At 46.7% G+C, this 115,343-nt stretch carries 92 protein-coding genes and 1 riboswitch (1 of these 93 only partly in view); of the genes, 76 read left to right on the top strand and 16 right to left on the bottom strand.

All coding sequences use genetic code 11. The features are described from left to right. Positions 1–233: 233 nt before the first annotated feature. The 5 genes from AC0YNZ_RS03705 to AC0YNZ_RS03685 all read left to right on the top strand — a co-directional run bounded on the left by AC0YNZ_RS03705 (position 234) and on the right by AC0YNZ_RS03685 (position 7,528). Positions 234–3,545, top strand: coding sequence for a family 43 glycosylhydrolase (locus AC0YNZ_RS03705; RefSeq protein ID WP_475825313.1), 3,312 nt, complete (start codon positions 234–236; stop codon positions 3,543–3,545). A 207-nt stretch (positions 3,546–3,752) separates the two neighbouring features. Beyond that, positions 3,753–4,862, top strand: coding sequence for an ABC transporter ATP-binding protein (locus tag AC0YNZ_RS03700; RefSeq protein WP_475825312.1), 1,110 nt, complete (start codon positions 3,753–3,755; stop codon positions 4,860–4,862). After that, positions 4,852–5,655, top strand: coding sequence for an ABC transporter permease (locus tag AC0YNZ_RS03695; RefSeq protein ID WP_475825311.1), 804 nt, complete (start codon positions 4,852–4,854; stop codon positions 5,653–5,655). Before AC0YNZ_RS03700 ends, AC0YNZ_RS03695 begins: the two co-directional genes overlap by 11 nt. After that, complete coding sequence (locus AC0YNZ_RS03690; RefSeq protein ID WP_475825310.1) at positions 5,652–6,458, top strand: ABC transporter permease; 807 nt, start codon at positions 5,652–5,654, stop codon at positions 6,456–6,458. The genes AC0YNZ_RS03695 and AC0YNZ_RS03690 overlap by 4 nt, the downstream gene beginning before the upstream one ends. After that, positions 6,455–7,528: an ABC transporter substrate-binding protein gene (locus tag AC0YNZ_RS03685; RefSeq protein WP_475825309.1), complete on the top strand. Its 1,074-nt coding sequence runs from the start codon at positions 6,455–6,457 to the stop codon at positions 7,526–7,528. Before AC0YNZ_RS03690 ends, AC0YNZ_RS03685 begins: the two co-directional genes overlap by 4 nt. Positions 7,529–7,676: 148 nt before the next feature. Here the strand turns inward: AC0YNZ_RS03685 and AC0YNZ_RS03680 are convergent, their stop codons facing one another. After that, on the bottom strand, positions 7,677–9,266 hold the full coding sequence (locus AC0YNZ_RS03680; RefSeq protein WP_475825308.1) for a response regulator transcription factor: 1,590 nt from the start codon (positions 9,264–9,266) through the stop codon (positions 7,677–7,679). Positions 9,267–9,277: 11 nt separating this feature from the next. Further along, on the bottom strand, positions 9,278–11,005 hold the full coding sequence (locus AC0YNZ_RS03675) for a sensor histidine kinase (protein ID WP_475825307.1): 1,728 nt from the start codon (positions 11,003–11,005) through the stop codon (positions 9,278–9,280). Between the two features lie 363 nt (positions 11,006–11,368). Here AC0YNZ_RS03675 and AC0YNZ_RS03670 point away from each other — a divergent pair, with 363 nt between their 5' ends. From AC0YNZ_RS03670 to AC0YNZ_RS03660, 3 genes are all read left to right on the top strand, one after another. Then, positions 11,369–12,271, top strand: a complete 903-nt coding sequence (locus AC0YNZ_RS03670; protein ID WP_475825506.1) for an ABC transporter permease — start codon at positions 11,369–11,371, stop codon at positions 12,269–12,271. A gap of 17 nt (positions 12,272–12,288) precedes the next feature. Further along, positions 12,289–13,203 carry a carbohydrate ABC transporter permease gene (locus AC0YNZ_RS03665; protein WP_475825306.1) on the top strand — a complete coding sequence of 305 codons (915 nt, stop codon included), beginning with the start codon at positions 12,289–12,291 and terminating at the stop codon, positions 13,201–13,203. Between the two features lie 89 nt (positions 13,204–13,292). Then, the gene (locus tag AC0YNZ_RS03660) at positions 13,293–14,858 is read left to right on the top strand and encodes an extracellular solute-binding protein (protein WP_475825505.1); all 1,566 of its coding nucleotides are present in this window, start codon (positions 13,293–13,295) and stop codon (positions 14,856–14,858) included. Between the two features lie 71 nt (positions 14,859–14,929). On the opposite strand, the gene AC0YNZ_RS03655 is transcribed toward AC0YNZ_RS03660, so the two are convergent. Continuing rightward, positions 14,930–15,883, bottom strand: coding sequence for a helix-turn-helix domain-containing protein (locus AC0YNZ_RS03655; protein ID WP_475825305.1), 954 nt, complete (start codon positions 15,881–15,883; stop codon positions 14,930–14,932). Positions 15,884–16,079: 196 nt separating this feature from the next. Here AC0YNZ_RS03655 and AC0YNZ_RS03650 point away from each other — a divergent pair, with 196 nt between their 5' ends. The 11 genes from AC0YNZ_RS03650 to AC0YNZ_RS03600 all read left to right on the top strand — a co-directional run bounded on the left by AC0YNZ_RS03650 (position 16,080) and on the right by AC0YNZ_RS03600 (position 29,758). Next, positions 16,080–16,802, top strand: coding sequence for a ThuA domain-containing protein (locus AC0YNZ_RS03650; RefSeq protein ID WP_475825304.1), 723 nt, complete (start codon positions 16,080–16,082; stop codon positions 16,800–16,802). A gap of 30 nt (positions 16,803–16,832) precedes the next feature. Further along, positions 16,833–17,858, top strand: coding sequence for a Gfo/Idh/MocA family protein (locus AC0YNZ_RS03645; protein ID WP_475825303.1), 1,026 nt, complete (start codon positions 16,833–16,835; stop codon positions 17,856–17,858). 823 nt (positions 17,859–18,681) lie between these two features. Continuing rightward, a complete protein-coding gene (locus AC0YNZ_RS03640; RefSeq protein ID WP_475825302.1) occupies positions 18,682–19,326 on the top strand; it encodes an EamA family transporter in 645 nt (214 codons plus the stop codon). 26 nt (positions 19,327–19,352) lie between these two features. Then, positions 19,353–20,177, top strand: a complete 825-nt coding sequence (locus AC0YNZ_RS03635) for an alkaline phosphatase family protein (RefSeq protein ID WP_475825301.1) — start codon at positions 19,353–19,355, stop codon at positions 20,175–20,177. Between the two features lie 174 nt (positions 20,178–20,351). Next, positions 20,352–21,956: a response regulator transcription factor gene (locus tag AC0YNZ_RS03630; RefSeq protein ID WP_475825300.1), complete on the top strand. Its 1,605-nt coding sequence runs from the start codon at positions 20,352–20,354 to the stop codon at positions 21,954–21,956. A gap of 18 nt (positions 21,957–21,974) precedes the next feature. Next, on the top strand, positions 21,975–23,831 hold the full coding sequence (locus AC0YNZ_RS03625) for a sensor histidine kinase (RefSeq protein WP_475825299.1): 1,857 nt from the start codon (positions 21,975–21,977) through the stop codon (positions 23,829–23,831). 24 nt (positions 23,832–23,855) lie between these two features. Beyond that, entirely contained in the window at positions 23,856–25,238 is a 1,383-nt protein-coding gene (locus AC0YNZ_RS03620) for an ABC transporter substrate-binding protein (RefSeq protein ID WP_475825298.1), read from the top strand. Between the two features lie 284 nt (positions 25,239–25,522). Next, positions 25,523–27,142 carry an ABC transporter substrate-binding protein gene (locus tag AC0YNZ_RS03615; RefSeq protein WP_475825297.1) on the top strand — a complete coding sequence of 540 codons (1,620 nt, stop codon included), beginning with the start codon at positions 25,523–25,525 and terminating at the stop codon, positions 27,140–27,142. 79 nt (positions 27,143–27,221) lie between these two features. Further along, the gene (locus AC0YNZ_RS03610) at positions 27,222–28,133 is read left to right on the top strand and encodes an ABC transporter permease (RefSeq protein WP_475825296.1); all 912 of its coding nucleotides are present in this window, start codon (positions 27,222–27,224) and stop codon (positions 28,131–28,133) included. Between the two features lie 24 nt (positions 28,134–28,157). Further along, complete coding sequence (locus AC0YNZ_RS03605; RefSeq protein WP_475825295.1) at positions 28,158–29,051, top strand: carbohydrate ABC transporter permease; 894 nt, start codon at positions 28,158–28,160, stop codon at positions 29,049–29,051. A gap of 179 nt (positions 29,052–29,230) precedes the next feature. Next, a complete protein-coding gene (locus AC0YNZ_RS03600) occupies positions 29,231–29,758 on the top strand; it encodes an acyltransferase (RefSeq protein WP_475825294.1) in 528 nt (175 codons plus the stop codon). Positions 29,759–29,839: 81 nt separating this feature from the next. On the opposite strand, the gene AC0YNZ_RS03595 is transcribed toward AC0YNZ_RS03600, so the two are convergent. Continuing rightward, on the bottom strand, positions 29,840–30,994 hold the full coding sequence (locus tag AC0YNZ_RS03595; RefSeq protein WP_475825293.1) for a Gfo/Idh/MocA family protein: 1,155 nt from the start codon (positions 30,992–30,994) through the stop codon (positions 29,840–29,842). A gap of 176 nt (positions 30,995–31,170) precedes the next feature. On the opposite strand from AC0YNZ_RS03595, the gene AC0YNZ_RS03590 reads away from it, so the two are divergent. The 12 genes from AC0YNZ_RS03590 (at position 31,171) to AC0YNZ_RS03535 (ending at position 47,514) form a co-directional block, all read left to right on the top strand. Further along, positions 31,171–32,043, top strand: coding sequence for a helix-turn-helix domain-containing protein (locus AC0YNZ_RS03590; protein WP_475825504.1), 873 nt, complete (start codon positions 31,171–31,173; stop codon positions 32,041–32,043). A gap of 188 nt (positions 32,044–32,231) precedes the next feature. Then, positions 32,232–33,971: a DUF5605 domain-containing protein gene (locus tag AC0YNZ_RS03585; protein WP_475825292.1), complete on the top strand. Its 1,740-nt coding sequence runs from the start codon at positions 32,232–32,234 to the stop codon at positions 33,969–33,971. A 265-nt stretch (positions 33,972–34,236) separates the two neighbouring features. Then, positions 34,237–38,103, top strand: coding sequence for a galactose-binding domain-containing protein (locus AC0YNZ_RS03580; protein WP_475825291.1), 3,867 nt, complete (start codon positions 34,237–34,239; stop codon positions 38,101–38,103). Between the two features lie 17 nt (positions 38,104–38,120). After that, positions 38,121–39,410: an ABC transporter substrate-binding protein gene (locus tag AC0YNZ_RS03575; protein ID WP_475825290.1), complete on the top strand. Its 1,290-nt coding sequence runs from the start codon at positions 38,121–38,123 to the stop codon at positions 39,408–39,410. Between the two features lie 13 nt (positions 39,411–39,423). Beyond that, a complete protein-coding gene (locus tag AC0YNZ_RS03570; protein ID WP_475825289.1) occupies positions 39,424–41,232 on the top strand; it encodes a sensor histidine kinase in 1,809 nt (602 codons plus the stop codon). Next, the gene (locus tag AC0YNZ_RS03565; protein ID WP_475825288.1) at positions 41,229–41,675 is read left to right on the top strand and encodes a response regulator; all 447 of its coding nucleotides are present in this window, start codon (positions 41,229–41,231) and stop codon (positions 41,673–41,675) included. Before AC0YNZ_RS03570 ends, AC0YNZ_RS03565 begins: the two co-directional genes overlap by 4 nt. A gap of 5 nt (positions 41,676–41,680) precedes the next feature. Next, positions 41,681–42,571: a GGDEF domain-containing protein gene (locus tag AC0YNZ_RS03560; RefSeq protein WP_475825287.1), complete on the top strand. Its 891-nt coding sequence runs from the start codon at positions 41,681–41,683 to the stop codon at positions 42,569–42,571. A 100-nt stretch (positions 42,572–42,671) separates the two neighbouring features. After that, on the top strand, positions 42,672–43,208 hold the full coding sequence (locus AC0YNZ_RS03555) for a YhcN/YlaJ family sporulation lipoprotein (protein ID WP_475825286.1): 537 nt from the start codon (positions 42,672–42,674) through the stop codon (positions 43,206–43,208). Positions 43,209–43,484: 276 nt separating this feature from the next. Continuing rightward, a complete protein-coding gene (gene gap, locus AC0YNZ_RS03550; protein ID WP_475825285.1) occupies positions 43,485–44,516 on the top strand; it encodes a type I glyceraldehyde-3-phosphate dehydrogenase in 1,032 nt (343 codons plus the stop codon). Next, positions 44,498–44,695 carry a GapA-binding peptide SR1P gene (locus AC0YNZ_RS03545; protein ID WP_475825284.1) on the top strand — a complete coding sequence of 66 codons (198 nt, stop codon included), beginning with the start codon at positions 44,498–44,500 and terminating at the stop codon, positions 44,693–44,695. The genes gap and AC0YNZ_RS03545 overlap by 19 nt, the downstream gene beginning before the upstream one ends. Next, positions 44,692–46,257, top strand: a complete 1,566-nt coding sequence (gene pckA, locus AC0YNZ_RS03540) for a phosphoenolpyruvate carboxykinase (ATP) (protein ID WP_475825283.1) — start codon at positions 44,692–44,694, stop codon at positions 46,255–46,257. Before AC0YNZ_RS03545 ends, pckA begins: the two co-directional genes overlap by 4 nt. A gap of 288 nt (positions 46,258–46,545) precedes the next feature. After that, positions 46,546–47,514, top strand: coding sequence for a GntR family transcriptional regulator (locus AC0YNZ_RS03535; protein WP_475825282.1), 969 nt, complete (start codon positions 46,546–46,548; stop codon positions 47,512–47,514). A gap of 608 nt (positions 47,515–48,122) precedes the next feature. Here the strand turns inward: AC0YNZ_RS03535 and AC0YNZ_RS03530 are convergent. Continuing rightward, on the bottom strand, positions 48,123–48,650 hold the full coding sequence (locus AC0YNZ_RS03530) for an HPP family protein (RefSeq protein ID WP_475825281.1): 528 nt from the start codon (positions 48,648–48,650) through the stop codon (positions 48,123–48,125). Between the two features lie 300 nt (positions 48,651–48,950). Between AC0YNZ_RS03530 and AC0YNZ_RS03525 the strand changes: the two genes are divergently transcribed. The 3 genes from AC0YNZ_RS03525 to cydS are packed head-to-tail and all read left to right on the top strand — an operon-like array spanning position 48,951 to position 51,416. After that, positions 48,951–50,291, top strand: a complete 1,341-nt coding sequence (locus AC0YNZ_RS03525; protein ID WP_475825280.1) for a cytochrome ubiquinol oxidase subunit I — start codon at positions 48,951–48,953, stop codon at positions 50,289–50,291. Continuing rightward, positions 50,288–51,298, top strand: coding sequence for a cytochrome d ubiquinol oxidase subunit II (locus AC0YNZ_RS03520; RefSeq protein ID WP_475825279.1), 1,011 nt, complete (start codon positions 50,288–50,290; stop codon positions 51,296–51,298). Before AC0YNZ_RS03525 ends, AC0YNZ_RS03520 begins: the two co-directional genes overlap by 4 nt. A gap of 19 nt (positions 51,299–51,317) precedes the next feature. Further along, positions 51,318–51,416 (top strand): cytochrome bd oxidase small subunit CydS family protein, encoded by a 99-nt coding sequence (cydS, locus tag AC0YNZ_RS03515; RefSeq protein ID WP_475825278.1) that lies wholly within the window; start codon positions 51,318–51,320, stop codon positions 51,414–51,416. 88 nt (positions 51,417–51,504) lie between these two features. Here the strand turns inward: cydS and AC0YNZ_RS03510 are convergent, their stop codons facing one another. Continuing rightward, entirely contained in the window at positions 51,505–52,563 is a 1,059-nt protein-coding gene (locus AC0YNZ_RS03510) for a LacI family DNA-binding transcriptional regulator (RefSeq protein ID WP_475825277.1), read from the bottom strand. Positions 52,564–52,840: 277 nt separating this feature from the next. On the opposite strand from AC0YNZ_RS03510, the gene AC0YNZ_RS03505 reads away from it, so the two are divergent. The 12 genes from AC0YNZ_RS03505 to AC0YNZ_RS03450 all read left to right on the top strand — a co-directional run bounded on the left by AC0YNZ_RS03505 (position 52,841) and on the right by AC0YNZ_RS03450 (position 67,374). After that, the gene (locus AC0YNZ_RS03505; protein ID WP_475825276.1) at positions 52,841–54,274 is read left to right on the top strand and encodes an L-fucose/L-arabinose isomerase family protein; all 1,434 of its coding nucleotides are present in this window, start codon (positions 52,841–52,843) and stop codon (positions 54,272–54,274) included. 18 nt (positions 54,275–54,292) lie between these two features. Beyond that, complete coding sequence (locus AC0YNZ_RS03500) at positions 54,293–55,138, top strand: transketolase (RefSeq protein WP_475825275.1); 846 nt, start codon at positions 54,293–54,295, stop codon at positions 55,136–55,138. Positions 55,139–55,141: 3 nt separating this feature from the next. Continuing rightward, entirely contained in the window at positions 55,142–56,080 is a 939-nt protein-coding gene (locus AC0YNZ_RS03495) for a transketolase family protein (protein ID WP_475825274.1), read from the top strand. A gap of 12 nt (positions 56,081–56,092) precedes the next feature. Next, positions 56,093–57,586 (top strand): glycerol kinase GlpK, encoded by a 1,494-nt coding sequence (glpK, locus tag AC0YNZ_RS03490; protein ID WP_475825273.1) that lies wholly within the window; start codon positions 56,093–56,095, stop codon positions 57,584–57,586. Positions 57,587–57,674: 88 nt separating this feature from the next. After that, complete coding sequence (locus AC0YNZ_RS03485; RefSeq protein ID WP_475825272.1) at positions 57,675–59,456, top strand: sensor histidine kinase; 1,782 nt, start codon at positions 57,675–57,677, stop codon at positions 59,454–59,456. Positions 59,457–59,459: 3 nt separating this feature from the next. Then, complete coding sequence (locus tag AC0YNZ_RS03480) at positions 59,460–60,629, top strand: response regulator (RefSeq protein WP_475825271.1); 1,170 nt, start codon at positions 59,460–59,462, stop codon at positions 60,627–60,629. A 261-nt stretch (positions 60,630–60,890) separates the two neighbouring features. After that, entirely contained in the window at positions 60,891–62,375 is a 1,485-nt protein-coding gene (locus AC0YNZ_RS03475) for a DUF5605 domain-containing protein (protein WP_475825270.1), read from the top strand. An 18-nt stretch (positions 62,376–62,393) separates the two neighbouring features. Next, positions 62,394–63,698 (top strand): ABC transporter substrate-binding protein, encoded by a 1,305-nt coding sequence (locus AC0YNZ_RS03470; protein ID WP_475825269.1) that lies wholly within the window; start codon positions 62,394–62,396, stop codon positions 63,696–63,698. A gap of 77 nt (positions 63,699–63,775) precedes the next feature. Beyond that, positions 63,776–64,651, top strand: a complete 876-nt coding sequence (locus AC0YNZ_RS03465; RefSeq protein WP_475825268.1) for a carbohydrate ABC transporter permease — start codon at positions 63,776–63,778, stop codon at positions 64,649–64,651. 27 nt (positions 64,652–64,678) lie between these two features. After that, positions 64,679–65,515 carry a carbohydrate ABC transporter permease gene (locus AC0YNZ_RS03460; RefSeq protein WP_475825267.1) on the top strand — a complete coding sequence of 279 codons (837 nt, stop codon included), beginning with the start codon at positions 64,679–64,681 and terminating at the stop codon, positions 65,513–65,515. A gap of 99 nt (positions 65,516–65,614) precedes the next feature. After that, on the top strand, positions 65,615–66,880 hold the full coding sequence (locus AC0YNZ_RS03455) for an acyltransferase (RefSeq protein ID WP_475825266.1): 1,266 nt from the start codon (positions 65,615–65,617) through the stop codon (positions 66,878–66,880). 155 nt (positions 66,881–67,035) lie between these two features. Then, positions 67,036–67,374: a DUF4190 domain-containing protein gene (locus AC0YNZ_RS03450; RefSeq protein WP_475825265.1), complete on the top strand. Its 339-nt coding sequence runs from the start codon at positions 67,036–67,038 to the stop codon at positions 67,372–67,374. A gap of 72 nt (positions 67,375–67,446) precedes the next feature. On the opposite strand, the gene AC0YNZ_RS03445 is transcribed toward AC0YNZ_RS03450, so the two are convergent. Further along, positions 67,447–68,349 carry an arylamine N-acetyltransferase family protein gene (locus AC0YNZ_RS03445; protein ID WP_475825264.1) on the bottom strand — a complete coding sequence of 301 codons (903 nt, stop codon included), beginning with the start codon at positions 68,347–68,349 and terminating at the stop codon, positions 67,447–67,449. 319 nt (positions 68,350–68,668) lie between these two features. On the opposite strand from AC0YNZ_RS03445, the gene AC0YNZ_RS03440 reads away from it, so the two are divergent. The 6 genes from AC0YNZ_RS03440 to AC0YNZ_RS03415 all read left to right on the top strand — a co-directional run bounded on the left by AC0YNZ_RS03440 (position 68,669) and on the right by AC0YNZ_RS03415 (position 75,642). Further along, the gene (locus tag AC0YNZ_RS03440; RefSeq protein ID WP_475825263.1) at positions 68,669–69,586 is read left to right on the top strand and encodes an ArsR/SmtB family transcription factor; all 918 of its coding nucleotides are present in this window, start codon (positions 68,669–68,671) and stop codon (positions 69,584–69,586) included. A 327-nt stretch (positions 69,587–69,913) separates the two neighbouring features. After that, positions 69,914–71,236 (top strand): ABC transporter substrate-binding protein, encoded by a 1,323-nt coding sequence (locus AC0YNZ_RS03435; protein ID WP_475825262.1) that lies wholly within the window; start codon positions 69,914–69,916, stop codon positions 71,234–71,236. A 60-nt stretch (positions 71,237–71,296) separates the two neighbouring features. Beyond that, positions 71,297–72,238 (top strand): carbohydrate ABC transporter permease, encoded by a 942-nt coding sequence (locus AC0YNZ_RS03430; RefSeq protein ID WP_475825261.1) that lies wholly within the window; start codon positions 71,297–71,299, stop codon positions 72,236–72,238. Between the two features lie 12 nt (positions 72,239–72,250). Beyond that, positions 72,251–73,093 carry a carbohydrate ABC transporter permease gene (locus tag AC0YNZ_RS03425; protein WP_475825260.1) on the top strand — a complete coding sequence of 281 codons (843 nt, stop codon included), beginning with the start codon at positions 72,251–72,253 and terminating at the stop codon, positions 73,091–73,093. Positions 73,094–73,127: 34 nt separating this feature from the next. Further along, positions 73,128–75,128: a glutaminase family protein gene (locus AC0YNZ_RS03420; protein WP_475825259.1), complete on the top strand. Its 2,001-nt coding sequence runs from the start codon at positions 73,128–73,130 to the stop codon at positions 75,126–75,128. Between the two features lie 145 nt (positions 75,129–75,273). Continuing rightward, entirely contained in the window at positions 75,274–75,642 is a 369-nt protein-coding gene (locus tag AC0YNZ_RS03415; RefSeq protein WP_475825258.1) for an MmcQ/YjbR family DNA-binding protein, read from the top strand. A 122-nt stretch (positions 75,643–75,764) separates the two neighbouring features. Here AC0YNZ_RS03415 and AC0YNZ_RS03410 read toward each other — a convergent pair whose 3' ends face one another. Together AC0YNZ_RS03410 and AC0YNZ_RS03405 are read right to left on the bottom strand one after the other, a co-directional pair. After that, complete coding sequence (locus AC0YNZ_RS03410) at positions 75,765–76,382, bottom strand: HAD-IA family hydrolase (protein ID WP_475825503.1); 618 nt, start codon at positions 76,380–76,382, stop codon at positions 75,765–75,767. Positions 76,383–76,506: 124 nt separating this feature from the next. Next, a complete protein-coding gene (locus tag AC0YNZ_RS03405; RefSeq protein ID WP_475825257.1) occupies positions 76,507–77,166 on the bottom strand; it encodes a TetR/AcrR family transcriptional regulator in 660 nt (219 codons plus the stop codon). Between the two features lie 282 nt (positions 77,167–77,448). Between AC0YNZ_RS03405 and AC0YNZ_RS03400 the strand changes: the two genes are divergently transcribed. The 3 genes from AC0YNZ_RS03400 to AC0YNZ_RS03390 all read left to right on the top strand — a co-directional run bounded on the left by AC0YNZ_RS03400 (position 77,449) and on the right by AC0YNZ_RS03390 (position 79,669). Beyond that, the gene (locus tag AC0YNZ_RS03400) at positions 77,449–78,291 is read left to right on the top strand and encodes an SDR family NAD(P)-dependent oxidoreductase (RefSeq protein ID WP_475825256.1); all 843 of its coding nucleotides are present in this window, start codon (positions 77,449–77,451) and stop codon (positions 78,289–78,291) included. A 180-nt stretch (positions 78,292–78,471) separates the two neighbouring features. After that, the gene (locus AC0YNZ_RS03395) at positions 78,472–78,834 is read left to right on the top strand and encodes a YmaF family protein (RefSeq protein ID WP_475825255.1); all 363 of its coding nucleotides are present in this window, start codon (positions 78,472–78,474) and stop codon (positions 78,832–78,834) included. A 97-nt stretch (positions 78,835–78,931) separates the two neighbouring features. Beyond that, the gene (locus AC0YNZ_RS03390) at positions 78,932–79,669 is read left to right on the top strand and encodes a class I SAM-dependent methyltransferase (RefSeq protein ID WP_475825254.1); all 738 of its coding nucleotides are present in this window, start codon (positions 78,932–78,934) and stop codon (positions 79,667–79,669) included. 646 nt (positions 79,670–80,315) lie between these two features. Here AC0YNZ_RS03390 and AC0YNZ_RS03385 read toward each other — a convergent pair. The 3 genes from AC0YNZ_RS03385 to AC0YNZ_RS03375 all read right to left on the bottom strand — a co-directional run bounded on the left by AC0YNZ_RS03385 (position 80,316) and on the right by AC0YNZ_RS03375 (position 83,930). After that, positions 80,316–81,227, bottom strand: coding sequence for a YVTN family beta-propeller repeat protein (locus AC0YNZ_RS03385; protein WP_475825253.1), 912 nt, complete (start codon positions 81,225–81,227; stop codon positions 80,316–80,318). A gap of 229 nt (positions 81,228–81,456) precedes the next feature. Further along, positions 81,457–82,206 (bottom strand): response regulator transcription factor, encoded by a 750-nt coding sequence (locus AC0YNZ_RS03380; protein WP_475825252.1) that lies wholly within the window; start codon positions 82,204–82,206, stop codon positions 81,457–81,459. Further along, positions 82,203–83,930: a cache domain-containing sensor histidine kinase gene (locus AC0YNZ_RS03375; RefSeq protein ID WP_475825251.1), complete on the bottom strand. Its 1,728-nt coding sequence runs from the start codon at positions 83,928–83,930 to the stop codon at positions 82,203–82,205. The genes AC0YNZ_RS03380 and AC0YNZ_RS03375 overlap by 4 nt, the downstream gene beginning before the upstream one ends. A 232-nt stretch (positions 83,931–84,162) precedes the next feature. On the opposite strand from AC0YNZ_RS03375, the gene AC0YNZ_RS03370 reads away from it, so the two are divergent. From AC0YNZ_RS03370 to AC0YNZ_RS03335, 8 genes are all read left to right on the top strand, one after another. Continuing rightward, entirely contained in the window at positions 84,163–85,254 is a 1,092-nt protein-coding gene (locus tag AC0YNZ_RS03370; protein ID WP_475825250.1) for a BMP family lipoprotein, read from the top strand. 112 nt (positions 85,255–85,366) lie between these two features. Continuing rightward, a complete protein-coding gene (locus AC0YNZ_RS03365) occupies positions 85,367–86,419 on the top strand; it encodes a BMP family lipoprotein (protein WP_475825249.1) in 1,053 nt (350 codons plus the stop codon). Between the two features lie 11 nt (positions 86,420–86,430). Beyond that, entirely contained in the window at positions 86,431–87,984 is a 1,554-nt protein-coding gene (locus AC0YNZ_RS03360) for an ABC transporter ATP-binding protein (protein WP_475825248.1), read from the top strand. Beyond that, the gene (locus tag AC0YNZ_RS03355; protein WP_475825247.1) at positions 87,981–89,033 is read left to right on the top strand and encodes an ABC transporter permease; all 1,053 of its coding nucleotides are present in this window, start codon (positions 87,981–87,983) and stop codon (positions 89,031–89,033) included. Before AC0YNZ_RS03360 ends, AC0YNZ_RS03355 begins: the two co-directional genes overlap by 4 nt. A gap of 1 nt (position 89,034) precedes the next feature. Continuing rightward, the gene (locus tag AC0YNZ_RS03350; protein WP_475825246.1) at positions 89,035–89,973 is read left to right on the top strand and encodes an ABC transporter permease; all 939 of its coding nucleotides are present in this window, start codon (positions 89,035–89,037) and stop codon (positions 89,971–89,973) included. A gap of 56 nt (positions 89,974–90,029) precedes the next feature. Further along, positions 90,030–90,995, top strand: a complete 966-nt coding sequence (locus AC0YNZ_RS03345; RefSeq protein ID WP_475825245.1) for a nucleoside hydrolase — start codon at positions 90,030–90,032, stop codon at positions 90,993–90,995. Positions 90,996–91,004: 9 nt separating this feature from the next. Beyond that, positions 91,005–91,946 carry an EamA family transporter gene (locus AC0YNZ_RS03340; RefSeq protein ID WP_475825244.1) on the top strand — a complete coding sequence of 314 codons (942 nt, stop codon included), beginning with the start codon at positions 91,005–91,007 and terminating at the stop codon, positions 91,944–91,946. A 28-nt stretch (positions 91,947–91,974) separates the two neighbouring features. Further along, positions 91,975–92,904, top strand: a complete 930-nt coding sequence (locus AC0YNZ_RS03335) for a nucleoside hydrolase (protein ID WP_475825243.1) — start codon at positions 91,975–91,977, stop codon at positions 92,902–92,904. A 70-nt stretch (positions 92,905–92,974) separates the two neighbouring features. Here AC0YNZ_RS03335 and AC0YNZ_RS03330 read toward each other — a convergent pair whose 3' ends face one another. Next, positions 92,975–94,048 (bottom strand): GIY-YIG nuclease family protein, encoded by a 1,074-nt coding sequence (locus tag AC0YNZ_RS03330; RefSeq protein ID WP_475825242.1) that lies wholly within the window; start codon positions 94,046–94,048, stop codon positions 92,975–92,977. A 270-nt stretch (positions 94,049–94,318) separates the two neighbouring features. Here AC0YNZ_RS03330 and ilvD point away from each other — a divergent pair, with 270 nt between their 5' ends. Beyond that, positions 94,319–96,010, top strand: coding sequence for a dihydroxy-acid dehydratase (gene ilvD, locus AC0YNZ_RS03325; protein ID WP_475825241.1), 1,692 nt, complete (start codon positions 94,319–94,321; stop codon positions 96,008–96,010). Positions 96,011–96,196: 186 nt separating this feature from the next. Next, positions 96,197–96,356, top strand: a riboswitch (cyclic di-AMP (ydaO/yuaA leader). Positions 96,357–96,571: 215 nt separating this feature from the next. Continuing rightward, positions 96,572–98,389 (top strand): APC family permease, encoded by a 1,818-nt coding sequence (locus AC0YNZ_RS03320; RefSeq protein WP_475825240.1) that lies wholly within the window; start codon positions 96,572–96,574, stop codon positions 98,387–98,389. An 86-nt stretch (positions 98,390–98,475) separates the two neighbouring features. Here the strand turns inward: AC0YNZ_RS03320 and AC0YNZ_RS03315 are convergent, their stop codons facing one another. Then, a complete protein-coding gene (locus AC0YNZ_RS03315) occupies positions 98,476–98,691 on the bottom strand; it encodes an alpha/beta-type small acid-soluble spore protein (RefSeq protein ID WP_110769387.1) in 216 nt (71 codons plus the stop codon). Positions 98,692–99,109: 418 nt separating this feature from the next. Here AC0YNZ_RS03315 and AC0YNZ_RS03310 point away from each other — a divergent pair, with 418 nt between their 5' ends. The 3 genes from AC0YNZ_RS03310 (at position 99,110) to AC0YNZ_RS03300 (ending at position 100,889) form a co-directional block, all read left to right on the top strand. After that, on the top strand, positions 99,110–99,376 hold the full coding sequence (locus AC0YNZ_RS03310) for a hypothetical protein (protein WP_475825239.1): 267 nt from the start codon (positions 99,110–99,112) through the stop codon (positions 99,374–99,376). 139 nt (positions 99,377–99,515) lie between these two features. Continuing rightward, on the top strand, positions 99,516–100,133 hold the full coding sequence (locus AC0YNZ_RS03305) for a cyclase family protein (protein ID WP_475825238.1): 618 nt from the start codon (positions 99,516–99,518) through the stop codon (positions 100,131–100,133). Positions 100,134–100,199: 66 nt separating this feature from the next. Then, a complete protein-coding gene (locus AC0YNZ_RS03300; RefSeq protein ID WP_475825237.1) occupies positions 100,200–100,889 on the top strand; it encodes a metal-dependent hydrolase in 690 nt (229 codons plus the stop codon). A 250-nt stretch (positions 100,890–101,139) separates the two neighbouring features. Here the strand turns inward: AC0YNZ_RS03300 and AC0YNZ_RS03295 are convergent, their stop codons facing one another. Then, positions 101,140–101,895: a YheC/YheD family protein gene (locus AC0YNZ_RS03295; RefSeq protein WP_475825502.1), complete on the bottom strand. Its 756-nt coding sequence runs from the start codon at positions 101,893–101,895 to the stop codon at positions 101,140–101,142. A gap of 227 nt (positions 101,896–102,122) precedes the next feature. Between AC0YNZ_RS03295 and AC0YNZ_RS03290 the strand changes: the two genes are divergently transcribed. From AC0YNZ_RS03290 to AC0YNZ_RS03255, 8 genes are all read left to right on the top strand, one after another. Further along, positions 102,123–103,901, top strand: coding sequence for a sensor histidine kinase (locus AC0YNZ_RS03290; protein ID WP_475825236.1), 1,779 nt, complete (start codon positions 102,123–102,125; stop codon positions 103,899–103,901). Continuing rightward, entirely contained in the window at positions 103,894–104,982 is a 1,089-nt protein-coding gene (locus AC0YNZ_RS03285; RefSeq protein WP_475825235.1) for a response regulator transcription factor, read from the top strand. Before AC0YNZ_RS03290 ends, AC0YNZ_RS03285 begins: the two co-directional genes overlap by 8 nt. A 99-nt stretch (positions 104,983–105,081) precedes the next feature. Further along, positions 105,082–106,407, top strand: a complete 1,326-nt coding sequence (locus tag AC0YNZ_RS03280) for an ABC transporter substrate-binding protein (protein ID WP_475825234.1) — start codon at positions 105,082–105,084, stop codon at positions 106,405–106,407. A gap of 32 nt (positions 106,408–106,439) precedes the next feature. Continuing rightward, a complete protein-coding gene (locus tag AC0YNZ_RS03275; RefSeq protein WP_475825233.1) occupies positions 106,440–107,327 on the top strand; it encodes a carbohydrate ABC transporter permease in 888 nt (295 codons plus the stop codon). Continuing rightward, entirely contained in the window at positions 107,327–108,181 is an 855-nt protein-coding gene (locus AC0YNZ_RS03270; protein ID WP_475825232.1) for a carbohydrate ABC transporter permease, read from the top strand. Before AC0YNZ_RS03275 ends, AC0YNZ_RS03270 begins: the two co-directional genes overlap by 1 nt. A 25-nt stretch (positions 108,182–108,206) precedes the next feature. After that, positions 108,207–109,829: a glycoside hydrolase family 5 protein gene (locus AC0YNZ_RS03265; RefSeq protein ID WP_475825231.1), complete on the top strand. Its 1,623-nt coding sequence runs from the start codon at positions 108,207–108,209 to the stop codon at positions 109,827–109,829. 298 nt (positions 109,830–110,127) lie between these two features. Further along, a complete protein-coding gene (locus AC0YNZ_RS03260; RefSeq protein WP_475825230.1) occupies positions 110,128–113,448 on the top strand; it encodes a discoidin domain-containing protein in 3,321 nt (1,106 codons plus the stop codon). Between the two features lie 413 nt (positions 113,449–113,861). Further along, the gene (locus tag AC0YNZ_RS03255) at positions 113,862–114,122 is read left to right on the top strand and encodes a hypothetical protein (protein ID WP_475825229.1); all 261 of its coding nucleotides are present in this window, start codon (positions 113,862–113,864) and stop codon (positions 114,120–114,122) included. A gap of 179 nt (positions 114,123–114,301) precedes the next feature. On the opposite strand, the gene arfA is transcribed toward AC0YNZ_RS03255, so the two are convergent. Beyond that, positions 114,302–115,343, bottom strand: partial view of an arabinosylfuranosidase ArfA gene (gene arfA, locus AC0YNZ_RS03250; protein ID WP_475825228.1) — the 3' portion only. The gene runs 470 nt beyond the window's last position; the window shows 1,042 of its 1,512 coding nt (coding positions 471–1,512); its start codon lies beyond the right edge, outside the window — the gene reads right to left on this strand; it ends in the stop codon at positions 114,302–114,304.

Genomic DNA, 115,343 nt, shown 5'->3' with positions numbered 1-115,343 from the left:
TTTTTATGCACTGGATGTATGAACAAATTGAACTTATATGAACATTTCAACTCCAAATCAGCCGTTATACTGCGGAAAGACGGCAGTTCATTCCAGTCCATATTGTTCAGTTGATGATACGATGTAACTCCGTTATCATTCGGAGTGACCTTCTAGTCAGCCAGGGTTGGAAACGCATACATTCGAACGGTCAAAGATGTATATTAATTAAACTTTCTTGAGGAGGAGTACTATTGTTATTTCCACTTTCGAAGAAATGGGTATCTGCAGCACTTGGTTGTATGCTGGCATTGTCAGCACCGTTATCCATCCCTTTAGCCCATGCTTCTGAGGCAGCGGTGAATGCGATTAACCCCAATCTGCCGTTCACGAATGAAGAGCTCAAAAATAATGACTACATTCTTTACTTCGTGAATGCAGGCGACCCGACACCGGCAACGGTAGAAGGCACTGATAAGTTTGGTCTGCTGTCGTCTGTAACAGAACAGGCGTACGGTGCTGATCCAGTGTCCGGCAAGTATTGGGGCTTAAATAATCCGGCCACAAGCAAGACTTCTGTAAGCGATTCGAGCAGTAAGTCCGGTTCTCTACGGTATTACAGCGGTACTCAAGTAAGAGATAAAGCTTTGAAGTATAGCTTCGAGCTGCCTGAAGGCGACTATGATGTAACTTTCGGTTACAAGAATCCTTGGAGCGGCAGAAACGTAAACATGATTGCTGAAGGTACTAATCTCTCCGGTGATTATGCGATCGGAGCGTACAATGCAGAGACTGAAGTTACTTACAATAAAATCCATGTCTCCGATAGACAGTTAAACGTGGCCATTCAAGGGCCGGCAACTGCATCCTTGTCAAGCTACAATGATCCTTTGATTAACTACTTGATTATCCGCCAGAACGTGACGATTCCATTGTCCGATCTGGAAGACAAGATCGCAGAGGCGCTTGTTTATTCGGCAAATACAACCTACACGAAGTACAGCGTTGATTCTTTAAATACTGTTATTGATGCTGTCAAGAAAGTCGCACAGACGCTTTCTGCAAGCGGAACAGACATTTCCACCGAGAGTAATCAAAAGCAAATTCGCAGCAGTATTACGAGTTTAAATGAGGCAATAGCGTCTCTTATTGTGTACAAAGTAAATTCGTCTTTCAACCCGGGCGATGTATGGACGGATACGAATGGTGCGCCTATCCAAGCTCATGGCGGGGGTATCATGTACGACGAAAAAACTTCGAAGTACTACTGGTACGGAGAGGATAAAACAGACGGCTACCTTCCTGCCCGCGGGGTGCATGTCTATTCTTCCACAGATCTTTATAACTGGACGGATGAGGGGTTAGCTCTTAGGGCAATTGCTTCACTGGAGTCCTTCGAGACAGACCCGCAGTTCTCTCAGCTTTATGCCGGACGAGACGACAAGGCAGACATTCTGAATGATATCGGTACGAATCGTATTATTGAGCGTCCGAAAGTGATCTACAACGATGCAACCGGCAAGTACGTGATGTGGATGCACACAGACGGACCTACTGCAACATCGACGGCTAATTACGCAAAAGCTGAGGCTGGTTATGCGCTTAGCGACTCTCCGACGGGACCGTTTGTTTATGGAGAGAGCTTCCGTATGGACCGTGCTCCTAAAGATGCAACCTATAACGGGCAGCCGAATCAGCCGGGGATGGCACGGGACATGACGTTATTCAAGGATGATGACGGTACAGCTTACCTCATTTATTCAAGCGAAGAAAACCTGACCATGTACATTTCCAAGTTAAACGACACTTACACAGACGTTGTTGGTTGGCACAAAGATGGTAATGTTGAGCGCGACACGGAGTATAAAGCCGTGTATGGAGAGGATTACGTTCGCGTTTTCCCTGGTGCTCAACGTGAAGCGCCTCAAGTATTTAAGTACGAAGGCAAGTATTACATGGTATCATCGGGAGCAACAGGCTGGGACCCGAATGCTGCAAAGTATACGGTAGCTGACGATATTTTTGGAGAATGGAAAGCATTGCGTTACTTTGCGCCTAGCAGTTCTACGACATTCAGTTCTCAAGGAACAGCGATCATCCCTGTCGATGCAGAGGAAGGAAAATTCATCTACATGGGTGACAGATGGAAGTCAGCTGATTTGGCGGATTCCCGCTACATTTGGCTGCCGATTGAATTTGGAAACGATGATGAAATTGTACTGAACTGGTACGATGAGTGGGAATTATCCGAATTAGACCGCATGGGTAAAATTACTGTAAATACAGAATTGCCTAATCAGACTATTTTGGGTGAGCAGCCTCAATTTCCTTCCACTGTTAACGTTACAAAGTCAAATGGAGAGGTAATTAATTCCCCTGTAAATTGGAATATAACAGCTGCTACTTTTGCTAATCCGGGAGTAGTTCAAGTAACAGGCACACTTTCTGGCTTGGCGGATAAAGTCATCAACACGACGGTCTACGTTGTGCCGGATACCTACTCTTACTTTGTACATGCCGGCGGAGCAGCAACAAGTGATTATCAGGCGATGACATCCTATATGCAGGATGTGTTGTTGAATCCGGATACTATCGATCAAGCATACGATCCGGCAAAGGGACAAACATGGGGGTACGTAGGTACGGGTACAAATTCTTCCGGATCGGCAGGCGATGATCTGTATTCTGCACTCCGTTATCTGAAAAGCAACAGCGGCGATGATTTAACTTACCAGTTCGATCTGGAAAATGGTGTTTACAATGTTTATACCGGACTTTATGATCCTTGGTATCAGTACACGAATGGAAGCCGTAAAGCGAATATTGTGATCAACGGCGAAACGAAAACCAGCAATTATGTATTTACGACTGCAAAAGACACGCTTGGTTATACGAACGTTAAAGTTACAGACGGCAAATTGACGGTTACTGTGCATCGAGTAACAGGAGCGCCAGAACCGCAAATCAGCTGGATTATGGTTTCAAATGCTGAGAAAACGGCGGGTCAGGCAGCAAACACGGTAACAAATGTTGACGCACCTGCCCAAGATGCAACAGCTTTGACTTTGCCGGCTGTTGAAGATGGTTTTGAAATCGCCATAAAGAGCTCTGACAGCGAGGTTATTGCTGCTGATGGAACAATTGCTCCGCCTAAAGCCGATACAACGGTAACATTGGTATTTACTGTGACGAGAACATCCGATGGTTCCGTGGCGGATACCCGCGAGATTCAAGTGGTTGTGCCTGCAAGAACGGTAACAGCAGCAGATGTAGCTGAGACAATCACAAGCATTGCAAAACCTGAGAGAAAAGCTGTGCAGTTGACCTTACCAGCTGTTCCTGAAGGCTTCACAATTGCGATTAAAAGTTCCGACAGCGCAGTTGTTACCACGGATGGGGTAATTGATCCTCCTAAGCTCGATACCGTTGTTCATTTCGTTTTAGAGGTTACCCGTTTGTCGGATGGAACAACATCCACTGTGTCTATTGCGGTTACGATCCCGTCTAAAAATAACGGCAACCACAACGGGATTGTTAAGGGTAACAGCAATGAGAATAGTATCTAAGTTGTAAGTTTCAGGAAACGAACGAAGCAGAAACCTGATTATAAGATACTCGACAAAGCCCCGATTTCGGGGCTTTGTTTGTTTTTAATAGACCCATATTTTTCTTTTCTTACATGCCGTAAAAATCTCTTTTAGAGGAAGCTCGCTATCGTATATGATAGATTTATTGACATATGCCGAAATGTAAAAGGAGGGGGACATCGCCAAATGCCAAATGAAACGGTCATCCGCTTCACGAACGTCACCAAGCGATACGATACCGATACGCCCGTGCTGGACAATGTCAGCTTTGACATTGAGAGGGGGAAGTTTTACACGCTGCTCGGGCCTTCGGGCTGCGGGAAAACGACGATTCTCCGCCTAATCGCAGGATTTATTGAGCCATCCGAAGGAAGCATTCATTTTAACGGCCGGGTTATAAACGACGTGCCGGCAAACAAGCGTCAGGTGAATACGGTGTTTCAGGATTACGCCTTATTCCCGCACCTGAACGTGTTCGAAAATGTCGCCTTCGGCCTTCGCGTCAAAAAGCTGCCGAAAGCCGAAATTCATTCGAAAGTGAATGAAGCGCTGCGATTTGTCAATCTCGCCGGCTACGAAACGCGTGAGGTTGCCGAGATGTCGGGCGGTCAGCGCCAGCGAGTGGCAATTGCCCGGGCAATTGTCAATGAGCCGGAGATCGTCCTTCTCGATGAGCCGCTCTCTGCCCTCGATCTGAAGCTCCGAACGGAAATGCAGTATGAGCTGCGCGAGCTGCAGCGGCGGCTCGGCATTACTTTTATTTTTGTTACACATGATCAGGAGGAGGCGCTTGCGATGTCGGACGAAATTTTCGTCCTCCACGAGGGCCGCATCCAGCAAACCGGGACACCGACGGATATTTACGACGAACCGATAAACCGCTTCGTCGCCGATTTTATCGGCGAGTCGAATATTGTCCCGGGCCGAATGCTCCGCGATTTCACTGTAGCGTTTGCCGGCCATACTTTTGAATGTGTCGATAAAGGGCTGCAGCCGAACGAACCGGTCGATATTGTCATTCGTCCGGAAGACCTCGAAATTACGGGGCCCGCGCATGGCAAACTCCAAATCCGAGTCGACTCGCAGCTGTTCCGCGGCGTGCATTATGAAATTCACGGCAGCGACAACGCTGGGAACAAGTGGCTCGTACACTCGACGAAAAAGGCGGTTGTCGGCGAAGAGGTTGGACTTCGTTTCGATCCCGAGGCGATACACGTTATGCGCTTTGACGAAACGGAAGAGGAATACGACATGCGGTTGGAGTCGTATAACGGCGGTGATGCTCATGGCAGCTAAGACCCGCAATCTGTATCTGATTCCGTATGCAGCCTGGATTGCGCTGTTCGTTATCGCGCCGATCGTGCTGATCGTCTACTATTCATTCTTCGATGTGGACAGGACGTTTACGCTGAGCAATTATGCGACCTTTTTCACGCCGGTATATATGCGCATGACGATTAGCTCGTTCTGGTACGCGTTCCTCATCACACTGTTTTCGCTGCTTATCGCTTACCCGACGGCGCTGCTTCTGACACGGACGAAGCATAAGCAGCTGTGGCTGCTGCTTATCATCCTACCGAGCTGGATCAACCTGCTGCTGAAAACTTACGCCTTCCTCGGCCTGTTCGGTACATATGGCTTCGTGAACGCGTTGTTGGAGACAGCTGGTATCGGCACGCAGCAAATTTTGTTTACCGATTTTAGCTTTATATTCGTATCGGTTTATATTTTCATTCCATTCATGATCCTGCCGATTTACAATGCGCTTGAGAAATTGAATCCGACGCTTGTATTTGCGGCGCGCGACCTGGGCGCATCGCCCTGGACAACGTTTCGCCGCGTCGTCTTCCCGCTTACGCTGGACGGTGTAAAAGCGGGATGCCAAGCCGTATTTATTCCCGCGCTGTCGCTGTTTATGATTACAAGGCTTATTGCCGGCAACCAGGTCATCACGCTCGGCACGGCCATTGAGCAGCATTTTCTCGTCACGCAGGACTGGGGCATGGGGGCGACGATCGCCGTCTTCCTGATCATTGCGATGGCGATCATCATGATAGCGACCGGAAATAGGAGGCGAGAACGGTTATGAACAAACGGTACCGATGGTCCAACCTTTATCTGGTCGCGGTATTCGTCATTTTGTACGCGCCAATCATATACCTGATGGGTTACTCCTTCAACAGCGGCGGCACGATGCATGGGTTTGAGGGCTTCACGCTCGAGTGGTACCAGGAAGTGTTCCAGGACACGCGGCTGCTTATTATCGTGCTGAACACTTTTGTCATCGCGCTGTTGTCGTCTGCACTCTCGACGATGCTTGGCGTCGCAGGGGCGCTTGCCATCCACCGCGTCCGCCGGAGACAGCCGCGCAGTACTCTGCTGACGCTGAACAACGTTCTGATCGTCAGCCCGGATGTGATCATTGGCGCGTCATACCTCATTTTGTTCACGATGATCGGCATTCAGCTCGGCTTTGCGTCGGTGCTGCTGTCGCACATCGCATTCAGCGTTCCAATCGTCGTCCTTATGGTGCTGCCGAAGCTGCAGGAGATGAGCCCGTCGCTAATTGACGCCGCGCGGGATCTTGGGGCAGGCGAATGGGTGGTGCTGACGAAGGTGGTGCTGCCGTACATCAAACCCGGTATTTTCGCCGGCTTCTTCATGGCGCTGACCTACTCGCTTGACGATTTCGCCGTCACCTTCTTCGTGACGGGGAACGGCTTCTCGACGCTGTCCGTGGAAATTTATTCGCGGGCCAGGCAGGGTGTCTCGCTGTCGATAAACGCGCTGTCGACGCTGCTTTTCCTGTTCACGGCACTGCTCATCATCGGCTACTACTTCGTAAACCGTCTGGACAGCCGGCCAGCCAAAGGCAGGAGGGTGGCACGATGAAGCAGCTTATCCGGCTGTTCGCCGCCGTGTTTGCCGCTGCCCTGGCGCTGATGGTTTTGACGAATTATTTGAATGCGTCTCAAGGGTATACGGGCGGCAATACACTGACGATCTACAATTGGGGCGACTATATCGATCCCGAGCTGGTCACGGCATTCGAGGAGGAGACGGGGATCAAGGTCATTTACCAGACATTCGATTCCAACGAAGCGATGATGACGAAGATCGAGCAGGGAGGCACGACATTTGACATCAGCGTCCCTTCGGAATATGCGATTAGTAAAATGAAAGAAGAAGGGCTGCTGCTCCCGATCGACCACAGCAAGCTGCCGAATTTGAAGCATATCGATCCGAGATTTATGAATCTCTCGTTCGATCCAGGCAACGCATATTCTATTCCGTATTTCTGGGGAACGGTCGGCATCGTCTATAATTCCGAGCTGCTCGGCGGCAGGACGATCACGAGCTGGAATGATCTTTGGGACCCTTCGCTGCGCAATCAAATATTGCTGCTGGACGGAGCCCGGGAAGTGGTCGGAATGGGGCTGAACAGTTTGGGATACTCGCTTAATGATACGAATGAGGAGCATCTCCAGGAGGCGAAACGGAAGCTCGAAGAGCTGTCGCCGAACGTAAAGGCGATCGTGGGCGACGAGATCAAAATGCTGCTCGCGAACGAGGAAGCGGCGGTAGGACTCGTTTGGTCAGGCGATGCGTCAGAAATTATGGGCGAGAACGGAAAGCTCGATTACGTCGTGCCGAAGGAAGGTTCGAACTTGTGGTTCGACAATATGGTCATACCGAAGTCAGCGCGGAACATCGAAGGCGCTTATAAGTTCATGAACTTCATGCTCGATCCTGAGCATGCGGCTCAGAACGCCGAATACGTCGGCTACTCGACTCCGAATAAGGAGGCGCTCGCACTGCTGTCTGAAGACGTATCCGGCGACGAACGCTTCTACCCGAATCCGGAGTTAACGGAGAAGCTGGAGGTGTATGACAACCTCGGCAAGCGGATGCTGGTACATTACAACGAGCTGTTCCTCGAGTTCAAAATGCATAGGAAGTAACAATCGGCAACATGGCAGCAGGATGCCCGCTTGGACGCGAATGAGACGCGCCCGGCGGGCATTTTGATATTGATCGTCGTCGAATATGACCGAATAGAACTGGAAGTTTATCGTTGTGTTCGGGCGAGCCATGCCCTCATTAGGCAAACTACCGGTTTTTCCTATACTCATTAGGTGTACAATCCATTTCCTGTTTAAAGAGCTTAGTAAAGTAGGAGTAATTGGAATAGCCAACCTTGCCCGCAATGGTATTCACAGATAGTTGTGTTGTTTCTAGCAAATGCTTTGCAACCTTGATGCGGGCTTGAATGATATAGCTCCCTAATGAAATGCCCGTTTCTTTTTTAAACAGGCGCGCCAAGTAATCAGGATTGAGATAGACGATTTCCGCCAGACTGGTTCTTGTCAGTTCATCGCCGCAATGCGTGCGGATATGATGCTTTATTTCTTCTACAACAGACTTTGGCTGTTCTGTGAATTTACGATATTCTGTTGCGGTGTTCACTAAATAGCTGAGATATTTCTCCATATCCTCGATAGAGTTCAGAGATTGCATAAATAATTGGTCGTTTGTTCTTCCCGTATACATTTTATGAGCTTGTATCTCCTTGCCTTTGAGATAGGAGTAAACAAGCTGAACCATATCCAAGCGAAACAGGCTTAGGACAGACGCATTCAATATCTGATTAAAAACAATGTTTTGCAAATATTTGTTCGTTTCTTCAAGAAAAGCGGAGGGGTTGTTCTGGTCCAGCAACTGCTCCAAAAGGGCCAAATTTGGCGGAGAGTAGGATGTTTCCGTCTGTTGATAATGTTCCAATAAAAAGGTCTGGTTACGGTACTTGATCATTTTCTCGTTCATGCTCAGCAGATCTTTAATGATCGGATGAATGTCTTCCAGTTTTCCGGAGACGGCAATATTGCTGCAGGTGTCGCATTTGAGATATCTATTCGCCTTTTGGATAAAGGAAGAGCTGATGTCTTCGATGATACAGGAATCAGGTGCGTCAATCCATTTGAGTACAGCTATCCAATTGAAGTCCTTGTATTCCAAAATGGCTTCCATGGAAAAGCGGGTATCCTGAAAACATTCAAAAAGCACATTTATAAGGGCAAAATCAAAAAGGTCTTTATCTTTTTTTCCCAAGCTTTCATCATAAGGAAAAATGTTGATAAGAACGGGCAAAAACTGATCTGTCATCACATAGGGAAGATTTTGCTCCGCAATCGAATGGGCGATGCTGACGGGATTGGAGTAGGAGGTTTTCCCGGTTATCAGTTCACGCCAGAAATGCTCTTGCACTTTTTTTTGATTTTTTTTCCAATAGTATCCTTCCTGTATGGCGGCTGCTTGATGCTGTTGTTCTTTTGCTTTATCAACCGCTTTTTGGATAATAAGCGTCAGCTTATCGAACGCGATCGGTTTCAAAAAATAATCAAAGCTTTGCAATTCTATCGCTTTTTGCGCGTAGTTGAAATCGGCGTAATTCGTCAGGAATATGGCTTGAACGTTGTATTGCTCCTCTCGGATCCATGCCAGAAGCTCGAGTCCGCTTCCCTGCGGCATTTCGATATCGCAAATGAGAATGTGGACATCGTGCTTTTTTAGTATTTCCTGTGCTTGAGCGATATTAAAAGCGGTATAAATATGTTCGATGGAGAGCGCTTTCCAATTCATTTTTTTCTCCAGTGCTGTCACAACAAAATAGTCGTCATCAACAAGCAGTACATTCATCATCTATTGCTCCTTTACACCGATGCCTGAGGAGGATGCGGAAGGTATATGGTGATACAAGCGCCGCCGTTTTCGGAATTGGAAAAATGAACTTTGGCTTTATGTTGGTATAGCAATTCCAGCCGCTCCAGCGTATTCATAATGCCGATATGGTTGCCCTTTGATTGATCCAGCGGTTGTCCACTTACTAGTTTTTCCAATATTTCCTGATCAAACCCGGGACCGGTATCGGTAATGCGGATTACGGCCTGCTCTTCATCTGCTTCCAGCAAACGCTCGACAACAAGATGAATGTGCACTTCGCTTTCTCTTGAAACCGCATATTTAACCGAATTTTCGATAAAAGTTTGGAGAACCAGCGGCGGAATCATCATATTGTCCATGCCGTCAGCCTGTTCAAAGCGATACGAAAAGGCATCCCGGTAGCGGTGCTTTTGAATTTCCAGGTAAATGCGGACATGATCGATTTCATCATTCAGCCTAACAAAGTCCTGCCCGTTCTGAAAAATATAGCGGAAATAATTTGAGGTCGATATCGCCATGCTTTGAATTTCCTCGAACATTTGCATCTGGGCCATACTATAAATGTTCGTAAGGCAATTTAGGAAAAAGTGCGGCTTAATTTGTAATTTCATATAGTCAAGCTGGATTCTCTGTTTTTCCAATTCGCGTTCATAAATGTCAATTTTAAAAATTTTAATTTGTTCCAGCAGGTTTTTAAACAGTTTATTCGCATGCTCCAATTCAACTATTTTGTTCATTTTGCTATCGAATGGCTTGCTGTCCGCATTAAATTGCTTCAAGTTAAACGAAAAGTTTTTAATAGGCCTTAATATGAGAATATTGAAATAGAGCATGACGCCGCATAATGAACAAGCGACGATGACGGCTAAGAGCATAATCAGCAATTGGGCAATCATAATTTTTTCAAACGTCCCGAATTTGATGAGCAGTTTAACGCCGAATGTCGCATTTGAAAATTTTCCGCTGACGATCGTACTTTTCTTTGCGAGCTTTAGAAGAGATGAGTTTGCTGTGTTCTTATGGACGGTCGTTTCTTCGTCTGATTTCGGATAAAGAAGTTCATGCCCGTTCTGATTGACCAAGGATACAAGTCCATTCTCTCCGAGATTAAGCTGCTGCAGGGGACGGATTAAGTCATCGGCGGATATGAGGCAAATCAGGTAACTATCATAATAAGGTACGATATTAATGGTGTAATACTTATCTTTGATAACAATTAGCGTCCAATTCGAATAAAATTTTTTAAACAGATTTTTATCCTGCGCATAGGAAAAAATCTGTTTTTTTAATTCCACATAATTTGAATAATTTAAGGTAGCAGGTGCGGCATTCATAAAATATTGCTGATTTTTTAAATAGACGAAAAAGTTATATTCTTGTCCGTAATTTCTTTGGAGCTCGGAGAAGCGTTTGTACAGATCATGATTTGCTTTTAAAAACTCGCTGTCGACGGGACGGAAACGGTTCATCGTCTTTATGCTCGCATCGTTTGCGAGCGTCCATCCCATATAGTGTTTAATGTAGGCAAAATCATGATCGATTTGGTTCATATACATATTAGCCGTATCCTGCAAATAGCGGGTAGATTGCTGCTTGACGATAGATATTGCGGCAAAGCTGATCATGCAGTCCAGGATGAGTACGGAAACGAGTATCGCAAACATGATTTTAACGTAGTGCCGGATGGAATACGATTTGCCTATTATGCGATTTGCCATATGGTTCATTCAAAATCCTTTCTTGTCATTTCTGTTAATGGAACAGATTTGTAATGGATAGTAAAGCCTATTATAAGACTAACGCCTAACATTAAAATATACCGTTGTGCCGCTTTCCGCTCTAAAGTCCGAAAACAACTATAGAAAGTCCGGATAGTGTTATTGCTGCTCAGTTGTTCTCATATTATTTCTCGCTGTATGCAAAATCATGAAACAGATAGGTCTGAATAACGGTTTGTAACGTCCGCATTTGCAAAAAAGGACGAACTATAATGAAGAGGCAAGAGAGAGTGGACACAATAGTATAACAAAAGCAAGAAGGATGGGGGAATCGCTTTGAAAACGAGCCAAGTAAGCATCGAAATGCAGCGTACAATCGGCCGGATAGGAAAGAACTGGGGTCTGTATTTACTGCTGCTGCCTGCAGTGACGCTGCTCCTTTGTTTTTCGTACAAGCCCATGTACGGTGTATTGATAGCCTTTAAAGATTACAGTCCGGCTCTAGGCATTATGGAAAGCCCATGGGCGGGATTCAAGTACTTTGAAAAGTTTTTTAAATCTTATCAATTTTCGATAACGATTAAAAACACGCTGATCTTAAGCCTTTACAGCATAGCCACTTTTCCAATCCCGATTATGCTTGCGCTGATGATCAATCAAATGCGTGTTAACCGGTTTAGACGTTTCTTCCAAACGGTGACCTACATGCCGCACTTTATTTCAACCGTCGTCATGGTTGGCTTAATCCTGATTCTATTTTCTCCCGGCAACGGTCTGGTCGGAAATATTTATCGTCTGTTTGGGGCTGAGGCGCCTAACTTGATGGGTTCAGCCGACTTGTTCAGCAGTATGTTTGTATGGTCCGATGTGTGGCAGCACGCCGGGTGGGACAGTATTATCTACCTTGCGGCGCTCGCGGCGGTTGATCCGAGCCTCTACGAGGCGGCAAAGGTGGATGGGGCGAACCGCTGGCAGAGAATACGGTTTATCGATATGCCGTTGCTGCTGCCGACGGTAATCACTTTGCTGATCCTGCGGATCGGCGGGCTCCTCGGTGTCGGATTCGAGAAGGTTTATCTTATGCAAAATAATTTGAATATCTCGGCAAGCGAGGTGCTTGCTACCTATGTGTATAAAATCGGGCTGCTCAGCAGCCAGTACAGCTTTTCCGCGGCTATCAGCCTGTTTAACACCATCATTAATTTCATTTTGCTGATCCTCGTAAACCGGGCGGCGAAAAAGTTTAGCGGCAGCAGCCTGTGGTAACAGAAAGGAAGGATATTATGGACGTTACGGAAGCAATGATAAAACCAGCAGCACGGCACAAAAGAAAGCGTTCCTTAGACGTAATGGAAATCGGGATATATGTATTTGCGGTTATGATGCTGATTGTCTTAATTTACCCGATTTACTTTATTATCATCGCGTCTTTCAGTGAGCCGTCTGCAGTTGCAAACGGGCAGATGTGGTTTTACCCCGTAGGCTTTACGCTCGCAGGCTATAAGGAGCTGCTGAGTCATTCTAATATATGGATGGGCTACAAAAATACGATTTTGTATACGGCTATCGGTACAATCATCGGTTTAACGGTCAATATTTCAGCAGCTTACGCGCTTTCCAGAAAAGACCTAACCGGGCGCAAATTTTTCATTTTATTTTTTATCTTTACGATGTTTTTTAATGGCGGTCTAATCCCTACCTTCCTGACGATCCGGGATTTTCATTTGTACGACACGGTTCTCGTCATGGTGCTGCCCTTCTCCGTCTCCGTTTTCAATATCATCGTTGCCCGGACTTTTTTCCAGTCCAGTATCCCCGGCGATTTATGGGAAGCGGCGCAGATCGACGGCTGCGGCAACCTGCGGTATTATGTTCAAATCGTGCTGCCGCTGTCTAAAGCGGTTATATCGGTTCTGGCGCTGTGGACGGCCGTCGGTTATTGGAATTCCTATTTCGATGCCTTGATTTATTTGAAAAACCAGGATCTGTATCCGCTGCAGCTCATCTTGCGGAACATCCTGATTACGAACCAGATGCAGTCTGGCATGGGTACGGGCGAGGCGGCAGCCGTCGCAATGCGTCTGGCCAATCTGATGCGCTATTCCGTTATTATTGTCGCCACATTGCCTATTATGTGCATTTATCCGTTCGTACAAAAGTATTTCAACCAGGGGGTGATGATTGGCGCCGTGAAGTAATCCAGCATTCTGCAGTTAAAATGATATTCAGGGGGAACTTTCGTATGGGAAACAAATCAACATGGATCAGAAAAAGACTAGTGGTTGTAATGGTTCTGAGCTTTACCCTGTTATTCAATCTTATTGGGTGCGCTAGTAAATCTGAAGATGCCCCGGCCGATAAAAGCGCCGTTTTTAACAAAGAAGGCCTGCCCATTGCAGCGGAACCGATTACGCTGAACGTGTTGACCGTACGTTGGGGCAATATGGGGGATACGTTTAAAAACAATAAATGGCTGCAGGACCTTGAAAAAGAAACGAATGTAAAAATCAATTGGCAGGTGATGTCCTCCAATGACTGGGGCGAGCAAAAATCGATTATGCTGGCCAGCGGAACGCTACCGGATATCATTTTTGGCGACAATGCTTTCTCCGATTCCGATATTGTCAATAACTTATCGTATTTCCGTCCGCTCGATGATTATATTGATGAGTACATGCCAAATCTCAAGGCCGCTATGGATGAATCGCCGGAAATGAAAAAAATCAGCACGTTTCCGGACGGTAAAATGTATTCGTTGCCAACAAGGCTGCCGTCGCGTCCTGTATCGGCGATACAGCCAGTGATCAACAAGGTTTGGCTTGACCGCCTGGGCCTGGAAATTCCTAATAACATCGATGATTTGTACAATGTGTTCAAAGCCTTTAAAGAAAAAGATCCAAACGGGAATGGAAAACAGGATGAAATTCCTTTTAGCGGCTCGGCAGATATTGGCTCGGATTTCTTTAGTCCATTCGGCATCACGGACCTGTACGGCAACAGCATGATGCTTAAGGACGGTGAGCCGGTATTCTATCCAGCTGTAAATGAATACAAAGAGGCGGTGAAGTGGGCGCATAAATTGTATGCGGAGGGCTTGATCGATCAAGAGCTTTTTACACAGGATAATACGATGGTTACGGCAAAACAGCAAAATCCCGATGCTCCGATTATAGGCTTCTCCAATCAGTGGATACCGGACGCCGTATTCGGCAAATGGAAAGATGAATATGTGGCTATTCCGCCGATTGCGGGACTGGACGGTAATAGGTACCAAAGCGGCGATCCGGTCGGTTTAAGCCTAAGACGCAACGAATTGCTGATTACAACCACATGTAAGTATCCGGAAATTGCTGCGCGTTGGGCGGACCAGTTCTACACCAATGAAGCCAGTATCCAAAATTTCTGGGGCGCAGTCGGAACGGTCATTCAGAAGAACGATGACGGCACTTACGCATTGATGTCTCCTCCGGAAGGCAGCAGCGCGGATGCCTGGTACTGGGAGCAGTCGCTTCGGGATTTCGGTCCAAAATACGTAAGTCCGAGCTTTGAGAAAAATATCACTCTTGATGAGACTACCGGTGACGGTCTGAAGCTTGTCATTGATAAGATCGGCAGTGAATATGTGTCAACGCCGTTCCCGAATGTTATGTATAGCGCGGAAGAATTCCAGGAGCTGCCAACGCTTACTACCGATATTGACAGCTATGTCAGAACGACACGTGCTCAGTGGATCACAAAAGGTAACATCGATAAAGAGTGGGATGCTTATTTGAAGCAGCTTAATGATATGGGGCTTAAACGGCTCGTTGAGATCCGTACCGACGCTTATAAGCGCTACACGAGCGTGAAGTAAAAACGGGGTTGACCGGCAATATGCCCCTTCGTTTCAAGGAACAAAGGGGCATATGTCTGATGAATATGAAATTAAGTCGGGGCATTCGTATTTTGCTGCACGGCTTCCATGGAAACTTTGGACTCGCTTCGCATGCGCAGTTTGAATTCTCTGGGAGAGCACTGGTTATGGCGTTTGAACAGCTTATAGAACTGGGCCATGTTGGAGATGCCGACTTCAAAGCTCACATCCATAATGCTAAGCTCGCTCGTCAGCAGTAAAAGCTCGGACCGCTTGATCCTTTTATAATTGATGTAGTCCACGAAGGAGACGCCCATTGTTTTCTTAAAATATTTGATAAAGTAATGGTAGCTCAAATTAAGCAATTGACAAGCATCCTCTACGCACAGCTTATCGTTAAGATTGGCGTTTATATAGTCAAGCACCGGTCTTAACCGATTTAATTCGGCTTCCTCTGTATAGTTCAGTACGTTGCGGCTATCTCTTCTTAACAGCAGCAGCAGCAGTCTTTTGATGGTGGAGCTGATAGCAATTTCGTAGCCTCTCGTCCGTGTTTGAGATTCTTTAAAGATATCCATAATGAAAGCATACGTTTCCCGGTTTGCCGACTCGTTCATGTCAAAAATATAGTTTAGTTCATCCAGCGGCTGAGTCAGTTCCGAGAAGCAGTATAAATACGGCATGGTGCTTTGGTCAAAATGCTTGACCAGATCGATCTGAAACACCACATAGTGCAGCGCCTCCGTAAGAGGCTTATGGGTACGGTGCGGCTGGGAAGCTCCGAAAATCATCACGTCGCCGGGACCGAGCACAACGTATTCGCGCTTGTTTTGTACGCCTAAGTGGCCTTCAATGATAGCAAGAAATTCTACTTCTTTATGATAATGCCACCGATGTTTCTCCAACATGCTGGTTTGTTGATCCTTGATCTCCCATATTTTTAGAAACAGCAGCGGATTCTGATAGATGACTTCTTCGTTGATGGCATCGGAATGCGTATCAATTGTCGTTTCTGTTACGGGCATGTGTATCATCTCCTTTTGGGAGTATACCACTTTTGGAAATACGGGTTCAACACACACATCTATACGCCGTGTCTTTTGGAGGAGTCCGGAAACGGAGGACACTTTTGAATATAAAAGGGGCATGATTTAGCATTCCCTTAATGGCACCGCTTTCTTATACTGAGAATAGTTAAATCACGAAGGAGTGTTCATAAAAATGGCTAAGGTAACGGTATGGAACGAAAATCGTCATGAGAAAAAAAATCCGGTAGTAAGTGAAATATATCCAAATGGCATACATGGTGCGATTGCAGCATTTTTAACGGAAGCGGGCTTTGAAGCAGGTACGGCTACTTTGGATGAGCCAGAACACGGTTTGACTGATGAAGTATTAAACAATACGGATGTATTAATTTGGTGGGGACATCTTGCGCATGGAGAAGTTAAGGATGAAGTTGTCCAAAAAGTGCAGCAGCGCGTGCTTGACGGCATGGGTCTGATTGTTCTTCACTCGGGTCATTTCTCCAAAATCTTTAAAGCATTAATGGGTACAAGCTGCGATTTGAAATGGCGCGAAGCAGATGAGAAAGAGCGTCTGTGGGTTGTAGCGCCAAGTCATCCAATCGTGGAAGGAATTGGGGAATATATCGAGCTGGAGAAAGAAGAGATGTACGGCGAGCATTTTGATATCCCGGCACCGGATGAGCTTATTTTTACAAGCTGGTTTGAAGGCGGAGAAGTGTTCCGCAGCGGATGCACCTTTATGCGCGGAAACGGCAAAGTGTTTTATTTCAGACCGGGGCATGAAACGTATCCGACTTATCATAACAAGAACATTCAACGCGTCATTGTGAATGCCGTGAAATGGGCACAGCCGGTAGACCGCAATCGTCCTGTTTACGGAAATGCACAACCGCTGGAAAAAATAGCTGTAAAGTAAACTAATAAACGACTCAAAGGGGAATAATCGATGGGCACTTTAAAAGTTGGCGTCATTGGCTGCGGCAGTATTGCACAGTATCGTCATTTACCGGAATATGCGTTAAATCCAAATGTGGAGCTTGTTGCTGTATGCGACATTGCCAAGGAACGCGCAGAAGAAGTAGCTGAAAAGTATGGCGTTAAGGCGTATACGAGCTATGAAGAGCTATTACAAAGCGGTGCGGTGGAAGCGGTAAGCGTTTGTACGCCAAACTACCTGCATGCCCCGATCACGATTGCGGCTTTAAATGCCGGCATACATGTTTTATGTGAAAAGCCAATGGCAACTTCAGAGCAAGAAGCGAAGGAAATGATTGCAGCAGCGGAGCTAAGCGGCAAAAAATTAATGATTGCTCACAATCAACGCTTTGTACCGTCTCACCAGAAAGCGCGCCAGCTCATTGAAAGCGGAGAAATCGGAAAGATCTTCAGCTTCCGCACAGCATTCGGACACGGTGGTCCGGAAGCATGGAGTGTAGAAGGGAAGGAAGGCTGGTTTTTCCAGAAAGAAAAAGCGTTCGTTGGCGCGATGGGCGATTTAGGCGTGCATAAAACAGACCTGCTCCGTTTTCTGCTTGGGGAAGAAATTACAGAGGTTGGAGCTTTTGTTGAAACAAGCGCCAAAGAATTCGCCGATGTGGATGATAATGCCGTTTGCGTCTTGAAAACGGAAAGCGGCATTATCGGTACGCTTGCGGCAAGCTGGGCGTATGTGGCCAAGGAAGATAATTCAACGATCATTTACGGCAGCAAAGCAATTATTCGTTTGGAGGACAATCCGGCGTATTCCCTAGTCGTGCAGTATGCAACCGGAGAAGTTGTGAATTATGAGCTTGGCAAAATTCAGTCCAATGGAGAAGGCGGGCAAGCAAACTCGCATATCGTTGAGAAATTTGTTGATTCTGTTGTTAACGATACCGAGCCGCCAGTTAGCGGCGAGGAAGGCATGAAATCATTGGCGGTTATTTTGGCAGCGCTCAAGTCGAAAGAAACCAAACAAATTGCACGCGTGTAATTTAAAAGGCGGGAATGCACGTCTTGATGGAACAAGAGGCTGTCTGATAGAGGTAAGCTCTTTGGAGAGACGGCTCGTTTTGATCAACAATGACGCGTAAGATGAGGAAATGGCGGTACAGGAGGGTAGTCCTGTACCGCTTTTTTGATTTCGATTGCTTGCTGCTTTTTTCAGCTAATGATGGTACAAGCGTAGGCGATTTATTAGTTCAATTTCACAAAACTAAATCGCGTCCGGGGTGCGAGAACGGCGGATTAGCTCTATTTTGCAAACGTAATCGACCATTTTTAGAAAGCTGCTCTCTTCATCCACTGTTTAATTAGGCAAAACCAAACTAAATCGCCGTTATCGGATAAAGACCTTCCATTAGTTTCAGAAAATCGAATTAAACTGCCGGGCGGTGAACGATGCTTAGTGAAAAGAGTCCGAGCCGCCATTTGACTTCTGAGACAGCACCTTCTTGATGATCTGCAGGAAGTGTTAAGCGACGATGTCAATAAGGATTGATTGTGTGTTTTATTGTTTTTAGTTGTTTTTATGTTGACTTTGTAAAGGGCGGTAAGTATGATAAATAAGGTAAATAACGAATCCGTCGAAGGAGGGATAGGCGATTTCCTTTGCTATCATACTTGTTTTATGCTCGGGATTGACGCATGCCATTTGGAATTTGTTTACCAAAACAAGCAACAATAAAAGTGTTTTTCTGTGGTCTATTCATATTACGTCATTTGTGCTGCTTCTTCCCTATTTCATTGCTGATATCTCAAGCAGATCTATTTCATTAAGCGGTTACTTGTTCATGCTACTGTCGATGGGTTTCCAGATGGGATACTTTTTTCTGCTGCCGATCGTTTACCGCCAAGGCGAAATGTCGCAAATGTATCCGGTCATGCGCGGCATGGGAGCGCTATTCGTTCCGCTGTTCAGCGTATGGATTTACGACGAAGCGTTAACGCCTGCCGGATGGGCCGGTGTGAGCTGTATCGTTCTTGGTCTGTTTGCCATTAGCGGTTTAATGAAAAAGCAGCAGAGGTCATCGATCCTTTTCCGAAATATATTTCCTGCACTGATGGTCGGTTTATGTATTACTGGATACGTCATGACAGATAAGATGGTGCTCCAATCGTTGTCGCCCATATCGATTATCGAACTAAGCAATATCGCCTATGTCATCGTGCTAAGCCCTGCTGCTATCCGCTCCAGACGGCAAATCAAGGAGGAATGGCGGGCAAATAAAGCGGCGATTTTATGGGGGACGATCCTTTCCCCCGGCTCATACCTGTTGTTCCTCTTTGCTATGGAGCTTGCGCCGTTGTCGCATCTGGCTCCCATTCGCGAAATAGGCACCGTGTTCGGTACAATGCTTGGCATTTTCATGTTGAAGGAGTCGAATGGCATGAACCGGATTCTGTTATCAGCGGTCATTACAGCGGGAGTGATCATGATAGGGATCTGGGGAAGCCCATAATTCATACATAAGAGGAGCTGCGAATCATGGAAAAAATAGCAAGGGTGTTCATTATTGGTTGGGATGGAGCGGGCAACTTTGTACAAACCGCCCATACACCGAATTTGGACCGGTTAATCCGCAGGGGTGCTTTCTGTTTTGATGCCCAAACCGTTTCACCGACGATTAGCGCGCAATGCTGGGGGGCGCTTCTGCATGGAGTAGGACCGGATAAGCATGGTTTGACGAATGAAATAGTCAGCGAGAATAAGTACCCGGACCATTCACCTTATCCTTCCATTTTCCAAGTCGTCCGAAACAGTATTCCTGACGCCAAAATGGCAGCGTTTAGCGTCTGGAACCCGATCAATCACGGCATTATCGAGTCGTCCATCGGTGTGCATAAAGTATCCATGAACGACCGGGACCTTCCGCTTGCCGCAGCTGCATACATCCGGGAAAACCCCGATTTGAAGCTGATGTTTATCGGATTAGATTTGCCCGATGCAGCAGGGCATCAATTCGGGTACAATACAACCGAGCAGCTGCATGCTATTGAAGAGACGGATGAAAGCACGGGAACGATTATAAAAGCTATCGAAGAAAGCGGCCTTCTGGAAGACAGCTTGATCATTGTCGTGTCCGATCATGGAGGAGGAGGAGAGCATTCTCATGATCATGGCAGCGATCACCCGTTTGACAAAACAATCTTCTGGGGATGCGCCGGTCCGGGAATCAAGCCGGGCACATTGCTTCAAGGAGACTTAATCATCACGGACACGGCGGAAGTCGTTATCCGCTCGCTCGGTCTTACTGCGCCTAGTACATGGGAAGCGAAGCTGCCGGAAGGTCTGTTCAATACGAAGCAGTAACATAAGGTCAGGACCTCATCGCTCGAAGTGATGAGGTCCTGTTTTTTCATCAATTATCCAATAGGATTCCCCTTATCCAACTATTTTCTCCTGCGCTTTCATTCCCAACAGAATGAGTAAACGCTACAATAAGAAGAGATGATTGTTTCGCAATACATCTAAGGGGATGTTTATATGATTTCAAATAAAATGGAGATCCTGGTGGTCGACGATGAGCCCAAGCAGCGGCGCGGCTTGGCCGCAATGGTTCGCTCGCTGCGGCCGGAATATAAGGTTCATGAGGCGAAGAATGGGAAAGAAGCGCTAGAGTTTGCGCAGAAACGCGTGCTGGATATTGTTTTTACGGATATCCAGATGCCAATCGTTAACGGAATTGATTTCCTGAAAGCACTGAACAACGCGGGTCCAAAGATTCCAAAAGTTGTTTTTGTAAGCGTATTCCATGAATTTGATTATGCACAGCAAGCACTTCGGCTCGGAGCGAAGGATTATCTGGTTAAGCCGGTTATGACCGAGCAGCTGGAACCGATTATTTCCGATTTGGAGATGCAGCTTAAGCGGGAGAGCACTCTTCAATTGGAAACGAAGAGCCTGAGCGATCAGCTTTCACATACGAAACCTGTTTATATGGAACACCTGCTGTACAAATGGATGACGGAAGTGCTGCAGCCGGGTGAATGGAGCGAGGTGAGGCGTCATTTTTCGTTCAATGGGCACGGAACGGTGCTTATTCTCGAAACGAAGTCCGGTGACCGGAAGGAACATGAGCTTGAGTGGAAGAGCATCTTGAAGCGGGCTATTTCGCAAACGAATTCGAATGGCGCAGAGGCAGCGGTTGTTGCTCCCGAGCATGAGAAAGACCTGCTTTATGTCATTATGGTATGGAGGCAGGAGGAGGCTTGTTCGGAATTTGTGGACAAACTTCGGAAGACGCTGTTCCAGTTGGAGAGCGTATACAGCCGTTCCATTAGTGCAGTGATAGGGAAGGAATCCGCCAACATCGAAACCGATATTCGCGAGTGCTGCGAGAGCGCAAAGAATGCGCTGCAATTCTTGTACTATTTTCCCGAGGGCAAGTGGCTTTCCGCAATTGAGCTGCAAAACCTGTTGAAGAACGACGCGAACACTCCGGTCACTACGAAAGATACCGATGCCTTGGAGAAGGCAGTTACAGAGAACCAGCTAGAGATTGCTGTCCCGATGCTTGCTTCCATATTGGATCAGATGGCGGGAGCCTATCCAACGCCTTTTCGGTTGAAGTGCAGTGCCATTCAGCTGCTGTTAAATTGCCTGAAGCGCGTCGAATTAGTCATTGACGATGACGTATACCGCGTTCTCACTAACCGGATCGAACAGGAGCTGTTTGCGTCCAAATCCTTTCGGGGCACCCAAGACACCGCGGCGCTGCTGCTTACTGATATCGTAAAGCAGATGAAGAAAGATAAGTCTTCGCGCAGTGAGATGATTATGCAGAAATGCCGGGAGTTTGTCGAGGATAATCTGCATGAGGATTTAGGTCTGGAATTGATTGCGCAGCGATTTTTTTATAATCCGTCTTACTTTAGCATTTTGTTCAAAAATAATTTTGGCATTTCATTTACCGATTTTCTTGTGAAAACGCGGATGCAGAAGGCTCGCAGTCTGTTGCTGCAATCGGATTTAAAAGTTGTCGATATCGCAAGGCAAGTCGGCTATAAGGACATCAAGTATTTCAACAAGGTTTTCAAAAAAATGTTTTTATATTCACCGGAAGAATTTCGTAGAATGTTCTCATCCTGATTAAACGAGGCCAAACCGATGCGCATCCTGAGAAAAATGGCTGATATGGCCGCCAATGCAAAATTCCGGATCAAACTGCTCGCCACCTATTTTTTGCTGGTAAGCTTTATCATTTTAATACTTGGTTTTGCATACTACCAGATCAGTGCACGAAATATGCTTTCAAATGTCAGGGAAAGCCTGGGGAATGTACTCATCAACAATAACCAGCTATTGGACGAGAAGCTCCAGGCGATCCGCGATAAAAGCGAAATGCTCCCTATCAACAATGAATTGTACCAGACGATTACCGAAGTGGATCCGTCCGATAATGAATCCCTGTTGAAAGCAGATCGGCGAATTACGCAGATCTTGTTCCAATATTTCGGCGGCGATACAGACATTTATGCTTCATTTATCTTGACGCCCGAATACAACTTTGGGAACACGGCGAGAATGTTCGTTATGCCTGACGGTTTTTTTAAATCCTCCTTATATAACAAGTCGCTATCAGGTCAAGGGGATCTGGTGTGGATTCCGACTTACCGGTTTGCTGAAACCTTGGGCGAAAAAGATATGTCCAACCTGAGCTTTGAGTTTAGCAAGCTGGTGTCGGCAGTAAAGCTGCTGAATTTAACCTATGTCGACGAGAAAGGTATTTTCCACACGCTTCCAAATACGATGACGAAGCCTATATTGATGGTCAATTTGACTACCGATTATGTGGGAAGACTGTTTGCCGACTATGCTCGGAAAAGCGAGTTTCATCATTTGTCATACGGGATTGTCGATGAGGACGGAACTGTCGTCATTGATTCCGATCCGAACCGGGTCGCTAGGCGCGAACCGCCTCCATGGCTTAACGAAGCGATGACGATGAAGTATGGCAGCATCCAGAAAGTGATTGACGGACGCAGTATGGTGATCAGCTTTCACCGGATGCAAAGCACCGGCTGGATGTCTTATATTGAAATCCCTGTGGAAGATGCCTTGCAGGATCTGAATGCGCTGCGCTTATATTCTAATCTTTTTCTGGTTGTCATGCTGATGGTATCTATCCTCCTCGCATACGTCATGTCGGTATTTATTACGAAGCCGATCAGCCGGATTAAGAAGGCTATGAAGCTGATGGAGCGCGGCAATTTTCACATTCATATTCCAGAGCGTGGCCGTGATGAATTCGGCCACTTAATCCGAATGTTCAATCATATGAACGGTCGTATCCAGACGCTGATTGAAGAAAACTATGCTTCGCGCCTAAGAGAAAAGGAAGCTGAGCTGATGGCGCTGAATCTTCAGCTCAATCCCCATTTTCTCTACAATACGCTAACGACGCTGTACTGGATTGCGCTTGAGAATAACCAGCGGGAGATGAGCCTGATTATCCGCAATCTGGCGGATATGCTGCAGACATCGACGAGAAACAAGAAAGAAACATGGCCGCTCCGCACAGATTTGGATTGGCTGAACAAGTACATTTATATTATGTCGAGCCGATTCGAGAATTTGTTCCATGTCCAGATCGATGTTGATGAAGAGCTTCAGGATATGGAAGTGCCTAAGCTGTTCTTGCAGCCGTTTGTTGAAAATGCGATCATTCACGGGCTTGCCGAGAAGGAGCATGGCGGAACAATTACGATCAAAGGGTGGAAGGATGGCGACATGGTCCTGTTCTCCGTCGCGGATAACGGGATAGGTATCGGCAAAGAGCAGATCGATAATATGAAGACGGGTAGGGTTCACTCAACAGGCATGCCTAACGTGGAGAAACGGATCAAGCTGCTTTATGGCCCTCAATATGGATTTGATATTAATTGTTCCGAAGGCAGCGGCACGACGATTCTGATTCGCATGGGCATGCGCCCCGGCCATCAGGACAAAACTGAAATCGAATGATCGATGAGAGGAGGGAGACTGCGGGTGAAGAGAGACAAGCGCGGAATGACGGTGATGCTCATCATTTGCGCGTTGCTGCTGCTGGCCGGATGCCGGGAAGCAGGCAGCACACCTTCTAGTGACGCGGCAGAACATGTAACTTCTGATGGTAAGAGAGATAAAGTCGTCTTGACCTATGCTTCTTGGGGTTCTCCGAACGAGAAGGAGGCCAAGGAACGGATGATTGCGAAATTCATGGAGAAGTATCCTTGGATTACCGTCCAGTATGTGTATGAGCCCGGCGACTATATAACGAAGCTCACGACGATGTATGCCAGCAACAAAGCGCCTGATGTGTTTATGCTGTACAAGCATACTGCGCTTCAATGGGCGGAACAGGGTAAACTTTATAATTTAAAACATTTTTTGGCCACCGATACGGAGATTAATGAGGATTCTCTGATCCCTAATGCGGTGATGTATTGGGAGCAGGGGAAAGTAGCAGGAGTCAAGGTAGCCGAAGAATCGTTCGCTCTCTATTATAATGCCGATCTGCTTCATGAAGCCGGTGTCGAGCTGCCGCCGGTGAAAGCCAAGGATGCCTGGTCATGGGATCAATTCCTGTTGGCGGCGAAGAAGCTGACGATTGACCGTAACGGACATAACGCTTTGAGCCGGGATTTCGATCCCCAGCATATTACGCAATTCGGTGTTCGCTTCAATACGTGGATGTGGCACTTAATGGTGCCTTCCAATGATACGAGCGTCATCGCGCCTGACGGCAGCAGGATGAATCTGGATGATCCTGCCGTAATCGATGCCGTCCAAAAGCTGGCCGACCTGATTTACGTCCATCATGTTGCGCCATCCCCGATTCAAGAGAAGAACCTGCCGCAGCCTGCGCTTGCCCTGCAAAGCAGGAAAGTCGCCATGGATCTCGACGGCCAATGGGTTCAGCTTGATCTTGGCGCAGCGGGCGTAAACTACGGCGTCGGCATACTGCCGAAGTTAAAGACAAGCAGGACAATTCAGTTCGGAGAACCATTGGTCATGTCTAAGGCAACCAAACATCCGAACGAAGCATGGCTGTTTTACAAGTGGCAGCTCGATTCCGAGAATGCAATCGATTTGCATGCCAGCGGCTTGTGGATGCCGCTGCTTAAGGACTATTACACGAAGCCTGCGCTGATCGCGCGCTGGGCGGATGTGAAGCCGGGGCATCCGGACGGCTACCAGGATGCAGTGATGCGTCAGACGATTGAGAACGGGGTTAATTCGTACGATTACTATATCAAAAATAATGAAAACATAACTGCGATTCTTCAGCCGGCACTCGATCAAATATGGCTAGGCAAGAAAAACGTCAAAGAAGCGTTCCAAAGCGTTTCAACGAAGCTCGATGCTGCTTTTAGAGGAACGTATCCGTAAAGAGCTGACTAAAGAGGCCCTCGGCATAGCCGGGGCCTCTTCTTTTTGCTGCGCATTCCAGGGAATAGATAATCGTTTTCCCTACAAGGCTGAGTACCTAATGAAAATCACCGGAATCCAATGATTTTCCGTATTGTCCCTTATGTAACCGCTTGCTAAGATAGAGCCAGTCAAGCGCTGCAGCCGAGACAACCGAGACTCAACCATAACGGGGGCAAAAAAAATAAGGTCCTGTTAATTGAAATGAAAGCGATATCAATATAAAAAAGGGAGGCGAATGTAATATGAAAAAAGCGTTGAAGCTTGTTCTTACAGCATGTTTGTGCACGGCACTAATGGCGGGGTGCAGTAATAACGGCGGCAATGAGCAATCCACTGGTGCAGGAAACGCAGGCGGCAATACTGGCGGTGCTAAGGTTAAATTAACAGCCATCATTTCAAAACATCCATTGACGAAACCGCTGGCTGAAATGGAATGGCTGCAAAAGGCGGAGGATGCTGCCGGGGTGGATATCGAGTGGCAAGAGATCACAGCGGATTGGGGCCAGAAAAAAGGGACCATGCTGGCAAGCGGTGATACGCCGGATTTATTCGTCGGACCCAATGTCATTACGGACGCTGATTTTGCGCAATTCCAAGGCCTGTTCCAGGATTTGACCGGGCTGCTCGACCAAGCGCCAAATGTGCAAGAGATGTTCGCCTCAAAGCCGGAAACGAAAATAATTGCGACGCAGCCCGATGGCAAAATCTACGGCTTGCCTAAATATCAAAGATTTTGGCCGGCGTCCGCAACGAGACAATATATTAACCAAACATGGCTGGACAACCTGGGACTCGCTATGCCGACGACCTGGGACGAATTATATGACGTGTTAGTCGCGTTCAAAGAGAAGGATGCGAACGGGAACGGTGATCCGAATGATGAAATCCCGATGGACTGGCCGGGCGGCATTGGCGGATTTTTTAATCCTGCTGTTCTTCTAGGCGGGCTTGGCATTACGTTATCAGACGGAAGCGGGCAAGGTTATTTTGTGGAAGACGGCAAAGTGAAAAACTTCTTAACCGACGAACGCTATGAAAAAATGGTCATTTTTCTCAACAAGCTTTATAAAGCCGGTTTGATTAATCCGGAGGTCTTTACCCATGACTATTCGAAATTTCAGTCTGTTGCCCGCGGTGAAGGAGATAAGGCGAAGGTCGGCTTTACTTGGGGCTGGGTCGCGTCTGACAGATTTGGCGAGCAGCTCGCGCCGCAATATACTTCGATGTCTCCGCTCAGAGAGTCGGCCGGTTTTTCAGGGAAATTATCGTGGAGCTATGATTTCTCCACTTTGAACTACGGCGTAAATCAAATCGTAATGTCGGCGAAAACAAAAAATAAAGTAGCGGCGATGAGATTCATTAATGAATTGTACAAACAAGAAGTCAGTATGCAGGTTTTATTCGGCTCGCTGGGCACGAATATCAAGGACAATGGTGACGGTTCATACATCGTGCTGCCGCCGGCTGATTCAAAAATGGATCCGGGTACATGGAAATGGACATCCACCTGGGCAGATAATGGACCGATGTATATTGCCGATTCATTAAATTTGACGCTAGGTAAAGATATGCAAGAGGTTCTCGTGCAGTCCGAGCCGTTAAAAGATGCTTTAAGTGTCGATACGGAGAAAGATGTGTTCCCGGGCATGTTTATCAAGTATACGACGGCAGACAATAACGCGATGAGCCTCAGCAACACGAACGTGATGAATTTGGCTAATACCAATTTTGCCAAATGGGTGACCAAAGGCGGAGTGGAAGCGCAGTGGGACGAATACGTAAAACAAAGCAAAAAAGCAGGTTTGGACCAAAATCTTGAGATCATGCAAAAATACTATGATGACTACATGAGCAAGAAGTAAAACAAATCACTTGATGGAAGGAGCTATGCCGCTCTTAGGCAGGTTATAGCTTCTTTCTCAAAAAAAGGGAGAATTTCTTATGGGCTCTCGGACGATACTAGGCACCTTCAAACGAGATATTCAATTATGGATCATGATATTTCCGGCAATTGCCGTGATCTTCGTATTTAACTACATTCCGATGTACGGCATCCAATTAGCTTTCAGAGATTTCGATTTCAGCAAGGGGCTTACTGGAGGGGAATGGAGAGGCTTATTTTATTTCAAACAATTTATCGAGAGCTTTTTATTTACTGATTTATTGACAAATACGTTTCTAATTAGTTTCACAACGATTATAGTCGGTTTTCCAGCACCGATTATATTGGCATTAGTCCTCAATCAAATTCAAAGAAAAAAAATGAAGCAGCTGATGCAAACGACGGTTTATTTGCCTCACTTTATATCGATAATCGTACTGGTGGGAATGCTGAATGTCCTGTTATCGCCGGAAACAGGCATAGTCGGATATTTGATGAAATCCATCGGTTTTGGGGATATCAACTTACTCGCTTCTACCTCTACCTTTATACCAGTTAATATCATATCTGACATTTGGCAGCATTGCGGCTGGAACAGCATTATCTATCTGGCTGCGCTCTCGACTGTCGACCCTCAGCTGTATGATTCGGCAAAAATGGATGGGGCGAGCAGATGGCAAACGATTCGCTATATCGACTTTCCTGCACTTGTCCCGACTATCGTAATTCTGTTTATTCTTAGTATGGGGAACATACTCAGCACGGGCTTCGAGAAAATTTTCTTAATGCAGAATTCATTAAACCTGCCTGTTTCAGAGGTTATCGCCACATACGTGTACAAGATCGGTATTGTATCCAATCAGTTCAGTTATGCTTCGGCCATTGGCTTGTTCAATACTGTCATTAATTTTATCTTCTTGTTTGCCATGAATGCGATTTCAAAGAAAGCTTCCAATACGAGCTTATTCTAGTTAGCTGTCGAAGGAGGATTGGTTATGGGCGGTACCCGTTTAAACGGAAGTGAAATATTATTTAAGCTCATTTTATTTGTCATGTGCGCACTGATCTTCTTATCAATTGTTTATCCGCTGTATTTTATTGTGATTGCCTCCATTAGTGACTCTACGCTTGTATCGACCGGAAAAGTGTTCTTTATGCCGAAAAATATTAGCATGTTCGGATATAATCAAATTTTTCAGGATGACCGGATTTGGACCGGCTATCGCAATACTGTTTTTTATACGTTTGCCGGAACGCTAGTCAATTTATTAATCACATTGCCTGCAGCCTATGTGCTTTCAAGACGCGAATTTCGGGCAAGACGCTTCATCATGTTCGCCTTTGTCATCACCATGTTCTTTAACGGCGGCTTGATTCCGACTTATTTGCTGATGAAGGATCTGCACTTTACAAATTCGATGTGGATGTTTATCCTGCCGTTTTGCGTGAATGTGTTTTATCTGATTATCGCACGAACGTTTTTTGAATCGTCTTTGCCGTCTGAATTGTATGAAGCGGCCGCAATCGACGGCTGCTCTCATTTCGGTTTTTTTATTAAAGTTGCGCTGCCCTTGTCAAAAGCGTTGATCTCAGTTGTCGGACTTTATTACTTGGTCGGTCATTGGAATGATTTCTTTACGGGATTGATTTATATACGCGATAATCAATTGCAGCCGCTGCAAATCGTCCTAAGAGATATTTTATTGTCAAACCAGGTATTTCAGAATGGGGCGGGCACTGGCGGAGATGCGGGAGGCTATGCGCAAAAATATGCGGACCAAATCAAATACGGCGTTATTATCGTGTCTACTCTGCCGATTTTAGTTCTCTATCCGTTCTTGCAAAAATATTTTGAGAAAGGGGTTATGATCGGCTCTGTAAAAGGCTGACTATACCTTTTGTACAATTGGGCTCGGTGATACGTTTACGGCGGGGTTATTGCTGGCAGCGCCCATTATGTAAGGGAAAGCAAAATGTTATTCATTATGAATAATCTTTAATAGAAAAATACTCATATTTCTAATATACTATTCTATAAGCGTACTATTGGATATGGGGGGGTTGTTACATGGCGTTTAAAAAAGTACTTTACAAGCTTAAAGGTATCTACAAATTCGGGAAAGTAGCAAAGCTGCGGGGGAAAGTGTTTGTTAACAAATTTGGGGAAATCCATGTTGGAAAAAATCTTTCCATCGTCGGACATCCATGGGCCGTTCAAATAACGAGCACTAAGGGCGCCAACTTGACATTTGGGGATAATGTATACGTTAATGCTGGCGTGGGGATTGCGGCTAATAAAGAAATCATTATTGGAGATAACGTCAAGATCGGTCCGAGAACGAGTATTTTTGATAGCAACTACCACCGAATAGATTCTGCCGACAAAGGTGAACTCAGTAGAAAAATAACAATCGGCAATAACGTTTGGATTGGAGCGGATTGCACGATTCTTCCGGGCGTCACCATTGGAGATAATTCCGTAATTGCGGCTAAGAGTACCGTGAATAAGAATGTTCCGAACAATGTATTGGTCGGGGGAAGCCCTGCAAAGGTCATTCGTGAACTGGAAATCGAAGACGGTTGGGTCAGGGAGTAAAGAAAGACGGATGATTAGAATAGGGAAGCGGCTGTTAACGCCGCTTCCCTATTTTTTATGAAGTTACATGACAAGCATAAGCTAAGCGTTGTAATTGCTTCCGGTTGTTATTACATTAGTCGAAAAGTTCTCAACCGTATTTTTCTTCTCGAAGAAATGTACAGCCTGAGCTTGAATGCCTGCTCTCGTGTAAAAAGGGTCCTGCGGGCTAATCGGAAGCTGCACTTTCACCCCGAGGCTGGCGGACTTGTAAATGCCAACGATCAGCTCCAACGTATCACGTCCGCTCACGCCGTCGACAAGCACAGGCGAACCGGTTTCAATCGCGCTCAGAACATTATCGATTTGGCCGGCATGACCTTCATGCTTAACCGCCGGCAAATGATCATAGATGTTTTGAATTTCTTCCTCCAGCGATTCATTGGGTGCAGGGAAGCCGTTAGCCGTAGAAAGAGATGCCTTTACACGCCATGGCGCAGAAATTCTCGCTTTCGAGCCTTGGAAGATGAGCTGCTGCTCCTCGCCGTGATGAACGACGGAGCTCGTAATTTGTGCCAGCGCGCCATCGGGATAACGCAGTATTGCAACGGATAAATCTTCCACCTCAGCGTTATCATGCGACACATTGGTCATAAAGGACTGCAATTCCTTCGGCTTGCCCATCATCCACAGCAGCGCATCGATATGATGAACCGCATGGTTTAAGGTACACCCTCCGCCTTCCTTCTCCCACGTGCCGCGCCACCACAAATCGTAATAGCAGTGGCCGCGCCACCAGAAGGAGTCCACCTGCGCATGAACGATTTTGCCGATAAGATCACGGTCCAGCATCATTTTAAGATTCATCATTGGCGTTTTAAATCGGTTTTGAGCGACAACGGATAGGATGCTGCCGCTGCGCTTTGCAGCTTCATTCATTTGATCGCATTCTTCAAGCGAAGAGGCCATCGGCTTCTCGACGATGACATGCTTGCCGGCTTCAAGAAATTCCACGGCAATTGGGGCGTGTGTGTAAGGCGGCGTGCAGACCGATACCAGATCGATATCCTCTTGAAGCAGCTCGTGATATTCTTTCACCGTTTTCGCACTCAGCTTGAAGCGCTCGATAAGCTGCTGTGCTTTCTCCAGGTAAATGTCTGAAACCGCAACGATTTCACAGCGGTCCCCGAATTTCAAATAAGCTTCAATATGCGCGCCCGAAATAGCGCCCGCGCCGATAATCGCAACTTTCAACATAAATTAAATCCTCCAATACCGAGTTTTTGTAATCAGCCGTAGAGGCGGTCATTTCATTGCATTGTTGTTCTAACTATACCTATAATTGGAGTGGTAATGTCGCTTTCTATTGTGGGAAAAATAACGCTGCATTGCGGTAATGGCAGTGTGATGAACGGAGTGGTAACGTGGTTCGAATGGCCAGCCAGAATCAAACGGACAGCAGTGATGTTCCTCTATATTTCGCATACAAGAGGACCAGCGAGCATAACGGATACATGGAAACCTTTCACTATCACCAAGGGATTGAAATATTGCTCATTCACCAGGGAAGCGGAACAATGGTTGTCAATCACAAGAGATACGAAATTACTCCAGGCATGCTTTGCGTGTTCCAACCGTATCAGCTTCATCATCTTCAGCTCAATTACTCGGATAACGAGCCGTATGAGCGTTCTATTGCGATTTTTGAACCGACGATGTTTGAAGCGTATTTTGAACAATGGCCGGGCTTGCATGCTTTCTACAAACATATCTACTTAAGCAGGCTGGCATTCCCATGCATCTATGGGCTGGAAGACGCTGCGGATCTATCTAACGTATTCCACAGCATGGAAGAGCGGCTCGGGTGTTTGTCTAAGAAGGATCAGGTCGAGGAAATCTCGCTGTTTCTCGTCGCGTTGTTTCGTGCTCTCAAACCGGTCTGGCAGAAGCGGGAAGGGCAGGCTGTTCCGTCCGATAACCGGAAAACCCATCAAGCGGAACGGATTTTAAAGTGGATTGAAACGCATTATGCAGAACCTTTCCGGTTAGAAATGATGGCGAAGGACCTCCACTTGTCGCCTTATCATCTGTCCCATTTATTTAAGGAAGCTATCGGCGTCAGCATTACCGAATATATAGCGGCGCGAAGAGTACATCAAGCCGTCATGCTGTTGACCACGACGAGTAAACCGATCTCCCTCATTGCGGAAGAGATCGGCATTACGAACAGCTCTTATTTTTGCTCGTTCTTCAAAGCTCAAATGGGCATAACGCCTCATCAATACCGTAAAAAGTGGCGCCGGTAAGGTCTGCCCGATTTTTCCGGGGATGTTCAAATAAATTCGCGGAATGAAGTTAATAGTTTAGTTATTTGTAATTTAGTTTAGTTTATTTTATATAAAAATGCCTAAAACACATTGACTATTAGGATTAAACGGTGATACGATGGCTTGTATAGATAAACAGTTTAGTTGTTTATAAGGAGGCTGACATTGTGGCATTTACCGAGAATACTAAAGTTGGCGAAATTTGGGCGAATGAGAACGCCCGGGACGTTCTGCTCGCTTATGTTCCGCATCTTGCGGATTCCCCTTATCTTTCGTTTATGAAAATGTATACGCTGCCACAGCTGGCCGCCGCGAATCAGACCTGGTCTTGGACGCCGGAGATGCTGGAGGCTGCGCTTAGCGAGCTTGCTCAAATTCCGGATGACAAGCCTGCTGAGATTGAAGCAGAACCTTCTACTGATTACGAAAGCGAGGCTGTGGCAGTCGGCTCGGCTGGAGCTGAAGTGCCTGAACAAGCTGAAAAATGGGGCATATATGAGCTGGTCCTGCACGGACCAGCTCACGGCAACCCGTTTGTTGATGTATCGCTCAGCGCCATATTTACACATGAAGGAAAAGAGCGGCAGGCGCTTGGCTTCTATGACGGGGATGGTATTTACCGCATTAGGTTTATGCCGGACGCAGAGGGTACATGGACGTTTCGCACGAAGAGCACGGCGCGTTCGCTCGACAACATTAAGGGATCATTTACATGTACAGCGCCATCTGCAGGCAATCATGGTCCTGTTCGAGTGAAAAATACGTTTCATTTTGCTTATGAGGATGGCACGCCATATTACCCGATCGGAACAACCTGTTACGTTTGGTCCCATCAAGAGACGGAGTTGCAGGAGCAGACGCTTAAGACATTAGAAGCGTCGCCTTTCAACAAGCTTCGCATGTGTGTTTTTCCGAAATCATACCAATTCAATACGAATGAACCGATTCTTTATCCGTTTGAAGGTTCTTTGGACAAGGGTTGGGACTACAGCCAGTTCAATCCGGCTTTTTTCCGGCATTTAGAGAATCGAATCTCGGACCTCGGAAAGCTGGGCATTGAAGCGGATCTTATTTTGTTCCACGCTTACGACCGCTGGGGATTTTCAGAGATGAACAAATCCGCCGATGACCGGTACTTGCGATACCTCGCCGCCAGATTGTCTGCTTACCGCAACGTCTGGTGGTCGCTGGCCAACGAGTATGACTTGATGTGGTCGAAGGAACAGGCGGACTGGGAGCGTTTTGCCCAGATTGTCACGGAGAACGATCCGGACCGGCATTTGATCTCGATTCATAACTGCCATGGCTTTTACGATTACTCCCGTCCGTGGGTGACGCACTGCAGCGTGCAGAGAGTCGATGTGTACAAGACTGCGGAGAACACGAATGACTGGCGGAACGAGTGGAACAAGCCAATCGTTATTGATGAATGCGCCTACGAGGGTGACATTGACATGGGATGGGGAAACATCACCGGTCAGGAGATGGTGCGCAGGTTTTGGGAAGGGGCCATTCGCGGCGGTTATGTTGGACACGGTGAAACTTATTTGCATCCCGAGGATATTTTATGGTGGTCCAAGGGGGGCAAGCTGTACGGAAGCAGTCCGGAACGTATTGCCTTCCTTCGTAAAATACTGGAAGAGGGTCCCGCAGGCGGGCTGAATCCGCTGAAATCAGAGTGGGATGTGCCATCTGCCGGGATTCAAGATGAATATTATTTGTTCTACTACGGCTTCAATCAGCCGCGCTACAGACACTTCAACATGAAGCCGGGAATTCGCTATAAGGCGGAAGTGATCGATACGTGGAATATGACCATTGAGGAGCGGGAAGGCACCTTCGAGGGAGCATTCCGAGTTGAGCTGCCTGGTCGTCAATATATGGCTGTTAGGTTGAAGAAGGCTTAAACATGCTTAACTGGTGAGAAATGAATAGCTTAAACAAAGTGGACTTGTTATTGAAGTCCGCTTTTTTTTGTGTAAATAAAAGCGGCTGCTAAAGAAATCTATTAGAATTACGCGAAATTTGTAGATTAATATTATAAGTTTTATTTAATTATGGTAAAATATTCTCGGGTATTTAGACCTAACTTCTTTTGGCGCTGCATCAGATCTTCTTACTCAAATTTATTTCCTTAATATGGGCCAATACATACCGAAGGGATTTGATCTCGTGTTTATTCAGAAGAGTAGAGTTAGTCTTATTGCTGTATGTTTCTTTTTGGTTATGAGCTCGTTTCCATGGATGCTGCCGCAAATCGCGCATGCAACAGATGGAACGCCGTTTTCGACGATTAATCTGCCAGGGACGTTTGAAGCGGAGGATTTCAATTCGGGTGCGATTAATGATGTTTATTTTGCGCACCCGTCCACGCAAATTACTCGCGATACGACTTATCGGGATGTGCAAAATATTGATATTTTTAAAGAAGTGATAGATTCGGTGACTTATCGTTACGTGGTTAGCTCTAACGATCAGGCCGGCGGTTCGCCGACAGCAGGGTATGTAAGCGAATATTTGAAATATACGTTGAATGTCAGCAGCGGGAATGCAGGCTGGTACGATATGAAATTCCGTGCAAAAATGGGCGGCTCAACGACGAAATCGACGATAACCGCGCTAGTCGACGGGATTCAGCTCGGCGCAACACCTGCGATTACGGGAACGGCTTTTCAGGACTACACGGTGCCGATGCCCGTTAATTTGAGCGCAGGGACGCATGTGCTGACGATTGAATTTAGCGGTCCTGATCCGGCGGCGTATTTGGACAACATTACGTTTACAAAGCGGGGGAGTGAGCCATCGTATCCTTCTCCAGCGATTAAAACCGGCTTATTAACCTCAGACGAGGTCGTTGTAGCCAATGTGACGGTAAGCGCAGATACAACGGGAACGACGGATGCGACGTCAACCATTCAAGCGGCTCTAGATCAAGCCAGGGAAATGGGCGGCGGTGTCGTTTTTCTGCCGGCAGGTACTTATCGCTTGAACGGAGGCTTGTCGATCCCGACCAATGTTACGCTGCGCGGTGATTGGAAAAGTCCGCTGGACGGAACGCCTGCTGCGGGTACGATACTCGCTGCGTACAGCACGACGGCGTCCGCGATTTCTCTAAATGCGCCGAATACGACCGTGCGTAATCTCAGTATTTGGTATCCGAATCAAGGCAGCTATGCGGGCGGCGTGTTTACGCCTACCACTTACCCGTACACGATCGATTCGAATTCTTTTGCGGCGAATGTAGCGAATGTGACGTTCTACAACTCTTTTAAAGGCATCAATCTAGCATCAGCCAGCGGCACGAATATTAATAATGTTTACGGGACCTTTTTATTTCAAGGCATTACGATGAATGGCAATTATGAATATTCTTATGTGACGAATGTGTTTATGGATACGGGGATATGGAAAAATGCGCCTTCCGCGATTACCAATAAACCGGACAGCACGCAAACCGGCTATATAAAAAATTACACGAACTCCTATTTATACGGGATTAAGCTGTGGAAGAATGACGGGTTAACGATGTACGATATTAGCGTCAACGATGCGAAAATGGGAATTTTGATGGAGCAAGGTCCGCCTGCCTCTAACGGTTCTTATGGGGCGATGTCAAAAATAAACGCTTCCGTGCAGCAGGATTATTTGCGTCCGGAGGTAGGCGAATTTCTTAATTCCGACCAGGTGTGGCAAGCACGCGGACAGCATTATTCGTTTGCGCCGGCGAAGAAGCCTTCAATCGATACGAATTTTTATAATGTAAAAAATGCGCCTTACAACGCGGCGGGGAACGGGATTGCCGACGACCGCACTGCGATTCAAACCGCATTAACAGACGCAGGCAACGCCGGCGGCGGAACGGTCTTTCTCCCTCCGGGCTCTTATAAAATTTCCACAACGTTGAACGTTCCAAGCGGCGTTGAACTGCGGGGCAGCTACGACTACTTACATGCGCATGAAAATTTAGATACAACGGTGCTGCTCGCATATGACGGCAAGGATACAGCTTCACCGGATACGGCGACGGCCTTCATTACGCTGAACGCGAACGCGGGAATTCGCGGCTTCACGGTCTTTCATCCTGAACAAGGGTTTGTGAACGGCAGCGATGCGTCTGTTCCGTCCGATCTAAGAACGCTTTATCCGATTCACACGTATCCGTATGCTGTGCGCAGCGCAGGTTCAGGAACTTGGATGAAATATGTCGAGCTCGAAAATAGCTACAACGGCGCGGATTTCGCGACGAATGCTTCAAATGATTTTGTCGTTTCCGGCAATTGGATCAATGCGGCCAAAAAAGCGGTTTATGTAGGCGGCGGAACGCAGCGCGGCTGGGTGGAGCAGACGGTCGTCACCTTCGGGACGCATTTTCAATCCAAGCATAACAACAGTCCTCATACGTACGGCTTTACACATGCTTTTAACTATACGCTAGCTAATACGGATGCCCTGACTGTCGGCAACGGCAATGATCTCAAAACATTCGCTGTCGATTCCTTCGGTGTGAAGTCAGGGATTCGTACGATCAAGGAAGGTGCAGGTACCGGACCGCAAAATTTAAAGCTGTATTTACCTTCAGTCGATACTTCTTCCGGCCCTAACGTCTCCGTGGAGGGCGGCGGAACGATCGGGATAATCGGGCTGCAAGCGGGCAGCAGCACAACGCAAAACTATGCGCGGACGACTTCTGCTTTTGGCGGCACTTTAAATATCTATGATTCACTGCTTTGGGGAAATATTGTGAAAAGCGTAAGCAATGGCGGAGGCAGCGTTAATGTCTATGACAAGGATTTGAGCACTTATTCGCTTCCTATTTCACAGAATAAGACGGCAACAAGCAACAGCTCTTCGGGCGGGGATACAGCTAATCACGCAGTAGACGGCATGGGCACATCCAAATGGGTTTCGACTGCGGCAGCGCCTAATTGGCTGCAGGTCGATTTGGGAGCTGCCCATGATATAAGCCGCTGGGTTGTCAAGCATGCGGGATATAACGGTGAATCTGCCTCTTATAATACGAAAGATTACAAGCTGCAAATCAGCAGTGACGGCACGAATTTTAGCGACGTTGATGCTGTAACGGGAAATACGGCCAATCTCACGGACCGGAGTGTATCTGTATACGGCAGATATGTTCGTCTCTATGTATCGGCGGGACAGCAGGATGGATCAAGCGCTACGCGAATTGTCGATTTCGAGGTTTACGGTTTGACGAACATCGCGCTGAATCGAACCGCTGCAGCAAATGCGTATAATTTGCCGGGCGAAGCGCCGCAGTATGCTGCCGATGGTTCGGCGGGCACGAAATGGACATCTGTTGCGGCGTCGCCCAACTGGTTGAAAATCGATTTAGGCCAGTCCTATCATTTGAAGCGTTGGGTCGTTAAACACGCGGGATCGGGCGGCGAATCAACGATATACAATACGAGGGATTTCAAGCTCCAGGTAAGCAACGATGGCATCAATTTTACAGATATCGACACAGTAACAGGAAATTCGACAAATATCACGGATCGCAACATTAATACCAATGCCAGATATGTTAGACTATTTATTACGCAAGGCACTCAAGTAGGATATGACGGATATGCTAGAGTACCTGAATTTGAAGTATACGGTACAGCGAGCGGGAATGCAGCGCTCAACAAGACCGCTTCTGCCAACGCGTACAATTTGCCTAGTGAAGCGCCGCAATATGCGAATGACGGATCGACGGGTACGAAATGGGCTTCTATTGCGGCGTCCCCGAATTGGCTGAAGATTGACCTTGGCTATGTGACGAACATTAGCCGCTGGGTCGTGAAGCATGCTGCTGTGAACGGAGAGTCCGTCAATTTCAATACGAAGGATTACAAATTGCAGGTAAGCAATGACGGGATTAATTTCACCGATGCCGACACCGTGACGGGGAATACAGCGAATGCAACGGATCGCAATGTGAATGCAACAGGAAGGTACGTCAGACTTTACATAACGCAAGGTACACAGACGGGATCTGACGGTTATGCCAGAATTTATGAGTTCGAGGTTTATAATTAATCATGAGGAGTGAGCAGATGCGTAAATGGATCATTGTTCTGGCGGTATTGTGCTTATCAATCACAACGGCCGGGTGCAGCCTGACGGAGAACAAGCCAAGTTCTGCTAATGGGCAAGCTGCTCAGATGCAAGAAGATCAAACCGATGAGGCGTTTACGCTGCGCGTCTCCTATTGGGCCCAAGATAAAAACGGATACTTCGACGCGGTTGAAAAGAAATTTAAAGAGAAGTATCCGAACGCGACGATTAAGTGGGATAAATTAGATGAGAAGGATTTTGCCGAGGTTACCGAAAACCAGTTAAAATCAGGCCAAGCTGCTGATATTTTATTTAATCAGAAGATTAAAGAATATGCCAAAGCAGGTTATCTGCTGGATTTATCCGATCAGCCATGGACCCAGCGAATGATTGATTCTGCGAAAAAGACGGTTGCTTACAAAGGGAAAACCTATGGCGCTGCACTGGATGTGAGCACCTTTGGCGCTTATTACAACAAAACTATTTTTGAGCGGCTGCAACTGCAGCCGCCCAAAAATTGGGATGAGTTTATAGCGTTGTGCGCCAAAATTAAAGAGGCTGGTATATCACCAATTCTAGGCGGCTTTAAAGACTCATGGACGATTCAGGGCGCTTATCTGCCGATTGCCGCGACATCGGAGTTTCTCGAAAACCCAAATTTTGAATGGGATGTATATAAGGGTAAGGCAAAAATTGACGGTCCTGAAGTGAATGCCGCCATGCAGAAATTTCAAGAGCTCGCTCACAATGGTTTTTTTAACACGGATGCGATGCGAATAGGCTATGAAGAGTCCACTCAGCAATTTATTGACGGAAAAGGCGCCATGCAGCTGATGGGAAGTTGGACGCCGGGAGTAGTAGACAGTAAAACTTCCGATTTTAAGATGGGTTTTTTCGCGCTGCCCGATCAGAATGGAAATACGGTAATGGCTGCAGCGCCGGACAAGCAGGTGGCTATTAATGCGAAGACTTTATACGCGGTGAAAGCTAAATATTTATTATCCCTTCTGCTCGATAAAGACATGCTGGAGATTTATAGCAAAAACGTGGCTTTATCTGCTTTTAAAGATGTGATTGCCGAGTACGGCAATCCGGCGATGAAGGATGTGCAGAAAGCGCTCCAGCTTTATCCAACATCGATTAATCCGGGACATCTGTTTACGGGTTCAGCGAATGCCTCTATTAATGAAGCGTTAAATCATATTTTGTCAGGAAAAGAGCTGCAGGATGAATTGAAAGTAGCGGATGAGAATTACATCAAAGACAAGGCGACCCTTATTCTGGATTGATGGTGAGAAACCAATGAACTTCTTTTTACGATTGTTTCGGCTTCAAAGCCTAAAAGCGCGAATGCGGTTTTTAGGGATTTCCTTGGTGCTCATGGTTGGGCTGCTGACGATATCGTCTTATTCCTTTTTACAATATCAACAAACTAAAAATGACCAGATTGATTCGATGCGTAAGGATAGTAAGATTCAGCAAACGGCAATAGACAGTTGGGTAGCGGCCAGAGCTACTGAAATTCGGAATCTGGCTCATTTGCAATCGACGATGGAGCTTGAAATGGACGATATTGAAAGTAATCTAAAATTTTTTGCTTCACATCAACAGGAGTTTGAGGCGGTCTCTTTCGCAAATGAAGAAGGGATTGTAGAATTTAGCACCATGAACCAAATCGGAGCCTATTTCACGGAACGAATCTTTTTGGAAGAAGCTGCCAAAGGCCGTGAATATGTTTCGAATGTGCTGCTCGGCAAGGTTACCAAGCAGCCGATGATTTTATTCTCGGCACCTGTTATGAGCAGCAGCATGCAATTTGAGGGTGTTATTTACGGAACGGTTACGTTAAAGACAATCGATCAGCTCTTGGAACAATTTCAGAGAGGCGACAGCGGCGAATCGTACTTAATTGACCGGAACGGCTATCTGATTACCGAGTCGCGCTTCGCAGGGAATTGGAAAAGATTAGAATTCAAATTAAACAGCGATATTTTGGATCGGGCCATGCAAGGGGAGAATTCGACCGCGACTTATGATAGCTACCGCGGCAAGCAGGTTTTCGGTACTTATCAACTGGTGAATAACGGAAAATGGATTGTGGTTAACGAAATTGAGCGCAATGAAGTGTATCGAACCTTTAATCAGCAATTGATTGTTATGATTATCATTAATTGCATCGTGCTCACGATTGGGTTTGTCGTAATGCTGCGAATTTCGTATCACATCGAACATCCTGTTCAACATTTATTAAAAGGGGTACAGCGTCTGAAGCGAGGCGATTATCATTATAAAATCGACTACAGCGGGATGAAGTACGCTCCTGTCGAGCTGCTGCAGCTATGCGAGGCATTTAACCAAATGTCGCAAAATATTAGGGATAATGAGCTTGAGCTGAAGCGGCAGAAAGAAGAACTGGCCAGCTCGAATGCGGAGCTGGAGCAATTTGCTTATGTCGCTTCGCATGATTTGCAAGAGCCCCTGCGGATGGTAGCCAGCTATGTGCAGCTGTTAGCGAAGCGGTACAAAGGGAAACTAGATCAGGACGCGGATGATTTTATTTATTATGCGGTGGACGGTTCGCAGCGCATGCAAAATTTAATTAATGATTTATTAGTTTTTTCCAGGGTGGGTACGAAGGGAAAAGAGCTGAGGTCTGTTGACTTTGAAGTAGTGCTTCATCATGTACTGGCGAATCTGCAGCAAGCTATTCAAGAAAGCGATGCGCAAATCACGCATGATCCGCTGCCAACCTTGATGGCGGATTCTACACAAATGGTGCAGCTATTGCAAAATTTAGTCGGCAATGCCATTAAGTTTCGAGATGCCACCCGGGCACCCATCATTCATATCGGCGTCAAACAGCAGGGGCATGAGTGGTTATTTTCAGTTCACGATAACGGGATTGGATTCGATCCGAAGTATCGGGACCGGATTTTCCTCATTTTTCAAAGGCTTCATAATAAAACAAAATATAAGGGCACCGGTATTGGGTTGTCCATTTGCAAAAAAATTGTTGAACGACATGGCGGGAAAATAGGCGTTGAGTCGGAAGCGGGTCATGCAACAACCTTCTACTTCACGCTGCCGGATAGAGGAGAACATTTAATATGATAGATAATAGTCTCGGACAAAATGTAGAAATTCTTTTAGTGGAAGATAATCCTGGAGATATCCGTTTGATTGTCGAAGTGCTGAAGGAAGGGAAAATAAATAATAATTTGAGCGTAGTTGAAGATGGCGAGCAGGCTTTGGCTTATCTAAGGCGTGAAGGCGACTATCAGCATTCAATTGTACCGGACATCATATTATTAGACTTAAATCTTCCCAAAATTAATGGGACTGAAGTTCTTGCCGAAATTAAAAAGGATCCGCTGCTTAAATATATTCCAGTCATTATTTTAACGACTTCCGAAGCGGAGCAGGATATTTTAAAAGCGTATGATCTGCATGCAAATTGTTATATTACCAAGCCTGTCAACTTAGAGCAGTTTTTAACAGTCGTAAGATCGATTGAAAATTTTTGGCTTACGATCGTTAAGCTGCCTAGGAGGTAAACCTATTGATAAAGGTTCTATTAATTGAAGATAATCCGGGAGACGCCCGGCTAATTCGAGAAGTATTGTCGGATGCACATAATCTGAATTTTGAGCTGATATGGGTCGATCAATTAGAAACGGGCATTGAACTGATAACGAAGGAAGTGTTTAACGTTGTTTTGCTCGATCTTTCACTTCCCGACAGCCATGGCATGGAAACCATCATCGCCTTTCGGGAGCAAGCGCCTGCAATTCCTATCGTAGTACTGACCGGACTAGATGATGAAGAGGTTGCGATAAACGCCGTGCAGCACGGTGCTCAGGATTATTTGATTAAAGGACAGGTCAACAGCTCGGTCATTATGCGTTCCATGCGTTATGCCATAGAAAGGCATCGTCTTCAAGGCGAGCTGTATAACTTATCTATTGTTGATGAACTGACGAGTCTTTACAACCGTCGCGGCTTCTTTAATCAGGCCCAGCAGTACATGAACGCGCATGTTCAGGAAGGCAAAGGCTTTTATTTGATTGTTGCCGACTTGGACGGAATGAAACAAATCAACGATTCCTTTGGTCATCACATGGGGGATTTGGCATTAATGGATACGGCGAATATATTGAAAGAAGTTTTCGGAGACTCTGATATTATTGCCCGCATGGGTGGAGATGAGTTCACCGTTATTTTGCCTGATTCGCTTGGACAAGCATTGCACTTAGAAGTAATTGAGCAGGAGATTATTTCGAAAATTCAGCAAAGGCTGTTTCATTTCAATTTGGAGGCCGGCCGAATCTATCATCTATCGATTAGTCTCGGTATCTATTATTTCAATCCCGCTATGCCGCTCACCCTAGGCGAATTAATTATTCAGGCGGATCAACGGATGTACACCCGTAAAAAAGAGAAAGTCCTATGATATTCATATCATAGGGCTTTCTTTTTTACAGATGGGGAAATTTAAATGTATAGATAGTAAAACGAAAGGCAAAATAAACAAAAAGAAAGGGGACAGTATGATGTCAAAAAACAAAATGGCCGTAAAAATTTTGATGGTTGCCACCACGAGCTTATTTTTAATGACAACAGGCTGCACGAACACTCCGAATAAACAGGTACGGCAACAAGCCGTCAGAGACATTAATCGCGAACCTCAAGTGCTGGTCGATCGAAACCTCGATAATCGCGGACCGAGAGCGCTGCGCGATCAAAACGATGTCGATAATCGTATCGAGGTTGCCGACAAGGCAGCCGAAAAAATCACGAAAGTGAAGGGCGTCGATCGAGCTAATGTGCTTATTACCCGGCGAAACGCTTATGTTGCTGCCGTGCTTGATAGTAATCAAAATCAGCTGACCAAACAGATTGAGGATCAGATTGCACAGCAAGTAAGAGCAGTTGATCCTAATATCCAAAATGTTTATGTATCGACCAATCCGGAATTTATTGACCGGATTAACGGATATGTCAATGATGTTCGACAAGGAAGACCCGTTACAGGTTTTATCGAACAGTTTAATGAAATGGTCGAGCGAATATTTCCTAATGCAAGATAGCTGAAAATCAGTTGATAAAACCCATCTTGATTGTGAAGATGGGTTTTATTTTACGGCAGACACAGCTTTTAGAGCATGTGTCTATTTTCTGTTTAATGAGATCGGAATCAAGTTCAACTCGCAATTATATAGTGTGTACTATATACTATATATGATGTACTACATCCTGCTTTTTGGGTGATAAAATTTTATATATCATGCAATAAAAAATAAGTATTGTACATAAATCGGAAAATGTTGTACGATTTTCACATAGGACGAAGGGGGAATGCTAATATGATTCGGGGCGTAGGCATAAGCGGAATGGGAAGAATCGGGCGGCTGTTGGTTAGAAAAATTTTTTCGGATCCTAAACCATCTATTTCATTGAAAGCCATTAACTGCACTTATCCGATTGAAACAATCGCTCATCTCTTGAAGTATGACTCCTTACACGGAAGATGGGATGCGGATATTGCTATTCGCGGTAACCATCTCGTTATTAACGGGCATCAGGTCGCAGTTGTATTCGAAAGAGAGCCGGAAAATATTTTATGGAGCCGATACGATGTCGATCTTGCCATCGATGCGACGGGGAAATTCAACAACAGAGAGGGATCGCTCAAGCATGTTGCTTCTGGCGCATCAAGCGTATTGATTACGGCACCCGGAGAGCAAATGGATCTGACCGTCGTCATGGGCGTAAACGATCATCTATATGACCCGAAAAAACATAAACTGCTGTCGGCGGCATCGTGCACCACGAATTGTCTTTCTCCGGTTCTTCAAATTTTGGACAAGACGTTTGGCGTGCAGTCGGGCTGGCTAACTACAGTACATTCTTATACTTCAGATCAAAATCATCTGGATAATCCGCACAAAGATTTACGAAGAGCAAGAGCTTGCACGGAATCGATTGTTCCTACGACGACAGGAGTCGGGAAAGCGCTCGCGGATGTGCTGCCGCATCTGGCATCCCGCATTCAGGGATTGTCCCTGCGGGTTCCGACACAGGATGTATCTCTGATAGACTTGAATGTCAAAGTGTCCAGAAATACAAATGTGAAGGAAGTGAATGCCGCCCTACAAGCCGCAGCCGAAGAAAGCTGCAACCCTTATATTGGATTTTCGACTGAGCCGCTCGTCTCCTCCGACTATATCGGCTGCACCAAATCAGCTGTTGTAGATGGACTTTCGACAATGGTGATGAACGATGAAATTAAGGTTCTGGCATGGTATGACAACGAGTGGGCGTATGCTTGCCGCGTAGTGGACGTTGCAAATATGGTACAAGAAAGGGTGAACAGCACATGCAAAATAAGTGTATAGATTTGGGGGTTATTCTTTGTAAGCATTGCATGTCGGTCATCGATACTCTCCCAACGGAGAGAGTAACGACCTATTACTCGGAATGCAAGGAACATGACTGCTTAGAAACGAGAGGGATGAATGATCTCCAATTTGGAAGCGGTATCAATCTGGTGCCTGTAACGGGCGGGAGGGAATGAATAGTATGGAGACAAAGGTGCAGCTGGCTTCGAACGTACACTATAATTTGCCGGTATCTGCTTTGATTGAAAGATCGATGCTGCGGAATGAAGCGGTTCAAACTGCAACGGGAGCTCTGCAGGTTTTTACAGGAAATTTCACCGGACGCTCTCCTAAAGATAAATATGTCGTAAACGAACCGTCTGTCTCTGAACACATTGCATGGGGGAACGTGAATCAGCCTATATCCCAAGAACATTTTCAACAGTTGTATCAAAAGGCGAAAAGGTATATGGAGGAACGTGAGCTGTTCGTATTCGACGGGTTTGCCGGGGCTGATCCGCAGTACCGTTTGCCGATTCGAGTCGTGAACGAGTATGCATGGCATAACCTGTTTGTCCACCAGCTGTTTATCCGTCCGACAGAGGACGAATTGGCTGCTCACGTACCTGAATTTAACTTAATCGCCCTCCCTGGATTGAAGGCTGATCCTGAAACAGACGGTACGCATTCGGAAACGTTCATCTGCATTTCATTCGAAGAGAAGGTTGTGCTTATCGGCGGTACAGAATATGCAGGGGAAATGAAAAAATCGATCTTTAGCGTACTGAATTATATACTGCCGTTCAAAGGCGTTCTCCCTATGCATTGCTCTGCTAATGTTGGCGAGAACGGCGATACATCACTCTTCTTCGGATTATCGGGCACGGGCAAAACAACGCTTTCCGCCGACCCTGACCGCAGTTTAATTGGGGACGATGAGCACGGCTGGTCAGAGCAGGGCATTTTCAATTTTGAGGGCGGCTGCTATGCCAAGTGTATCGGTCTGAGCGAGGAGAAAGAACCGCAAATATGGCAGGCGATACGGTACGGAACCCTATTGGAGAATGTCGTGCTGGATGCAGCGACAGGAGTTCCCGATTATAACGATAACCGGATTACCGAAAACACGCGGGCTGCTTATCCGATCGAGAACATTCCGGGAGCTGTCCTGCCTTCGATAGCAGGCCATCCGAATGTGATTCTTTTTCTGACGGCTGACGCATGCGGCGTTCTTCCCCCAATCTCGAGGCTTACCAAGGAGCAGGCGATGTATCACTTCTTGTCGGGGTATACATCAAAGCTGGCCGGTACGGAGAGAGGGGTCCTGCAACCGGAGTCAACATTCTCCGCCTGCTTCGGCGCTCCGTTTCTGCCGCTCCCGCCTTCCGTATATGCGGAAATGCTGGGCAGCAAAATCGAGCAGTTCCAGGCTAAAGTATACTTGGTTAACACAGGCTGGTTCGGGGGTCCGTACGGAGTGGGACAACGAATGAATCTAACTCATACGAGAGCAATGGTAACGGCTGCTATTAACGGAACCATTGAGGACTCAGGATTTACAGTCGATCCTATCTTCGGTTTGCATTGCCCGGAAACAGTAGAGGGAGTTCCAAGCGAATTGCTGTTTCCGCGGAACGCATGGCAGGACAAGGAATCGTACGATGAAAAAGCGGCGGACTTGGCAAATCTGTTTAAGCGGAATTTCAGTAAATTTAAGGATGTAAGCAAGCAGATTGCAGAAGCCGGCCCGCTGGTTTAACTATTTATACGGAAAGCGGCAGCGATATAAATGAAAAGGATTGATGGGTGCTCCCATCAATCCTTTTTGTTTTACTCTCCGCCTGAGGCGCTAAGAGGGACGAACAGCAGCGCAAGATTTACATATTTTGATAGTTGTTTAGGCAATTGTTTCGATTGGTATCTATTCATATTTCAACGATCTAACTTGCGTTTATATGGAATGTGCAGTACATTGTTAAATAGCTAAATGAATAGTGTTTTAATAAATTTGGATGGAAAAGGCCGGATGAGGAAAGGGGAAATCATCTTGCACAAAGAGCTGCTACTAAAAGTTGATTCTCGCTTATCTTTCAGCGTAAATACTCAAATTAAAGAACAACTCAAATGGTTGATCGGTATCGGTCAAATTTTGCCGGGCGACATGCTGCCGTCAGCAAACCAGCTGGCTGACCAGCTTGGATTAAACCGAAACACCGTAAATTTAGTTTATAATCAATTGCGTGACGAAGGTTTCGTTTCCATGCAAAAGGGTCGCGGAACGCAAGTGATGGATAACAAAAAAATAGAGGAATTGCAGATGCATCGCGAGCCCATGCATCAATTAGTGACGAAGACGATTGCGGAAGCAGCAGAAAAAGGGATACCTCTTGAACAATTTTTCACTGCGGGTTTGGCCTATATGTTGCTGCATCATACAAATGAACCTGATCGTTTGCGAATAGTTTTTGTAGAGTGCAAAGAGCATGACCATCACTTTTATCGCAATGAAATTGAACGGATCACAAATGCTGAAGTTAAATCCGTCTTCTTGGAGGATCTTTTATCTGCAGAGAGCATGAAGGTTGAAGCGCTTGAATATTCTGACGTGATCATAACGACGTTGAATCATGCAGATGAAGTAAAAAAATTGTTTTCCCGAGATGAGAAGAAAGTTATTGTGCTTGGAGCTACGATCGAAATGTCCCTGCTCCTGGAAGTTTCGAAGCTCCAACCAGGCAGTGAGGTAAGTTTTGTATGTCTTGGAAAAGCAGGCGGGCAATGGATGGCAGAAAGTCTGCAGGATGCCGGCATTACTCAGATTCAATCCCATTCCATAGGTATCGGGAACCGGGAACAACTCATTGAAACAATCGGGAAGTCCGACAAAGTTTACGCATCTGCTGCTGTATATAAGGAGTTAAAGGCATTAGCTCCAGAAAAAGTAGCGTTTTATCCGATGGTTTTAGAAAAAAGCAGTGAAAATCTTCTAAAGGAATTTTCTGAACAGGACAGCTGAATCATTTTAAGAGGTTGTCGCAACAATAAGTAAGCCGCCTTAGAAACAGCCCATTTTCAGAAAACTATTGTATACCGATTGGCATTCGCTACAACTTCCCATTAACATAATCGATGTTCAATCATGCTTCCCGGTCGCGATTTGATTTAGATTCATTTCGTCGAACTAATCCGCAGCCGGCTTGTGAAAAGCACGATTTTAGTTCATTTCGTTGAACTAATCGCCGTTTTTTTAGGGATGCAAAAAAAATGACTGGATTAGTTTCGCAAAATCGAACTAAGAGGTCTATTTTGCTTGACTGTGTTCATTTAAGTTGACGGAATGTAACTAAATTGAAGAAACCAGCCTGAATTGCAAAATCCTAACTGATTATACAAACCTAACTGATTATACAAACTTAACTGATTTAGACAAACCGAAGGAAATAACATAATTCGCATAATCTCCCTGCTCTTCGAATTCCCCCAAGGTTTAATAGCTCCTGCTGCGCATACGAAAAAGAGGCTGTCTCAGGTCTTTGACCTTATGAGACAGCCTCTTTTCTATTTCAAATATAACTATTTAACTAGTCATTATAGATTTGATATTAATTGCTACCCCTTCTGATGCTATAACCAAAAGTTAGGATAATGACGTTTGTTGTCCAGATTGTTGACGAACAGGGCTACCAATACAATGATAACGGCTCCTGCCAATACAGGGGTTATCAGGAAGGACCAACTGCTGCCCGCCATAATAACAACAAGCGGGTTCGCGCCGGCAGGGGGGTGAGTCGTTCTCGTCAGCATCATCAAGCCTATGGCCAGTCCGACACCGAGCGCCATACTGACCGTTCCGCTGCCTAATAGGTGGTAAACGCATAACCCCACTAAAGTCGATACCAGATGACCGCCGATAATATTACGAGGCTGGGACAGCGGCGATTCCCATACTCCGAAAGCAAGCACGCAGCTTGCGCCGAAAGGAGCCATAATCCATGTTTCAGCTGTAAAATCCGTCATGAAGGATAGAATTGCAATAGCGAGAAAACCGCCGATAAAACCAATTGCCGCATGTTTGGGAACCATTTTCAGCGGACTTTGTCCGCTTCCTCTCATTTTTGAAAAATAGCCCGCCATATTATAGTTGTTTCTCATATTCCGCCTCCATAATTAATAGTTAACTAGTAATATGGTTATATAATAAGCGTTAATAGTTAAATCAGTCAACTGATTTTAATGGAATGATATAAGTACATATTTTATGGTCATAAATGGCACTCTAAATAAATCCAATTCCAGGCAAAGGAGGTCATTATGGAACGTCATCAGAAGCATGAAAGGAATCTAATCATACTGTGCGCGGTTATTGCGCTTATCTTGCTTTTGTCCATGTCACGACATTTATTCACTTGAGATAAAGCAGTCAGATGAATCAACGAAAGGAGAATTGCATTCATGCTGGAATATGATCCGGTTTTATACAGCCGCGCACTTATGACACTCACCTTTGTATTTCATATTATTTTCGCGACCATTGGGGTGGGAGTTCCCGTCATGATAGCCTTTGCGGAATGGACCGGCATCCGTCGAAATGACTCGCATTACACGCTGATGGCACGAAGATGGACTCGGGGGTATGTCATAACGGTAGCTGTAGGAGTTGTTACCGGCACAGCTCTTGGTTTACAAATTAACCTTCTTTGGCCCAATTTCATGCGTATTGCCGGGCAAGCTATTGGACTGCCTATGTTTTTGGAAATATTCGCCTTCTTTTTTGAAGCGATATTTCTGGGCATCTATATGTATACATGGGGACGATTTAAGCCTATTGTTCATTTTTTGTTCATCATCCCAGTGGTAATAGGAGCTTCAGCTTCTGCGCTTTTTATTACTTTAGTCAATTCTTTTATGAATGCGCCGCAGGGATTTGAATTTGTAAACGGGATAATCAGTAATGTTAAGCCGCTCTCTATTATGTTTAATCCGGCAAGCTCTACAAAAGTGTCGCATGTGTTGGTTTCAGCTTACTTAACCTCGGCGTTTTTACTTGCGGCTAATGCTGCGTATGCGATGCTTAGAGGGAAACGCCACATTTATTATAAGAAAGCGCTGAAGATGACCTTATTTGCTGCACTGGTATTCGCATTTTCAACTTTCGCAATAGGAGACTTGTCCGGAAAATATTTAGCTAAATACCAGCCGGAAAAACTGGCTGCTGGGGAATGGCATTTCGAAACGTCGAGACAAGTACCTCTTGTTGTGGGAGGGATCTTAACGGATCATAATGAAATCAAATACGCGTTAACATTACCTTTTGCTTTAAGCGTATTGGCTCATGGAGATCCTAATGCGGAAGTTGTGGGCTTAAATGATTTTCCTGCGGATGAAATTCCGCCGCTCTGGATTCACTATACATTCGATGCTATGGTTGGCATCGGAATGTACCTAACAATCATTCCTTTATTGTTTTTCCTTGCTTACCTGCTTCGGAATGGGAACCCTTACAGCAAGCTTATACTTTGGGCCATTGTTATTGGTGGTCCGCTAGCGTTGTTCGCTATTGAATACGGATGGATTTACGCGGAGGTTGGCAGACAACCGTGGATATTGCGGGGATACATGAGAACACCTGAGGGGGCAACCACCTCAGAGCATGTAGATGTTTTATTCTATGTATTCGTGTTGTTATATGCGGTTCTGGGAATAACGTGTATACGGGTTATAACAAAAATGTTTAAAAGCAACTCTGCTGAAGACGAGCTCAGGATAATCGAATCGGAAGGTGGCTTCAAGTGAGTATAGAGGTTGTAGGGATAACGGTCCTATGGACATTTTTGTATGGATATCTGCTCGTGGCATCCATTGACTTTGGAGCTGGTTTTTTCAGCTATTACAGCTATAGAACGGGAAAAGAGCATCTTATTCAAAATATGATTAAACGTTATTTGTCGCCCGTCTGGGAGGTGACCAATGTTTTCCTTATCTTTTTTATAGTTGGCATGGTCGGTTTTTTTCCGGATACCGCGTATTATTACGGAACAGCCTTATTGCTCCCGGGAAGTGTTGCGATTATATTGCTTGCTGTTCGCGGATCATATTATGCATTTAGCACATATGGGGCAAGAAGCAGCAAAGTATATATTTTTTTGTATGGTGCGACAGGGCTTCTTATTCCTGCATCTCTGTCAACGGTGCTTACTATATCCGAAGGCGGATTTATTGCGATGAATGGCGGAAAAGTCGTTTTTTTATATAACAGGCTGTTTACCAGTGTGTATTCCTGGTCAGTCGTTTTGTTGGCTATCGTGAGCGTTCTCTATATTTCTGCCATGTTTCTTACCTTCTATGCCGCCAAAGCGAGAGACAATCCTGCGCTTGAAATCATACGAAAGTGGGCGCTGACTTGGAGCGCCCCGACCATCATTTGCAGCGTAACCGTATTTTATGCGATTGATCTGCATAATCCGGATCATTTTCAGAAGATGCTGGAGCTATCCTGGATGTTTGTTCTTTCATTTTTGTTTTTTCTAGGCGCGGTCTATTTGGTCTGGCGCAAAAAATATTACGGGTTGTCTTTTGTTTTCGTGATGTGTCAATTTGCATTTGCTTTTTATGGATATGGGGCGGCACATATTCCTTATTTGCTATACCCCTATCTAACGATGTATGAGCATTTTACGAACCCGGCTATGGGTGTTTCCATGATTGTAGCCTTTATAGCGGGATTACTGCTTTTAGTGCCCTCACTCGTTTTGTTAATGAGATTGTTTCTGTTTAACGCCAAATATGTTGAAGGAAGGTAGTTCGGAAGGAGTCTAGAGCATGGAGTTCTTTTTAATTTCGGTATTTCCGCCAATCATTGTAATCGCTTCTCTCGCTGTCGTTTTTGCTTGGGGGGCGTTTGGTAAAGAAAGAGGCTAACCATTGCATTCGGATAACCGGGTGCAGTTAGCCCGATATTGATGCGATCACTCCCCGATTGGATATCGAGAAGCGATCGTATTTTTATTTAAGCGTAATTGACGCTTTCTTTTAAAGAGGCGCGTGATGACAGTCGCTCGATGAACTGCGTATCTACAGTAATTTTCGTTTTTACAAGCTCGTCAGTTTCGATAGCTTGAATAATTAAATCAACGGCTAAGTGAGCCATACGCTCTTTCTCGACATGAACGGTCGTCAGTTCGGGAGTTACGATAACGGCTTCGGATATGTTATCAAAACCGACTACGGATACGTCTTCCGGAACGCGGTAACCAAGCTCGCTTAATGTTTTAATCGCGCTGATGGCGATATAGTCACACTCGCAGAACAAAGCGGTAGGCAAGGAATTTCCGGCATCCAAATAGGCGGCCAGCTGACTTTTTAACGCTTCCTGCGAAGAAAGAATGGTAGGCGCTACCGAGAATACACATTGTTCGTTAACTTCAATATCTCTTTCGCGCAGTGCAGTCGTAAATCCGCGTTTTCTCTCATCGAAATTGTGAATTCTTACTTTTGAGGCGATGTATCCGATATTTCGGTGTCCAAGCGCACATAAGTGAGAACCCGCCTGGTATGCCCCCATCACATTATTGATTTCAACAAAATGGACCGGCAGTGTTTCAAAACAATTGTCGAGTACGACAAGCGGTGTTGTAAGCTGCTCTGCTACAGCAGCGATCTGTGAATGATTCAGATTGGTTCCGAGCAGAATGACGCCGTCACTTCGCTTTTCCTCCGCTAAGGCTTTAATATTCTCATGAAAATGGTCCATCTCAACCGAAGTGAAAATGAGCGAGAAACCATTAGTCCGGCATCTTTCCTCGATGTAATGAATCAGCTCCCGAAAAAATGGCTGTTGGTAATATTGTTCCAGCACGATCCCTGAATTGGCGAATGCAAGAAAGGTAAGAGATTTCATCGCCGTCTCCGTAACCGCCGCTCTGGACTTTGGCATGTAGCCGTTTTCTTTTGCAATCTGCAATATTCGATCGCGAGTTTCGGAACTGATGCCTTGCTTCCCGCTGAAAGCAAACGATACAGCAGATTTTGAAACTCCCGCAATTCTAGCGATATCCTCCATTTTCACGATTAAGAATCCCTCTTCCCGTTTAAGATCAGTTTAGTAAGTTTAGTTTACACGTAGTGGAGTATAGAAGCAAGTTTAAATGGCGGCAATGCTAAACTTTTAGTCTTTTAAAACTAAATTTTAAGATAAAATCATATAAACTGATTGACCAATCGTCATTATGGTGTTAAATTTATGTTCGTAAGGACGTAATTGAGTGAAAATGTTAAGTTAGTTTAGTTTATTTATAATTCATTTAGTTTAGTTATTTAAGTGTACGCTGGAGGAGAGGGTTCAGATGAAAAAATTTAAATTAGGATATGCGCCAACACGCCGTTTCGTATTTAGCGCTGAGGATGCCTTTAAGTATAAGGTATTGATTAAAGAGAAAATCGAAAGCTTTGGTATGGATATCGACATCGTTGACCTTGAAGGCATCAACAATGAAGGACTGCTTTACGACGACAATATTAATGCTGATCTTATTGCAGATCGTTTCAGGAAGGAAAACGTGGATGCCGTGTTTTTCCCTCATTGCAACTTCGGCACGGAGGATACCGTCGCCCGCGTAGGCAAGGCGCTTGGGAAGCCGGTGCTTCTGTGGGGCCCGCGTGATGAATCGCCGCTCGAAGACGGGATGCGGTTACGCGATACCCAATGCGGATTATTCGCTACAGGTAAAGTGCTTCGCCGATTTAACGTGCCTTTCACCTATGTAACGAACAGCCGGGTGGACGATCCCGTATTCGAGCGGGGATTCACGAACTTTATTGCGGCATCTAATGTAGTAAAACAGTTCCGCAGCCTGCGAATTTTGCAGATCGGGCCGCGTCCTTCATCCTTCTGGACCATGATGTGTAACGAAGGGGAGCTGCTGGAGAGATTCGGTATCGAAATTCATCCGATTACGCTTGTTGACATCCAGAGAGCTTCGAAACGAATCGAGAACGGGAACAGCTCAGAGCTTACGGAGGCCATCGATTATATTAAAGAAAAGCTGGACTGGTCGGAAGTAACGGAGGCTGATGTAAAGCGCATCGCCGCTTTGAAAGTAGCAATGAAGCAGTATGCCGTTCAAACAGGCAGCTCCGCAATCGCGATTCAATGCTGGTCATCCCTGCAGGAAGCGATGGGCATTATGCCATGTCTCGCAAATGCGATCTTAACCGATGAACAAATTCCGGTTACTTGTGAAACGGATATTCATGGAGCGATCACCTCTGTCATGGTGCAGGCGGCGACGATGAATCAGCATCCTACTTTTTTTGCCGATCTCACGGTCCGGCATCCGGAAAATCCGAACGGCGAGCTGCTCTTCCACTGCGGCAATTTCCCTGTATCGCTATCGGTGGAAAACAAACCAAAGCTGCGCAAGCACTTTCTGTTTGATGATCACGCTCCGGGCACGCACGAAGGCGAAATCAAAGGCGGCAATATGACGCTTGCGCGTTTTGACGGCGACCACGGCGAATATCAGCTGTTCCTCGGCAAAGCCCGCGGCATTGAAGGGCCTTATACTCGCGGTTCTTATGTGTGGGTTGAGGTGAACGATTGGCCGCTCTGGGAAGAAAAGTTAGTGAAGGGGCCTTACGTGCATCACTCCGTAGGCATCCATGCCAATGCTATACCTGCTTTGTACGAAGCATGCAATTATATTCCGGGTCTTACACCGGATGCTGTTGATCCGACTGAACGTGAAATTCAGGCTTGGCTGCGCGGCGCAGGCCTATAAATGAGGAGGAGTTTAGAGATGGAAACGATGGCATTGAAAGCTAAAGCGGCTCAAATCCGGATGGATCTGCTTCGCATGATTCACGGCGCGAAGACAGGTCATACCGGCGGATCGCTAAGCAACACGGACATTCTGACTGCATTGTATTACCGGGTAATGAACATCGATCCGCAAAACCCGAAATGGGAAAAGCGCGACCGGTTTATTGCCAGCAAGGGACATTCTGTAGAATCGTTGTGGTGTGTACTCGCTGATCTCGGATTTTTCCCGAAAGAGGAGCTGGAGACGTTCAGCCAATTCGGAACAAGACTAATCGGTCACCCTAACAACAAAGTAGCGGGCATTGAGATGAATACAGGGGCACTTGGTCACGGGCTGGCGATATCGGTCGGTATGGCTTTGGCTTCCAAGCGGGATTCAAATGGCTACCGGGTTTTCTGCCTGATGGGGGACGGCGAACAAGCAGAAGGGTCGGTATGGGAAGCGGCAATGGCGGGCGCGCACTATAAGCTGGACAATTTGGTTGGGATTATCGATCGCAACCGTCTGCAGATAAGCGGTTCGACTGAAGAAGTTATGGGTCTTGATCCGCTGGAGGATAAGTGGGCTTCGTTCGGCTGGAACGTTGTATCGATTGACGGAAACGATATGGATTCGCTCGTAGAAGCGCTGGAAGCCGTACCGTCCGTTAAGAACAAACCGACTCTCATTATGGCGAATACCGTCAAAGGCAAAGGCGTTTCTTTTGCGGAAAACGTACCGCACTGGCATCATCATGTACCGAATGACGAACAGCTGGAGATGGCTTTAAACGAGCTTACAGCATTGATAGAAAGCTATAATCAGGAAGGGCAGGTGCGATAATATATGGCTAACAAAATTCCAAACCGGCAAGTGATTTGCGACACGCTTCTGGAACTGGCAAAAGACGACAGCGGCATCATGGTGCTGGCCAGCGATTCGCGCGGTTCGGCGGCTATGGCTCCATTCGCAAGTACGTATCCTGAGCAATTCGTCGAGGTGGGCATTGCCGAGCAAAATATTGTCGGCATTTCCGCCGGTCTGGCGCACAGCGGCAAGAAGCCTTTCGTCACTTCGCCAGCTTGCTTCTTAAGCATGCGGAGCATTGAACAGATCAAGGTAGACGTTGCCTATTCCGCAACGAATGTTAAATTGGTCGGAATCAGCGGCGGCGTAAGCTATGGCGCACTCGGCATGTCGCATCACTCCGTTCAGGATTTGGCGGTTATGCGGGCTATCCCCGGACTTGCGGTCGTCCTGCCTGCCGACCGGCATGAAACGAAAAAAATGACCGAAGCGCTTGTGAAGCATGAGGGTGGCGCCTATATCCGAATCGGAAGAAATCCTGTTGAGGATGTATATGAATCCGATGACTACGAATTCGTGATCGGCAAAGCGGTCACGATGCGCGAAGGATCGGATATTACGATCATCGCGGCAGGTGAAACGGTGCGGGTTGCGCTTGACGCGGAAGCTGCACTCAAAGAGACTGGCGTGTCCTGCAGAGTAATCAACATGCATACGATCAAGCCTCTTGACGAAGCGGCGATCGTTAAGGCCGCACGTGAAACCGGACGCATCATTACGATTGAAGAGCACAGCATTCACGGCGGGCTTGGCGCCGCCGTTGCAGAAGTGGTCGTTCAGGAGCATCCGGTACCCGTAAAAATTGTTGGCATTCCCGATGAACCGGCTATTGCCGGCAAGACGTCGGATGTGTTTGACCATTACGGAATCAGCGCAGACAACATCAAGAAGATTGCCTTGGAGATGCTGGGCGGATAAGGACGGCAAACGATGGAAAAATATATACTGGCGATCGATCAAAGCACATCGGGGACGAAAGCGCTTATTGTTAATCGGAACGGAAGCGTGGTCGCAAGGAGCTCGGCGGAGCATAAGCAGTCGTACCCGGCACCCGGCTGGGTAGAGCATGATCCGCTTGAAATTTACAATAACGTAATGGAAGCTGCTCTTGATGTACTCGAAAAAACAGGTATCTCACCTGGCAGCCTCGCCGCTTTAACGGTAACGAACCAGCGTGAAACGGCTGTCATGTGGGATAGGGAAACCGGTATTCCTGTGTACGATGCGATTGTGTGGCAGTGTCAACGAACGGCTGAACAGTGCGCCGGAATGAAAGCGGCTGGACATGAGGAGATCGTAAGGGAGAAAACGGGGTTGATGCTTGACCCCTATTTCTCAGCGGCCAAGTGGAGATGGATGCTGGAGCATGCGGATGGCGCAGCCAAAAAGCTGGATGAAGGGAAGCTGCTAGCCGGAACGATCGACAGCTGGCTCATTTGGAAGCTTACCGGGGGACGGGTTCATGCTACCGATTACACGAATGCGAGCCGAACGTCGCTGTTTAATATCCACACGCTGGAATGGGATGAGGAGATGTGTTCCTTATTCGGGGTGCCTTCAGCGCTGCTTCCGGAAGTAAAGTCCTCCGATGACTTGTTTGGTTACACGGAAGAGTCCGGCTGGCTGGGAGCCCGCGTTCCGGTATCAGGTATTATTGGCGATTCTCAAGCGGCGCTGTTCGGCAACCTGTGCTTGGAAGAAGGATCTGCCAAAGCGACATATGGAACGGGAACATCGGTGCTTATGAATGTCGGCAGTAAGCCGGCATTTTCCGGTAACGGGCTCGTTCAAGCGATTGCCTGGGGAAGAGGCGGAGAAATAACTTATGCACTCGAGGCTGTCATTCGCACTTCCGGCGATAGTATAAAATGGATTCGGGATAATTTGGGCCTATTTGATACCTTTGACGAAATGGAGCGGTTGCTGGAGAACGTCCAGGGCAATGAAGGCGTTTATCTCATTCCGGCTTTCGTCGGTCTTGGAGCGCCGTATTGGCAGCCTAACGCAAGAGCCGCTATTACAGGAATGAACCGGGGAACCGGCAAGGCGCATATTATCCGTGCGGCTCTGGAAAGCATAGCTTACCAAGTGCGGGATGCAGTCGAGGTTCTTCAAGCCGCATCTGGCATTACGCTGCGTGAGCTGCGTGCGGACGGCGGAGCGGCGGATAATAGCTTCCTGATGCAGTTCCAATCCGACATGCTCAGCAAAAAGGTTGTAAGGTCTGGCGTTGCGGAGCTTTCGGCTATGGGATCTGTGTATATGGGCGGCCTTTCGGTCGGCTTCTGGTCATCGCTTGAGGATATTGTTAAGCAGCAAACGACGCCTCGCAGCTATGAACCCCAAATGGAACCTGATGAGGTCGAGCGTTATTACACGGGATGGAAACAAGCGGTAGCATCCGTTCTGGTTCAACTGGTGTGATAAAGACGATAATGGAATAGTCTTTAAAAAATCTCAATCTGCGGCAGCGTCCGAATGATTGAGATTTTTTATAATACGAGGTGTAACGATGTCTTATTGGAAAAATATCCGCTTTCAAACGAAGCTGTTTGCCCTGTTTATTTTATTGAGCAGCATCCCGACGCTGCTTCTTGGGACTGTTGCGTATCAAAAATCATCCGAAATGTTCCAAGATCAGATGGAACAGGATTTAAATGTTATACTCGCACAGGTAAATACCTCAATTGAACGACAAATCAGCGACTTCGACAGGTTCACCATGCTGCCGTACTATTTGCCCGACATTTTTTCATTTCTTAATAAACCTTACGTTTCATCGGAACAATGGGGATCAGAGGAGATTGATGCGCAAAGAACGATGGCTAGGCTGATGAGCGCATATCCTTCGATCAATTCATCGATAAACGGATTGATGATCTTTGGCATGAACGGATCGATTAACGGCTATCGGATTAGCGGAAATTCTTCGATCAATCTGAAGGAAAATGTAAAAGGCGACAAATGGTACAAGGAAGTTATTGCGAATCAAGGCGGCTTCGTCATAACCGGTGTGAAAGAGGTGAAGCAATTCAACGGCGAACCTTTTAAAGCTATCATCGGATCGAGGCTCTTAATGGACGAGGATTATCACCCGCTCGCCGTTATGGCTATCTTTATATCGCCGAATTTCATCCCGAAGATCGTTCGCTCGTTAGAGCTTCCAACCGTACAAGTAACGGTGCTCGACCGGGATCGGAATCTCATTTATGCTTCTGATCCCAAGCTTGCGGAGCAGCTGGGTTCGGCCATATCAGATCAGAGAAAAGGAAGCTGGGAAATCCAAGCCTCGCCTGATCGCGGCGGTACGAAGTACAGCGGTGTTTTTCTGCAGAGCGACTATTTAGGCTGGAAAATCTATATGGGCGTGAATCAGGACGAAATGCTGAAGGGGAGCCGTTCTATCCGCAATTTCACCATTATTATTGTAGTCGCGCTCTTTTTCCTTGCTGCGGCCGTCTCCTGGCTTCTGGCAAGAGGACTTTCGAAGCCGATCTATCGGCTGATAAGGTCTATGCGGGCAGTTGAGAAGGGTGACTTCTCCATACCTGCCGCTCAGGAGCGGGAAGATGAAATCGGCCGGCTTGAATCGAGCTACGGGAGAATGGTTTATCGGATGGGTGAATTGATTCTGTCGATTGAAGAGAAGGAACGGCAGAAGCGGCATGCGGAGCTCTACGCGCTTCGTGCCCGGATTCAGCCGCATTTTTTGTACAATACGTTGAACTCCATTCGTATGCTGGCTATTCTGCAGCAGTCAACGCAAATCGCAAAGCTGATTCAATCGCTTAATAAGCTGCTGCATGCCAATATGAAATTGGATAGCGAGCTCGTTTCATTAGAAGACGAGATTCGGATGCTGAAGGATTACACCATATTAATGGATTTGCGCTATACGAATGTGTTTGAGGTGGAATGGCAAATTCCGGAGGCCGTTCTAAATGCGTCCGTGCCTCCCATGCTGCTCCAACCGATACTTGAAAATGCGATTTTCCACGGGGCAAAAGGGCTCGAGAGAAAACTGTACATTGCCGTGTCGGCCAGCCTAACGTCTGATAACCGCATGCTGATCATCGAGATTCGAGATGACGGCGCCGGGTTCCAGGATGGCATGCTTGCTCTGCAAAGCGATAACGAAGACGATGCGAATTCATCTCATATCGGCCTGCGAAACGTTCGGGACCGAATCCGTCTCAGGTTCGGCGAGGAATATGGTTTGTCCGCCAAGCGGCATGAAGGGCAAACCTCTGTTATTCTCAAGATGCCTTATAAACCAATGGACAAGGAGGGGTAGGCGATGTGGAATCTGCTCGTCGTTGAGGATGAATCCATCGTTCGGCTCGGACTTCGCTACATGATCAATTGGGAAAGCTGCGGTATTTGCTGGAAGGCTGAGGCATCTAATGGCGAAGAAGCGATACGGATCATGGAGAAGGAAGACATCCATATTGTCATGACGGATATAAGAATGCCCGGGATGGACGGCCTTGAGCTTGCCAAGCGGATCAAACAATGGAAGCCCGAAGTACAAGTTATTATTTTGAGCAGCTATGACACTTTTTCTTATGTTAAGGAAGCGCTGCGGCTCGGGGCGGCTGATTACTTGCACAAGCCGACGATGGATGAAGACGAGATTGCAGCGACGCTTCGCAAGGTCGTTGGACGCCTAGAGGAAACGGTGGAAACGAAGCCCGAGTTGACTGAAGAAGAAAAAAATGATTACTACCTGTCGTTATTGGATAAATATACTTTTCCGGAGCAGCCCGTCATGTCCGAGCTTGAGAGCGGACGGTTCGATTCCGGCTATTGGCTGACGGTTTTTCGGAAGCGGGATGATGCGATACTGGACAGCGAGGATGAAGATAATTTGCGGTTTCTGTCCATCCAATACCTCATTGAGGAGTATGTAGCCAAGGAATGGGGAGGTATCGTCTTTCACCGCAGCTTTCGCGAAATTATTTGGATCGCTCCGGCTGTAACGAAAGACGGGCAAGTAGAGAAGAGCAAATACTTGGAGAACCTGCGGCAAAAGGTGCTGGAGCTGCTTAATGTGGCGTTGATCTATTCGGTAAGCTCCTGCTACGACCAGATGATTCAATTGCCGGAAGCCTATATGGAAGCGCTTCTCAGGTTTCCTGTAAACGAACAAAGCGATAATCTTATCGTCCGCAAGGCAAAGGAGTTTATGGATAAAAATTTGCTGGAGGACATCACATTAGCAAAAGTAGCAGCGGCGATTCACGTAAGCCCCGGATACTTAAGCCGGGTATTCTTGAAAGAAATTGGTGAAAACTTCATTGAATACATCACCCGCAACAAGCTGGAATATGCGCAGAAGCTGCTGCGGGAAACGAATCGTAAAGTGTATGAAATCGCTGCAGATATCGGGTATACAAACCCTCATTACTTCAGTAAGTTGTTCAAAGAGCGTATCGGCGTAAGTCCGCTAGAGTACCGCAATCAATAAGCTTTATACAGGCGATGAGAAACCCTTATGTCCTTTACGCAGAACTCAGCGGGCATAAGGGATTTTTTATGTCAGTCAAACGCCAGAACAAAAAAACGTAGGAAATGTCATCGATCGTCTAGTTGCCCATATGAACAGGATATGCCGTCAGAAAAAACGTAAAATTAACGAACAAAACAGCCGTTTACAGCGCTACCGGGCAACGTGCCGAGTCCTTAGAATAAGGAGTAAGAAATAAATGAAAGAAAGGAAATTAAATCGATGGGACGCAATCTGGATCACGAATTTGTGATGGAAAGATGGGGAAGATTTGAGCTTCGGCTTGACGGGCCGGCCGGAGGTAATCCTTATAAAGAAGTGACGCTAACAGCACGATTCCATTACCGTCATCGAACGGTTGAAGCGGATGGCTTCTATGACGGAAACGGACAATATTGTATCCGTTTCATGCCCGATACCGAGGGCATGTGGACCTTTGAAACCGTGAGTAACGCGGCGGAATTGGACGGGCTCGAAGGCAGGTTAACATGCACGGAGCCGGGGGCCGGCAATCATGGGCCCGTAGGAGTCGATAAACAGGTTCATTTCGCATATGCGGACGGAACACCTTATTATCCTTTTGGAACGACAAGTTATGTTTGGAACCATCAAAGTGAACAATTGGAAGAGCAAACGTTAGCGAGCTTGAGGGAATCGGCGGCATTTAACAAAATTCGCATGTGCGTTTTCCCTAAGCATTATGACTATAATTTGGGTGAACCTGAGCGGTATCCGTTCGAGGGCTCGCTTCAGACGGGATGGGATTACACGGCTTTTAATCCGGCCTACTGGCAGCACCTGGAACGCCGCATTGAGGATCTGCAGAACTTGGGGATTGAGGCGGATCTGATCCTTTTCCACCCTTACGACCGCTGGGGCTTTGCCGAGATGAGCCCGGAAACGGATGATTTTTACTTGCGTTACGCCATAGCCAGACTGTCCGCTTTCCGCAATATCTGGTGGTCATTGGCGAACGAGTTCGATTTGATGCATGCGAAGTCGATGCGGGATTGGGACCGGTTTTTCCATATCATTCAGCAAAATGATCATTATCAGCATCTGCGCTCGATTCATAACTGGCATCATCCCGGCATTCATTACCGAAGCAATCTGCATTGGTACGATCACGGCAAACCGTGGGTGACGCATGCAAGCATCCAGCATCATGATCTGCAATTCGTACCGGAATGGCTCGACGATTATAAAAAGCCGGTTGTTATCGACGAATGCAGGTATGAAGGCGACCTGAACCATGGATGGGGCAATATCTCAGGCGAATTGATGCTTGAATTGTTCTGGCGAGGAGCAGTCCAAGGCGGCTACGTGACGCACGGGGAAACCTTCCTCAATCAAGACGAAATTATATGGTGGTCGCACGGCGGAACGCTGCACGGGGAAAGCCCGGAAAAAATCCGTTTTCTGCGGACGATCATCGAGGAAGGGCCTCAGCTTGGACAAACTTCCGTTGATTTTCAGTGGGATGCTGCCTCAGGCGGCGTAGACGGCGAATATTACCTCGTTTATTTCGGAGGAAGCAGGCCCGCATACCGTATGCTGAATTTGCCTGCGGGTACGAAGTTTGCGATTGATTTAATCGATACTTGGGAAATGACGGTTACCTTATTGGAAGGCGAATATGAAGGTCAATGCCGTGTCGATTTGCCGGCTAAACCATACCAAGCTTTACGGATAAAAAGAGTGAACTAGAAAAAGGGGGAAATAAGAATGAAAAAACTGATTTCTGTATTGATGAGTGTACTGCTTGTGACAATCATTGCCGCAGGCTGCGGGTCCAGCAGCAACGGTAACAGCAGCGGTAATGAAAACGTATCAGCAGGCGGCAACAAAGCGGGTTCTGCCGAGAAAGTAACCATCTCGTTTTGGGCAATCAATCAGGGCTGGGAATGGTTGAAGCCGGCTATCGAAGATTTTAAGAGCGAAAACCCGAATATCAACGTTGAATTTACCCAGTATGAAGTGGACCCGATTAAGGAAGCGCTGAAAGTAGCCGCGAGCTCCAAAACACTTCCGGAAATGTGGTTTACCTGGGGAGGTACGCTCGGCTCCTTCTATCCGGAAAACGGCATGACGATGGATTTGACGCAAGTGGCCGAGGATCATAAGTGGTCCGAGATCTATAATAAAGCAGCGATTGATATGACCACATATGGAGGGAAAATATCCGGTATTCCGGTACACTTGAATGTGCTTGGCATGTGGTATCCGAAGAGTGTATACGAGAAGGCTAATCTGACGCCGCCTGCAACCTTTGCCGAGTTTGAAGCGCAATTGAAAACATTGAAAGAAAACGGCGTAACGCCGCTTGCGTTCGGCAGCAAAGGCGGATGGCACACGATGCGTTTGACGGAGCAGCTGCTTGAGCACTTCGCAGGTCCTGAACTGCATGATAAGTTGAACGCTCTCGAAGCTTCGTGGAACGATCCATCCGTTGTCAAAACGTTCGAGAAAATCAAGGAGTATACGGATAATGGTTACTTCCCGAAAGGCTACTCCTTATTGGATGCGCAGGAAGCGGAGAATTTAATGTATCAGGAGCAGGCCGGGATGATCAATGAAGGCACTTGGTTTGACGGCGTTATTTCCGGTCAAGGCTTCGACAATACCAAGTATGACGTATTCAAATTCCCTTCCGACCAAACGCCGCAAAGAGCGTCGGTCTTTGCTGAAATGTTCCAGATTAACGGAGGGTCAGACCCTGCGAAGCAGGAAGCGGCAGTCAAGCTGGGTGAATATTTGACGAGCGTCAATGTCGTAAATAAATACATTGAACAATACGGTACGCCGGCAACGCTTAACGTGAATATTTCCGATAAAACGCCGCATCTGAAAACGCTTCTGGACACGGCAAACGATGGAGGCTTCCTCATTACAGACCAGGCGCTTCCGCAGGAAGTCGCGCAGAAACTGTTCGAGGCGCAGGACAAAGTCGCCCTCAATGAATGGACGCCGGCGCAAGCTGCCGAAGAATTGGGCAAAGCGGCCGAAGCCTATAAAAGCAAGCAGAAATAATGAATTCCTAAAAGTAAGGATGGGCGCGGGGCGGTCGAATGACCGCTCTGCGTCCACATTAGAAAGGAGAATGGCTAGTGGCAAATAGGGTACTGAAACCGTGGCTGTTTATAATGCCGGCCCTATTGATTTATCTGACGGTTATTTTCTTTCCGGCCATTTATACGTTCTACTTAAGTTTTTTCAGCTGGAACGGGGTAGCTCCGCATAAAGATTTTGTCGGAATCCAAAATTATACCGATCTGATTATGAATGACTCCGTATTTTTGAGGGCGTTAAAGAACAATTTGCAGTGGACGGTCGGCTCACTCGTTTTCATCATGGGAACCGGATTGATTTTGGCACTCATGTTGAACAAAAAAATGAAGGGCCGCGTTCTGTTCCGGGGCGTGTTTTATTTCCCGTATGTGTTATCCGGCATCGTCGTCGCTTCGGGCTGGGCTTGGATGTACAATCCGACTCAAGGTTTTATCAATAAAGTACTGGAATCGCTGGGACTGGACAGCTGGACGCACGCATGGCTGGCGGAACCGAAGACCGCTCTATACGCTGTGTTCGTTGCGGCCTTATGGCAGGGAGTCGGCCAGCCGATGGTCCTGTTTCTGGCAGGGCTTCAGACCATACCTGCGGACCCGTATGAAGCTGCCATCATTGACGGCGCGAAGCAGTATCAGTCCTTCTGGTATATTACGCTTCCGCTGCTCCGGGAAACGTTCATTATTGTCATTGCAACGACAATGATTGCATCGATGAAAGTATATGACATTATTTACGGAATGACGGGTGGAGGTCCGGCTGAAAGCACGCAGGTTTTGTCCTCCTGGATGTATTACCAAACCTTCCGATTCGCCAATATCGGCTCGGGATCGGCTATATCATTATTTCTCGTTCTCATTACGATGATTGTAATCATTCCGTATGTATTTTACACAACAAGGAAATCGCATCTGTAAACGGTAAAAGGATGGTGAATAAACATTATGGAAGAAATACGCGTTCATCCGGCTTGGAGCGCCCTCAGATACACCTTTTTGATTTTGCTGGCTGCACTCTTTTTAATCCCGGTTATATTTATCGCTTTCACGGCGCTTAAATCAAAGCCTGAATTGTTGACCAGCCCGTTCTATGCCCTGCCGAAGCAATTTCAATGGAGCAACTTCGCCAAAGCTTGGGATCAAGGAAATCTGAGCATGTATATGAGAAACACGGTATTCATTTGTTTGGTCAAAGTGCCCTTAGGGATCATAATAGAAGCTCTTGCCGCTTATGCTCTTACAAGACTGAATTTCAAGTGGAGCAACGCGATGTTCGCCTTTTTCTTAGTGGGCATGATGATTCCGATGCAGGCGACGCTTGTTCCGCTGAACATATTTTTGAACAAAACGCATTTGGTCAGCACGTATCCCGGCATTTTCCTCGTTTATGTCGGATTCGGGATTCCATTCGGCATATTGATTCTCCGCGGATTTTTCCGTACGATTCCAAAGGAGATTGATGAGGCGGCATTGATTGACGGATGCGGAGATATGAGCAAGTTTTTCCGGATTATACTTCCGCTATCCATACCTGCAATTGCAACGCTTGTTATATTCGATTTTATGGCGACGTGGAACGAGTTTCTGCTCGCGCAAATATTTATTACCAAAGATACAATGAAAACGATCACAACCGGCTTGATGTCATTCCGGGGCGAGCATTCAACGGACTATACGCTGTTAAACGCCGGTGTGTTGATTTCCATTATTCCGACTTTGCTGGTTTACCTGCTGTTTCAGAAATATTTTGTTTCCGGTCTGGCTGGATCGGTGAAGGGATAATCAAACCGGGTACCGTTAATTTGTTCCAATTAATCTTCCTCTAATGTTTGTCCGCTATAATCAGTATATCTTTTGCCAACTGAGAATAGAGGTGACACCATGAGAGGTTTGCAAGCGGAAATGGAACGGCAAGCGCCTGAGCCGGAGGTTCGCCACAAAAAAGAGCGGATCGAAGAAGTGACGCTGCTTCGCGCGTTTGCCTTTTTGGCGGTGGCGCTTCAGCACTGCATTGCGGAGTATATTTATCGGCCCGACATCCTGCCGGCTGACTCGATCATGCTGGCGATGCTGTTTCATTTCACCCGATTCGGCACGCCGACGTTCGTGTTTCTGTCCGGTCTGATTTTGTTTTACAATTACAGCGGGAAGCTGCATTACCGTTCGTTTATCCAAAAAAGGTTTGGCGATATTTTTATTCCTTTTCTAAGCTGGACGATCATTTACTGGATAGCGGTGGAAGGGATATTCGGCGGAAAGCTCATGCAGCCATCGGCTTGGTCGAGTATATTTCAGCAGCTGATCAAGCCGACATACGGCTACCATCTGTGGTTTATCCTTATGATTTTTCAATTTTATTTGTTATTCCCGTTGTTTTCCCGGATGGTAGGATCGTTCCGGTCGCGGCTGCAGCCCAAATCGGAAGGTGAATTATTTCCCAGGGTTGCGGGGATATCCCTGACGCTTGGTCTGCTTCATGGAGCATTGATGTGGCTGTCCTATTACAAAATGCCGGACTGGGCCGCTTCCGCAGGCGGTTTTTGGGCGGAGCTGATCGCAAACCGTTCTTATTATTTTATCATGTACTTATTTTACTTCCTGATGGGGAGCGTATGCGCCTTCGGCTTGAACCGGTTTCGGAAGTTCGTAGGAGATGCTATGGGCTGGACGATGATAGCGTTCATCGGGGCATATATTTGGCTCGGCTATGATGTTTTGCGCTTCTCGTCGGAGCGGATCAATTTGAATCTTTCCACCTATTTGAAGCCTACCACTTTCGCGATCATCGTCTCCCAGCTGTTGTTGCTGTATGGAGCCGCGCTGCTGCTGCAAAAAAGGAAAGGCGCGTTTTACCGCATCCTGCGGTTTATCGGACGGCATTCGTTCGGCGGTTTTCTGGCTCACGCGTTTGTGCTCATGCTGGTGAGCGGGGTAACTCGGTCCCTGCATCTCACCGGGTATCATCTGCCCGCGACGTTGATTACATTTATATTGGTTGCAGCAGGAGCGATCGGATTAGCGAGTTTGCTGGAAAAATTGCCGTTCGGACGATGGCTGGTCGGTCCAACGGGCCGCCGAAAGCCGAAGGGGCCTGAGGCAAGCCGGTCCGTTATGCAAAACAAACGCCGGCTGAATTTGGAGAAATAGTCGAATCTGGAAGGGACGTCATTTACTGATGTCCCTTTTTTGACGTTACTAATTCTGTTACTTTCTTACTATTTAGCGTGATTTTTGCTGGATGCTCATCTTGTGGGAAATGATAATGACTGGTAAAATACGGTTAGACCGAAAGGAGGACTCCAATGGATCAAATTCCGAACGAGCCGCATAATCCATATTATCAACCGATGCAGCAGCCGCCGAAAACAAACAGTAAATCGATTGTGGCGCTTGTTCTTGGTATTCTTGCTATAGTTGTACCCTATCTTGGATTTTTTATCGGTATTGTTTCTATCGTGTACGCAAGTTTATCTTTTAAAGAAATCAAAAGAACCGGCGAACAAGGCCGCGGCTTGGCGATTGCCGGACTTGTATGCGGGATTATAGGGACTGCTTTCTATGCCATTTTTTTACTAATCGCCATAATTGCTTTAATCTTTATCGGAAGCACCGGCACAGATATGAATTATTCTTCGATCTAGCCCACTTATTAGAAGGACGGACCGGCCAGCTAGACACTTGAATAAAGTGGCATACTGTCCGGTCTATTGTTTTTATACGGCAGGTCCAAACGACTCGTTGAGTTGAGCGTCGGTTTTGGATTTTTTCCAGTCCGCATGAGCCCTCTGTACCCTGTTCCAAAATTCGTCCCTTTCTAGATTGCTGTAGTTCACGAGCTGTTCTCCAAATATATCTCCTAAAACTTCAAGCCACTGCGATTTATTAGTAATCTCCATCTTCTGAATGCCTTTAATCCCCCGTTTGCTCCAAACGCAGCCCCGGATTTCATTGCTTCCTGTCTCATGCCGATGTCTAATAAGAAACATATTAAACCAAGGAGAATCCACTGAGCGGCTGTAATGCTCATGCTTCGGTTTAAATTCATCAAAATGATGTACAACAGCAGGGTCAAAATCAACGCCGGCAAATGAAGCAAGCGGATCATGATCTAAGCGCCATCCATTTGCAACCACGCTGGATTCCGCAACTTTATAAATAAACGGGGCTTGGTCATAAATGCCGGAATGAAGCGGAAGCGGTTCAAACGGCATATCGCCTAGTCCAACATCAATAATCCATTTTTCTTCTTCGAGCTGTTCATTAACTAAGTTGACAGTAAGCCCAAGGTGAAAGGAATTTACACAAGGCTCCGCTCCGTGCGGCTGCACGCCGGCCCGATGCAAAAACACCTTGTAGCCTAAGGAACGAAGCAGTGTGCTAAACGCCCCGTTCAAGTGAAAGCAATAACCGCTTCTACGATTTAGAATAAGCTGCACCGATTGTCTAAAATCGATAGCAGCGGGTTTTCTTGCGAAAATATCAACGGTTTGCCAAGAAAGATTTTTCACATGAGCTTTATGCAGCTCAAATAAGTAGGACTCGGTAGGAGGCTGGATTTCTGAAATGCCAATTCTGCTTAAATAAGCTTTTATTTCTTCACGCGTCATAATATACATGCGCAGTCACCTCTCGTCTTCAAAAATCGCCTTTCGGAGCTGTTTCTTACCGGCAGCCACAGTAACATCGTAAACGAGAAAGTGGTAGGATACAATACGAAAAAGGTTCATCTGGATCGGTACAGATGAACCTTGAAACCGCGAAAGGAGACATCACCGTGAATGCTCAGGTGCGTTACAGATGCGGACAGCAAGTTTAGGCGATCATTACGCTGCTCAGTGGAATGGTGAGGAAGCTCTGTAAGGTGTCTGAGTTGTAGCGTATACTAATAATGACTAGTTAAGTATATAGAATTTACCAAGAGGGGAGTAAAGCGGAATGTTAGAGCTGTCGATCGATGAATCGGAGCGGTTAAGAAAAGTTGCGCACGCACTCGCTTCGGATATTCGCATTAACATTTTAAAGCTGTTGAATTACAAGCAGGAAAATATCATTGATATTGCTGAAAAATTGGATCTTCCCGTATCGACTGTCGCTTCTAATATCCGAGTGCTGGAAAATGCGGGCATTATCTTGACGGAAGTGCTGCCTGCTTCCAGAGGCACGATGAAGGTTTGCTCAAGAACGTTTGACGAAATTCATATGCATCTGAATTTAAACGACGGATACAACAATTCGACGAACGTCTACCAAATCGAAATGCCGGTCGGCTGTTACACGGATTGCGAAATCCACCCGACCTGCGGCTTGATCACGGAAACCGGAATCGTACAGCCGCTGGATGAGCCGTCCTATTTTTACCATCCGAGCAGAATTTCAGCACAATTGCTCTGGTTTAGCCGGGGATACGTCGATTATAAATTTCCGCCGTTGTCGGAGACGGACGCGGACATCAAATCCATTCAATTTTCGATGGAGCTTTGCTCTGAAGCGCCTGATTACAACCACAACTGGCCGTCGGATATTACAATATGGATCAATGATATCGAGATCGGAACATGGACTTGTCCTGGCGATTTCGGCGACAGAAGGGGAAAGCTGAACCCGCATTGGATACCCGATATCCATACACAGTACGGGCTGTTGAAAACTTGGAAGGTTGATAACGCGGGAAGCTTCCTCGACGACGTGGAAATTTCAAAAGTGAAATTGGACGAGCTTAATTTGAGTATGAATAAGTTCATCAGTTTACGAATCGGAATCAAACAGAATGCGGAGCATATCGGCGGCCTCAATATTTTCGGCAAGCAGTTCGGCGATTATAACCAAGATATCATTATGCGGATCATATACTGATCGGATGCGTGTAACGAATTTATCTTATCAGAACGGATGACCGGGCTTTCCCGATAGGGACGGCCTTCTTCGTCTGCCATACATTTTAAGATGGAGGCACTGGCAATGCCATTCATTACATAAAATCGGTAACAATCAAAAAAATGAGAAAAAACTGTTGACGAATCGATTTAACTCTTATAGAGTTTAACTTACCGGTACCGATTAACGTTAATGCTGCGAAATAGTAAGAGGGAAAGGAGCATGTTTTTGCATTTTACCAACTTTTCCAATAAGTATAGTAAGCGATAACATTCGTTTCTTATTATTTTATCGAGGGGGATTTCTATGAAACGTACTAAACTGTATACAGTTGTACTAGGGATGCTGCTTGTTTTGTCATTAATGTTAAGCGCTTGCTCGTCAGGCAACGGCGGTAATACGGATCCGAAAAATGAAAACGCTTCAAATACAACCGCTCCCGGCGAGAAGGTGACAATCACCTATTGGAATATGTTCGGTGGGGGTGACGGCGTGATCATGAACAATCTGGTTAAAAAATTTAACGAAGAACATAAGGGCCAAATCGAAGTCAAGGCTTTGACGCAGGATTGGGGCCAATTTTATACGAAGCTGCAAACAGCTGTTTCAGGCGGCAACGCGCCTGATCTTGCAATATCCCACACGTCCAAATTAAGCGAGTTGGTGGATCTTGATATCATCGAACCATTAAACCCTTACATAGATTCGATGGGGATTGATATAAGCGGATTCAATAAAAACATGCTGAACGCGACGGTGTTTGACGGCCAGCAGTATGCATTGCCGCTTGACGCTCATCCGCTCATCCTGTATTACAACAAAAAAATTCTGCGTGAGTTGAATTTGCTGGACGAGAATGAGAAACCGATCATCGAACCTGGTCCCGAAGGATTCACGAGCTTCCTGCAAAAAATCAAAGACGGCGCTCCAAAAGGCATCGTGAATATGCTGCTAAACTCTACTGGTGAAGATCCATACCGGGTATGGTGGGCGCTCTACAATCAACTGGGCGGAGAGGGAATGTTTGATGAATCAGGCCAAAAGGTGACGTTGAACAATCCGCAGGGCAAGCAGGCCGCAGAATATCTCAGCAGCATGTTCGTGAGCGGCTTGATACAGAGAAACATGCCAAAAATCGGCGAAACGTTTCAAGCGGGCAAAGGTGCCGTAATGCCGTCAGGCGTTTGGTTTACCAGCACGCTGGAGGCAACAAAAGGATTGGAGTTCGGAGCGATTCCTTTCCCGCAAATCTATGACAAGCCTGCAACATGGATTGATTCGCACAACTTCATTCTGCCGGTCCATAAGAAAGAGAAAGACGAAAACAAGGTAAGAGCTGCAATGACGTTTGCCAAATGGGTGACGGACAATGCTGCCGAGTGGTCTAAGGCCGGACATATTCCACCTTCCACGACGGCTGTAGAGTCGGAAGCATTCAAAAGTCTGCCATATCGCCAAGATTATTTGCAGGCAGGCAATGACGGCGTGTACTTGCCGAGATCTCCGAAGATGTGGCCGGCGAAAGACCAGCTCGTCCAAGCATTGGATACGATTTGGTCTGGTAAAGCTCCTGTCGATAAAGGATTGGATACGGCCGTACAAAGCATGGAAAAAATCCTAAATCGGTAATAAATCCACTCGCATCGGGGTTACGGTAACGTAACTCCGATGCACTATTGGAGGTGAATCATGAACATGAATACGGCAACGTTAACGGATGCGAAACTGGTTGATATGTCGATAGGCAAGCGCAAAAGAAAGTTGTACAACGAATTGTTGGCGACCGGTTTTCTTGCTCCTTATTTCTTTTTCTTTATCCTCTTCTCGATCATTCCGATTTTTTATGGACTGTTCGTCAGCTTTCACGATTGGACGCTTAGCGGCAAGGAAGGGTTTGTCGGGCTTCAAAATTACATTTATGCGCTTAAGGATTCGGATTTTTGGGCGTCCTTGTGGCATACGACCTATTTCGCTTTAATCTCTACACCATTTATGATCATAACGCCTTTCCTGCTCGCTTTGATTCTCGATTCTAAGGTGAAAGGCAGGACGTTCCTGCGGACCGTATTTTTTATGCCCACGATATTGTCGGTCGCGGTGGTCAGTTTTATCTGGATATTCGTCCTTGCGCCATACTCCGGCTTGGTCAATACGGTACTGCATAATTTCGGCATCCTTAGCCCGGAAACAGAAATTTTCTGGTTGAATGAACCGCATTTTGCTTGGATTTCCATCGTCATGATCACGCTTTGGTGGACGCAGGGCTTTAACATGATCGTGCTGCTCGCAGGGCTGCAGGATATTCCCGCCGATCATTACGAGGCGGCCACATTGGATGGGGCAAATGCGTGGCAAAGGCTCAAATTTATCACATTACCTGCGATGCGCGGATTAATCGTTCTAATCACCGTGCTGCAGGTTATCGCATCCTTTAAGGTTTTCGGCCAGGTGTGGCTCGTCACGCGCGGCGGACCCGGCAATGAAACCCGAACGATGATTCAATATATTTATGAAACAGGCTTTACCGCCAACGATCTTGGATTATCGTCCGCGATGTCATTTATTTTCTTTATTTTTCTGATTGTGCTTTCATTTATCCAGTTTAAAATTTTCGGTAAAAAAACGGATTAAGGGGAAGAAGAGATGAATGAATTCGCTGGATCCAAAAAGTGGACTGTTCCGAAAATTTTGTTATACATTGCGGCTTACGGTTTGGCAATCATCTTTATTGTTCCGGTTATCTATATGATATTTACTTCGCTAAAACCGCAAGGAACCGCTATGGGGGATATGATCGACCGCTTTTTACCCCCGTTTTCGCTCGAGAACTACTTTTATATTGTTGAGAATGCGCCGGTTATCAAATGGACGATGAACAGCTTGACCATCGCCGTTATCGTTCCCGTACTCAGTTTGACAATGGCTTCCTTGGCTGCGTTTGCGCTCTCCAGAATCGATTTCAGTTATAAGAAATTAGCCTTCTGGCTCATTCTCAGCGGCATGATGATTCCCGGAGAAGCGACAATCGTTTCCTTGTATATGGTTGCCAACAGCTTGAACATTCTCGACTCTTATGCGGCACTTATTCTACCCGGCCTTGCAGGACCGCTTGGCGTGCTGATCATGAAGCAATTTTTCGACGGGATGCCGAATGAGCTGGTGGAGGCCGCAAAAATGGACGGCTGCAGCCTGTTTCGGGTTTGGTGGAATATTTTTATACCGTTATCCAAGCCGGTGTTGTCTACTTTGATGATCTTCGCTTTTCTGGGAAGCTGGAACGATTTCTTATGGCCGTTTCTTTCCATTCAATCGGAAGATTTGTTTACGCTGCCGATCGGCATTCCGTTTTTCATGAGTTCCTATAACCAAGACGAAACATTGCCAATGACGGTGAATGCGTACGCTTCGGTTCCGATCATCATTATTTTTATTATTTTCCAAAAGAATATTGTAAAGGGCGTTACCTTATCCGGCATTAAAGGTTGACCATACTATTACTTATTAAGGGAGAATAAAAACAATGGCACAACATTTCAGACCCCCTGCAGTCCCGCTGGTAACGGTCGATCCATATTTCAGCGTATGGTCTGCCGCCGATAGCCTAACCGATACCCATACCACACATTGGACGGGCAAACAGAGCAGAATGACCGGCATGATTAGAATCGACGGACGAACGCGGCGGTTTATGGGGTTGACGGAGCTTGGCGAAGGAAGTGATTTCCTAGAACCGGATGCCATGAAGCAAACGAATCTGGAAGTGACCGCGACGTCCAGCAAATATACATTTGAAGGGGATGGCGTTCGACTGGAGGTTGATTTCACTACGCCGCTGCTGCTTGACGAACTGGATCTATTATCGCGGCCGGCTTCGTACGTTACGTTCCGTGTTCAATCCGCCGACGGAAAACCCCGCGATATAAAAATTTATTTGGATGTTACCGGCGAATGGTGCGTCAACACGACGGATCAGAAAGTTGTATGGTCGCGCGAAACGATTGGCAGCGGGATCGAGGCGCTGCGCATGGGGAGTGAACAACAGCCTGTGCTGCAGCGGGTTGGCGACGATGTGCGGATCGACTGGGGGTATGTTTATCTGGCCGCTTCCAAATCTGATAGAACGATAGCAGCGATCCAATCTTTCCGGATGCGCAGGCAATTTATCGAATCGGGAGCTGTAAGTCTACAGGATGACGAGCGTGAGCCGCGCGCCGTGGAAGATGATACGCCGGTAATGGCCATGCTATTCGATTTTGGCGCAGTTAATAGTACGGTGCAATCGCAATATGCGGTGCTCGCATACGACGACGTTCAGTCCATCGAATATTTCAACCGGCCGCTGGTTGCGTATTGGCGGAGGAACGGCATGTCATTCGAGGATATGCTTGCCGCCGCATTTACTCAGTACGATGAAATCATTAGCAAATGCGAAGCGTTTGACCGGGAATTGCAGCAGGAGAGCCTGGATGCGGGCGGATCGCAATATGCGGATATCCTTTCGCTTGCATATAGGCAGGCGATCTCGGCGCACAAACTGGTCGTAGACGAGAACAACAAGATTCTCTTTTTGTCCAAGGAATGCTTTAGCAACGGCTGCATCGGCACGGTGGACGTTAGTTATCCGTCGATTCCGCTGTTTTTGCGGTACAATCCCGAGCTTGTCAAAGGTATGCTGCGGCCAATTTTCCGGTACGCGTCCAGCGAACAGTGGCTGTTTGATTTTGCCCCGCACGATGTGGGCTGTTATCCAAAAGCAAACGGCCAGGTATACGGCGAGAACAAACTCGAATACCAAATGCCGATCGAGGAATGCGGCAATATGCTGATTATGGCGGCCGCCGTTTGCCTGTCCGAGCAGAGCGCGGATTTTGCGGAGAAGCATTGGGGCTTGCTGACGAAATGGGCGAATTATTTGATAGAAAACGGTCTTGATCCGAACAACCAGCTGTGTACGGACGATTTTGCCGGACATCTTGCCCATAATGCAAATCTTTCGATTAAAGCGATCATCGGCATCGGAGCGTATGCCACTTTGTGCAGGATGCACGGGAAAACGGAAGACTTGTCGCGTTATTCCGATGCGGCCAAAGAAATGGCGACACAGTGGATGGCGATGGCTGCAGCGGGCGACCATTACAAATTGACATTCGACAGTGCGGAAGATACATGGAGTTTGAAATATAATCTTGTATGGGACCGTCTTTTCGGGCTTGGCTTGTTCCCGGGCGACATAGTGGCGAAAGAAATCCCTTATTATTTTGCCAAACAAAACCGGTACGGCACGCCGCTGGACAGCAGGAACACTTACACGAAGTCGGATTGGCTAGTATGGTGCGCTTCGATGACGGAATCGAGGGAAGATTTTGCGAAAATGATCGCGCCGCTCTGGGATTCGCTGCATGAATCGCCCAGCCGTGTTCCCCTCACCGACTGGTACGATACGGTCACGGGCGAGCAAGTGGGCTTCCAGAACCGGACGGTTGTCGGCGGGTTTTATATGCAGCTGTTACATCCGTTTTAACGGGAGATCGTGCATTTGATGCAGGATCGGGAAGCGGCGGAGATACTTAAGGATAAGCTATTGTTGGCATACTCTCATGAAGAAGGAGAATACGTTTGTCATCACGAAAGAAGCAGCACAAGGAATAATCTTTAGGAGGGCATGTATGGCGAATGATAGGGGTGGAATGAAAACGCCTAAGGGTATTAAAATGCTAGAGCAGGTACGCAGCATCAGTAAGGCGCTGCCTGAGGTCGTTGAGTTGATTGACGGACATGGGCATAATACGTTTAAAGTAAAAGACAAGTCGTTTATTATTATGAGCGACCACGGAATCACCTTCAAGTCGGATCTGGAGAACCAGGAGATTTTATTGCAGCAGGATCGGTTTTTCAAGCCGGCCTACATCGGTCATCGTGGCTGGGTGTCTATTAGTGATCCTAAGGACTGGGAAGAGATGGGCGTCCTGCTTAAAGAAGCATATATGCGTGCTGCGCCCAAACGTCTGATGATGCAGTTAAAGGCAAACGAATAGTAGAAGGATGCTGCTTTATTGATTTCCTTGAGTAGTTATTTACAATAGTTTTATTAAGAGGGTGACATTTATGTTACCCTCTTTTGTTGTAAGACGTCACGATCCTCCAAAATAACGTATAATTATACTCCTTTGCGAAGAAGATCGGCGAAGGCTTGAGGAGAATCACATAAGAAGTCCGGTTTTGCTGCAGCCAGTAAATGGACAGAATCAAATCCCCACGTCACCGCAACGCTCTTCACACCAATTTTTTTACAAGCTTGAACGTCTCGCAGCTCATCGCCAACGTAAAGCATTTGATTACGATCAATCTGAAACCTTCGAGCCATATTTGTAATAGCTTTATGTTTTCCAAAAAGATTAGTGGCTGAATGGATGAAGTCGAAGACGGTTAATTCGTGAACATCAAGAAACATCTGAATATTTTCAGTTGTGTTTGATGAAAGAATCCCTAACGAATAACCATTGTCTTTAAGTTCAAAAAGAATTCCCCGTATTCCTGCCACCGGTTGAAGGCCAACGACTCTTTTTTTATACTCGCGTTTCGCTTCAATAATTAAAGCCGGAAGCTTATGCAGGGGGACGTTTAAAGCTCGTAAACGAGCAGGAATCGATAAGTCCGATAGATGGGCAATATCTTTTTGGTCGATCTTTCGACCGCCATACTTTCCGGAAAGCTCATTAAAAAGTTGGATAGCCAATAATTTCGATTGCACAATCGTCCCGTCGAAGTCAAAGATTAGATATGGTTTTATAATTACTCACCCAATTTCCTTTATGTGGATACTGTAGGGGATCCATAATAAATAAGCGTCGACTGCCACAGGTCAACGCTTATTTATTCGATCGGATCAAGATCACCCTTTAGGTGCTATGATCCGGCAGCAGCGAGCCGACAAGCAAAGACAATGTTTGCCTGTATACTGCATGGGCCGATTGTACATCCCCCAAGTGTCCGCCCATGTAAAGATGAATAACGCCGTGGAGCGAGGCCCAGACTATACGCACAACGGATTCCGCGTCATACTGGCCGGGAATCAGTCTTTGCTCTTGCGCATGGCTGATTAAGGTCAATAATTGCCGCATGGCTGTAACGGTGCCATGCAGGCTTTCCTCATCCGGTTTGAAATCTGCGAAGGCTCCTCCGAACATCAGCTTATAATAGCTGGAGTAACGCTGCCCGAAATCCCAATAGGTTTCGCCTATATTCAGCAAATATTGTACCGGATTAGCAGCCTGCGGCGTCCGCTCGAATTCGTTAGCGAGAATCTTACAACCCTCCAGATACAATTGCTGAGCCAGCCCCTCTTTATTGACAAATAAGCTGTAGATGATTTTTGTCGAGCAATCCATTTTCTGCGCTACTTTACGTACCGTAACGGCTTCCGGGCCCTCTTCCTGCAAGAGTGTTGCCGCAGCATCAACAACGAGCCTGCGGAGATTTTCAATATTTTGCAAGCGAGCCTCTTGGTAAGTTTTCAAAATTCGTGTATTCGCATTGGAGGAGATATCCTGCTCGCTCATAATCATCACCTTCGGTTATTATGTTTTCGTCAGGAAACAAAGTTTCTTGCTCTCTTATCAGGAATTTTATACAGTTGATGGGCAGTTGTCAACGAGACATCGGCTGTTCAAAGATCGTATTGACTTTCCAGAAAAGGGATATTACAATGAACCTCAACAGAAACAGTGTTACCGAAGTGGAATAACGATTCCCTAATTTCTTAGGTATTGTGGATTGTTTTCGGACATTTGGCAACATTGTTTCTTCGATATAACATTGTATCCGAAAAGGAGAGTTGTTCTATGACAAGGCAAGGAAAATGGGCGCTCGTCACGGGAGCATCTTCTGGTATTGGCGAGCAATTCGCGAGACAATTGGCCAAACAAGGCAGCCATTTGGTACTCGTGGCAAGGTCGAAGAGCAAGCTTGAGAGCCTGGCATCAGAGCTCAGAAAGAGGCATGGCATCAAAGCCGAGGTGATCGCGATGGATCTTGCGAAAGAGGGTGCACCCAGCGATTTGTATCAACAATGTCAACTTTTGAAAGTGGATATCGAACTGCTGATCAACAATGCAGGTTTTGCTACACATGGTTTGTTTGAACAAGTATCAGGTGAGCGTCAGCATGAAGAGGTAATGCTCAATGTCGCCGCTGTTGTCGATATGACCCACTTGTTCTTGCCGGACATGCTGCGCAAAAGCTCAGGTGCAGTTATCAATGTTGCTTCAACCGCCGGATTTCAACCACTTCCCTATATGGCCGTATATGGGGCGACGAAAGCTTTCGTCTTGTCGTTTACTCAAGCATTATGGTGGGAAAACCGCAACCGCGGCATAAAATTTTTTGCACTTTGCCCCGGATCGACGGATACCAGTTTCTTTAATGTCGTAGGGGCGGAAGAAGCTTCCGTCGGAAAGAAAGACACTCCGGAAAGAGTTGTAGAGGTTGCGCTTCGCGCATTGAAGGAAGGGAAGCTGTATGTCGTTCCGGGTGTTCAAAATTATTTAGGGGCACAGCTATCACGATTCATGACGCGAAAGCAGGGTCTTCGGCTTGTTGGAAGCATGCTTCGTCCGCGCGTAGGGTCCGGCAATTATAAGAATACGGGTAATCAATCTGATCTTACAGGGAGGACAATTCGATGAGAGCTATACACTGACAAACTTCGAACTAATGAGCACAAAGCGGAACGGTGAAAACAAACTTATAAAATATTACAAGAACCGTTGATAACTGCCTAGCACATATACTTGTTTGCCTTAATAGGATGTTGTGGGTCACAAAATGTATTGTGGGTCACGTAATCATTAGGAGGCATGCAATGGATGTATAGGAAAAAAACGGGATTAAGGAAGAAAACGAGAAGCTGCAAAAAAGTACAGCGGCACGTGCATGAATTTGAAGGCAGTACTCAACTGGCTGAAGAAGGCGATGACCGGCATAACCATCGCTTTGCAGGCGTTACAGGTCAAGCGATTCGAGTAGGGAAAAGCCATGTCCATGAAATTGATCTAACGAACACGGATTTCTTTAACCATTTTCATAAACTGAAAAAGATTCGAACAGGGCCGGCTATTCCGGTCGGAAATGGCAAACATGTACATTTTGTAACAGGCCAAACGACATTTAATGATGGTCATGTTCACCCATTTAAGTTCACAACATTGATTCAAGCACCGCTTGTTTAATCATCAGGAAAAGGCAGCCAGTTTTGGCTGTCTTTTCTCCGCTATAATGCGTTAGTATAGATTTAACATCGTTTAGAGAATAGGAGACGTGGATCTGATGAAACAAAACAAATATGATGATTCAAATTTCTTTTCGGCCTATAAGCAAATGCCGCGTTCCATCCATGGACTTGAAGCTGCGGGAGAATGGCATGTGTTTAAATCATTATTGCCGGAGCTGCGAAATAAACATGTTCTTGACTTAGGCTGCGGTTATGGCTGGCATTGTCGATTTGCGCGCGGGCAGCAAGCAAGTTCAGTCGTAGGAGTTGATATTTCTGCAAACATGCTTCAAAAGGCGCGTGAACAAACAGATGACCCTGCCATTTCATACATACAATTGCCGATTGAGGACATTGATTTCTCTGATTCACCATTTGATATAGTTATCAGTTCATTAGCTTTTCACTATATTGAATCATTCCAAGCAATTTGCAAGAAGGTACATAATTGTCTAAAGCCGGGTGGAGCTTTCGTTTTTTCCGTAGAGCATCCAATATTTACTTCCCGAAAGGAACAGGATTGGCATCTCGATGAGCAAGGAAACCGCCTGCATTGGCCGGTCGATCATTATCAGTCGGAGGGAATGCGAAAAACTTCGTTTTTAACAGATAATGTAATGAAATATCATCGTACAATCTCAACCTATATGAATGACTTAATCGGTGCTGGATTTGCGTTGAAAGCCATTAAGGAACCAATGCCATCCGATAAGATGTTGGCAAATGATCCGGCGATGAAAGATGAAATTCGAAGACCGATGTTCTTGATTATTTCAGCAGAAAAAGTCACGTGAGCTTAGCAAGCATGGAGGCAAAGGAATCTTAGGAAGATGAAGCTACTTCTTCTTATGTCGGTATTTATTGGAGGATTTGGCCGAAACAGTACCGGTTTCCGAAGCTTTATTCGCATTCTGTGCCGGCCCGGCGCACTCGACAGTACTTGATTCGCTAGTAGAGCCGTCAGCTCCGGTGGTAGAAGTAGTGATTATTTTTATATTTAAGTTTGCTACATCTCCAAATATAATCGTTCCTGCGTTGTTAACGATGACGACCCGTCCGATTTGGCATCCCATATAAGTTAGCATTCCTTTCTTTCGTTACGATTCGAGGCGGCATTAGCCGTGCCTGCTGCTTATTCTCTATTCTATGATCGGACGGTCTCATAGGTATTGGCACTTCATAGAGTTACAGAAGCCTTTTTATGAAAGGTTAGCTCCTACTCAGACGATAAATAAGGACAAATGTTTCGGAGGGTATTCCGTTAAACTACCCGTTACTTCAATAAAAAAGGAGCCGCATCAAAGCGAGCTCCTCTACTTTCGTTTCCCGTTAACTTAAGAATCTTACCCACCAGAACGCCGATCACACATGCAGTCATCTTTCATTTACGCAATGAGCCAGGATTACCCCAAATCGTACTATTAATGTTTTCAATGCCATCTATAAAGGGATAATAGCAAGCCCAGATGCTGCATTTCCTACTTTTATCGTCTTAATAACCTTATTATCCCTAATTCTTATAACAGAAACTGAATTTTCTCCAAAATTAGCAACATAAGCATATTTACTATCTTGTGTGATGGCTACAATACCGGGTTTGATCCCCACCGGAATGGTAGCTATCACCTTGTTATTTATTTGTTTTATGACGGAAACCGTGTTATCCCCTTCATTACCGACGTAGGCAAATTTATTGTCAGGGGTTATGGCTACACCGATCGGTTTACGTCCAACTTGAATCTTTTTTAGGATCCTTCGACTATGAATACCTATAACCAAAACATTATTATCCGTGGTGACATAAGCTAATTTGCGGTTCATCGTGAAAGCAATTTGATCCGGGCCGACGCCGGCTTTTATCGTATCGATAACCTTGTTGTTTTTCACATTGAAAATAGAAATCGTATTGCTGTCGTGATTACTTACAAATCCTAAAGTTCTTAAGCCGCACTTCTTAGGAGTAATGGTTACTCCTACCGGGTTTTTTCCAACCTTTATCGTTTTAACGACTCTTTGTTTCTTTATACAAATTACTGAAACGGTATTGTCAGCCGAGTTCGTAACATAGACGAAGTTTCGCGATGTACCTACATCCGATGGAGCGTTTCCGACCCGGATGGTGCGGATAATTGTATTTGATTTTCTTTTAATTACTTGAGCGGTGTTATCGCTTTTATTGACAACATAAGCATACTTCCTATCGGGTGTAACAGCAATCTCAAAAGGTCCACGACCGGTCTTGATTGTTGCCTTGACCTTTTTTGTCCGGGTATCAATCACCGACACGGTATCATCGTTAAAATTCGTGACATAAGCGAAATGAAATGATGGCGAAGGTCTACATGCGGTCAAAGGATTAACCCTCCTTTTTTATGGCTTAATCTAAGCTATTAATTTGCTTAAAAGAGTGGCACGGCCATTTTATAGATATTTGCTCCTACGCTTGAGCGCGGGGATGGTAATGTGCGATCCGTCAGGATGTGGCTTCATCCAGGGAAGCGTAAAAAGAGACTATCACCGGTCATAGACCTTCTGTGATAGCCTCTTCACTATGAGCTAGCTCCGGCCTCCGCCGTCACGCTCACTTCTTCAACCGGAATTCGTTAGGGGTCATGCCGAATTGCTTCTGAAATACTTTGGCAAAATACTTCGGATCGACATAGCCGACCTGTTCGCATATTTCGTATATTTTGAGACCCGAATGCTTAAGAAGTTCACACGCTTTCTCCATCCTAACCTGAGTCAAATACGAGTTGAAGAGCAGACCGCTCTCACTTTTGAAAATTTGTCCGAAGTAGTGTGCCGTCAAATGGACGGTCGCTGCCACATCGGAGAGCGAGAGCGGAGTATGCAGATTATCTTGGATAAAATGTTTCGCTTTGCGTACGATTTCCTTATGATACGTCAGCGGGAGCTCGGGCTCAATGGCATCGCTGTCGGCTCCGTTTTTTGGACGGCTTGGTGCTAAAAGACGATCTACGTTCTCGAGAAGCTCATCGGTGTCGATAGGCTTCAAAATATATCCTTTGGCCCCGTATCTCAGCGCTGTTCTTACATAGGTGAAATCTTCATACCCGCTAATCAGGATAACCTCAGTATTTGGCATTTCTTCGTAAATGTATTGAAGCAGCTGCAGTCCGTCCATATCCGGCATGCGGATATCGGATATGACGAGCTGGATCGGCTCCGCCTCCAAATAACGAATAGCGTCGTATCCGTTGTGGGCGATGCCGACGACCTCGATATGCCTCTCGTCCCATTCTTCCATCGAGCTTAAACTGTCCGCAATGATCCATTCATCATCGACGATCAATAGTTTTATTTTCTTCATGTCGGCCCCTTCCTCGGCAGCTTGAACGTCACGGTCATGCCTTGCCCTCGTTCGCTTTTCACGTGTATGCCGTAATTCGGCCCAAAATACAGCTTAATGCGCGATTGTACATTAAATAAACCTACTTTTCCATGATGCTTAGCCATCTCGACCGCCCGGTGCTCCAGATCGTTATTCAGTTGCCCAATTGCCCCCGCATGCATGCCGACGCCTTGGTCGCTGACGCTGATGTAAACGTCATCGCCGTCCCGCCAGCCCTTCACCTCAATTTTCCCTGCATGCTGCTTCGGATCGAGTCCATGAATGACGGCGTTCTCAATGACGGGCTGCAAAATCCATTTGATCGTATACAGCTCAAGCAGCAGCGGATCGATCTGAATGTCGTACTCAAAGCCTTCCTTCATCCGCAGCTTGTGAATTTCGAGATATTGGCGCGCGTAAGCGACCTCTTTCTCGATCGGAATCATATCTTCGAAGGTGCTGATGCTCATCCGCAGCAGCTTGCCGAGCAGAACGATCATCCGGCTGATTTCCTGCTGCTTTGTTTTGCGGGCCAGCGAATTAATCGATTCCAGCGTGTTGTACAGAAAATGCGGATTGATCTGCGACTGCATCGCGGTCACCTCGGCGCGGCGCTTCTGATCCTGCTCTTCGTACACCTGTGCAACCAAATCTTGAATACGGCTCACCATCGTGTTGAAGCCGTGGCCTAGCGCGCCGATCTCATCCCGTGATCTGCCTTGATAATGAACGTCGAAGTCGCCCCGGCCAACCTTTCTCATCAGATTGCGGAGCTGCAAAATAGGCTTGGAAATTCTGTCCGATAAAATGAGCGAAACGATCACGCATACGACAATGCTGCCGATCGTAATCGAGTGCGCAACCTGACGGAGGCCGTAAATCGGCTTGTAGAGCTCGCTTTTTAAAAAATAGGCTGTAAAATTCCAATCCGTCGTTTTGTCGTAGCGCTGAATGAGAAAGTAATTATGCTCCAGACGTTTGTAATCTTCCTCTACAAAGAGACCGGCGGGATACGGGTATAGGATTTCTCCGACCCGGTCGGTAATAATAACACCGGAAGCGTAATCGTTGTATATGTCGCCCATCAGGAAAATGTTTTTCAACAAATCCCGCAGCACTTCGATTTTAAAATCGATGATCAAAATACCATGAGCTTCGGACTCTGGGTTACCGATGCTGCGGATGAATGAAAAGACGGGTTGAGCCGGCTCGCGAGCGCTATAGGAACGGTCGTGCATCTGGGAAATTGAATACAAACCCGTCTTGTCCTCGCTAGCAGCAAGCCATTGAAAGTCGCTTTGCCGGGTGGCGTCACGACGTAATTCATAGCCGTAAGCATGGATGAGACCGCGGTCGTTAATCAGCGTCATCCCGATATTTTCCGGGCGAATCGCATGTGTAGCCGACAACAACCGATCCAAATCGGGGACTAATGCTTGTCCGGCTGCGGCGTCCGGCGCGATTAAGAAAGCCGAAACGTTCGGATCCAGGGCGATCGCATCTCCCATGCGCCGCATATCGGCAATGTAAAAAGATAACGTTTTCAGCTTTTGATCAAGTATATTGATCGTTTCCCTTTGGAGCTTCTCATTCAGCGTACGTTCGGAGCCTGATAGCGTAAATAAGCCCGACAGCATAAGCGGTATGGTCGAAAGCAGCAGGAACGATAAAAGGAGCTTGGCAAAAATCGAGTTCCTGAACATCTGGTGCGATACCTCCAGCCTGCAACAAGGCTTATCTAGTAATGTAAGTATACCTTAGCAAAACATGCTCAATTCAGGCAACTCGAAAAAACGTGCATGATTTTTACACCCTAATTCGACGGTCTGTCTGTTTTTTCAGCAGGATATGCATGATAAATTTGTATTGTAATCGCTTGCAGAGTACAAACTGATAAACGAAACAATGGCAGACAACAGTTAAGGGGGAGCGGTAATGAGACAGAAAAAAGGAATATGTGTCATGATGGCTGCCATCTTCTTATCGGCAGTGGTTGGCTGCAGCGGCGCCGATTCGCCCAAGCGGCAGGAGCCGGCAAAAGCGGACACATCGGATAATACGCCCGCTCATCATGAATACCTCAAGGTCGTGCATTATGTCAGCGGCAAGCTGGGAGACAAGGGCTTCTTCGATTCAGCCGACCGGGGACTTAAAAAAGCCGAATACGTATTCGGCTTCGAAACATCAAGCGTCGAAGGAGGCGAGGATTCCGCTGCCTGGGAGCCCGGTCTTGAGAAGCTGGCCGCCTCCGGATTATACGATGTCATCATAGCCGGCACGTCGAAAATGAGAGAAGTGGTTAAGGAGCTGGCAGTTCGTTATCCCGAGCAGCAATTTGTATTCTATGACGATACGATTCAAGGAATACCGAACGTGTACGCGATGATCTGCTCGCAGAGCGAGGGCTCGTTCCTCGCCGGCGCATTCGCGGCGATGGTTACAACAAGCCCGGAGCTGAGCGGGGCAAATTCCGATAAAAAAATCGGCTTCATCGGAGGCGAGGACGACGAAATCATTAACGATTTCAAGTCCGGTTACGAGCAGGGCGCTTTGTATATCGATCCGGAGGTGCAGGTGGCTGCGTCTTATGTCGGCGATTTTGTAAACCAAGGCAAGGCGGAGGAATTGGCGGCGAAGCAGTACTTGTCGCAGGTCGACATCATTTACAACGTAGCCGGCGCGGCGGGATTTGGGCTGCTGAAAGCGGGGAATGAAGCCGGTAAATACACGATCGGAGTCGACAGCAACCAAAATCCGCTGTATCCGGGCAGTGTGCTCACCTCGATGCTCAAAAATCTGGATGAGTCCGTATTCCGAGCTTTAAGCAAAATCCGCGGCGGTTCGCTTCCTTTCGGTACGACGGAGGTGCTCGGCGTGAAGGAGATCGGGATCGGAATTGCCCGGGACGAGCTGTATGAGAAGTACGTCCCAAACGATATCAAGGAAAAGATGAAAGATATTGAAAGCAAGATTGCCAGCGGGGAAATCGTAGTGAAGTCCTCCTTGAATGGCGCTGCTCAGAATTGAAAGGGGTGAGGAAGGCAAACCATCATTTGGAGCACAAGCATGAGCTGCTGGAAGCTGCATGGGTTATGGAAACGCGGTAGAGCTTTGCAACTATTTAAAGGGGGAATTTTGAATGAAAAACAATAAACGTTGGTCGATTGGCGTATTGCTGCTCGCTTTTCTGCTTGTATTGGCAGCCTGTGGAAAGGAGTCGGATACCCCGACAAGTGCGGGGAATGATCCGGAAAAAAACAAAGCTGTCTTTTACGTTAACGGTACATTAGGAGACAAAGGTTTCTTCGATTCCACGGAACGAGGCATGCAAAAAGCGGGCAAAGAGCTTGGCATCGAGGTGAAGACAGTACAAGGCGGATCTAACCAGGCCGACTGGGCAGCAGGATTGGAATCGCTCGTCTCCAGCAAAAAATATGATGTAGTCGTTGCCGGTACGAGCCAAATGATTGATATCGTCAAAGATATTGCGGGCAGGTACCCGGATGAAAAGTTCATTTTCTTCGATGAGGTCGTTAAAGATGTTCCGAATATTTACTCGATGCTATACTCCCAAAGCGAAGGCTCCTTTTTGGCGGGTGCATTCGCATCGCTAGTAACGACAAACACGGAGCTGAAAGCGTCAAACCCTGAAAGAGTGATTGGATTTGTAGGCGGTATGGACGTTCCTATTATTAATGATTTTAAAGCGGGCTACGAGCAAGGCGCGCAGTACGTCGATCCGGCCGTGAAAATTGTCGCTTCTTACATCGGAGATTTTGCCAACGCGCCTAAAGGCAAGGAGCTTGCGATTTCGCAATTTAATGCGCAAAAAGTCGATGTGGTTTACCAGGTTGCCGGTGGAGGCGGACTTGGCGTGCTGGAAGCGGGTAAAGCTGCAGGGAAATACACGATTGGCGTCGACGGCAACCAAAACCCGCTTTATCCTGGAAGCGTTCTAACTTCGATGATGAAAAATATCGATGCTTCCGTTTTCCGAGCGCTGGATTTGTATAAACAAGGCAAATTGCCTTTTGGCACAAATGAGGTGCTTGGCATTAAAGAAGGCGGAGTTGGTCTTGCCAAGGACGATCTTTTCAACAGTAATGTTCCAAAAACGATTCAGGACAAAATGATCGATATCGAGCAGAAAATGAAGAGCGGAGAGATTCAGGTTAAATCGATCTTGAAATAACGGAGGTCATTATGTCAATCTTACTTCAGATGAAAGATATTCATAAAGTTTATCCCAATGGAACAGCAGCCAATCGCGGCGTTGACCTCACGATACACGAAGGCGAAATACATGCATTGGTCGGAGAAAATGGGGCAGGCAAATCAACGCTCATGAAAATCATGTTCGGATTGGAAGCGCCTACAAGCGGGACGATCGAATATAAGGGCGCTCCGGTTACTTTTCATGGGCCAAAGGACGCTATCAAGTACGGGATGGGCATGGTTCATCAGCACTTTATGCTCGCTCCGTCGCTTACCGTATCGGAAAATATCGTTCTTGGCGAGGAGCCGAGAAAAGGTCCGTTTTCATTGTTCAGAGACCGTATCAAGGAAAGTGAGGAAATTGAAAAACTGATTCGGACTTATGGACTTAAGGTCGATCCTCACTCGAAAGTAGATACTATCCCGGTTGGCCAGAAACAGCGTGTTGAAATATTGAAAGTACTCTATAAGGGTGCCCGGCTCATTATTTTGGACGAGCCGACAGCCGTATTAACACCGCAAGAAACGGACGAGCTGTTTGACTCGATTAAGGCGCTAATCAAGCAAGGCTATACGATTATTCTCATCACTCATAAATTACGCGAAGTAATGGAAATATCAGACCGGGTAACGGTGCTTAAGGCAGGGAAAACGATCGCCACTTTGTTGACCAAGGATACGAATCCCGAAGAAATATCCAGACTCATGGTGGGCAGGGAAATATTGTTTCGCGTCGACAAGCAGCCATCCGTACCCCAAGATGTCGTATTGTCCGTAAAGGAGCTTTGCGCTTCCGACGATAAAGGCGCACCGGTACTATGCGGCATTACGCTCGACATTCGGGCTGGCGAGGTTGTGGGAATTGCCGGCGTAGAAGGAAACGGACAAACGGAGCTGGTCGAAACGATTACTGGTCTGCGAAAAGCAACTTCCGGTGAAATACGCTATTTCAACGAGGAGTTGATTGGAAAAAGCATTGCCCAAATCCGCGCCATGAAAATTGGACATGTTCCGGAAGACCGGCAAACGACAGGGGCCAGCTTAACGTCTACCATTGCTGAAAACTTAATTCTAGACCATTACCGGAATCCGGAATTTAAATGGGGTCCGTTCCAGAGCAAAAAGAAAATCAAGCAGTTTACGAAAATTATGATGGATGTTTACGATGTTCGTGCACAGAACGAAGATGTGATGGCCGGATCTTTATCCGGAGGCAACTTGCAAAAAGTAGTAATCGCCCGCGAGCTTTCGAAAAATCCGAAGCTGCTGATCGCTTCGCAGCCAACCCGGGGTGTAGATATCGGAGCCATCGAATTTATCCATCGCGAGATCATCAAAAAACGGGATGGTGGAGCGGCAGTGCTGCTCGTTTCAGCCGAATTATCGGAGGTTATGGCCTTAAGCGACCGAATTGCCGTTGTGTACGAAGGCGAAATCGTTGCTGTACTGGAAAATACGAGCGAGTTGACAGAGGCAGAAATCGGGTATTATATGCTGGGACTGGGCATCAAGAAACAAAAAGAGGAGGTGGCGGCTCAATGAAAAAGGGAAACGCAACGATTTTGGAGTTTGCCGGCATTGCTGTAGCTGTCATACTAGCGCTCCTTTGCGGTTTTGCGGTCATATTGGTTACAAGCGACGAACCGTTAAGCGCACTTACGTCATTGCTGCTTGACCCGGTTTCCAATTTATTTAATATCGGGACGGTGCTTAATAAAGCGGTCCCACTCATATTTACAGGCTTGGCGCTTTCCGTCGTATTTCAATCGGGCGTATTCAGCATGGGCGCGGAAGGGCAGCTTTACGCCGGCGGATTTTTGGGCGCGCTTGCCGGCGTTTATATTCACGGTCTTACGCCATGGCTTCATCTTCCGCTAGTTCTGATTTGTGCGATGGCAGGCGGTGCTTTATTCGCAGCTATTGCCGGTTTATTGAAAACATATGCGAACGCCAATGAAATTGTAACGACGCTTATGTTGAACTTTGTGGCGATCTTAGCGACCTCCTATTTTGTTAATAATGTATTCAAGGATCCGAGCAGCGGAGGATATGCGCGTATGCCGTATGTAAACCCGGGAATCCTGCTTGGAAAGCTATTTCCCGGATTACCGGCGCATGCCGGAATCGCGATCGCCTTGCTAGCGGTCGTGGTTGTTTATCTCATGCTGTATAAAACGAAAGTCGGTTATGAGCTTCGTATTGTCGGAAAAAGCGGCCAATTTGCCAGATACGGCGGAATCGCCACCAATAGAGTTGTTTTAACCAGCATTATGATCAGCGGCGCCCTTGCGGGGCTTGCCGGCATTGTAGAAATCCTAGGTGTTCATGGCACGTATAAAGATAATTTTTCGGCCGGACTGGGCTTTGACGGTATCATTATCGCGCTGCTTGCGCGTAACCATCCTATAGGTGTTCTGATCGCATCCTTGTTATACGCTTATATTCAGGTCGGAGCGCAAACGATGCAGGTCGGCAGCGACATGCCGCGCGAGGTGGCGGTTATCATTCAAGTTATGCTGGTGCTGCTCGTTTCTTCCCAGGCGATATTCGTCTATCTGAAGCAAAAATATGGATTAAAGGCGGTGAAATAAAATGTGGCAAGCGCTTTGGTCACAGATCATGGATTTAACCCTTGTCGTCGTGCTGCTGCGTTTTATGACGCCGATTCTATTATCCGCTTTAGGAGGGCTTATTTCCGAAATCGCCGGCGTTATCAATATCGGTTTGGAAGGATTGATGCTGATTTCGGCCTTTGCCTCCATCGCAGTCGGATCCGCAACGGGAAGCTGGGTTCTTGGAACGCTTGCCGGTGTGGCAGCCTCCGTCATTATTTGTTACGGAATGGGCTTTTTCTCGATAAAGCTGAAAGTAGATATTATCATAGCGGGTTTTGCTGTTAACATTTTCGGATCAGGCTTTACGATTTTCATGATGAGCAGAATTTACGGAGTTGCAGGCAACTATTCTCCGAGCGATCTGAAAAACATTCCTACCATCAACATTCCTTTTATTCAGCAAATACCGGTTCTCGGCAAGCTGCTAAGCGGACATAGCTTGATGGTATGGTTAGCCTTGATTGCTGTCATTTTCTGTATGCTGATGTTATACCGGACGCCTTACGGAGTTCATCTGCGTTCGGTAGGCGAAGCGCCTGAAGCAGCTAAGTCGTTAGGCATTCCGGTAAACCGTATACAGTATTCTGCGCTCGCTTGGAGCGGAGTGTTTGCCGGGCTGGCCGGGGCTTATTTATCGATGGGCATGACGAGCATGTTTGTCAAAGATATGACAGCCGGCACAGGCTTTCTTGCACTCGCCGTCGTGCTGCTCGGCAATCGAAACCCGGTAGGCATCTTGTTCGGATCCGTCATTTTCGGATTGGCCAGCGCTGTAACGACTCTTGTACAGACAACGCCGGGAAGCCCGATTCCGAGCCAGTTCATTCAAATGATTCCGTATGTCGTTACAATTATTGCGCTAGTCTTCTTCGCCGTTCGCAAAAAAAGAAGGCGGATGGTGCTGGCGCAAGGTTAAACGAGTCGTACAGGCTCATAAATGCTTTTTAAAAATACGCATAGAAGGTGGAAGCGATGACCAAATCCCGAATGATTATTGACGTTGATACAGGTATCGACGACGCATTAGCTTTACTGTTTGCAGTGAAGTCGGATGATATTCAGCTTGAAGGAATCACCACTGTCTTCGGAAATGTAAGTGTGGAGCAAGCGACACAGAACACGCTGCAGGTTCTTGAGCTTGCGGGAGCACCTGCCGATATTCCGGTTACCGTGGGCGCAGGACGCCCGCTGTTTCGCGAATGGCTCGGCCCGGTTGAACACATTCACGGCAACAATGGAATAGGCGGCTATAAGCTGCCCGAGCCAAAACGTAAGCCGATCGAAGAGCACGCTGCCGATTTTATCGTACGTAAAGTGAACGAGCATAAACAGGAATTAACGCTTGTATTCGTTGGCAGATTGACCAATTTGGCGATCGCACTTGCCAAAGACCCGTCCATCGCCCAAAAAGTAAAACGTCTCGTACTGATGGGCGGCGCGCTGCGGGTGCCTGGGAATGTAACCCCGGTTTCGGAAGCGAATATATGGGGAGACCCTGAAGCGGCCCATCGCGTGTTTGAGTCGGGCATGCCGATTACGATGGTCGGACTCGACGTGACGATGAAAACGATTTTGCGGGAAGAGCATGTGGAGCAATTGAAGCGGCAGGTATCGGCTAACGATGAACCAATGGTCTCATTTGTGGAACAGATACTGGAATACTATTTTAAGGCGTATAAGGAGCATAACGGGTTTTACGGCTCTCCGCTTCACGATCCGATGGCTGTTGCGGTTGCAGTCGATCCGACGCTTGTAGAAACGGAAGATCATTTGATTAAGATTGAAACCAAAGGGGAATTAAGCGCAGGAGCTACGTTAGGCGATTTGAGACGAGCACAGGCAGTAACCAATGCTTCCGTATGCGTACGTGTCGATTCGGAACGCTTCATAAATAAATTCATTGATGTCCTTGCAGGGCAATCGCGGATATACAGTTAGGAGATAAAGATGCGTTCGATTGTTATTTTATTGTTCGGAGCACTCAGCTATGGGCTTTTGTCAACCTTTGTGAAATTAGCTTATCGTTCGGGATTTTCGACTAATGATGTAGTAGGCAGCCAGCTGATATTCGGGATCGCCATGATGTCGCTGCTTCTGCTGGTTGTCGGGCGGCTAAAAAATGTTCCGGTAATGAAGGGTGTTTCGGTAAAGTCGTTGATTGCGCTTCTTCCAGTTGGCATTACGGTGGGAGCGACAAGCATTTTATATTACAGCGCCTTGCAATACATCCCCGCATCCATCGCTATCGTCTTGTTATTTCAGTTCACTTGGATGGGGGTGCTGATCGAAGCCGTCGTAGAGCGCAAACGCCCGGGGAAGGAAAAGATGACCGCCTTAGTACTGGTTTTGGCCGGAACGGTAATGGCAGGCGGGCTGGTTGACGGGGGCTGGAAGCAATTTACGCTGGCAGGTGTCATACTGGGGCTGTTATCCGCGTTTTCTTATGCGTTATTTATTACGTTAAGCGGAAAAGCCGCTCTTCAAGTAGCTCCTCTTACAAGAAGCACGATCATTGTTTTTATTTCAGCTGTCATTATCATGTTCGTATATCCTCCGGAATTTTTCATTAACGGAGCATTGGGTGAAGGATTGTTGTTATGGGGATTTCTGCTTGCTTTGTTCGGAGCTGTCATTCCTCCGATTTGTTTTGCGATAGGAGTACCAAAGTCAGGGGGAGGACTTGCCTCCATCCTAAGTGCGGCGGAGCTGCCGGTAGCGGTGATCATGTCAGGTGTCGTCCTGCATGAGCGCGTAACCGTGCTCCAATGGACAGGTGTTGTTGTTATTTTAATTGGTGTAGCGCTGCCGGAACTGCTCATTCGGCAGAAGCGTGCACGAAGCATTCCGCTTGCCGGCGGACCAGCTAAAGGCCCGCGCATTTCATTATAAGATTGACGTAATCAGAGGAGGAAACGAATTGAAGAAGATTGTTCTGGATGTTGATACGGGAATTGACGATTCGCTGGCAATTGCCTACGCGGTTCATTCTCCCGAGCTTGAGGTTCTCGGTGTGACAACCTGCTTCGGGAACGTAACGGTGGAGGAAGCTACCCGCAATACGCTCGTCGTGCTGGAACACTTAGACAGCAACGTGCCGGTTATTCCGGGTGCGGCTAAACCGCTGTTTCGGGATCCGACGAAAGGAAATACGACTTATATTCATGGCGAAGACGGAATCGGAAATACGCTTGCCGCAGAACCGCAGCGCCAAGCCTTAAGCGATCATGCCGCTAACTTTATCGTAGAGCAAGTGAAAAGACATCCCAAGGAAGTGACTATTATTACGGTTGGAACACTGACGAATCTGGCCCTTGCCATTATGAAGGCGCCGGAGATTGTCGGTCTTGTTGACAAGGTCGTCATCATGGGTGGAGCGGTAACGGTGCACGGGAATATTACCCCTTCAGCCGAAGCAAACATTTATGCCGATCCGGAAGCGGCCGAGTACGTGTTCCGCTCCGGCATTCCGATTACACTTGTAGGTCTCGACGTGACAATGAAGACGCTGCTTCCCCTTGAGGAGCTGCAAAGCTGGCGGGATAAAAATACCCGGATCGGTCATTTGCTCGCCGATATGACGGAATTCTACATTGGCGCCTATGAAGATTTCTATCCCGGAATAGGCGGGTGCGCGCTGCACGATCCTTTGGCGGTTGGCGTAGCCATCAACACGGATTTTGTGAAAACCGTTCCGATGCATGTGCAGGTTGATGTAGAAGGGGTGCATTCGCTCGGCAGAACAGTAGGAGATCTTAGAAGCATTCCTGGTTCGGGCCCGAATATGGATGTCTGCATCGAAGTGGACGCAGACCGGTTTTTAAAGCATTTTTTAAGCCGTGTCGTTTAAAGTGAATGCCAACGTGTAAGATTTGGACAAGCTTCTCTTCCGGGAAGTTTGTCTTTTCTTTTCGCTAGGATCAATTCCGGTTTATTCGATACTCATAGTTTTTTTTGCACAACTGCAGCAAATCGTATTTGAGACCCCGTTTGGGCTGTGTGATGATCATTGGCTTTTTCCCCCTGCGATTTAAGGAAGTACTAACTTTCTTGCGGTTATCAATTGCGTTCACAATCAATTCATCTGGTTTCTCCCCGTCATATCGGGCTAATAAAAACCGGTCGCAAGCCGATTCGCCATCCGCTTGGTCAAGCTCCAGCATTTGAATATCGCATAGCATGCCTTCTTGAACCTTCGCAACCAGCACATGGGTTTCCCCGAAGTAAAGCACATCCTGATCGATAACGGCCTCGCGGTCTACGATCTGCTTGTCTGATGCCTGTTCCAGATTGCGTATGCTCAGAAGCATCCGCTGCGCCTTTTCAAACTCAAGCTGGCCGGCATAAACTTCCATTCGGGCGTATAAGGTTTCGATCAGTCCTAGCCCCCGATTAGCGAGCAGCTCCGATGCTTGACGCGTACGTTCCAAATAATCCTGCTCCGATATTTTACGTTCGCAAATTCCGCTGCATTTCCCGATATGATACAGCAGGCAAACTTGCTTGGGCATCGTCTTGCAGGTGCGGAGGCCGTAATGCTCCGTTACAAATTCAAGGAGAGCATCCCGGAAGCCGGCGCTTTTGAAAGGGCCCAAACGGTTTACTTCTTCGGTTGCGAAGCCGGTCTGTTTCCGTCTGCGATTCCGGTAATACACATCCAGTCGCGGAAAAGGCTCATTGGTAAGCTGTAAATAAGCGTAACCGCTGTTATCCCGTTTTAACGCCCGATTGTAAGGAGGTTTATGTATTTTGATGAGGTTGTTCTCAAGAAGTAGGCTCTCGGCTTCGTTATTTACGAGCACCACTTCAATGGATGAAATTTCGCCGACAAGCTGCTTAATTTTTCTGTCAGCGTGATTTCTCGTAAAATATGAGCGTAACCGGCTCCGTAAGTTTTTGGATTTGCCGACATAGAGGATGTGACCGTCTGTATTTTTCATCAAATAACAGCCGGGGCATGTCGGATAATCGCCGGCGTTGAACAAGAACGACATATGCCGTCATCCTCCTATCCTCTCGAATTCGTCTGGTTCATTCATGAATAATGACTCCCGACACTATTCGACATAGCCGGCGGCAATCCCTTGTTTCTGTAACATACATCGTAGAATTAGAGTTGAATGACTTAATTCAAAAAGGCTGGTATTACGACCAGGTTCAAGGACTAGTCGAGGTTCATCATGGGAATTATACAAAGGTAAAGTGCATGGAAAAAACCGGCATTTAAAAAATGTATTCTACATAACAAAAAAGGAGTGACACCGATGTCAAACGAAAAGGATTTGCGTATTCGCAGCAAAGTTATTAGTGAGGGTGTAAACCGTGTTCCTAACCGTGCCATGCTAAGAGCGGTCGGATTCCAGGATGAAGATTTCAAAAAGCCTATGATCGGAGTGGCAAGCACGTGGAGCGAGGTAACGCCTTGTAACGTTCATATCGATAAATTGGCTCTGCAAGCAAAAGAAGGAGTACGCACTCATGGCGGCGCTCCATTGATTTTCAACACGATTACAGTGTCTGATGGCATTTCGATGGGACATGAAGGGATGCTGTTCTCACTGCCAAGCAGGGAGGTCATTGCCGATTCGATTGAGATTGTAGTAAACGCCGAGCGCTTTGATGGCTTGGTTGCAATTGGCGGCTGTGACAAAAATACACCAGCTTGCATGATGGCGATCGGCAGAATGAATTTACCAGCTGTTTACGTCTACGGAGGAACGATCCAACCAGGAAAGCTGAACGGTAAAGATGTGGATATCGTTACGGCATTTGAGGCGGTAGGACAATATCAAGAAGGAAAATTAACGGATGAAGAGCTTCATGAAGTGGAATGCCAGGTATGTCCGGGTGCGGGCGCTTGCGGCGGGATGTATACAGCGAATACAATGGCGTCTGCGGTCGAAGCTTTAGGGATGAGCTTACCCGGATCTTCATCCACGCCTGCCATTTCTTCCTATAAAGCAGTTGAATGCGCAGAGGCGGGAAGAACCGTTATCAAGCTTCTTGAGAAAGATATACGGCCGCGCGACATTATGACAAAAAAAGCGTTCGAAAATGCAATCACCCTCATTATGGCCCTTGGGGGATCAACGAATGCTCTGCTTCATCTCATGGCAATGGCGCACTCGGTTGAGGTTGATTTAACTTTAGACGATTTTGAACGGATTCGTAAACAAGTGCCTCATCTTGCTGATTTAAAGCCAAGCGGCAAATATGTCATGCAGGATCTGAATGATAATGGCGGCGTACCGGGCGTTATGAAAATGCTGCTTGAAAAAGGTCTGCTCCATGGCGATTGTCCTACGGTCACAGGAAAAACAATTGCTGAAAACTTGGCTGAAGCACAGCCTCTGAAAGAAAATCAACAGGTCATACGTCCGTTCGAGAGTCCGCTGAAACCAACGGGTCCACTGGTTGTGCTGAGAGGCAATCTTGCTCCTGAGGGCGCAGTGGCAAAAATGTCAGGTTTAAAAAAGCTGAAATTCTCGGGCCCCGCACGCGTCTATAATAGCGAGGAAGAAGCGACAATAGCCATTTCGAATGACGAAATCGTTAAAGGGGATGTGCTGGTCATCAGGTACGCTGGACCAAAAGGCGGGCCCGGTATGCCGGAAATGCTTTCGGTAACCGCATTAATTATAGGAAAAGGCTTAGGCGGCGAGGTTGCTCTGCTTACAGACGGACGGTTCTCGGGCGGTTCGCACGGCTTTGTTGTAGGTCATGTATCGCCGGAGGCTCAGGTAGGCGGGCCGATTGCATTTTTGCAAGAAGGGGATATGATAACCATTGACAGCGAGGCGCAGGAAATACAATTTGATATCACGCCACAGGAGCTGGAAGCAAGAGCAAATCATTGGATCAAGCCTCCGCTTAAATATAAATCGGGTGTGCTTGCCAAGTATGCGAAGCTCGTATCATCGGCATCAAAAGGTGCAGTAACGGATCTTGAGATATAATCTCAAGATCCGTTACTGTGAGATGGAGCATTAGAACGATATGGAAAGATTGAACGGGATGTAAGCGTTTAATCGATTATACAAGGTGATATTTCAAATCAATTTGATTGTATCTGTTCCTTTACAACACTTTTTGGAAGGAGTATGATTCAATTCGTGATCAATCATCATATCTTGTTCAATAATTAACCTTTATCGCTGAGTTCTGAAGAAGAAACGGGGGAACCATAGAGGACAGATCAACCGATCTGATCTCAGGGGTGAATCACTTGGCTTTTGTTAAGTGTAGGGCGACTTTTGCGCCCGAATCCGACAGCTAACCTCGTAAGCGTCCAGAAGAGGAATTATTCACGACCTGCCAAACTATTTTGGTAAAGCCGTGGGAAAGTCCTTACTTTCCTGCGGCTTTTTTTTGTCCAAAATTATGATTTACTTGTGTTTAAATGGTTTAAATGGCTGATGAATAGGTGTATAACAAATGAACGGGCGAACAAGATATATGGAGAGTTTGATCACGGTGTTTAATTTTAAATATCCAGTGATAAGAAATGGGGCATCATCATGGTAAGCAGATTTAAACGATTACTAATCGGACGTCCAATGAAAAGCACAGAAATCGAAGGTGAAAAGCTAAGCAAGCTTAAAGCGCTCGCCGTATTGTCATCAGATGCGCTCTCATCGGTCGCTTACGGCACGGAGCAAATTTTGCTTGTGTTAATGGCGGTAGGATTTGCAGCCGTTTGGTATTCGATTCCGATATCGCTCGCTGTGCTCGGACTGTTATTAGTCTTAATTTTATCCTATCGTCAGACCATCTTTTCTTATCCGACGGGTGGCGGCGCTTATATCGTAGCCAAAGACAATTTGGGCGTTTCAACAGGTCTGTTAGCCGGTGGTTCGCTCCTTGTCGATTATATTCTAACGGTTGCCGTCAGCACATCTGCCGGTACAGACGCTATTACTTCAGCTTTTCCATCTCTTCATGATCATCGTGTTTTAATTGCGTTAGTGATGATCTTGGTGCTGACCATTATCAATTTGCGAGGAATTACAGAGTCCGCATCCGTGTTAGCATTTCCGGTATATTTGTTTGTAATAGCCATTTTCGTGCTTATCATTTCCGGTATTATCAAATATGCAGCCGGAGGCATTCATGCCGCTGCTCCAGAGATGGGCGCAACCGTCTCGAATATCAGCTTGTTTTTGTTATTAAAGGCATTTAGCTCAGGGTGTTCGGCCCTTACCGGCGTTGAAGCGATGTCCAATGCTATTCCTAACTTTAAACAGCCGGCTGAACGCAATGCGGCCGCTACTCTTATTATGATGGGTACGATTCTCGGTGCGATGTTTATCGGGATCAGCCTGCTTGCCTATTGGTACGGCATTACTCCGAATGAAAAAGAAACGGTTGTTTCGCAAATTGCGAATGCAACATTCGGCAGAGGGGTAATTTATTATAGTATACAGGCAGTAACCGCTCTGATTTTGTTTCTGGCAGCCAATACAGCTTATGCTGCTTTCCCATTGCTCGCCTTCATGCTGGCAAAGGATAAATACATGCCGAATATGTTTATGGCTCGCGGGGACCGTTTAGGATTTTCAAATGGCATTATTATTTTAGGCGTCTTATCGGCGCTGCTTGTTATTGCTTTCCACGGCAATACCGAAAATTTAATTCCGCTGTATGCGGTAGGTGTATTTATTCCATTCACCTTATCCCAGCTGGGGATGATGGTACGCTGGTTGAAATTGAAGCCAAAAGGCTGGATATTTCCATTCATCATTAACACGGTCGGGATGTTGACGACGCTTGCGATCACGCTGATTTTCATCTTTACGAAGTTTAGCCACGTGTGGATGGTATTTATCTTTTTGCCGATCGTTATTTTTATCTTTTTCGGTATTCACCGCCACTACCGGAACATGGCGGACGAATTGCGGATTAATATGGCAAAGGATAAGCCTGTCATAAAAGGAAGCACGATCGTAGTTCCAATTGCGGGAATTACCCGTGTCGTTAATCATTCGTTAAGCTATGCCAAATCATTGACGGAAAATGTAGTTGCCGTATACGTCGGATTTGATGATGAGGATATTGAGCGGATGGAGAAGAAATGGGAAGAGTGGAATCCCGGCGTCCGTCTTATCGTACTTCGCTCAAGTTATCGGAGCATCATTAGGCCGTTAATGAGATTTATTGATACGATTGAATGGAAAACTGCCGAAACGGATCATATCACCATTCTCATTCCGCAATTTATTACCAAGCACTGGTGGCACTATTTTCTTCACAACCAGACGAGTTTAATGCTCCGTGCATATTTATTTACACAAAAAGATGTGGTCATCGCGACAGTACCTTATCATCTTCAAAAATAACGGCCCTAGTTAGATGATTTCACAGAAATCAAGTGAATGTAAAAAACCCCTCCATGATCTTGAGATCATGAAGGGGTTTCCATTTATTAGAATTTACGCTGACCTAATTGTTGTTCTGCGATTTGAACCAGCTTCTTAGTAATATATCCCCCGATAGAACCTGCATCACGAGTCGATAAATTACCGTTGTATCCATCTTGTGAAAATGTAACACCCAGCTGTTGTGCTGCTTCAGTTTTCAATTGTGCAAGTGCTGCTTTTGCTTGCGGTACTACTAACGTGTTTGAATTTCTTCTGCTCATGTAAGTTCACTCCTTCGTTGGATGTAAGGTTATTATGTGGTGTATTTGTAAATGTATACATTCAAAGAGAAAGATTTTTCTAGCAATTTTTCCCATCTGTAAGAACATCATTTTTCGCAGAATCACGTACCTTAAATAGGTTGATCTCATTTGATTTCCTCAAGAATTGTTGGGGTATGCCCTAACTAATTATGGGGAGCTCTCCTTTAATAAAGGAGATATAATGGAAACTTCAGAGCGATACATAGGAGCGGATGGGTGCTGTCAAGTACTATGGAAACATGGTACTAGGTGGACTAAATGGATTCCTGTATAGTTACATTATCCGCAATCAACAATAGATCGTGTTTTCCGGCAGGCAGCTTGAATGTTATGGACTGCTGTCGGACAGGGGATGGCAGGAGGGTGAATAAGTGTAGTGATGAAGACAATGACCATGAAAGAAGAGCTGCAGCGGAAAGCATCCATACTAAAGCAGCACGAAGTTTATGCCTATCAAGCTGCTTATTACTTGCTTGAAAACGAAGCTTTAGCAGCCAAAGCGGTAACGCAAGCATTGCTGGCAATCTTTCAAGACGAACCATTTTTTCTCCAGCCTAAGCCGCTTCAGCAAAAGAGGATAAAGCAAACGGTGATGAAGGAAGCGCTCTTGACCAAGGCTGCCGCCTTACGGCATACGATTTAATCCGAATGATCCACATTCCAAACTCCTCAGAAACCTCTTCAATAATCGAACCCATATCAGCCTTTAAATATATGACTATACATATCCGTTGAAATAGGTTATTTTTTACATATGTAACTTTGGAGGGAGATCATGCAGTATGATCATTGATCTTACACATCTCATTCATGACGGAATGCCGGTATATCCGGGAGATGCGGAGACTGTATTGGAACAATCCAAGCGTATGAGCCAAGACGGCTACAACAATCATCAGCTTTCCATTAATATGCATGCGGGGACTCATATAGATGGACCCATGCATTTAATGGACATTCAGCGTTATATAAATGAATTTTCCGTGGAGAAATTTATCGGAGACGGCGTTTTGCTCGACGTATATGGAATAAGCGTGATTGACTATAAGGAAGAATACGAGGAGCTAATCAAAGCGGAACAAATCGTCATTTTGTATACTGGCCATGCCGAGCTGTATGGTCAGCCAGCGTATTTTACAGATTATCCGGTTTTGACTGCGGAATTTGTTGATCTGCTCATTAGAAAAAGGGTAAAAATGATAGGCTTGGATACTCCGTCACCGGATAAAGATCCTTTTGACATCCATAAACGCTTGTTCGTCAACCAAATTTTCATAATCGAGAACTTAAAGAACGTTCAACGGCTGCTGGACGTCGATGCTTTTGAAATTATAGCGCTGCCGCTTCATATTAGAGCGGATTCTTCCGTTGCTCGCGTGATTGCGCGGGTAAAGTTATAGTGTATGCGAAATTGGTCGATGATGAGGTGACGGAGAAAAAATTATAGCGGAAGGACTTGAAAAGTTATGGAGATTATTTATCACGGTCACTCTTGTATTCAAATAGCAGCAGGGGATCAGTCGCTAATTATTGATCCCTTTCTGAGAGGCAATGAATTAGCTGTATCGAAGGCGGAGGACATTAGAACGGACGCCGTTCTCTTGACGCACGCGCACACCGATCATATTTTAGACGCCGATCTGATAGCCAAAAACAATGATGCGCCAGTCGTAGCTATCGCCGAGCTTGCCGCCTATATGTCGTGGCAGGGCGTTAAAACGATCGATATGAATATTGGCGGAACGGTAGATCTGGGATTTGCGAAGGCGAAAATGGTGCAGGCGTTCCATTCTTCCGGTATCGTTCTGGCAGAGGAAAAACGTATTTTGTATGCGGGAATGCCGGCGGGGTTCATCGTTAATATAGATGGGATTAATATCCTTCATGCAGGTGACACTGCTTTGTTCAGTGATATGAAAATGATCGGAGAGCGTCATGCCATCGACATTGCGTTTCTTCCAATCGGAGACCGCTACACGATGGGGATGGAGGACGCGCTGCAAGCGGCAGAATGGTACAATGCGAAGCGGGTTGTGCCCATTCATTATAATACCTTCCCCATTATCCGGCAGGAAGCTGAAAGGTTTGTTCAGGAGCTGCACAAGAAAGGGATTGACGGCTTAGTATTAAAACCAGGCGAGAAAATGTCCGTATAAAGGCAGCCCGTCAACCTTTAAACACACAAGAGTATTCTAAAGAGCTCCATTGCAAGCATCGAATAATCTCAGATTATTCTTTGCACGCAATGGGGCTTTTTTATAGGCCGAGCTTCTTAAACTGCACGGAATGGGGCCTAAAGCGCTGGAACTAATTCGGCACTCCCTTGCCGCCAGCGGAAAATCGTTTGCCGATTGAACTAGTCATCAGTTTGAGCTGACGGGACTTCTAAACAGCAACTCCCGTCAGCTAACGGGTTCTTCCATATTGCCGCGCATAGAATACGATTCTTTGATATAATCTTTTATCCTTCATGTTTTTTAACGGATAAAATTGGGGTCTCGTATTTACCTCCAAAATCCACGGTTTCCCCTTCGGATCGAGTGCTACGTCCAAACCTAGTTCTCTGAACCCTTTCTTATGCTGATCAAAGTTGTTCCCGACAGAGACCCCGAGCTGCTTTAATTTTGCCTCTATCTGTTTAATTACCGAGTCATTGTACCCTGCCCCCGTCATTGTTTGATGGAAATAGCTGAGTTTTCCGCCTTGATGATAGTTTGTCGCAACCTTTCCAGGCTTTCCTATTTTTGTGAAAATGGCAGAGCATACCCATGTGTCTTTGTTCGACTTCTGGACCATGACACGAATATCGAAAGGGTTTCCGTTCGTTCTGGCCAAATAGATACCCTCTTGCAGTAAAAATGATCTTTTATTAGAAAAACGATTTAGCTTATTGTATAAACTTTCGATGGTTGGGAAAGAGGATTTAGCGGTGTTATATTGGGTCTGATAACCTGTCTTCTCTCTATTGATACGGATAATGTTAGCCCCGCCCGTACCGTCCGTAGGCTTAAAATAAATAGTAGAATATTCGGAAAGCATTGAAATCAAATTCTTTTTATTAAAAAGCATAGTCCGGGGGATATGTTTGCGTAAATTAGGTTGCTTTAGCAGCCAGCTGGTTTTAATCCACTTACTACTAATTGTGCTGCTCCTATATTTCATCACAAATACCAACACCTCTTTTTCTCTCAGCATATGTATTCTATTAGAAGCTTGTCACTACATGTGCCTATCAATCTAGCTTATCGTATATACTAGTTTTACAATTTGGAAATGAACAATTGACGTATCAACGGAAGCTAGCAGGAAAAAGGCCTCATCCTAACGAATAGCATTCGACAACTATTGTCGACGAGTTTGGTCATCGCGGCAGAAAGAAGGGCAAGAGCATGAAACATACGAGTATTCGCTATAGGCTGATGATACTGATGATTTGTCTGACCACGCTGCCTGTTTTGACGGTCACCTGGATTGCGACAAATAATACGCGAAATTCGGTAGAGAAAGAAATAATAGAAGCTAACCGTTCCCGTATGCTTTGGGCGGATCAGTATTTGGATGAATTAATTAGGCAAATCGACGTTCTCTTCTATTCCTTGCAAGTTAATCAGCAATTGATAGAAGGTCTTGGCACGATAGACAGTCAGGATTTGGGCGGACAATTCCGGACACAACGGTATATTCAGGAGACGTTGACCACAGCCTTTTATGCCAATTCCAAAAAAATTGACGAGCTTGCGCTGTACACTCATCAAAACCAAAAGGTTTATTCGGTCAACTACGCAAACAGCGGCCTCATATATTCTCTTGATATTCAAAAAGGCAACTGGACCCGTTTGCTGCAAAAACCCGTTAACATGTATTTCAAAGAGTCCGGCAACGGGATTTTCGCGTTTCACAGCATTAACCGCTTCGCGGACCGCCGACTGCTCGGCGGATTGTCTGTCCGTATTAATAAGGATGTCTGGAAGGAAGTAAGCGATATTTTAAAATCGGAGGACGAAAGCTCGGTATTCTTAGTCAACGATGAAGGAGAACGGTTATCGGGTTCAACGCCTGAACAAAGCTTCGATGAAGTCATTGATCAAATGAGTAGGGATCAACCCGCGCATGCCGATCTGGAAATTCAGAAAACAGATAACTATTTTCTCTTTATGAAACGTGTGGACGACGGCGAGCTCACCTTAATCAAAGCGCTGCCTATCACCGCGATAACCGAAAGCGCTAATAATACGGTCCGGGCGGGAATTGTAACCGGATTATTGTTCGCAGCCGCTTCTATCCTGCTGTCTATTACAGTGTCGCTTCGTATAACCAGACCGATCGTCAGTCTTGCAAAGACGATGAGAATGACCAAGGTTCACCAATTTGAGCTGACATCCGTGCAAAGCAAAGATGAAATCGGGCTGCTGGAGCGAGGTTATAATTCCATGATGAAGCGAATGAAGGAATTGATAGAAAACGAATATCAGAAAGAAATCGAAGTGAAAAATGCGCAGCTAATGGCATTGCAAGCGCAAATTAATCCTCATTTTTTAAACAATACGCTGAACTTGATCGGAGGAATGGCACTTGTTAAAGGCGCTCCCGAAATCTATAAAATTACGAAGGGCATAGGAGATTTGCTAAGGTATTCGATTAGCTCCGGCCACGATTCGGCGACGCTTGCGGATGAGCTGAAGCATATCCGCAACTACCTGTTTATTCAGGAGCAGCGTTTCATGGGACGGTGCACCGTTATGGTCGAAAGCGACGGTTCCGGGGAAGCGCTTAGCCTTCCAAGGTTCACGCTGCAGCCGCTTGTGGAGAATGCTTTCGAGCATGGCCTGCAGCCGAAGGAGGGGGCCTGGCAGATTGAAATACGAGTGAAGACGATTAAGGCCCATATCCTTATTTTGATTAAAGACAATGGAATAGGGGTTGATCGTAAACGCCTTTGTATGATTAGAGCTGAGCTGAAGGAAGGGATAGCGCTTAAGCCGGATCGTCCGGAAAAGGACAAGGAGAAGCCGGAAATTCGGAAGGGTATCGGTCTGCAAAATGTCGATTCGAGATTAAAGCTGCATTTTGGCGGGAAAGCAACCCTGCGGTTTTTCAGTAAACCTGAGGCAGGGACATTGATCGTACTTAAATTGCCTTTGCATAACAGGGAGGACAGCCATGAATAAAGTGCTGATTATTGATGACGAACCGTGGGCTAGAGAGGTTATAAAGGCGCTGGGAGAATGGGACTTCCTGCGGCTGACGATAGTCGGGGAGGCGGAGGACGGCAAGGAAGGGCTGCGCTTAATCAAGGAGCTTGAACCACAAATCGTACTGACGGACATGAGAATGCCCGGCGTCGACGGGGTGGAGCTGCTGCAGCAATTAACCAGTCAGTTTCCGCTGCTTAAGGTGGTGGTCATGAGCGGATATGACGATTTCCAATATTTAAAGCAAGCCATCCATTCACGGGCAGTGGATTATTTGCTGAAGCCGGTTGATCCGGACGAGCTGAATGCTGCGCTCAAGAAATGTATCGAGGAATTGGAAGTTCAAAAACAAACGGTAAACACATCCTGGAAATCGCCTCTTGTATTCCAGAGCGCGGCTCTAATGGATCGTTATATGGCGCTGCGGCAGCGCGTATTCGCCTCTCTATTTGAATTAAGCAAGCCGGGCGTCTTGCAGACGGTGAACAAACTGGAGGAGTTTTTGGCAAGCTCCTTTCCGGAAGGAATGGAACAGGCGCTGCTTGCCAAGATGGGCGACGATTTTGCGCAAATTCTCGAACAATTTATGTCTGAAAATGAAGTTGGCTTCGAGACGCAGGCCCGGGAGATGGAGGCTGCTGCGCATTGGAGCAGCGTGTCCGATACGCTGGAAACGATCCGGCGCAAATACGGGGAAGCGATCGATAAAATCGAAGCCATTCGAAAATCAAAATCCCGTCTGGTTATCGCTGAGGTGCAGAACTATATCGACCAGCATTACATCGATCCGATAACGCTCGAAACGGTCGCCCATCAGTTTTTTGTGAGCAAGGAACATTTAAGCCGCGTATTCAAAACAACCACTCACGAGAATCTTACCGAATATATTATCCGCAAGCGTATGGAAAAGGCGAGAGAGCTTCTGCTGCAGCCGCATATTTCGATAAAGCAGGCGGCGCTCATGGTCGGATACCCGGAGCAGGCCTATTTCCACCGTGTATTCAAGAAACATTTCGGCGTAACGCCCGGCGATACCCGCAGCGGAAAAGTAAAGTAATGCCGTATCAATATTGTGCAATAAAAGCTGCTAATCGGCTCTAATGCTTCCTCCTGCTTACCTCATCTATACTGAAGAAGCACCAAATCAAAAAGGGGGATGTACACGATGAAGAAAGCGCTTTATCTAGGACTTGTAGGTTTATTGTTGATGTTGTCGCTAGCTGCCTGCAGCTCTAATTCCACAGGTAACGGTGAGCAGGCGGCAGCAACCCATGCAGGAACCGCAGAGAAAACGGAGGAGCCCGCTGCGGGAGCCCAAAAAGTCGAATTGAAAATTCAGATTGGCTCGCCTAGGTTTAAGGATCAATTTGAAAAGTATTTTGAGCAGTTCAAAGCGAAGGAGCTCGCGGAGAAAAATATCGAGGTTACGATTGATCTTGAGATGCCGAATCCGGATCAATCCAAGCAAGTGCTGCAGGCCAGACTCGCATCGGACGATGCGCCGGACATCTTCGATGTTCATGCCAACGATCTCCCTACTTACTATAAAGCAGGTTATTTGGAGGATCTTACGGCACAGCCGGCGATCGCCACTTTATATGACAGCGTAAAGAGCACGGTGACGCTTGACGGTCAAGTCGTTGCGCTTCCGCTTGAGAGCTTGTCATGGGGATATTTGTACAACAAAAAAATATTCAGCGGTTTAGGAATCACGCCTCCGCAAACGCTGGACGAAATGAAAGCGGTTGTAGAAAAGCTGAACGCGAATAACACCAAGCCGTTCCTGCTTGCTTTCCAAGAGTCGTGGGTGCCGCAGCTGATGACAGCCCTATCCCTTGGCGGAATTATTTCCTCGGAGCATACGGACTGGATCGAGAAAATGAATAAAGGCGAAGCCTCGTACGCCGATGTACAAGATATTTTTAACATTATCGATCTTATTATGGCGAACGGCACCGATAAACCTTTCGAGGTTGGAAACGAAGCAGGGTCTACTGATTTTGCTAACGGTAAAGCGGCTATGTGGGTGCAAGGACCGTGGAATGCCGAAACGATTTTGAAAGTTAATCCTGAGATGGAATTCGGCGTTGCTCCGCTTCCGGTCAGCAACAATGCGGCCGGCACGATGATCAACCTGTCGACTTCGACGACGCTTGCTTTATCGAAAACCAGCAAAAATAAAGAAGTGGCGCTTGATCTACTGAACTATTTCTATGATGCCAATGATTCATCAGCATTGTTTCAGGAGCTGAAATTTAATCCGGTGTCTACTGTTCATAAGTACGAGGTGTTCCCATGGGTGAATGAAGCGTCGGAATACGTTGCGAAAGGCAAAGCCTACCAAGATTTGAAGCTCCCGAACGGAGTAACGGACGAACAGTCGAAATTGCTGCAAAGCTACTACGCCAAAGAAGTTACAAAGGAACAGTTTATCGCGAGTATGGATAAGGCTTGGGCGACTGCGATCAAAACAGCGCAATAAGGAAGGCAAATGGCTGACAAGGAGTGACGAATATGAACATAACGCGAAAAAACAAGCAAACAGTCATTCTTCTTGCCTTCGTGCTTCCGGCCTTATTGTTTTACGCTGTATTCACCATCGCCCCTACATTCGGGGGCGTGTGGTACAGCTTAACGAATTGGAATGGCCTGAATCCCGCCTATGAAATGGTGGGATTCTCCAATTATACCGAAGCGCTTGGGAATGATCCTTATTTCATCAAATCGATAGGGTTCACGCTGCAATATGTGATCTATATGGTCGTTTTGCAAAATGCTATCGCACTGCTTTTGGCTGTATTTGTGGAGTCGAGAAGGAAGAGTAAGGTGCTGTTCCGCACCGTATTTTTTACGCCCAATATGCTCAGCTTGATTATCGGCGGGTTCATGTGGGTGTTCATTTTCACGAAAGTGCTGCCTTCTATTGCGGAAAAATCAGGTTTTCTCTTCTTGGACCAATCGTGGATTGGCGATCCATCCTGGTCGTTCTACTCGATCATTATTCTCTCGTTGTGGGGCGGCGTAGGGTATCAAATGGTTATTTATATTGCGGCGTTGCAAGGAGTTCCGGAGCAATTAAGAGAAGCGGCCGCCATTGACGGCGCAAGCAGCGTGCAGACCTTCCGGCATGTCACGCTTCCGATGATCTATCCTGCGATTACGATCGGTATTTTCTTAACGCTAAGCTCTTCGTTTAAAGTGTTCGATGCCGTATATGCGTTAACCGGCGGCGGACCAGGCAGATCAACGCAGGTGATTGCGCTTAATATTGTAGAGGAAGCATTCCGCTTCAATCAGCGTTTTGGATATGCGAGCGCCAAAGCCATCATCCTGTTCGCTATTGTCCTGCTCATCACGATGATTCAATTATGGATCATGAAAAGAAGAGAGGTGGAGGCTTGATGGCGAAGCGGCAAACGGATCTTTCATCGGTCAGGCGCGGCGCCGGTAACGCTTTTATTGTTCTCTTTTTAATAATCGCCGCGATCATCACGCTATTTCCTATCTATATGGCGGTGCTGAATTCCTTGAAATCGGACGGGGAAATGCTGAATCGGGTTTTGTCGCTTCCAACCCGTCCGGCGTTCAGCAATTATGCCGACGCATACCGGAAGATTGATTTTTTAAGAAGTTTCTGGAACACGATCGTCGTGACGTTAACGGGTGTTGCGGGAATCATTTTATTCGCATCAATGGCCGGGTACAAAATGTCGCGGACACCGGGAAAGCTAAGCCATTTCTTGTTCGCATTATTCGTTTTGTCATCCTTGATCCCGTTTCATTCGATTCTGATTACGCTTGTCAAAATCTCGAAGGAGTTTAAGGTTCAAGGGACTACACTTGGTCTAGGATTGATCTATATCGGGCTTGGAGTCGCGCTGGCCATCTTTCTTTACCACGGTTTCGTTAAGTCGATTCCAAGAGATTTGGATGAAGCGGCGCTTATGGACGGATGCGGCGATTTCCGTTTGTTTTTCGTCATCATCTTTCCTCTGCTTCTGCCCATTACGGCAACGGTTGCAATATTGAATGCTTTGTGGATGTGGAATGATTTTCTGCTGCCGCTGCTTATGCTTACGGATTCGGATTATTACACGCTGCTCATTTCTACAAATATGCTATTCGGCGAGTATAACAACGACTGGTCGGCGATTCTGGCTTCTTTGGTGCTGACGATGCTTCCGATTATGGTCGTGTATTTGCTTCTGCAAAAATATATTTTGAGCGGTATAGCGGAAGGCGCGATTAAAGGTTAACCCCAGAAGGGACGAGGAGTTGGAGATGGAGCATAATCATGAAGTGCGGGGGTTTCTAAAAGCTTCCGGGAAGAAAGTGATAAACGGCGAGGGAAAAGAAATACTGCTTCGCGGCGTCGGTTTCGGCAGCTGGCTGCTGCCTGAAGGCTATATGTGGCGGTTTCCCGGTCAAGGCGACCGTCCGAGAAGGATCGAACGTTTGATGGTTGATTTGGTCGGGGAGGCGAAGGCGGCCGATTTCTGGGAGCGTTATTATGACCGCTATACGGCAGAAGCGGATATACAAAAAATCGCATCGGAGGGCTTCAATTCCGTACGCGTGCCTATTAATGCCAGATTTCTAATAGAAGAGGGGGAACCTCTGCAGGTTAAAGAAGGACGTTTGCAGCTCATAGACCGAGTCATCGAGTGGTGCCGGAAATATTCGCTTTATGTCATTCTGGATTTGCATGGCGCTCCCGGCGGGCAGACCGGTACCAATATCGACGATTCGGAGAACGACAAGCCGGAACTGTTCATGGATGAGCGCAATAAACGGTTGACGGTTGCGTTATGGAGGATGCTCGCCGACCGTTATAAAGACGAATGGATTGTGGCGGGGTATGATCTGCTGAACGAGCCGCTTCCCGATTGGTTCTCGGCGTATAATGGCGAGGTCATGCCGCTGTATAAAGAGATTGTGAACGCGATCCGGGAAGTGGATGACCGTCATATGATCATTTTGGAAGGCGCGCACTGGGCTACCGACTGGTCGATCTTCGATGAGAAGATCGATGACAATCTCATGCTGCAATTTCATAAATACTGGAACAATCCGGATACGGAGAGCATTCAGCCATTTTTGGACAAACGGGAAGAGTGGAATGTTCCGATCTTTATGGGCGAGGGCGGGGAGAACAACTGCGATTGGTTTGCTGGTGTATTCAGGCTGTACGAAGACCATGATATTTCATGGAATTTCTGGACTTGGAAGAAGCTCGAATGCACCAACTCTCCTTGTTCTGTCATCATGCCTGAGGGCTGGCAGCTTCTTATTGACTATTTAGAGGGCGGAGTCAAGCCGAATGCGAACTTGGCTGAACGCATTCTGTGGGAATATTTAGATAATCTGTTGATTGAACGCTGCTTGTACCGGCCTGAGGTCGTCAACGCTTTATTCCGCAGGCCTCCCGTCCGTATTCCGGCCATTTTTTATGGATACAAGGGGGCGGGCACCAGCTTCAGCATAGGTGAGAATGCCGTGAAAAACGCAGGTTTTCGGGTAAATGACGGTACGGCTATCCGTTTTGTGGAAGGTGGACGGGAGAAGCCGAATTTTCAACATATGAAGGGTGAGGAATGGGAGCCGGATGAGCTGATGTATGTTCAATTAGCCCCAAATGATTGGACTGCTTATGAATTTACGGTCCCCTCCTTCCAAGCTTCATTTGATTTTACGTTGGATATCCATCTTCGGGCGGAGGACAACGGCTGCCTTCATATCTTTTTAAACGGCGTCTTGCTTGGCGCGTCTGAAACGCAGGGTAACGGCTGGCAAACCTTTCGGTTACCACGGAAATTTCAGGCGAAAGAAGGCACTCACCGATTGGTGCTGACGGCTGCGGGCCATCCTGCAGCGATCCAGTGGCTGCGCATTGCTCCAGTCTAGCTTATCAACATAATCGTATCCGAAGGCACCGCTGAAAGAGGCGGTGTCTGTTCATCTATCATGCATGGAAATGGCGGGTCATAACGTCAATATAATGCAATAAAAACTGCTAAAATGCTGTAATGAAACCGGAAATTATTCCTGTTACACTCGGATTGCACACTATTGAAAACGCTTTCTAATAGAAGGAAGACTTTTATCAGCTTAATACGAAAGGCGGTGCTCTTCATCTTCCAAGGTGAAATGAGGTTTTCATAGGCTGATTGGAATTGAATACTAAAATTAGTAGGAGGTCATCATGAATAATAGACGGACATTAATGCTTACATTAGCTATCGCTCTTGTTTTGCAGGCATTTGCTTTTTCTGCAGCGCCCCAAGCTACCGATGCTGCGTTCGCATCAAGCGATTTCTTGAAGACAGACGGAAAATATATTAAAAAAAATTACGGTACCGGTGAAATTGTCAATTTACATGGCACAAACCTGGGCGGCTGGTTAGCGCAAGAGGATTGGATGTCCCCGCTCGGCGAGTTTGCGGCGGATCGTACCGGCTGGACGGCAAGCGCATCGGTGAATTCTTCCAGCGCCGGAAATGTCCTTGACGGCAGCCGCACAACAAACTGGAACACCGGCGCTAACCAGACGAACGGGCAATGGTTTCAAGTGAACCTGGGAAAGCCTACCTTATTTAACCGGATTTATGTCGATGCAGGCGGGGCGGCTTCGGACTATCCGCGCGGCTATCAAGTTCAAGTATCGAGTGATGGAACGACTTGGAGAGACGTGGCAAGCGGCACCGGAAGTACGGTGAATACGGCTCTTCGGTTTACGCCGCAAGTTGCACAGTATATCAAGGTGACTCAAACGGGAAGCGCCTCAAATTGGTGGTCGGTTTCCGAGTTTAACGTTTTCTCGGAGCCCGTGCTTAATAACAGCAGCTTTACCGCTGCGGCATCTTCTACCGGAACCGGGACAACAGCAGCGAATGCCCTTGACGGCGATGCGAATACGCGTTGGACGAGCGGCGCGGCACAAACGGGCGGCCAGTCCTTTACGATTAATCTCGGCAAAAATACGGAAGTCAGCCGCATATTGATCGATGCGGGGCCTGCGTCGACGGGGGATTACCCGCGCAGCTATGAAATAATGGGCTCGCAGGACGGCGTCAACTGGACGAAATATGCAAGCGGCTACGGAACATCCCGTATCGTATATGCGGAGTATTGGACGACAGTGTGGATGCAGTATGTCAAAATTAATCAAACCGGAACGAGCGCAAACTGGTGGTCCATTGCCGATGTGGCTATTTATTCGGGCTCGAATTTTGAGAGGACAGGCTGGAATGTTACGGCATCCTCGGGCACGCCTGGAACGGCCATAGACAATGATACGAATACGGTATGGACGACGGGAACCAATCAGGCAAACGGACAATGGTTCCAGGTCGATATGGGCGCGAACATCACATTCAACCAAATCGTTATGGATACCCCGAAAAATTCGACGTATGAACAAGATTTTCCGAAAGCCTATACGGTACATGTATCAAGTGACGGTACGAACTGGACTCAGATAATCAGCGGCCTTGGCAGAAGGAAGGCAACGCCGATCAACTTCTCCCCAGTCAGCGCAAGGTATATCAAAATAACGCAAACGGGAAGCGCTGCAAACTGGTGGTCGATCGGCGAGCTAAATGTTTATCTGAACAATGACGACTATTCCTTATTTAAGACGCTCAAACAGCGTTTTGGCGACACAACGACGGAAAGCTTGTATACGACTCATCAAGACACATGGATTCAAGAAAGTGATATAAACAACATTCAGAATATGGGAATGAATCTGGTTCGTCTGCCTATTGCCTGGTTCGAACTCGTTAATGAAGACGGAACAATTAAATCGAACGCATGGACAAAGATCGATTGGCTGGTTGAAAAAGCAGCTGAAAGGAATATCTATGTCCTGCTTGATCTTCATACGGTTCCTGGCGGAGGCTGCCCGTGGGGAAGCTGCGGCAGGGTCGGCACCAATCCGAATGAATTTTGGACGAATACAGCTTACCAGGACATGGTAGTCGATATTTGGGAAGAGATCGCAACCCGTTACGAAGCCAATCCGGCGGTAGCCGGTTATGACCTGATCAACGAGCCCTTGATCGATTACGGTGAGGACACGGATGATGTAGCACAGAAGAGCGCTTATTACGATAGGCTGTACGATGCTGTTCGCGAGATTGATCCGGATCATACGATATACATCGCGGCATTTTTTGATTGGGCGAACATTGCGGCTCCCGGGAATTACGGCTGGGAAAATGTTGTCTATGAGCTGCACCCTTACGATATGCCGGGCGGAAGAGACTGGAACGCGCAAAGCAGTCTGGTGGATACCCAATTATCGAATGTGGCAGCTAAGCTTAATGATCCGAATTACAATATTCCGGTTCTATACGGGGAATATTCTTTGTACCATTACGATGACGTATGGGCCAAGTTTATGTCAGGATTAAATGCCTTGCATGTAAACTGGACGAATTGGGCCTATAAGGTTCGAGGCGGACAATATGAAGGCGCCGGAGGGTACTGGGGCTTCTACAACAGCAACTCAAGTCCGGTGCCAGTCATTAACAATGACAGTTCCACAACAATCTCATCTAAATTGACGCAGTTTGGAACAAGCCAATTCCAAGCGAATTCAAGCTTTATCGATGTCGTCAGCAGATTTACAAAAGGCGATCCATGGATGGCTACGGTACCTCTCAATCAAACCGGCTTCACAGCATCAGCGTCGTCAACAGAAGCAGGAGGTGCGGCTTCCAATGCATTAGACTGGAACAGCGGTACCCGATGGAGCACTGGTGCAGCGCAGACAAACGGCCAATGGTTCCAAATCAATATGGGATCGAAGAAGGTATTTGACCAAATTTCCTTTGAGACTGGAGCAGCCGACAAATGGGATTACCCCCGCGGTTACCAGATTCAGGTTTCGAACGATGGCGCAAGCTGGACAACGGTGAAGAGCGGTAACGGGTTCGGCTGGAAGCAGGCCATCGTGTTCGCGCCGCAATTCGCACAATACGTGAGGATCGTTCAAACGGGCAGCGCTCCCGATTGGTGGTCGATTTCCGAGGTTCATCTATTCTCAGAGGCTGCGCTGAGCCGCTCCGGCTGGACGTCAGCCGCATCGTCGACGGATTCTGGAAGCTCATTATCCAGCGCATTGGACGGTAATACAGGAACTAGATGGAGCAGCGGCGCCGCACAAGCGAATGGCCAATATTACCAAGTGGATATGGGAAAAAATCAAACCTTCAACCGCTTACTGCTTGACACGGATGCATCGTCATCCGATTACCCGCGTGGCTATCAAGTGCAAGTATCAACGGACGGAACCACTTGGTCGACTGTAACGAGCGGCACGAACAGCAATCCAGATGTACTCGTACAATTCCCTGTTCAAGTTGCCCGCTATGTGAAAATTATCCAAACCGGCACTTCAAGCAGCTGGTGGGCCATCCATGAGCTTAACGTTTACGGTGAGCTGGAACGCAGCCGCACCGGCTTTACTGCAACGGCTTCTTCAACAGAATCGGGCGGATCGGCAGGCAACGTCACTTAGAAGCCACATCACGGACATGATTATATCTAGTCTATGGTGTGGCTCTATTAGTTGAATGGAATCGATTACAAGAGTGAACCGATGCAAAAACATGATCCATTAATTGGGATAATTTCAATCAAATGATAGTGGCTATAGTAAAAAACTCGAAAACTGTCGTTTTTCATTTGAGATTTTCCGCTCGATTATTTGACAAAACGAAAACGGCGAATCTGACTCAGCAAACTTGAAAATCGCTTAAATCCTGCATGAATACACGGATATCCAAAAAATGCTGTTCTCTCACATGCAAGTGAGAGAACAGCATCGTCTGTACGTAAAAAAAATTTTTTTCGACTTCGCACTTCGACAGAGTTTTATTTATGTTGGAGCTATACTTAATAGGTACATTACATAGACATCGGAGGGTGCTCATGAACAATTCAAATCTAAGAAAAAGAGTTATTTGGTTCATTAACAGTGAAATTGAACGTGTTCTAATGAATCTAAAAAATGGTGCAGTGAACAAAGAGCATGCCTTAGGAAGCTTTAACACACTTTATCAGATCGCCTCGTCGTTGAAAGATGCAGACTCGATGGTCAACTTATGTGAGATTATTGAGAAGGTAAGAGATTCGCATCACCGATCAGGATTATTTTATTTTACGGAAAAACGTACGGAGTTTTTCTATTAATCTATTTTATATGCGCTTTCAAAAAAAAAGACCAGTACGGTCTTTTTTGTTTACGCGAAATTAACAGGAGATTTTCCATTTAACACTAAGCCGCGTGCCTATGCCGCAGCTCTTGCGAGGAAAAACTGCCGGAGCAGTTGCTCCGGCGGTTCTTGTCCGAATAGCATGAGGTTTTCCGGCTATCCTTTTTTGGTTTGCAGACGGATCACATTCCAGGAAGCTTTGCCGAGCATCGCTTTCACATATCCGTTATCCGCTTTAGCGCTGCCGTTGTTGCGTGGAACGACGTTGCTCGGATTCGTTTTGGTATTGCATGCTTTCACATCCTCATTTTCCAGGACGATATGCTCTATAATGCTCGCTTCTCCGAAGCTGCGAACGTCGACGTCAAGCTCGAGCCCTTCCGATAAATGCCGGTTAACAGCGAAGATGGTCACCTCGCCCTGCTCCTCATTGTATACGCTGATTGCCTCCAGGTATGGAACATCAGTGAACTCCTTCGAGTCGTATTTAGGCGAAGAAGTTATCGGGTGAAGCACCGTGCCTCTGCCGTAGAGAGAAGCATGCATATAAGGGTAGTACGTCGTTTGCAACCACAGCGGACCGCCATTTTCTGTCATAATCGGTGCAATGACATTAATCAATTGCGCAATGCAAGCCATTTTCACACGGTCCGCATGCTTAAGAAGCGTAATCAAGAAACATCCTACCGCAAGAGCATCCTCCAGCGTATATACGTCCTCGAATTCAGGCGGGGCCACCTGCCAGCGTTCATCGGCACGGCTTGTTCCGATTGAATTCCAAACATTCCACTCATCCAAGGAGAGCATGAGCTTCTTCTTGCTTCTTTTCTTCGCTTTCACGTAATCGCAAATAGCGGTAACGCTGTAGATGAATTGATCCATATCAAGCGACTTCGCCAAGAAATTCGCGGAATCATTTTCATTATTGTTGTAGTACGTGTGCAGCGACAAAAAGTCCACTTGCTCGTAGGTAAGATCAAGCACAGTAGCCTCCCAGTCCGCAAAGGTACTCATGCCGCTCGATGAGCTTCCGCATGCCACGAGCTCGATGGAAGGATCTACCCAGCGCATCGCTTTGGCGGTTTCGTTCGCGAGCCTGCCGTATTCCACAGCTGTTTTTGCCCCGATTTGCCAAGGTCCGTCCATTTCATTGCCAAGGCACCATGTTTTGAATTTATGCGGATCCTTGTAGCCATGA

The organism is Paenibacillus sp. J2L1-98 (genome assembly GCF_056269405.1).
This window is presented reverse-complemented; position numbering and strand designations above follow the sequence as displayed.

Excerpts from the sequence above, each read along its gene's own strand:
- AC0YNZ_RS03300 (WP_475825237.1), top strand. The coding sequence starts at position 100,200 with ATGGAGATTATTTATCACGGTCACTCTTGTATTCAAATAGCAGCAGGG.
- AC0YNZ_RS03500 (WP_475825275.1), top strand. The coding sequence starts at position 54,293 with ATGGAAACGATGGCATTGAAAGCTAAAGCGGCTCAAATCCGGATGGAT.
- AC0YNZ_RS03630 (WP_475825300.1), top strand. The coding sequence starts at position 20,352 with ATGATTTCAAATAAAATGGAGATCCTGGTGGTCGACGATGAGCCCAAG.
- AC0YNZ_RS03380 (WP_475825252.1), bottom strand. The coding sequence starts at position 82,206 with ATGAAGAAAATAAAACTATTGATCGTCGATGATGAATGGATCATTGCG.
- AC0YNZ_RS03440 (WP_475825263.1), top strand. The coding sequence starts at position 68,669 with ATGTTAGAGCTGTCGATCGATGAATCGGAGCGGTTAAGAAAAGTTGCG.
- AC0YNZ_RS03655 (WP_475825305.1), bottom strand. The coding sequence starts at position 15,883 with ATGCCCGTAACAGAAACGACAATTGATACGCATTCCGATGCCATCAAC.
- AC0YNZ_RS03650 (WP_475825304.1), top strand. The coding sequence starts at position 16,080 with ATGGCTAAGGTAACGGTATGGAACGAAAATCGTCATGAGAAAAAAAAT.
- AC0YNZ_RS03480 (WP_475825271.1), top strand. The coding sequence starts at position 59,460 with ATGTGGAATCTGCTCGTCGTTGAGGATGAATCCATCGTTCGGCTCGGA.
- AC0YNZ_RS03680 (WP_475825308.1), bottom strand. The coding sequence starts at position 9,266 with ATGATGAATGTACTGCTTGTTGATGACGACTATTTTGTTGTGACAGCA.
- AC0YNZ_RS03395 (WP_475825255.1), top strand. The coding sequence starts at position 78,472 with ATGTATAGGAAAAAAACGGGATTAAGGAAGAAAACGAGAAGCTGCAAA.
- AC0YNZ_RS03430 (WP_475825261.1), top strand. The coding sequence starts at position 71,297 with ATGAACATGAATACGGCAACGTTAACGGATGCGAAACTGGTTGATATG.
- gap (WP_475825285.1), top strand. The coding sequence starts at position 43,485 with ATGATTCGGGGCGTAGGCATAAGCGGAATGGGAAGAATCGGGCGGCTG.
- AC0YNZ_RS03690 (WP_475825310.1), top strand. The coding sequence starts at position 5,652 with ATGAACAAACGGTACCGATGGTCCAACCTTTATCTGGTCGCGGTATTC.
- AC0YNZ_RS03605 (WP_475825295.1), top strand. The coding sequence starts at position 28,158 with ATGGGCGGTACCCGTTTAAACGGAAGTGAAATATTATTTAAGCTCATT.
- AC0YNZ_RS03405 (WP_475825257.1), bottom strand. The coding sequence starts at position 77,166 with ATGAGCGAGCAGGATATCTCCTCCAATGCGAATACACGAATTTTGAAA.
- AC0YNZ_RS03340 (WP_475825244.1), top strand. The coding sequence starts at position 91,005 with ATGCGTTCGATTGTTATTTTATTGTTCGGAGCACTCAGCTATGGGCTT.
- AC0YNZ_RS03670 (WP_475825506.1), top strand. The coding sequence starts at position 11,369 with ATGCAGCGTACAATCGGCCGGATAGGAAAGAACTGGGGTCTGTATTTA.
- AC0YNZ_RS03390 (WP_475825254.1), top strand. The coding sequence starts at position 78,932 with ATGAAACAAAACAAATATGATGATTCAAATTTCTTTTCGGCCTATAAG.
- AC0YNZ_RS03280 (WP_475825234.1), top strand. The coding sequence starts at position 105,082 with ATGTACACGATGAAGAAAGCGCTTTATCTAGGACTTGTAGGTTTATTG.
- AC0YNZ_RS03360 (WP_475825248.1), top strand. The coding sequence starts at position 86,431 with ATGTCAATCTTACTTCAGATGAAAGATATTCATAAAGTTTATCCCAAT.
- AC0YNZ_RS03475 (WP_475825270.1), top strand. The coding sequence starts at position 60,891 with ATGGGACGCAATCTGGATCACGAATTTGTGATGGAAAGATGGGGAAGA.
- AC0YNZ_RS03295 (WP_475825502.1), bottom strand. The coding sequence starts at position 101,895 with ATGAAATATAGGAGCAGCACAATTAGTAGTAAGTGGATTAAAACCAGC.
- AC0YNZ_RS03685 (WP_475825309.1), top strand. The coding sequence starts at position 6,455 with ATGAAGCAGCTTATCCGGCTGTTCGCCGCCGTGTTTGCCGCTGCCCTG.
- AC0YNZ_RS03350 (WP_475825246.1), top strand. The coding sequence starts at position 89,035 with ATGTGGCAAGCGCTTTGGTCACAGATCATGGATTTAACCCTTGTCGTC.
- AC0YNZ_RS03695 (WP_475825311.1), top strand. The coding sequence starts at position 4,852 with ATGGCAGCTAAGACCCGCAATCTGTATCTGATTCCGTATGCAGCCTGG.
- AC0YNZ_RS03635 (WP_475825301.1), top strand. The coding sequence starts at position 19,353 with ATGGAAAAAATAGCAAGGGTGTTCATTATTGGTTGGGATGGAGCGGGC.
- AC0YNZ_RS03660 (WP_475825505.1), top strand. The coding sequence starts at position 13,293 with ATGGTTCTGAGCTTTACCCTGTTATTCAATCTTATTGGGTGCGCTAGT.
- AC0YNZ_RS03445 (WP_475825264.1), bottom strand. The coding sequence starts at position 68,349 with ATGTATATTATGACGCGTGAAGAAATAAAAGCTTATTTAAGCAGAATT.
- AC0YNZ_RS03370 (WP_475825250.1), top strand. The coding sequence starts at position 84,163 with ATGAGACAGAAAAAAGGAATATGTGTCATGATGGCTGCCATCTTCTTA.
- AC0YNZ_RS03270 (WP_475825232.1), top strand. The coding sequence starts at position 107,327 with ATGGCGAAGCGGCAAACGGATCTTTCATCGGTCAGGCGCGGCGCCGGT.
- AC0YNZ_RS03330 (WP_475825242.1), bottom strand. The coding sequence starts at position 94,048 with ATGTCGTTCTTGTTCAACGCCGGCGATTATCCGACATGCCCCGGCTGT.
- AC0YNZ_RS03320 (WP_475825240.1), top strand. The coding sequence starts at position 96,572 with ATGGTAAGCAGATTTAAACGATTACTAATCGGACGTCCAATGAAAAGC.
- AC0YNZ_RS03290 (WP_475825236.1), top strand. The coding sequence starts at position 102,123 with ATGAAACATACGAGTATTCGCTATAGGCTGATGATACTGATGATTTGT.
- AC0YNZ_RS03375 (WP_475825251.1), bottom strand. The coding sequence starts at position 83,930 with ATGTTCAGGAACTCGATTTTTGCCAAGCTCCTTTTATCGTTCCTGCTG.
- AC0YNZ_RS03565 (WP_475825288.1), top strand. The coding sequence starts at position 41,229 with ATGATAGATAATAGTCTCGGACAAAATGTAGAAATTCTTTTAGTGGAA.
- AC0YNZ_RS03455 (WP_475825266.1), top strand. The coding sequence starts at position 65,615 with ATGAGAGGTTTGCAAGCGGAAATGGAACGGCAAGCGCCTGAGCCGGAG.
- AC0YNZ_RS03265 (WP_475825231.1), top strand. The coding sequence starts at position 108,207 with ATGGAGCATAATCATGAAGTGCGGGGGTTTCTAAAAGCTTCCGGGAAG.
- AC0YNZ_RS03505 (WP_475825276.1), top strand. The coding sequence starts at position 52,841 with ATGAAAAAATTTAAATTAGGATATGCGCCAACACGCCGTTTCGTATTT.
- AC0YNZ_RS03495 (WP_475825274.1), top strand. The coding sequence starts at position 55,142 with ATGGCTAACAAAATTCCAAACCGGCAAGTGATTTGCGACACGCTTCTG.
- AC0YNZ_RS03400 (WP_475825256.1), top strand. The coding sequence starts at position 77,449 with ATGACAAGGCAAGGAAAATGGGCGCTCGTCACGGGAGCATCTTCTGGT.
- AC0YNZ_RS03645 (WP_475825303.1), top strand. The coding sequence starts at position 16,833 with ATGGGCACTTTAAAAGTTGGCGTCATTGGCTGCGGCAGTATTGCACAG.
- AC0YNZ_RS03700 (WP_475825312.1), top strand. The coding sequence starts at position 3,753 with ATGCCAAATGAAACGGTCATCCGCTTCACGAACGTCACCAAGCGATAC.
- pckA (WP_475825283.1), top strand. The coding sequence starts at position 44,692 with ATGAATAGTATGGAGACAAAGGTGCAGCTGGCTTCGAACGTACACTAT.
- AC0YNZ_RS03555 (WP_475825286.1), top strand. The coding sequence starts at position 42,672 with ATGTCAAAAAACAAAATGGCCGTAAAAATTTTGATGGTTGCCACCACG.
- AC0YNZ_RS03460 (WP_475825267.1), top strand. The coding sequence starts at position 64,679 with ATGGAAGAAATACGCGTTCATCCGGCTTGGAGCGCCCTCAGATACACC.
- AC0YNZ_RS03575 (WP_475825290.1), top strand. The coding sequence starts at position 38,121 with ATGCGTAAATGGATCATTGTTCTGGCGGTATTGTGCTTATCAATCACA.
- glpK (WP_475825273.1), top strand. The coding sequence starts at position 56,093 with ATGGAAAAATATATACTGGCGATCGATCAAAGCACATCGGGGACGAAA.
- AC0YNZ_RS03530 (WP_475825281.1), bottom strand. The coding sequence starts at position 48,650 with ATGAGAAACAACTATAATATGGCGGGCTATTTTTCAAAAATGAGAGGA.
- AC0YNZ_RS03625 (WP_475825299.1), top strand. The coding sequence starts at position 21,975 with ATGCGCATCCTGAGAAAAATGGCTGATATGGCCGCCAATGCAAAATTC.
- AC0YNZ_RS03415 (WP_475825258.1), top strand. The coding sequence starts at position 75,274 with ATGGCGAATGATAGGGGTGGAATGAAAACGCCTAAGGGTATTAAAATG.
- AC0YNZ_RS03595 (WP_475825293.1), bottom strand. The coding sequence starts at position 30,994 with ATGTTGAAAGTTGCGATTATCGGCGCGGGCGCTATTTCGGGCGCGCAT.
- AC0YNZ_RS03305 (WP_475825238.1), top strand. The coding sequence starts at position 99,516 with ATGATCATTGATCTTACACATCTCATTCATGACGGAATGCCGGTATAT.
- AC0YNZ_RS03615 (WP_475825297.1), top strand. The coding sequence starts at position 25,523 with ATGAAAAAAGCGTTGAAGCTTGTTCTTACAGCATGTTTGTGCACGGCA.
- AC0YNZ_RS03525 (WP_475825280.1), top strand. The coding sequence starts at position 48,951 with ATGCTGGAATATGATCCGGTTTTATACAGCCGCGCACTTATGACACTC.
- AC0YNZ_RS03275 (WP_475825233.1), top strand. The coding sequence starts at position 106,440 with ATGAACATAACGCGAAAAAACAAGCAAACAGTCATTCTTCTTGCCTTC.
- AC0YNZ_RS03285 (WP_475825235.1), top strand. The coding sequence starts at position 103,894 with ATGAATAAAGTGCTGATTATTGATGACGAACCGTGGGCTAGAGAGGTT.
- AC0YNZ_RS03420 (WP_475825259.1), top strand. The coding sequence starts at position 73,128 with ATGGCACAACATTTCAGACCCCCTGCAGTCCCGCTGGTAACGGTCGAT.
- AC0YNZ_RS03345 (WP_475825245.1), top strand. The coding sequence starts at position 90,030 with ATGACCAAATCCCGAATGATTATTGACGTTGATACAGGTATCGACGAC.
- AC0YNZ_RS03545 (WP_475825284.1), top strand. The coding sequence starts at position 44,498 with ATGCAAAATAAGTGTATAGATTTGGGGGTTATTCTTTGTAAGCATTGC.
- cydS (WP_475825278.1), top strand. The coding sequence starts at position 51,318 with ATGGAGTTCTTTTTAATTTCGGTATTTCCGCCAATCATTGTAATCGCT.
- AC0YNZ_RS03365 (WP_475825249.1), top strand. The coding sequence starts at position 85,367 with ATGAAAAACAATAAACGTTGGTCGATTGGCGTATTGCTGCTCGCTTTT.
- AC0YNZ_RS03665 (WP_475825306.1), top strand. The coding sequence starts at position 12,289 with ATGGACGTTACGGAAGCAATGATAAAACCAGCAGCACGGCACAAAAGA.
- AC0YNZ_RS03255 (WP_475825229.1), top strand. The coding sequence starts at position 113,862 with ATGAACAATTCAAATCTAAGAAAAAGAGTTATTTGGTTCATTAACAGT.
- AC0YNZ_RS03570 (WP_475825289.1), top strand. The coding sequence starts at position 39,424 with ATGAACTTCTTTTTACGATTGTTTCGGCTTCAAAGCCTAAAAGCGCGA.
- AC0YNZ_RS03640 (WP_475825302.1), top strand. The coding sequence starts at position 18,682 with ATGGGATACTTTTTTCTGCTGCCGATCGTTTACCGCCAAGGCGAAATG.
- AC0YNZ_RS03610 (WP_475825296.1), top strand. The coding sequence starts at position 27,222 with ATGGGCTCTCGGACGATACTAGGCACCTTCAAACGAGATATTCAATTA.
- AC0YNZ_RS03470 (WP_475825269.1), top strand. The coding sequence starts at position 62,394 with ATGAAAAAACTGATTTCTGTATTGATGAGTGTACTGCTTGTGACAATC.
- AC0YNZ_RS03425 (WP_475825260.1), top strand. The coding sequence starts at position 72,251 with ATGAATGAATTCGCTGGATCCAAAAAGTGGACTGTTCCGAAAATTTTG.
- AC0YNZ_RS03435 (WP_475825262.1), top strand. The coding sequence starts at position 69,914 with ATGAAACGTACTAAACTGTATACAGTTGTACTAGGGATGCTGCTTGTT.
- ilvD (WP_475825241.1), top strand. The coding sequence starts at position 94,319 with ATGTCAAACGAAAAGGATTTGCGTATTCGCAGCAAAGTTATTAGTGAG.
- AC0YNZ_RS03315 (WP_110769387.1), bottom strand. The coding sequence starts at position 98,691 with ATGAGCAGAAGAAATTCAAACACGTTAGTAGTACCGCAAGCAAAAGCA.
- AC0YNZ_RS03450 (WP_475825265.1), top strand. The coding sequence starts at position 67,036 with ATGGATCAAATTCCGAACGAGCCGCATAATCCATATTATCAACCGATG.
- AC0YNZ_RS03485 (WP_475825272.1), top strand. The coding sequence starts at position 57,675 with ATGTCTTATTGGAAAAATATCCGCTTTCAAACGAAGCTGTTTGCCCTG.
- AC0YNZ_RS03590 (WP_475825504.1), top strand. The coding sequence starts at position 31,171 with ATGGCCAGCCAGAATCAAACGGACAGCAGTGATGTTCCTCTATATTTC.
- AC0YNZ_RS03260 (WP_475825230.1), top strand. The coding sequence starts at position 110,128 with ATGAATAATAGACGGACATTAATGCTTACATTAGCTATCGCTCTTGTT.
- AC0YNZ_RS03600 (WP_475825294.1), top strand. The coding sequence starts at position 29,231 with ATGGCGTTTAAAAAAGTACTTTACAAGCTTAAAGGTATCTACAAATTC.
- AC0YNZ_RS03675 (WP_475825307.1), bottom strand. The coding sequence starts at position 11,005 with ATGGCAAATCGCATAATAGGCAAATCGTATTCCATCCGGCACTACGTT.
- AC0YNZ_RS03355 (WP_475825247.1), top strand. The coding sequence starts at position 87,981 with ATGAAAAAGGGAAACGCAACGATTTTGGAGTTTGCCGGCATTGCTGTA.